The organism is Arthrobacter rhamnosi (assembly GCF_054510975.1).
In genome coordinates, this window is the sequence record NZ_JBTNDN010000002.1 from 789,774 (window position 1) to 874,656 (window position 84,883).

The following is an 84,883-nucleotide window of genomic DNA, read 5'->3' on the forward strand; positions in this document are numbered from 1 at the left end:
CCGCCACGCTCGCGGTCCGGCCACCGGGAAGGAAACGGACGGCGACGACGGCCGCGTACGTGGGTGAGGTGCCGGCCTTCTCGATGGTGTTGCGCAACCCGCGATGGATGGCGCGGCCCCACCGGAACCGGTCGAGGAGGTGCGTCAGCTTGCGCCGGAACAGCAGGAAGATGGCGACGTCGCCGATCCAGCTGCCCGCGAACACGACGACGATCACGAACGGAAGGAGCACGATGCCGTGGGCCGCCATGGTGCCGGCGCCGATCACCAGGAGTTCGGAGGGCACCACGGGAGCCACCACGTCGACGAAGATGACGGCGAACATGACGAGGAGGTAGAGCGGTGCTGGGATGTCCGTACCGGGCAGGTCCACCCTGCAAATCTACCGTCCGGACACCGGAAATCCCGGGGGCCGGACGATAATCGGGTGAAGGTCAGGCGAACTCGGCGAGCGTGAGGCCCGACTCGAAACTCCGGTCCGTACCGTCCACGGGGTCGGTGAAGGCGATGCTGTGCGCCAGGAGCTGCAAGGCTTTGGCGTAATCGTCCGGGGCCTGCGGGTGGAGGACGGGGTAGAACGGGTCGTTGAGTATCCCGAGTCCGAGTGATGCCATGTGCAGCCGAAGCTGGTGGGTCTTGCCCGTGTGCGGCTGGAGCCGGTACAGGCCCCGGTCGCCGCGCTGGTCGAGCAGACTGACGGTGGTGTGCGTGTTCGGGGGGCCCTCCACCTCCTGCGCCAGCAGGTAGGTCCGCGACTTGACGATCCGGCTCCGCACGTCCAGGGACGCGGCGTCGAGCCCCAGGTCCGGGCGCACGGGTGCGACCGCCCGGTACTCCTTGCGGATGCGCCGGTTCTCGAAGAGGAGCTGGTACGCGCCGCGCGTCCCCGGATCGACGGAGAACATGAGGATGCCCGCCGTCATCCGGTCGAGGCGGTGCATGGGGATGAGGTCCGGGAGATCCAGCTCCACCCGCAGCCGCACCAGGGCCGATTCCGCCACGTACATGCCGCCTGGCGTGGTGGGCAGGAAGTGCGGCTTGTCGACGACGAGCAGGTGATCGTCCTGGTACAGGACGGACAGCTCGACGGGCAGGCGTTCCTCCACCGGAAGTTCCCGGTAGTACCAGACGAAGGTGTGCTCGCCGAGGGGAGTGGACCGTGTGAGGACCTCCCCGCCGAGTGCGACCACCTCGCCGCGGTCGAAGCGCTCGCCGATGCCCTCCGGATCCACGTGGTCGAAGCGGTCGAGGATGTACTCCAGGGCGGTGCCCCAGGGGCCCTCGGAGGGGAGGCGGAGGCGCGTCGCGTTGACCCCGTTGCGCACGGGCAGGGGGGACTTCATCGCCATCAGCGCATCACCGGTCGGATTCCGTCCACTCAGTCAGGGTAGGCCGCTCCTGCCGGGGCTTCCAATCGGGGCTGGCAGTGCGGGCAGTAGTACAGCTCCCGGAGTTCGGTGTCCTTGTCCCCGAGCTGCTCGAGCGCCACCGGCGTACCGCAGCGCAGGCATCCCCGCCGGGTGCGGCCGTAGACCCAGAGGGTGTCGCCGCGCAGCCGGCCGGTGGTGGCCCTCGTGCTGCGCGCCTTGTTCGCTTCGAGGAGCTTCTTCGACAGTTCGACCATGCGCGGGAGGTTGGGTACCTCACCCACCGGGGTGAGCGGGTGGACGCCCGCGAGGAAGCACAGTTCGCACCGGTACACGTTGCCGATCCCGGCGAGGTTCCGCTGGTCCAGCAGGGCCAGGCCGATCGGCCGGTCCGGCTGCTCGAGCAACCGGCGCAGCGCCTCGTCCGGGTCCCAGTCGGGCCCGAGGAGGTCCGGGCCCAGGTACCCGACGGCGTCCTCTTCCTCGGATCGTGGGATCACGCGCAGGAACCCGAGTTCGAAGCCCACGACGACGGCGTCGTCCGTCTCGAGGATGCAGCGGGCCTTGAACGCGGGCCTGCGCCATTTCTCCCCGTGCGCGTAGACGTGCCAGAGCCCTTCCATCTTCAGGTGCGAGTGGATGTCCCAGCCGTCGTCGCCCCCGCCGCGGATGAGCAGGTGCTTGCCGCGGGCCACGGCCTCCTGGACGGTGTCGCCGGTGAAGTCCACGGTCGCGAAGCGCGGCACGCGGATGTCGCAGCGCGTGAGGACCTTCCCGGCGAGGGCGCTGTGCAGTTCGCGGGCTGCACGCCAGACGGTGTCCCCCTCAGGCACGGATCCTCAGCCCCCTCGGCGTCGTGTAGAACCCGGCGTCCGCGAGGGCACGTCCGATGTCCGTGTCCAGGATCTCGCCGCCGTTGACCTTCTCCACGGCCATCTTGTCCGCCGCCCCCCGGCGGATGACCGTGACCAGGGCGAGCGCGGCGGCCCGCAGGACGTCGGCGTCCTCCGTGAACGTCAGGAGCGTCTTCCCGCCGCGCTCCACGTACAGGGCGAGTGCCCCGTCGACGAGCACCACGAGGGCGCCCGCCTTCCGCCCGGCGCGGTGCCCGCCCTCGGCCTGCGGCCAGTTGAGCGCCGCACCGTAGGGATTCGCCGGGTCCGTCGCTGCCAGTGCCACGGCCTTCAGGGGCGGGGTTTCACCGCCGAGGACGTCCTGCGCGGTGGGCAGCTGGTTGTCCGCGCTGAAGGAGCGCAGGCGGTCGACCGTCGCGGGCACGGCGAACTGCGCCGCGCCGAGGTGCTCGATGAAGTAGCCGCGGCGGCACCGGCCCATCTCCTCGAGCCGGGCCAGCACCTTGTACATGAGGCCGAAGCCGCCGGGGATGCCCTCGTTGCCGACGGCGCCGCGCGTGACCACGCCGTAGCGGTCGAGCAGCAGCTCCGCCGTGGCGTGGGCGTGCAGCGTCGTCTCGGCCTCCACGGCGGGCAGCATGTTCCAGCGGCCGGCGGCCAGGGGAGGGGTTGCACGCTGGTAGCCTCCGCTTCCGGCGTCGTCCCCGGCAGCGCTCAGCCGCATCGACGCTCCCGTGAGCGACTTGCCCGGCGCGCGGCCCAGCCGTCCTGCCCGCGACGTGCGTGCGCGTGCCGGTGCGGGCCGTTGCTTGTGCGCGGTCTTGCCGTTGGCGAGGAGCGAGCGCACCGGCGTGAACGTGTCGTTGCTGATCCGGCCCGCCCACACCAGGTCCCAGAGGGCGGTCACCACCGCGGTGTCCGAGGGCGCCTCCTGCACGTCGAGCAGGTTGGTCAGCTGGCGCAGGAAGTAGCCGCCGCCCCCGGCGAGCAGGTCGAGCAGCGCCGTGTGCAGCGAGGACGGCTCGAACGCGGGGTCGGGCCGCAGCGTCAGCGGGGCGTTCTCCGCCAGGTGCAGCGCGATCCACCCGTCATTGCCCGCCAGCGAGCCCGCGCCGGACCAGAGAACCTCGCCCGTCGCGGTCAGCTCGTCGAGCATCGCCGGGGCATAGTTGGCCACGCGCTGCGCGAGGATCAGCGGCTCCCACGCGGAGGCGGGGATCGGCACGCCGGACAGCTGGTCGATGACGGTGACCACCCCGTCGAGGCCCCGAAGCCCCGAGCCGATGTGCTGCCAGGCCGGCAGGAACCGGCCGTAGGCCGTGGGGTCCACCGGTTCCACCTCCTGCCGCAGTGCGGCGAGGGAGCGACGGCGCAACCGGCGGAGCACCTCGACGTCGCACCATTCGCTGGAGGCGGGAGCATGCACGGTGATGGTGCCAGGAGCCGCTCCGGACGCCTCGGAGATATCGAGCACGGGGACCGATTCCGCCGGCCGGAATTCGCCCTCGACCACACGCCCGGCACCTGCGAGGCGCTGCAGTGAACCTGCGACGACGGCCACCCCGAGGCCCAGGTGCGACGCCGCTTCCGCCGCCGTGAACGGCCCGTGCGTGCGGGCGTACCGTCCCACGAGGTCCCCGAGGGGATCGGCCACGGGTTCGATGAACGCCAGGGGGATGCCCAAAGGCAGCGGGACGCCCAGCGCATCGCGCAGCCGCGCGGCATCCTCGACGGCGGAGACGCGCTCCACGCCCGCGATGTGCACCGTCAGGGCGCGGTTGGCCCGGACCAGCGCGGCGACGTGCTGCCGGACGACGTCGGCGGACGCACGCCCGGGGCCAGGAACAGCGACCTCGCCGGCAGGAGCATCGCCGGAAGGAGAATCGCCGGCAGGGGCTTCGAGCCGCCGGGAGATCTCGTCGACCGTCAGCGGTCCGAGCAGCCGCAGCAGATCGGCGACGCCCTCGAGCCCGCGCGCCAGGCGGTCCGGCTTGAGGCGCTGCAGTTCCAGCTCGGTATCGGCGATGACCTGCGCGTCCAGCAGTTCCCGCAGCTCGGCGCGGCCGAGCAGCTCGTTGAGGAGGGTCGGGTCCAGTGAGAGGGCGGCGGCCCTGCGCTCCGCCAGCGGGGAATCGCCCTCGTAGAGGAAGGACGCGACGTAGCCGAACAGCATGGACCGTGCGAACGGGGAGGGCTGCTGCGTGGTGACCTCGACGATGCGCAGCTCCCGGCGCTCGAGCGATGCCGCGATGTCCTTCAGCGCGGGGAGGTCGTAGACGTCCTGCAGGCATTCGCGCACCGTCTCGAGGACGATCGGGAACGTGGGGTACTTCTTGGCGACGTCGAGCAGCTGCGCCGAGCGCTGGCGCTGCTGCCAGAGCGGCGTCCGCTTGCTCGGGTTCTGGCGCGGGAGCAGCAGGGCCCGCGCCGCGCATTCGCGGAACCGTGAGGCGAAGAGCGCCGATCCGCCGACCTCCGCGGTGACGATGCCGTCGAGCTCCTCCGCGTCGAAGAGGAAGAGGTCGGCACCGGGGGGTTCGTCGTCCATGAGCGGCACACGGAGCACGATGCCGTCGTCGGAGGCCATCGCCGAGCCGTCCATCCCGTAGCGCTGCTCCAGCCTGGCTCCGACGGCGAGCGCCCAGGGTGCGTGCACCGGCATGCCGAACGGGCTGTGCAGGACCACGCGCCAGTCGCCGAGCTCGTCGTGGAAACGCTCGACGACGAGCGTCCGGTCGCTCGGGACCACTTCCGTGGCCTCGCGCTGCTCCGTCAGGTAGGTGATCAGGTTGCCGGAGGCCCAGGCGTCGAGCCCGATCCTCGCGCAGCGTTCCTGGGCCTTCTCCGGCGTGGCCCCGGACATCTCGCGGACGAAGGCGCCGAGGGCCCTGCCGAGTTCGACGGGCCGGCCGAGGGAGTCGCCCTTCCAGAACGGGAGCTTGCCCGGCTGCCCGAACGCGGGGGAGACCAGCACGCGGTCGTGCGTGATCTCCTCGATGCGCCAGCTCGTGGCCCCGAGCGCGAAGACGTCTCCCACGCGGGATTCGTACACCATCTCCTCGTCCAGTTCACCGACGCGGCGGCCTCCGGCGCGGGGTCCCTCGCCCTCGGATCCGACGAGGAACACCCCGAAGAGGCCGCGGTCGGGGATGGTGCCGCCGGAGGTGACCGCCAGCCGCTGCGCACCGGGCCGGCCCGTGATGGTGCCCTCGACGCGGTCCCAGATGATACGGGGCCGCAGCTCGGCGAACTCGTCGGACGGGTACCGCCCGGCGAGGAGGTCGAGGGTCGCGTCGAACGCGGAGCGCGGCAGGGTGGCGAACGGCGCGGAGGTCCGGACGACGTCGAACCATTCCTCGACGTCGATGGTGCCGAGCGCCGCGGCCGCGACGGTCTGCTGGGCCAGGATGTCGAGCGGGTTGGTGGGGATGTACAGGGGTTCGATCTGCCCCGCAAGCATGCGCTCCACCGTGACGGTGGTGTTGACGAGGTCCCCGCGGTGCTTGGGGAAGAGGACGCCCTGCGACACCTCGCCCACCTGGTGCCCGGCCCGGCCGACGCGCTGCAGGCCGCTGGCCACGGAGTGCGGCGACTCGACCTGCACGACGAGGTCCACGGCGCCCATGTCGATCCCGAGTTCCAGCGAGCTCGTGGCGACGACGCAGCGCAGGCGCCCCGACTTGAGGTCGTCCTCGATGAGGGCGCGCTGGTCCTTCGAGACGGAACCGTGGTGGGCCCGGGCGAGGAGCGGCTCGGCGCCGGTGGTCTGCCCGGCCTGCGCCATCATCTGCGCGGGCGTCGCGGTGGTGTGGGCGAACGACGGCGCGTTCCCGGCAGGCTCGACGGCGGCCGGGTCGCCTCCTGCGGCCCACACGGCCTCGCGTTCGAGGCGTTCGGCGTGGATCTCGTTCAGCCGCGCCGTCAGGCGTTCCGCGAGCCGCCGGGAGTTGGCGAACACGATCGTCGACCGGTTCTGCTCGATGAGGTCGACGATCTTCTCCTCGACATGCGGCCAGATGCTCGCCTGGGGCACGGCGTCGCCGTCGTCGTCGGTGTTGGCGGCCGCCCCGCCGAGCTCCGTCATGTCCTCCACCGGCACGGTGACGGTGAGGTCCCACTGCTTCCTGGAGGGCGGGGCCACGATCTCGACCGGGGCGTTGCCCGAGAGGAACCGGGCCACCGTCTCCTTCGGCTCCACCGTCGCGGAGAGGCCGATCCGCTGCACGGGCTTCTCGAGCAGAGCGTCGAGGCGCGCCAGCGACACGGCGAGGTGGGCCCCGCGCTTGGTGCCCGCGACGGCGTGGACCTCGTCGATGATGACCGTGTCCACCTCCAGGAGCGTCTCGCGCGCCTTGGAGGTGAGCATGAGGAACAGCGACTCGGGAGTGGTGATGAGGATGTCCGGCGGCCGCGTGAGCATGGCACGGCGCTCGGCCTGCGGAGTGTCCCCGGACCGCACCCCCACGGTGATGCTGGGCGCCGGGAGGCCGAGGCGCTTCGCGGTCTGGGTGATGCCGATCAGCGGAGCCCGGAGGTTCCGCTCGACGTCGACGCCCAGCGCCTTCAGGGGGGAGATGTACAGCACGCGGGTGCTGCGCTTCGGCGCAGCCGCCTTGCGCCCCTTCACCGGCGCTGCGGGCTCCGGGCCGTCCGGGTCGTTGCCGCCCTCGCCCGACGCGATCAGCCGGTCCAGGGCCCAGAGGAAGGCCGCGAGCGTCTTGCCGGACCCGGTGGGCGCGACGACGAGCGCGTTCGAGCCCGCGGAGATGGCCCTCCAGGCGCCCTCCTGGGCAGGGGTGGGCTCGGAAAAGGCCCCCGCGAACCATTCAGAGGTTGCGGGAGTGAACCTCGTCAGCACCTGCGTCACTCCCTCATCATGCCCCAGCCCACCGACACTTGATCCGCGTCCCGGACCCGGGAGGTGCACGGGAGGTGTACGGGGAGGTGCGAGGGGAGGTGCACGGGCATGCTGACAGGGACACGGACGCGCATGCGGACGGCGGACGCACGCGCAGGCGCACCGGGAGCAGGCAGAGGAGCAGGCAGCCCCCGCGAGGGCCGGGTGAGGCTAGGAGGCGGGCTGCAGTGTCCCGACGGTCATCAGGACGATCGACGTCGCCGAGCAGGCCGGGATCGCCTGCGGCAGGACGAGCGAGTCGGTGGCTCCCGGAGGGTAGATCCGGAGTCCGGCGGCCGGCGTGATGCCGCAGTCGGGGCCGTAGTTCTGGGCGTTGGTCTGCCGGAGGGTCGTCGTGACGGACCCTCCCGGGGCGAGCGTCACCGGGGCGGTCGCCGAGCCGTCGCGGTCCGCGGCGGCACCGATCTGGATGCCCGCCGCATCGACGAAGGACACCCCGGGGTAGCCGTCGACGACGCACTCCTGGTCGGAGGCATTGGTCAGCACGAGGGTCCGGTAGACGCTGCCCGCCGCACCGCCACCGGGCTGGTCCTGAATCGCGCCGGCCAGCTGGGCCGCGGAGCAGATCCCGGCAGCGGCAGGGGGAGAAGCGGGAGCGCTGGGGGAGGGCGACGGCGCCGCACCCGTCGGCTCGCCCGCCGGCTCGGACGCCGGAGCGGACGCCGACTCGGACGCGGCCGGCGATGCCGGCTCGGACGCCGGCTCGGACGCCGCCGGCGATGCGGAGGCGCCGGCAGAAGCAGGATCCGGCGTCGCCGGGGAGGTGGCGCCCGGCTCCGTCGTCGGTGCCTGGCTCATCGGTGCCGTGCTCACCGCCGGGGTCGCCGCGGACGGCGAGGCAGAGCCGGCCGGCTCGAACAGCGCGCAGCCGCTCAGCGCGACAAGGGCTCCGGTGGCCGCAACGGCCGTGATCCAAGGTTTGCTCCCCAGCAGATTAGTCATGGCCTCACCCTATGTCCGGCGCTCTCCGCGTCCGGCAGGCGGACCGTGGCGTACCACGATCGTTATCGGCGGGGCTTCACTCGTGGTGATAGGAGCGGCCACCGGCTATCTCCTGGGCCCGGTAGACCTGTTCGGCGAGGATGAGGCGCACGAGCTGGTGCGGGAACACCAGCGGAGACAGGGACCAGACGAAGTCCGCCCGCTGGTGCACCCGGTCATCCACGCCGTAGGCGCCGCCGATGATCACCGTGACGCTGCGGGACGCTTCGAGCGGTCGCAGCAGGGTGCGGGACAGCGTCGGGGAATCGATGGCCTTGCCGCGCTCATCGAGCAGCACCACGAAGTCGTTGCCGAGCCGGGCGCGGAGCCGCTCGGACTCCTCCTTGCGGGCGGCGTCGTGCTCCCGTGCCGAATGGGCGATCAGCTGCCAGGACAGGTCGAAGGGCTTCTTGAGCCGCTTCGCGTAGCGCTCGATCCCCTCCGACACCCAGCTCTCGTGCTTGCGGCCCACTGCGAGCACTCGGATTGCCATGTCCTCAGGGTATCGCGGGGTGAGAACCCCGCTGAGAGCGGGGTGCGGACCCCGCTGCAGGTGGAGGGAAATACCGGTGAAAGTGGGGTGAAAAGCCCCCGAAAAGGGGCGGAAACGGGCCGGGAAGAGTGAACGGCCGTCGAACGCCAGGCAAAGAACAAGCGCTTGCACAAGTACTTCGCCTCCCGAACTTAACCTGTCCAACCACCCCTGCCGTCAGTACGCTGGCTGAATTCTGGGAGAACCACGAATGGGACGAAGGGGGCGGCAATGTCGACCATCACCGGCGGAATGGACGCAGCAAACACAGCGGGCAACGAGGCACGCTCCCGACGACGAACGGTCGGCGTGGTCCTCGCAGGCGGTGTCGGCACGCGCATGGGGCTGGAGATCCCCAAGCAGCTGGTGCCCGTCGCCGGCCGGACCAGCCTCGAGCACACCGTGGACATCTTCCAGCAGTGCCCGTTCATCGACGAGATCATCGTCATGATGGACCCCGGGTCCATGGACCGCGCCGAGAAACTGGTGACCCGTGAGCGCTTCCCGAAGCTCACCGGCCTGCTGCCGGGCGGCCGCGACCGCAACGAGACCTCCTATCTGGCCCTGCGGGAGATCGCGACTCCCGGCGCCAAGGTGGTCTTCCACGACGCCGTGCGTCCGCTGGTCGATCCGAGCATCATCCGCGCCTGCGTCGACGCACTCGACACCTACGACGCCGTGGACACCGGCATCCCCTCCGCGGACACCATCATCGAGGTGGACGAGAACGACATCATCCGCGCGGTCCCGCCGCGCGCCTCCCTCCGCCGCGGGCAGACCCCGCAGGCGTTCCGGTGGGACACCCTCATGGAGGCCTACGGGCACGCCCGCACCGATGCGGAGTTCGCCGCCACGGACGACTGCTCCGTCGTCCTGAAGTACTGCCCGGACGTCCCGATCCTCGTGGTCCCGGGCCACGAGGCGAACATCAAGATCACGCACCCGATCGACATCCACCTGGCCGACAAGCTGTTCCAGCTCAAGCACCAGCACGTCGATCCGGTACCGTTTCCCGCCGCGTCCCTGCGCGACGCCGTCGTCGTGGTGTTCGGCGGCAGCTCCGGCATCGGCGGCGAACTCGGACGGCAGCTCCGCGACGAGGGCGCGCACGTGGTCTCCCACAGCAGGACCGGCAGCGGCACCTTCGTGGAGGACCGCGCCTCCGTCTCGCGTGCTCTCGCCGGTGCCGCGGCGCAGTACGGACGCATCGACCACGTGGTGCTCACCGCAGGCGTCCTGACGATCGGTGACCTCGTGGACCTCTCCGACGAGCAGCTCCAGCACGACGTCGGCGTCAATCTCATGGCCGCCTTCGTCGTCGCGCAGGAAGCCCACTCCTACCTCGCCGAGTCCTCCGGATCGCTGCTGCTCTTCTCCTCCAGCTCCTATACCCGCGGCCGCGCCAAGTACACGGTGTACTCGGCGACGAAGGCCGCGCTGGTCAACTTGACGCAGGCACTGGCCGACGAGTGGAGCGGCGACTCCATCCGCGTCAACTGCATCAGTCCCAGCCGCACGGCCACGCCGATGCGCGAGAAGGCGTTCGGCCACGAGGACGAACACACCCTCGTGCAGGCCGCCGACGTCGCGCGCGTCAGCGCCCAGGTCCTCGCCTCCGACATCACGGGGCAGGTGTTCGATGTCCGCCTGCCGCAGGTCGATCCGCTGCCGACACAGCTCGAAAGTGTCCGGTGACCGCCCCCGCCCTGACAGCCGACACCGATCGGCTGGTGATCACCGGCGCGCGGATTCCCTCCGGTGACGCGCTGTCCGTGCTGCTCGGCGGACGGCGGATCTGGACGGTCCGGGCACCCCGGCCGGACGACGACGGCGTGCTCAGCGTCCCCTGGCCTCCGGCCCTCTCCGAGCGCTTCACGGGAAGCGCGCGGCTCGCGGTCGAGCATGCGGGCCGTGAGATCGCCGCGTCGACGGTCGTGTTCGAGGACGGCGCCTCCGACTTCGACCTGAGCGAACCCGGCACGGGCATCCCCCTGGTGGTCAACAAGTGGGGCCGGATCGCACGGTCCTTCGAGGGCCGCGACGCCGCGCTCGTCGAGCACGTCCTGGATGAGGCCGAGCACCTCATCGAGGTGCTGCGCCGGACGGTCGGCGTCGAGCTGTTCGTCACCGGAGGCACGCTGCTCGGGCCCGTCCGCAACGGCCGCATCATGGCGCACGACGACGACGCCGACCTCGCGTACCTCAGCGCGCACACCAATCCGTCCGACGTGATGCTGGAGAGCTTCCGGATCGAGCGGGCACTCGTGGACCAGGGGTACGAGGTGGTGCGGCATTCCAACGGCCACCTCCAGCTCATGTTCCCGGGTGGAACGGTGACCGACCGCTTCTACCTGGACATCTTCACCTACTTCGAGTGCAACGGCTGGTTCTACGGGACCTTCCACGCACGCGAACGCGCGGACAGGGTCACGATCCACCCGATCACGCCGCTCCCCGTGAACGGGCGGCTGCTGCCCGGTCCGGCGGAGCCCGCACAGCTCCTCGCGGCGATCTACGGACCGTCCTGGGAGGTGCCCGATCCGACCTTCACGTTCGTCACCCCGCCGGCCGCGCACCGCCGGTACTACTGGTGGCTCAACCACTTCGACGTCGACCGCGAGAACTGGGAGGATCACCACCGCGCCGAGATCGAGGCCGGTCCCGCCACGACGCCGTCGCGCCTCGCCGTCACGACCGCGGAGCAGCTGCCGCCGTCGTCGACCGTGCTGGACCTCGGCTGCGGGCTCGGCGCGGACGCCCGTCACCTGGCGGACCGCGGGCACCGCGTCCTCGCCGTCGACTTCAGCCGGCCGGCGCTCGTCTGGGCGCAGGAGAATCTCGGGCACGACGGCGCCGTCCTGTTCGAACGCGCCAACCTGACCATGGCCCGCTCCGCGCTGCACCTGCGGAAGCGGTGCGCGGAGCTCGGCGGGACGGTCCACGTCCACGCCAACCACCTGTTCAACGCGCTAAGTCCGCTCGGCTGGGACACCACGCTGCTGCTCATCAAGCACCTCCTGGCGGTGCCCGGCAGCCGAGCGTTCCTCGAGGTGGGTGTGGCGGACACGGAAGGATCGGCGAGCTGGTCCGAGTACCGGCCCGTCGACTGGACCAGGTTCCAGGACCAGCTGCGCAGGTACTCGCTGAGTGCCGAGGAGCAGGACGACGGAGCAGGCGCGGCGACAGGCCGGCGCGTGCTCGTGAGGAGGGAGATGACATGACGCAGACCACGGTATGGAAGGTCGGCAAGCGGTTCGCACGATGGAGCGGTGTCGCGAAGCCCTTCCTGGCGCTCCGGAACGAGGTGGAGCAGTTGCGGGCGCAGGTCGTCAGGCTGGACGCGGACCTCGTCCGCCTCGACGCGGACCTGGACGAGTCACGCCGGCTCAACCTCAGGGCGGCCGAGCTGCTCGACGTCGTCTACGAGGAACTGGGCGCACGGCGACCCGGACGGGAGGGAACATCATGACCGCCTACGAGGAGGGGCCCCCGCTGGAGATCATCGGCGGCTTCGAGAGCACCTTCATGCCCGCGCACGACCGCGACATCTTCGAGACCACGGAACACGATGTCCGCTGGCGTGAGGACCTGGACCTGCTCGCGAGGTCGGGCATCACGAGGCTGCGCTACCCCATCCGGTGGCATCGCATCGAGGAGACCGAGGGTCGCTACGACTGGTCCTCCACGGACGAGGTGATGGGCCACCTGCGGGAGTACGGCTTCCGGCCCATCGTCGACCTCGTCCACCACACGAGCTACCCCGCCTGGCTCACCGACGGCTTCGCCGACAGCCGCTTCGGTCCCGCCTACCTGCGGTACGCGGAGGCCTTCGCCCGCCGCTATCCCTGGGTGGAGGAGTACACGCTCTTCAACGAGCCGTTCTCCACGCTGTTCCTGTCCGGGCACGAGGCCATCTGGCCCCCCTACCACTCCGGGCTGCAGGGGTTCGTGGACCTCATCGTCAACGTGATGCCCGCCGTCGCCGAGGCGAGCCGCCTGTACCGGGAGCTGCTGCCGGGCGCCCGCCACGTCTGGGTGGACACGTGCGAGTTCCATACGGGCTCCGACGCGTCGGGGCAGCGGTATGCGGACATGGCCAACGACCGCCGCTTCCTCGTGATCGATGCCTTCCTGGGCAGGGGGTACGACGTCGACAGCCAGCTCGGACGGGACCTCGCACCCGTCGGCGGTGAACGGCTGCTGTCCCTGCCCACCGGCAGCATCGACGTGCTGGGCCTCGACTACTACGCGCACTGCCAGTGGAACTTCTCGGAGGAGGGTGGAACGGCACCCACGCCCACCCCGCTGCCGTTGGCCGACCAGATCCAGCAGTACTGGGAGCGGTACGCCCTGCCGTGCATGCTCACCGAGACCAACGTCCGCGGGCACACCTCGGACCGCGCCACCTGGCTTAAGTACGTGCTCGAGCAGTGCGAGGAGGCCCAGGCGCGCGGCGTGGTCATGGACGGCATCTGCTGGTTCCCCGTCGTGGACTCCACCGACTGGAACTCGCTGCTCTTCCGCTGCGAGGGCTCCGTGGATCCCGTGGGCGTGTACTGGCTCGACGAGGACCTCGAGCGGCGCGCGTCAGTCATGTCGACGTCGTACGCGCTCGCCGCCGGGGGCGCCCGCTCGGGCGACCTTCCCGCCTACCTGCTCGCTGAACCCGTGGCCACCTGGCTGCAGGGCTATCGATCCCAGATGGCCCACTGGGACTGGCAACAGCCTCCCGGAACCGATGTCGGTTCGAGTCTTCCCCGTACAACTACCCGAATGGAATTGAGGATCGTCGATGCAAAGTGAACTCATTGTTTTGTCGCACCTGCGGTGGGATTGGGTCTGGCAGCGGCCTCAACAGCTCGTGTCGCGCCTGAACAAGGCGCCCGGACGGAAGACCTGGTTCGTGGAGGAACCCCTCACGCCGCAGGGCGTCGAGGTTCCGCAGAACCGCCTGGGCACCGCGGAGGTGGACGGCCTCACACGGGTCTGGCTGGAGATCCCCGAGCAGGGCAGGCACGTCGGCTTCTTCGACGAGGTCATGCCCGACTACGTCGCGCAGCTGCCCGAGCTCATCGGGCCCCCTTCGGGCGACCGCGTCGTCTGGATCTACACTCCGCTGGCACTCGAAGCGGCGCTCGCACTCGAACCGACGACGCTCGTGTTCGACGTCATGGACGATCTTGCCGCCTTCAAGAACGCGGCTCCCGAGCTCCTCGTGCGGCAGCGCCAGGCGCTGCGCGCCGCCGACGTCGTCTTCGCCGGCGGCCGCTCCCTTCACCGCTCCGTGGTGAAGCAGGGCAGGGAGGACGCCCACCTCATCCCCAGCGGCGTGTCCGTGGGCCACTACGCCGCCGCCGCGCGGGCAGCGGACCCCGACCGCAGCAAGCCCGTGGCGGGCTACGTGGGCGTGCTGGACGAGCGTCTCGACCTCGACCTGGTCGCGGGCCTCGCGGAGCGCCTGCCCGACTGGGAGATCCGCATGGTCGGTCCCATCTGCAAGATCGAGGAGTCGGACCTGCCGCAGGCACCGAACATCACCTACCTCGGCCAGCAGGCGTACGAGGACCTGCCGGGCCACATGGCGCAGTTCGACGTCGCCCTGATGCCCTTCGCCCTCAATGAGGCCACGAAGTCCATCAGCCCCACCAAGACGCTCGAGTACCTGGCGTCCCGGTTGCCGGTGGTCTCCACGCGCGTGGCCGACGTCGTCGCGGACTTCCCGGGCGTCGTCGACCTGCAGGACGACGCCGAGGGCTTCGCCGCCGCCTGCGAGGCCCTGCGGGGCCGCGCCGGTGAGCTGCCGTCGCCCGAGCTGCGCAGGTTGCTCCGACGCCACGACTGGAACAGGATCGCGGAGCTGATGGACAAGCTGATCTTCGATCAGGAGCGGTCGACGCCGGAGCGCGCCACGGCCGAGGCAACCGCCTAGCGCCCATGCCAAACACCAGCAGGCGGGCGGATGCACCCCATTCCCGGGAGCATCCTCCCGCCGACCACCTCCTCCTCCACTTCAGCGACACCCACTTCGTGGCCGATGGGCTGCTCTACGGCGGGGTGGACGCCCGGGAACGGCTCGTCCAACTCCTGGCCGAGATCGGGAAGTCCGGGGTCCGGCCGGACGCCCTGATCTTCACGGGCGACCTCGCGAACGCCGGGGAACCGGACGCCTACGTGGCACTGCGGGGCGTCGTCGAGCCCTTCGCCGAGCAACTGGGCGCGCCGGTGATCTGGCTCCCGGGCAACCATGACAAGCGCCCGGCCCTGCGCGCGGCACTGCTCGGGGAGCCGCCGGAGGAGGCGCCGCTGGACCGCAGCTACCGCCTCGGCGGCCTGCGGGTGATCACCCTCGACACCTCCGTGCCCGGGCACCACTACGGAGAGCTCGACGACGGACAGCTCGCCTGGCTGGAGGCCGAGCTGTCCCGGCCCGCGCCGGACGGCACCATCCTGGCCCTGCACCATCCGCCGATCCCCATGGTGCAGGACCTCGCGGTGCTGACGGAACTGCGGCGCCAGGACCGGCTGGCCGAGATCGTGGCGGGTAGGGACGTCCGCCTGATCCTGGCCGGGCACGTCCACTTCCCGTCCTCGGCCCTGTTCGCGGGCATCCCCGTGTCCGTAGCCTCGTCCACCTGCTACACCCAGGACCTCAACGTCCCGGTGGGCGGCATCCGGGGGATGGACGGTGCGCAGGGCTTCAACCTGGTGCACGTCTATCCGCACACGATCGTCACGTCCTTCGCGACACTGGGCTCCTTCGCGACCGTGGGGGAGTACGTGGACCCGGAGGAGGTGCGACGACGCCTCGCTGCGGCGGATGCCGGCTCTGCGTCGGGAGGCCGGCCGCGGCACTGAGCAACCCCGCACACTCCGTCTGGAGTGTGCGGGGTTTTTCGTGACTGCGGAGCGGTGACGGTGGGATTTGGGACGCACTCTGGAACCATCTACCACGGGTAGTTCCCCTGCGTGGAGAGGGTGACACGAGGACCTGTCCCTGGTGGACGTCTGTATACGATTGCACGCCGTGAGGCGTGATCTACTTAACCGGTGAAAAGGACAACTCGACTCGCTGTCCTTGCCTTCGTTGTCGCCTTCACCTACACAGGAATCGGAATGTCGGTTCCCAGCTTCTGGGTGGATGAAGCAGCTACTGTCAGTGCAATTGACCGCTCATTTCCCGATCTTTTACGCATGTTGGGGAACATCGACGCGGTCCACGGTTTCTATTACATTCTCATGTACGGGTGGTCATCGACTTTCGGGATGTCGGAGTTGTCGCTGCGCTTTCCGAGCCTGCTTGCCATCGCTCTGTCCGCTGGTCTGATAACAGCAATCGGGAGGCGGATCGGGACTCCGATATACGGCTTGTCTGCCGCCCTTTTGTTTGTCCTGCTGCCCAGAACGCAATACATCGGGACCGACGCTCGTTCCTATGCCTTGGCTGTTGCGGCTAGCGTTGCTGCGACCTACTTTCTGGTTCGCTTGCGTGACGCTCCTGAGCGGCGCTTCTGGGTTGGGTACGTTCTTGGCGGGTTGCTGGCTACCCTGCTGTCCTTCTATACGGTGCTGGTTTTTGTCGCCCACGTTGTAACCGCTTGCCTCGATGCCAGGCTCCGGGCGAGGTGGCTCGGGCTACTCAAGTCCAGCGCCGCCTGGCTTGTTCCCACGGCGTTCCTCGCGGTACTCGGTTCTCGTCAACAATTCCAGATCGCCTGGCTACGCCCTATCGATGGCGGAGTTCTTTCGGAGATAGCGCTGCTGCAATTTTTCAGCGACGCCTATTATATGCTCGACGGAAAAGTTGCACCTCAGCCGACGACTCTCGAGAACTTCACAATGGTTGGTCTTGCCGTCCTTTCATGGAGCGTTGTCCTCGTTGTGGCCATCCGGCTTCGCGCGTACTTCATCGTCAAGTTGGCACTTCCCCTGCTTGCTGTTCCCCTAGCTGCCGTCATCGGCGGTTCATTGGTACTGGGGTCGCCCTACTACTTGCCGCGCTACGTGTCTTTCATCTTGCCTGCCGTGCCATTCCTGGCTGCGGGAATCTCCCTCGACACCTGGAAACTGAGACACGAGATGCAACGGTGGATACCGATGAGCTATGTCGCCGCGGCCGCGCTCCTCGTCCTGCCGTCATACCTAGGTCAGCGAACCGAGTTCGGACGGAGCCCGAACGATGACTTCCGTTTCGTCGCTGAAACAATCGGGGAGAATGCGCGCGCCGGCGAGGCATTAGCTCTGACGGTGGATAGCGGGCTCGGTTACATCGCTTATAGGGATTCGTTCGACGGCTTGGTTGATGTGACCTTGGGGACTGATGCTGGAGAATGGGGGAGGATTTACGATCAGCGGTTCGATATGGAGACATCGAAGAACAGGATTCTCGCGAACGATGTCGTCTGGCTCGTCCACGCGCGAAAGGACCCCACTACCGAGGAGGTCCTCGAATCCTTCGGCTATACGGAAGCACAACGCTTCGACGGAACTGGCAGTTCGGTGGTCGAATTTGTCCGCGGACGCGCCGTGACGAAGTGACTGCCGTGCCCGGTGCGCAGCGGCGCGGTCGACATCGTTCCCTGAGTAGGATCACGCTTCATGAACTGCGCCATTCGGCGGCGAGCTTCGCGGTATCTGCCGTGCGAACGTCAGGGTGCTCAGAACATGCTGGGACGTAGCTCGGCGGCACTGGTGTGGACGTGCACGCGGACCCGTCCGACGAGGACCTGGACGCCGTTGCGTTGCCCTGAATCAGGGCAACCGAGCGGCAAGTGTGAGCAGTATGTGGGCAGCAACCCGGTCCGGCCATAGAAAAAGGCTCCAGCTTCCCTGTAGTAGCAAGGAAGCTGGAGCCTCTCAACTGGCGGTGACGGTGGGATTTGAACCCACGTTGGCTTTTACACCAAACAACATTTCGAGTGTTGCACCTTCGGCCGCTCGGACACGTCACCAACGCCGCTACTTTACCGGGTGGGACGCCCGAGTCCCAAAACGGGGCCGGGGCGAGGGCGCAGCAGGGGAGCGCTAGGGGAGCTCGATGACGTCGTTCTTGCCGGAGTCGGGCTTGCTGCCGGTCACGAGGCCCTTGACCATCTTCACGGCCGAGACGACCCGCGGGGCGTCCATCGACCAGTACTCGGCGGTGTGCGCGTCGACGTGGAGGAGGGCGACGGCGGGGTCGTCGCGGCCGTTCTCGAACCATGCGGACACCGACGGACCCCACAGCTCGTCGATCTTCGCCTGGTCCCTGGTCAGGGTGGCCGTTCCCGAGATGGAGACGTAGCCCTTGCCCGTGCTCACGGAGACGTTGATCTGGGGATTGGCACGGATCTCGTCGGCCTTGGGGGAGGGGTCCTCGGTGAAGAACCAGAGGTCTCCGTTGAAGTCCTTGCCGTGCAGTGCGAGCGGCCGGCTCACGAGCTGCCCGTCGAGATTGATGGTGGTGAGGATCGCGATGTCGGCCTTGCCGAGAATGCCCTGTACTTCCTTCAAACCGTCCTGCTGGTCTGCCACGTTCACTCCTTCGAAGGGGATGCTGCGGATCCGATCAGCCTACGCAGTATCACCGGGAGCCGGAACCGGACCGCTGCGCCGCGAAGAAGTCCTTGAGCAGCAGCGCACACTCGTCCTCACGCACGCCCGCGAAGACCTCGGTCCAGTGGTTCAGCCGGCGCTCGCGGAGTACGTCGAAGACCGAGCCCGACGCCCCCGCCTTCTCGTCCCAGGCACCGAACACCACGCGGGGGATGCGGGCCAGGACGGACGCCCCAGCGCACATGGCACACGGCTCGAGGGTCACCACCAGCGTGCAGTCCTCGAGCCGCCAGGAGCCGACCTGCGACGCCGCCGCGCGGATGGCCTGCACCTCCGCGTGCGCCGTCGGGTCGCCGAGTTCCTCGCGCTGGTTCCAGCCCGTGCCGAGCACGCGGCCGCCTGGGCCGACCACGACGGCGCCGATCGGCACGTCCGCGCTCGAGCGGGTCCTCGCAGCCGCGTCCAGGGCCAGCCCCATCCATGCCCGATGCTTGGGATCGACGGGAGGACGGAAGGGGGCCATGGGCTCAATGGTACTTTTGACCCATGCGCGTACTGGTAGTCGACCACCCCCTGGTAGCCCACAAACTCACGGTTCTCCGGGACAAGAACACGTCGTCACCGGTGTTCCGTCTCCTCACGGAGGAGCTCGTCACCCTGCTGGCCTACGAGGCCACGCGCGACGTCCGCGTCGAGACCGTGTCCATCGAGACCCCCGTGACCACCACGCAGGGGACAGGCCTCGTGAAGCCGACCCCTCTCGTGGTCCCCATCCTCCGTGCCGGCCTCGGCATGCTCGAGGGCATGACGCGCCTGGTTCCGACCGCGGAGGTCGGGTTCCTCGGCATGGCCCGCAACGAGGAGACCCTCGAGGCCATCACCTATGCCGAACGGCTGCCCGACAACCTGACGGGACGCCAGGTGTTCGTGCTCGACCCGATGCTCGCCACCGGCGGCACCCTCCGCGAGGCCATCAAGTTCCTGTTCGCCCGTGGCGCCGCGGACATCACCTGCATCTGCCTCCTCGCCGCGCCCGAGGGTCTCGCGACCCTGCAGGAGGAGCTGGACGGCCGCAACGTCACGATCGTCCTCGCCTCGATCGACGAGAAACTCAACGAGAAGTCGTACATCGTGCCCGGCCTCGGCGATGCGGGAGACCGGCTGTACGGGGTCGTCGGCTAGGCGGATCCCTCACCGTCCGGGCCGGAAGCCTTCCGGTAGCAGGCCGGATCGTCATCGGCAGGACCCGCGCAACAACTATCGAAAAAGTGCCAGAGGGTTGTGCAACCCGAGGTGACGGATTCGAATAGGGCGATGACAAAGGACATCAGCACGGCCGAGCCGAGTACCGAGGGCGGACTGAAGCGGGCGATCGGCACACCGCTCCTGTACGCGTTCATCGTCGGCGACACGTTGGGGGCCGGCATCTACACGCTCGTCGGTACCATGTCCGCCGACGTCGGGGGCGTGATCTGGCTGCCGCTGCTCATCGCGCTGGTCGTGGCGCTCCTCACCGCCGGTACCTACGCGGAACTCATCACGAAGTATCCGCACGCCGGCGGTGCGGCACGGTACGCCGACCGGGCCTTCGGCATCCCGTACGTGTCGTTTCTCGTCGGGTTCCTGATGATGGCATCGGGCATCACCACGGCGGCGGCCCTGGCGAATGCCTTCGCCGGCGACTACCTGGCCGCGCTCATCGATGTGCCGTCGGCTCCGGCGGCCGTGGTCTTCATCGTCCTGCTGACCCTGATCAATCTGCGCGGCGTACGGGAATCGCTGACCGCGAACCTCGTCGCGTCCGTCATCGAGGTGAGCGGCCTCGTGCTCGTCATCGTGCTCGCCGCCGTCGTCCTCGGCAGCGGCAACGGACAGCCGGCCCGACTTCTCGAATTCGCCCCGGACGTGCCTCCGCTCCAGGGAGCGTTCGCGGCATCCGTCATCGCCTTCTTCTCCTTCCTGGGATTCGAGTCGGCCGCCAACATGGCCGAGGAAGTACGCAACCCGTCGAGGGCGTACCCCCGCGCCCTGTTCGGTGCCATCGGCACCGCTGCGGTCGTCTATCTCCTCATCGCCCTCGGCGCGGTCATCGTCCTGCCCCCGGCAGACCTCGCGGTGTCCACCGGACCGCTGCTCGACGTGGTGAAGGCCAGCGGCATCGGCGTCCCGACCTGGCTGTTCGGCCTCATCGCGCTGGTCGCCATCGCCAACGGCGCCCTCCTGTTCATGGTCATGGCAAGCCGTGTCGGCTACGGCCTGGCAGAGGCCGACCTCCTCCCGCGGGCGTTCGCCCGCGTGCTGCCGAATCGTCGCACGCCGTTCGTCTCGATCCTCGTCGTCGCCGCGCTGACCATCGTGCTGACCCTGACCGGAGAGCTGGCCACGCTGGCCGAGACCACCGTGCTCCTGCTGCTCCTGGTCTTCCTGTCGGCCAACGTGAGCCTGCTCGTCCTCAAGAAGGACAAGGTCGAGCACGCCCACTTCTCGGTGCCCAGGATCGTACCGATCCTCGCGATCATCGCCAGCATCGCGCTGCTGACCCAGCAGACCGGCGTCGTCTGGCTCGGCGCACTTGCATACGTGGTGGTCGGGTCGCTACTGTTCCTCGCAGCCCGGGCCGGCCGGAAGCGCGAGGCGCGCGTCTCGCGATAGCGCGCAGCGGAGAGACGTCCGACCGCAGGGGTGCCCTCTGCGTTCTCCCGTCCTGCTGCAGTGTCTGGTGACGCTGTTCCAGGCTGTAAAGTACGCTCCGCTGCCCGGAGATGTCTGGACGGGAGGTGTCAGAAACCCAGCAGTGCTGGACACTTCGTCGACGAAGCGCTGCAGAGCGGTCCGCTGTCGCCCGTCCGTCCACGGCCGAACCGGTCCACATGGTGGACGTTCGGGCAATGTTACTTGCGCGTAGCGGATTGTTACATGCAATAATTCGACACGTGAACACCAACTCACTCGCATCTGCAGCCGCAGTTTCCTCGGACGTCCCGTCCGCAGCGAACTTCCGCTGTTGTCGAATGCACGCGTAACGGTTACATCCAGACCTTTCTTACGCACTTTCAGCCCAACGGCGGGCACTTCTCTTCATCCCGACCGGGCACATCCCGCATTCGAGCCGCGATGACGGCACACTTCACGAGGTTGCTTCCATGTCAGTAAATCCGGGCTACGTCCATATCTCCCTCCGCTCCCCCCAGAACCGGCAGGCACGCCAGCAGTTCGCGCCCTCCTACACGGCGCACGCCCCCCAGGTTCCCCACCAGCATTCCCGCCTCCAGGCACTGCCGGGCGGGGACGCGGCACGGCCGATGAGTGAACCGGTTCCCGTCGTCGCACCCAACGGAGTGCCGGGGCCGCAGGCTGTCACCGGCGATACGACGGCGCGCGGTTTCGTGCTCTACGTCGCGCTCGACGAGGCCACGGCGGCTGCTGCAGGCACCACGTTCTCCAAGCTGGCCCAGGACGTCCGCAACTACGTGCGGTCCCTCGTGCCGACGGCGGAGAGCCACGCCGCGGTTGCCCTCGCGCCGGCCGACGCCCGCGGGTCCGACATCGACGTCGTCCGTGCGGCGCTGGGTGACCCCACGGTCACCCGCCGCCCGCGACCGGAAGTGGTTCCCGCCCCGTCGCAGGCCCAGCCTGCCCGGCCCACCGGCGTCCTCATCGATCTCTCGCGCCGCGAGGTCCACCTCGACGGCGAGACGCTGAACCTGACCTTCAAGGAGTTCGAACTGCTGAACTACCTCGTCGAGAACGCGGCGCGGACCGTGGGTCGCGAGGAACTGCTCAGCGGGCTGTGGCGCAACGCCGACGAGGTGCCGAACGAGCGCACGATCGACGTCCACATCCGGCGGCTGCGCTCGAAGCTCGGACGCCTGGCCAACACCGTGCGGACCGTGCGCGGCCAGGGCTACCGGTTCTACGACCACCCCGAAGTGGTCGTCTGGGCGGCACCCGAGTACTCCATCTAGTTCGCCCTGGCTTAGGCTCTGAAGCATGGCCGCCCATCTGAAGAAGCTCCTGCTGCTGCGCCATGCGAAGGCCGAGTTCCAGGAGGGTGTGCCGGACCACGAGCGCTCGCTCAGCTCGAGGGGCCATGCCGACGCACCGCTGATCGGCCGCTGGATGCTCGAGCACGACGCCGTCCCCGACTTCATCCTCGTGTCCACGGCGCTGCGCGCCCGCCAGACCTGCACCTGGGTCTGCAAGGAGCTCGGGGACAAGGCGCCCACGCCCAAGCTTGAGGACGACCTGTACGCGGCGCGGCCGACGGAGATGCTCACGCTCATCAATCACGTGCCGCCGACCGTGACCAGCCTGCTCGTCATCGCCCATAATCCCGGTGTGCAGGAGCTCGCGATGCGCCTCGCCTCCGTGCGGTCGAGTGAGCCGGCCGTGATGGACCTCGCCACGGACTACCCGACCGCGGGCCTCACCGTTCTGACGTACGACGGCGACTGGGCCGCACTCGACGGGCGTGACGCTGACGTCACCGACTTCGTGGTGCGCCGGGCGTCGACCCTCCGCTGACGCAGCACCGCGGACGGTGGCGCGGGTGGTCGGGTTGCGGTTCGGGACTTATGGCCCTACCCGGGCACGCCCCTGGGGCATAGCGTCCTGACCAAAACCTGCATGTCTTGTTCAGTACGAAGGGGTCACAATGAGCCGGTCTCGCCCCGCGGTCCTCGGAATGGCATTGGCCCTCGCCCTCGCCCTCGGTGGTGGCCTCGGGGGCACGACTCTGGGGCCACCGGCGGCCGCCGCACCAGCGGTGGCTGCGCAGCGGAGCGTTCCGGCGGTGATGGTGGTCGAGCAGGCCGGCGATGACGCGATCGTCCAGCACTATGCGCAGCTCGGCGGCAGCGCATCGTTCCTCGGCACGCCAATCGGCAGCGTGTACGACATCGCTGGGGGTCGCGCCCAGGACTACACCGCCGGCACGATCTACTGGAGCCCCGGCACCGGAGCGCACGAGGTGCACGGAGGGATCCGCGGACGCTATCTCGCGCTGGGCGGACCGGCCGGCTTCCTGGGCTTCCCGCTCACGGACGAGACCGCCACTCCGGGCGCCGCTGGTCGGTACAACGAGTTCGCCCGAGGGTCGGTCTACTGGAGCCCCGGCACCGGAGCGCACGAGGTGCACGGAGGGATCCGCGGACGCTATCTCGCGTTGGGCGGACCGGCCGGCGTCCTGGGCTTCCCGCGCACGGACGAGACCGCCACTCCCGACGGGGTCGGCCGGTACAACCACTTCAGCGGCGTCAACGCCGGCTCGTCGATCTACTGGTCGCCCGCCACGGGAGCCCACGAGGTGTACGGAGGCATCCGAGCCCGGTGGGTGGCTCTCGGTTGGGAGCGCGGCCGGCTCGGCTACCCGACCAGCGGCGAGTACGGCATCACGGGCGGGCGCCGCAGCGACTTCCAGCACGGTTCGATCCTCTGGCACGCTGCCAGCAGCAGGACCGAAGTCATCTACACCAGCGTTCCGTCGACCCTCCTGGGCGTAGACCTCGAGCGCATTCCGACCACGCGGAAGGTTGTCGCGCTCACGTTCGACGCCGGCGCCAGTGACGCCGCCCTCCGATCGATCCTCGCAACCCTCGCAGCCAACGGCGTTCCAGGCACATTCTTCCCCACCGGGAACTGGGTCAACCAGTTCCCCTCCGATTTGGCCCTGATCTACAACGCGGGGCATCGGATCGGCAATCACTCCATGACCCACCCGGACTTCACGACCCTGACCGACGCCCAGATCGCGAACGAGATCAACGGCGCGCAGAGGGCCATCAAGGCCGCTGGAGGCGACTCGCTCCCGTTCTTCCGCTTCCCTCTCGGCGCCCGCGATGCCCGCACGATCCGTGACGTCAACGCCGCCGGTTACGCGGCGATCCGGTGGACCGTCGACACCCTGGGCTGGCAGGGCACCATGAACGGAACGCGCGGCCCGAACTTCATCGTCCAGCGCGTCATGGCTTCCGCGCAGCCCGGGGAGATCGTCCTGATGCACGTCGGCGCGAACCCCGACGACGGCTCGACGCTCGACGCCGCGGCCCTCCCACAGGTGATCTCCCAGCTCCGGGCGGCAGGCTACGGCTTCGTCACCCTCGACGCCGCCCTATGATCTTCCTGGCTGTTCCCCACCGATGATCCAGGCTACTGCCCGTACTTCTCCAGCAGCCGCAGCCAGATCTCGCTGACGGTGGGGTAGGCGGGCACCGCATGCCACAGACGGTCGAGGGGAACCTCTCCGACGATGGCGATCGTGGCGGCGTGCAGCATCTCGGACACCTCGGGTCCCGCGAAGGTGACGCCCACGAGTACCTTCCTGTCCTCGTCGACGACCATCTGCGCCCACCCCTTGTACCCGTTGGAGTGGAGGGACGAGCCGGCGACCGCGATCTCGAGGGAGGTCTCCGACGCATTGACGCCGTCCTTCCGCGCCTGCTCCAGGGTGCGGCCCACCATGGCGATCTCGGGGTCCGTGAAGACCACCTGGGGGACGGCGCCCCGGTCCGCCGTCGCCGCGTAGGGGCTCCATTCCGGGGCGGAGTCCCCGAGGATGCCCTGAGCGCGGGCCGCAATGGCGTCACCGGTCATGCGCGCCTCGTACTTGCCCTGGTGCGTCAGCTGGACGATCCCACCCACATCGCCGACGGCGTACAGCCAGCCGCCGGCGCCGGGGACACGCCCCGTGTCGTCGCGGCTCAGCTTCTTCGGGTCTAGGCCCAGGGCCTCGAGGCCGATGTTCGACGTGTGCGGGTGGCGGCCGGTCGAGACGAGCAGCTTCTCCGCCGTGACGGTCCTGCCCTCGACCTCGAGCACGAATCTGCCGCCCTCCTTGCGGACCGCGTTCGTGGCCGTGTCCGTCAGGATGGTCACGCCCTCGCCGCGGAGCGCGTCGAGGACGAGGTCCGAGGCCTCCTTCGGGTAGCTGCCGAGGATGCCGCTGCGTGCGATGACCGTGACCTCGGCGCCGAGCCGGGCGTAGGCCTGCGCGAGTTCGATGCCGGCCACCCCGCCGCCGAGCACCGCGAGGCTCGCGGGCACCTCCTTCGCGGAGGTGGCCTCCCGGGTGGTCCAGTAGTCGAGGTCCGGAAGCCCGTCGATGGGCGGGATGATCGGCGTCGAGCCGGTGGCGAGGACGACCGCCTGGGTGGCCCTGAACACGGAGGTCGAGCCGTCGTCGTGGGAGATGGTCACCTCGCGCTCCCCGGAGAGCGTCGCCCAGCCCCGCTGCAGCTCGATGCCTGCGGAGGCCACCCATTCCTCCTGGGAGGCGTCGTCCCAGTCGGAGGTGAACGACGTGCGGCGCTCGAGCACCTGCTGGGCATCGAGCGTGCCGGTCACTGCCTCCCGTGCGCCGGCGACGCTGCGGGCCGCATTGAGGATGGTGCCGGGACGGAGGAGCGCCTTGGACGGCATGCAGGCCCAGTAGGAGCACTCACCGCCGACGAGGTCGGACTCCACGAGCACTGCGGAGAGGCCTTTCTGGACCACCCGTCCTGCTACGTTCTCGCCGACAGCGCCGGCGCCGATTACGATGACATCGATGGTGCGGGGTTCACTCATAGGCAGAGCTTCCCATCGGACAGGCGGGGGAGCAACCGACGAAAAAGGCCCCGGCCGGAGCCGGGGCCTCTCTCGATGGTTCGGATGAACCGTGGTGCGCGCGAAGGGATTCGAACCCCCAACCTTCTGATCCGTAGTCAGATGCTCTATCCGTTGAGCTACGCACGCATCCGTAGTCCGTCGATCCGCGGTGCGAATCCGTCCTACAAGCGGGCCGTTTGGCCGTAGACAACTCTAGCGGACATCGGCGGGGACGCCTAATCGGCACTGTTACTCCCACTTTGACTAGACCGGTCTACGTGACCTTTGTCACAAGGAGCTGTCACGTAAGCGCTCGACTTCCCTGTGCTCCCGCGGTTCGTGGGAATGCCCTTCCGAATGTTTCGAAATGCGGGCCCTTGCCTGAAATGTGCCACCCCTAGCATCGATACACACCGAGCACCCAACGAAGGGAAGAGTAATGGGCGATCCTGTGCGCCAGCTTGACGAGGTCGACACACCACCCACGAGCCCCCATGACGCCGCGCTGCCGGAGGCTTCCGGTCCCGCGCCGACGACCCATGCGGCACTCCTCGCCTGGGTGCGGGACGTGCAGCAGCTGACACAGCCTGCCGACGTCGTGTGGATCGATGGGTCGGAGGAGGAGAACACGCGCCTCACGGACGGACTCGTGAAGGCCGGGACCTTCGTGCGGCTGAACCCCGAGACGTTCCCCAACTCCTTCGCCGCGTTCTCGGACCCCAAGGACGTGGCCCGGGTCGAGGAGCAGACGTTCATCTGCTCCAAGGACGAGAGGGAAGCGGGCTTCACCAACAACTGGATGGACCCGGCAGAGATGAAGGCCAAGCTCACGGGCCTGTTCTCCGGTGCCATGCGCGGGCGCACCATGTATGTCATCCCCTTCGTGATGGGCCACCTCGATGCCGAGGACCCCAAGTTCGGGGTCGAGATCACCGACAGCGCCTACGTGGTGACGTCCATGCGCATCATGGCGACCATCGGCTCCGCGGTCCTGGACCGCATGACCGAGCTCGGCGCCGATTTCGTCCCGGCGCTGCACTCCCTGGGGGCGCCGCTGGCCGAGGGCGAGGCGGATGTGCCCTGGCCGTGCAACGACGACAAGTGGATCGTGCATTTCCCCGAGGAGCGGTCCATCTGGTCCTACGGCTCCGGCTACGGCGGCAACGCCCTGCTCGGCAAGAAGTGCTACGCGCTGCGCATCGCCTCCGTGATGGCACGCGATGAGGGCTGGCTCGCCGAGCACATGCTGATCCTCAAGCTCACCTCCCCGCAGGACAAGACCTACTACCTGTCCGCGGCGTTCCCCTCCGCGTGCGGCAAGACCAACCTCGCGCTGCTCGACCCGACCATCGAGGGCTGGAAGGTCGAGACCCTCGGGGACGACATCACCTGGATGCGCTTCGGGAAGGAAGGCGAGCTGCGTGCCGTCAACCCGGAGGCGGGACTCTTCGGCGTCGCACCGGGAACCGGCTGGCACACCAACCCGAACGCCATGCGCGCCATCGCCAAGGGCAACTCCGTGTTCACCAACGTCGCGCTCACCGATGACGGCGGCGTGTGGTGGGAAGGCATGACCGAGGAGGTGCCGGCGCACCTGACCGACTGGCAGGGACGGGACTGGACGCCGGACATGGACCACCCCGCCGCGCACCCGAACGCCCGCTTCTGCACGCCGATCGACCAGATCGACATGCTGGCGGAGGAATTCAACCGGCCCGACGGCGTCGAACTCTCCGCGATCCTCTTCGGCGGCCGCCGCAAGACGACCATCCCCCTGGTCACGCAGTCACGCAACTGGGCCAACGGCATCTTCATGGGCTCCACGCTCTCCTCGGAGACCACGGCCGCCGCCGCCGGGGAAGTGGGCCGGGTCCGCCGGGACCCGATGGCGATGCTGCCCTTCATCGGGTACGACGCCGGGGACTACCTGCGGCACTGGTTGACCCTCAGCGCGGCGGCGGACCAGTCCCGCCTGCCCAAGATCTTCCTGGTCAACTGGTTCCGCCGCACCGCCTCCGGGGGCTTCGCCTGGCCCGGGTTCGGCGACAACTCCCGTGTCCTGAAGTGGGTCATCGAACGTCTCGAGGGCACCGCGGACGCCGTCGAGACCCCCATCGGGTACGTGCCCACCGGGGATGCCCTGGATCTCACCGGCCTGGACATGACCCCCGCGGAGGTCGAGGCCGCCGTCCACGTCGACGCCGTCGAATGGGCCCAGGAACTGGCGGGCATCGAGGAGTGGTACGGCCGCTTCGGCGACTCCCTGCCCGAGGAGCTCAAGGGCCAGCTCGAGGAACTCAAGGAACGCTTCCACGCCGTCTGATCCGGTGCGTTGATCCCGTGCGCTGGTCCCGACAGGGATCCGGCTCCCGGAGATGCGAAAGGCCCCTTCCACACGGAAGGGGCCTTTCGCCGTTCTGCGCGCCCGGTCGTCCCGGGACGGCTACGCGCGGATCACGGCGAGGACGCGCTGGACGAGCTCCTCGAGCGTCTTCGGGTCCACGGCCTCGGCGTTGAGGCGGAGGTAGGGCTCGGTGTTCGAGGGGCGGAGGTTGAACCACCAGTTGCCGTGATCGGGCGTGAAGGTGAGGCCGTCGAGGTCGTCGACCACCACGCCGTCCTGCTCGAACTCGGCACGGGCCCGGGCGATGGAGCCCTGGAGGTCCGCCACCTTCGAGTTGACCTCACCGGAGGAGAAGTAGGGCTCGTACTCGCGCCCGAGCTCCGAGAGCGGGCCGTCCTGCTCACCGAGGGCGGCCAGGACGTGCATGGCGGCCAGCATGCCGGTGTCGGCGTTCCAGAAGTCACGGAAGTAGTAGTGGGCCGAGTGCTCACCGCCGAACACCGCGCCCTCCTTGGCCATGACGGCCTTGATGAAGGAGTGGCCCACGCGGGTGCGGACAGGGCGCCCGCCGTCGTGCCGGATCAGTTCGGGGACGGCCCGGGAGGTGATGAGGTTGTGGATGATCACGGGCTCGGACTCGCCGGCAGCCTGGGCACGTGCGATCTCCCGGCGCGCGACCATCGCGGTGATGGCACTCGGCGAGACCGGCTCGCCCTTCTCGTCGATGATGAAGCAGCGGTCCGCGTCACCGTCGAACGCGATCCCGATGTCCGCGCCGTGCTCGACGACGGCGGCCTGCAGGTCGCGCAGGTTCTCGGGCTCCAGCGGATTGGCCGGATGGTTGGGGAACGAGCCGTCGAGCTCGAAGTAGAGGGGGACGATCTCGAACGGCAGGGCCGGCAGGAGACGGTCACCGAGGACGGCGGGAGTGGTCAGGCCCGCCATGCCGTTGCCGGCGTCGACCACGATCTTGAGCGGCCGGGACGAGGAGAGGTCCACCTGGGTGCGGAGGAACCGCGAATATTCCTCGAGGATGTCCCGCACGCTGGTCTCGCCCCGGACCTCGACGCCGGGGATGGTGCCCTGTGCGAGGTAGCGTTCGGCCCGTTCCTGGACGTCCTTGAGGCCGGTCTCGGACGAGACGGGGACCGCTCCGGGGCGCGTCATCTTCATGCCGTTGTACTGGGCGGGGTTGTGGCTGGCGGTGAACGTCACGCCAGCCGCGTTCAGGGTACCGCTGGCGTAGTACAGCTCGTCCGTGGAGATGAGGTCGAGGAGGACGACGTTCGCACCGCGCAGGGTCGCGCCGTCCGAGAATGCCTTCGAGAATTCGGGGGACGACGGGCGCATGTCACCGCCGACGAGGATGGTTTCCCCTGCGAGTTCCAGCGAGTCCACGAAGGCTGCTCCGACCGCGCGGACCGAGTCCACCGTGATGGTCTCGCCGACGATGCCGCGGACGTCGTACGCCTTGAAGGATGCAGAAAGATCGAAGGTTGTATTCACGTTCCGAAGTGTATCGGGTGGTGTCGTGGCGCGGGCCGTCCACAGGGGCGACCCGGCCGCAGGAAGTGGGGGAGGCTGCTGGGATACTGGGGAAATGTCGCCGACCACCACACTCAACGAGCAAGCAACCGCCCTCCTGCATACCCTCGTCGGGTCACCGGACGCGCAGTTCCACGAGGGGCAGTTCGAGGCCATCGAGGCCCTCGTCGAGGGCGGGCGGCGTGCGCTCGTCGTCCAGCGGACGGGGTGGGGCAAGTCCGCCGTGTACTTCGTGGCGAGCCTGCTGCTGCGCGCTCGGGGTGCGGGTCCCACACTGATCGTCTCGCCGCTGCTGGCGCTCATGCGGGACCAGGTCGCCGCCGCGGCACGGGCAGGCGTCCGTGCGGAAGCGATCAACTCGGCCAACCAGACCGAGTGGCAGGACATCACCGCCAAACTGCAGGCCAATGAGGTGGATGTCCTCCTCGTCTCACCCGAGCGCCTCAACAACCCGGCCTTCCGGGAGCTGTACCTGCCCGAACTCATGCGGCGCACCGGCCTGCTCGTCATCGACGAGGCGCACTGCATCTCCGACTGGGGGCACGACTTCCGGCCGGATTACCGGCGCCTGCGCGAACTGATCCTGGGGCTCCCGCAGGGCGTTCCCGTGCTGGCGACCACGGCGACGGCTAACTCCCGCGTGGTGAAGGACGTCGAGGAGCAGCTCGGCGCAGGCGGCACGGATGTCTTCACGCTGCGCGGCGAGCTAGCGCGCAAATCGCTGCGGCTCGGGGTGCTCCGCCTGCCGAGCCCGCGGTCGCGCCTCGCCTGGCTGCTGACGCACCTGTCCGACCTGCCGGGCAGCGGCATCATCTACGCCCTGACGGTCTCGGCCGCGGAGGACACCGCGCGCCTGCTGCGCGAGAACGGGCATGCCGTCCGTGCCTATACGGGCCGCACCGACCCGGCGGACCGCGAGGCCGCGGAGTCGGCCCTTAAGAACAACGAGGTGAAGGCACTCGTGGCTACGAGCGCCCTCGGCATGGGCTTCGACAAGCCCGACCTCGGCTTCGTGGTGCACCTCGGCGCCCCGTCCTCACCTGTCGCCTATTACCAGCAGGTGGGACGCGCCGGCCGCGGGACGCCGAACGCCGATGTCCTTCTGCTGCCCGGCGCGGAGGACCGCGACATCTGGGAGTACTTCGCCACCGCGTCGATGCCCTCCCAGGATGCCGCGCTGCGGGTCCTCGACGCACTGGAACCCGGTGTCGTCCTGTCCACGCCGGCGCTCGAGACGCGCGTCAACCTGAAGCGCTCGCCCCTCGAACTCCTCCTCAAGGTGCTCGACGTGGACGGCGCGGTCCGCAAGGTCACCGGCGGGTGGGAGAGCACCGGCGAACCCTGGACCTATGACGCCGAGCGGTACCGCCGCATCAGCGAGGCCCGCGTCGTGGAACAGCGGGCGATGCTGGATTACGAGAACACCCCGGGCTGCAGGATGGAATTCCTGGCGAGGTCCCTCGACGATCCCGCCGCGACGCCCTGCGGTCGCTGCGACAACTGCGCGGGCCCCTGGTACTCCGACGAGGTGGCGCACGAGGCGTCCGACTCCGCGAGCCAGGCGCTCAGCAGGGTGGGCGTGGAGCTGGAGCCGCGCGGCCAGTGGCCCAGCGGCATGGACAAGCTGGGTGTGCCCCTCAAGGGGAAGCTCAAGCCGGGCGAGGTCAGCCTGTCCGGCCGGGCCCTGGCCCGTCTGACGGATCTCGGCTGGGGCAACCGGCTCCGGGAGCTGATGGCGGACGCGACGCCCGACGCACCGCTGGATCCGGCGATCGTCGAGGCCGTGGTGCGGGTCCTGGCGCAATGGGGCTGGGACGAGCGGCCCGTCGCCGTGGTCAGCGTGCCGTCACGGCGGCGTCCACAACTCGTCGGATCTTTGGCGCAGGCGCTCGCCGGGGTGGGGCGGATCCCCTATCTGGGGCAGTTGACCACGCCGAACGGCTTCCCGCAGGGCCAGCCCGGAGGTAACAGTGCGTTCCGCCTCGCCTCCGTCTGGGACCACTTCGCCGTTCCGCCGGAGGGTGCCGCCTGGTTCGCAGCGAACCCCGGACCCGTCCTGCTCGTGGACGACTTCGCCGACAGCCGGTGGACCATCACCGAGGCGGGCAGGGCACTCCGTGCTGCAGGAGCCTCGGGTGTGCTTCCGTTCGCCCTGGCGCTGAAGGCCTAACCGGACGGCTTCCGGGGCGACGGGGCCGGTACGAGGGGGTCCGGAACGCAAAGGACCCCCTGTTTCCAGGGGGTCCGTTCGCGGAGACGGGGGGATTTGAACCCCCGGTAGGCTTTAGGCCCACACTTCATTAGCAGTGAAGCCCATTCGGCCGCTCTGGCACGTCTCCATCGGCTATCTCTAGCCTCCCAAGGTTACCCAGAAGGGGAGGGCAAGAGCAAAACGCCCCGTCCGGTCCCGGCCGTGCCGCGCACGCGCCGGCAACACCGCGCCGGCGGAACGATCCGCCCGAACGATCCGTCAGAGCGAACCGGTGAGTGCACGCCACAGGAACTCGAAGCTCATGGCATGCATCCTCGCCGCTTGCCGGTTGTCGGACGCGCCGGCATGTCCACCCTCCAGCGCCTCGTGGAACCAGACGTTCTGGACGCCCAGATCCTTCATCCTCGCCGCCATCTTGCGGGCCTGCACGGGGCCCACCCGGTCATCACTCGTCGCCGTCCAGATGAGGGTCTTGGGATACGCCACGTCGTCCCGGAGAAGGTGGTAGGGCGAGAACGTCTGCACGTACTCCCATTCCTCGGGCTTGTCCGGGTCGCCGTACTCGGCAATCCAGGAGAACCCGGCGGACAGCTTCGTGTAGCGGCGCATGTCCAGCAACGGTACCCCGCACGAGATCGCGCCGAACAGGTGCGGGTACGTGGTGAGCATGTTGCCGACCAGCAGCCCTCCGTTGCTCCGGCCGGTGCAACCCAGCAGCGCGGGCGAGGTGACACCCCGCTGCACCAGGTCGCCGGCGATGGCGGCGAAATCCTCGTAGGCGCGGTGGCGGTTGGCGTGCAGGGCGGCGGAATGCCACCGCGGTCCGTACTCTCCTCCACCCCGGATGTTCGCCAGGACGTAGACGCCGTGCCTGCCGTCCTCCGTCACGCGTTCGAGCCACCCCCGCCCGATCACGCCGCTGTAGGCGGGGGTCATCGAGTGCTCGAACCCGCCGTAGCCGGACAGCAGGGTGGGGTTGCCGCCGTCGAGCTGCAGGTCCTTCGACGCGATCTGGAAGTAGGGAACCCGTGTGCCGTCGCTCGACACCGCGAAGTGCTGCTCGACGCTGTACCGGTCCTCCGCGAAGTAGGACGGTGAGGACTTCACGGCGGTGGAGTCCCCGCCGATGGTGCCGCGGTACAGCGTCGACGGGGTCAGGAAGCCGGTGGCGACGAGCCAGTAGTCGTCGCCGGCGTCCTCGTCCTCGTCGTCGACCGCGTACGCATCCACTGAGTGGAGGGGCGGGCAGGCGTCGAGGAGGTCGGCGGCCCAGTCCCTCGCCGGGTCGACGATGCGGATCTCGGAGGACACGTCGTGGAGCAGGTTGAGCAGGAGGTGGTTCCGTGTCCAGCTCCAGGACTGGAGCGAGGTCGAGGCGTCTGGGGCGAAAACCGTCACGAAGGAGCGGTCCCCGCCGAGGAAGGAGGCGAGGTCGATGACGAGCAGGGATCCCGCTCCGTACGTGCTGCCTGCGACGCTCCAGTCCGTGCGGGGCCGGACGATCAGCCATTGCCGGTGCAGGGAGATGCTGGCGTCCTCGGGGACCTCGATGAGGCGCCACCCGCCGTCCTGCCGCAGGTAGGTCCGGCGCGTGTAGAAGTCGATGGTGTCGACGGCGAGGTCACGCTCGAAGCCGGGCGTCGGATCGTGCACTACGAGGGCCATCATGTGGTCCCGGTCCACCTCGAAGTACTGCTCGGCCGACGCGAGGTCCCCGCCGCGCGGCAGGATCCGGACGGTCCGGGGGTAGGAGCTGGACGTCATGGAGCCCGGACCGAAATCCGTGCCGACGTACAGGGCGTCCGGGCCGGCCCAGCTGATCCGGCTCTTCGCCGTCGGGATGTCGAAGCCGTCGTCGACGAAAGCCCGTCTGCCGAGGTCGAACTCGCGGTAGCGCGTCGCGTCCCCACCGTCCGGGGAGAGGGCGACGAGGACCCGTTCGTGGGGCGCGCCCTCAGCCGGACGAAGGAAGAGGGCGCCGGCCCACACCCACTCGGTTCCCTCGGCGGCGCTCAGCGCATCCACGTCGAGAAGGAGTTCCCACGCGGGGTCCTCCGAGGCGTAGCTGTCCCACGTGGTGCGGCGCCAGATGCCCTGCCGGTGCTCGGCGTCCCGCCAGAAGTTGTAGTAGAAGTCGCCGTGCTTGCCCGCCATCGGGATGCGGTCGGTGGAGTCGAGCACCTCGAGGACGCTCCGCTCCCGCTGCTCGAAATCCGGCGTCACGAGGGCGTCCTCGGTCAGCGCGTTCTCGGCGCGCACCCACTCGAGCTGCCGGTCGCCATAGATGTCCTCGAGCCAGAGAAAGGGGTCGTCCGTTGTCGCGGTGGTCTCCGTCGCGTGCGTCATGGGCCCATCCTATGCAGGGCGCGGGAAGCGCAGCACCGCGAGGAAGTCCCTGACCGGCCCGGGGCAGCGGCCGCGTTGGATAGTCTTGACGGGTGAAGAACCAGGAGGCAACGCAGGTCGCCGTCATCGGAGGCGGACCCCGCGGCACCTCGATGGTGGAGCGACTGATCGCGAGGCATCGAGCTCTCGGTGACGCTGCTCCGGACATCGTCATACACCTCATCGAGCCCCACGAGCCCGGCCCCGGGCACATCTGGAGGACCGACCAGTCGCGGCTCTTCCTGATGAACACTCCGTGCCTCTACCCCACCGTGGTGCCGGTCGGCTCCGTCGCCGGGAGTGTCGCCGCAGGACCGGTGGCTCTGTCCTTCGACGAATGGCGCGCTCGCGGCAGGGAAGGACTCGTTCCCGGCCTCGACGACGCGGACGTCGAGGAGGCCACGAGGCTCGCCTCGAGGGACTTCCCGAGCAGGGCGCTGTATGGGCGGTATCTCACCTGGGTGTTCGGCGAACTGGTGCGACAGGCCGGGCCCGGGGTCAGCCTGGTGCACCACCGCAAGGAAGCCGTCGGCATGGGGCCCGCTGGCGACGACGCCGGTGACCCCAGCGGTGACCCCAGCGGTGACTCCGGCGCGGATGCGAGGAACGGCAGCGGCGCTGCAGCCGGGGCCGCGCGACGCTGGCGGATCGTCCTCGACGACGGGTTCCAGCTCGAGGTCGCCGACGTCGTCCTGGCTGTCGGTCACCTCGCCGCCACGCTCACCCCCGAGCAGGAGAAGCTGCAGGACGCTGCAGCCCGCTACGGGCTGCAGTACTGGGCGCCCGCCGTTCCGGCGGACGTCGCCTGGCACCGGCTGCCCGCCGGGAAGACGGTGCTGATCCGCGGGCTCGGGCTCAACTTCTTCGACGCGATGATCCAGCTGACGGAGGGCCGTGGGGGACGGTTCTCGCAGCGGGACGACGGCCGGCTGGACTACGAGGCATCCGGCAGGGAGCCCCGGCTCGTCGCGGCCTCGCGGCGCGGGGTGCCGTATCGGGCGAAGGCCGAGCTCGACTCCTACATCCCCCGCAGTGTCACACTGCGCTTCTGCATACCCGACCGCGTGCTCGCGTTCCGGCGGTCGGGCGTCCAGCCGGGCTTCGATCACGACATCTGGCCCCTGCTGCACCGTGACGTGCTGTGGGCCTACTACTCGACGCTCTGCCGTACCGAGGCACGGGTGCTGCAGTCCTGCGACGCGTTCCTCGACGAACTCGACGGGGCCCTTGCCCTGGAGGGCTCCGGGTGGGAGGCCGCAGCCGGTGCCGTCGTCGCGCGCCGGGTGCCGGAGGACCTGCGCCTGGACGTCGAAGCCCTCGCGCACCCGTTCGCCGGGCGCCGCTTCGAGGACGGCGAGGAGTTCGCCGCGGCCGTGCTCGCCTATCTCGACGCCGATGCCGCCGGTTCCGCGCGTGGCGAGGACGATCCGCTCAAGATGGCGATCGGGGCTATGAATGCCGGCCGGTCGGTCATCAAGCAGGCCGTAGCGGACGGCGGTATCTCCGCGACATCATGGAACGCCGAACTGCGGGGATGGTTCGAACCACTCGTCGAGGGTCTCGCGAGCGGACCGCCACCGGTGCGCATCGCCCAGCTCGCGGCGCTCGTCCGCGCCGGGATCGTGCGCTTCGTCGGGCCGAACCCGAGTTTCGGCTTCGACCCGGACGAGGGACTCTTCCGCGCCACGTCTCCCTGGGTCCATGGCGATTCGTTCTCGGGGCGCTACCTCGTGGAGGCGATGATGCCCGCCAACCGGGTCTCGACGAGTCTGTCCCCGCTCATGCGCAACCTCCTGGCCACGGGCACCGTCCGGCCCAGGACCTCGATGGCCGAGGACGGAGTGCCGGTGACCTCAGCAGGGCTCGACGTCTCCGCTCCTCCCTACCGCGCCGTCGACCGTAGCGGGAAGGAACAGGAATCGCTCTTCGTGATAGGTCTCCAGCTCGCATCGGTGCAGTGGGGAACGGCCATCGCGGCGGAGGCCGGAGCACCCCTGGAGGCGGGCGGCAGGACCCTGCTGGACGCCGACGCGATCGCAGGCGCCATCCTGACGCGGGCCGCAGCCGCCTGACACGCCCCTCCGGGAACCGGACGCGGCACGGTGCTCCCGGATCCGGTGCCGAAAAAGGGGACCTTCACCATGCCGGTGAAGGTCCCCTCGATTCTGCGGGCCGGAGCCCGGCGGTCTACCTAGCCCTCGAGGCAGCGGTGGTAGTTCGCGAGGTGGGCACGGTAGCTCGCCCAGCTGCCGTTGTTCGCCCCCTCGGCCGGCAGGGCCGGCTCGGAGCAGGCGGGCTTGCCCGGCTTGATGGGCTTGCCGGGCTTCTCCGGCTTGCCCGGCGTGGGCGGTTCGACCGGAGGAACCGCTTCGACCGTGACCGGAAGAGTCACCGTCGTCCCGCTGGGTGCCGCCGTCAGGACGATGCGTCCCTGCCCGCTCGCAGTGGCCGGAACGGTGAGGTCCACCGTGGCGGTCCCGTCGGTGACGGGGACGGAGCCCAGCGGCGTCGTGGTGCCATCGGCGGCCACGAAACCGGCGGCCAGCGTGGTGTTGACCGGGCTGCCCAGTGACGTCAGGTCCAGCTTCGACACGGTGAAGGACACGGCGGCGCCCGCCTTCACCGTGGTCGGAGCGCCCTGCACCTGGACGCTGCGACGGTCGAAGGACGGCGACAGCGGGCTGTTGGCCCGGATGTAGTCGATCCAGGCGTCCCGGTCCACCAGTCCGGAGTCGCGGGTGTCGGCTCCTTCACGGAACACCGTGAAGTTGTCGCCACCCTGTGCCAGGAAACTGAAGGTGCCGATCCTGTAGTCCTTGGCGGGATCGAGGGGCGCGCCGTCGATCAGGACCGAGGTGATCCTCGAGCCCCGTGCCAGCGTCGGGTCGTAGGTGACGCTCACGTTGTCCGACAGTCCGAGGGCCAGGAAGGCCCTCGAGCTGCCGTCCGGCTGCCACTGCTGCTCCAGCAGCGCCTTGAACTCCGCACCGGTCAGGGTGGTCGTCCAGAGGTTGTTGACGAACGGCAGCACCGCATTCGCCTCTGCGAAGGTCACGACGCCGTCCGGTGCGTAGTAGAGCTCGTTGCGGAGCCCGCCCGGATTGACGACGCCGATCTGCGCTCCGCCACGTTCGGCGGGGGAGAGGCTGGCCCGCAGGGAGTCGGCCACGAGATTGCCCAGCGTCGACTCCGAGGTGCGGTCATCCCGCGTGGTGCCGGTGAAGGCCGTCGTGATGTCCTCGGTGACCGACCCGACGGGCCGGCTGCCGATGACCGACGCCTGCGCGAGTGCCGCGTCGACGATGCTCTTGACCTCTGCGACCCGTGGGAAGGCGCCCACGAGCGCGGCGTCCGCGTCGGTGGTCCGGGCGACGTTGCGGGCCGTGTAGGACTCGACGTCGCCCGTGGCGGTGTCGACGGTCAGCGTGATCTGGCCGATGAATTCACCGTAGGAACCGGTCTGCAGGATCGGCCGGGTCTCGCCGGAGGCCCCCGGAACGGGTGCGTCCCAGGCGTACTGCTTGTGCGTGTGGCCCGTGAAGATCGCGTCCACCAGCGGGGTCGTCTCCGTGACGATGCGGGCGAACGAACCGCCGGCGGCGACCTCCTGCTCGAGCGTCGCCCCCTCGACGACGCCGTCGCCGGCGCCCTCGTGGTACTCGGCGACGATGACATCGGCGAGGCCCTGATCCTCGATCTCCTCCGCGACGCGGTTGACAGCCGCCACCGGATCGCCGAAGTCGACGTTCGCGATGCCGCCGGGACTGACGAGCGTCGCCGTCTCCTCGGTGACCACGCCGATCACTGCGACGTCGACGCCGTCGACGGTAATGATCGAGTATTCATCCAGTGCGGGGTCGGTGGTGCCCTTGGCGTAGACGTTCGCACCGAGATAGGGGAAGTCCGCCGTGTCGGCGACGCGTCCGGTCAGGTCCCCGAAGCCCCTGTCGAACTCGTGGTTGCCCACGGCCGACGCCCGGAGGTCCAGCGCGTCGAGGACATCGAGGGTCGGCTGATCGTCCTGGAGGGCGGAGGCGAACAGCGACGCACCGATGTTGTCACCGGCCGAGAGGAAGGCCGTCTTGTCCTCGCCGAACTCGGCGCGCAGCTTCTCGACCGTCCCCGCGAACCGGACCGTGTTGGCGTCGATCCGACCGTGGAAATCGTTGATGTTGAGCAGGTTGAGCTCCGCGGTCGTGTCGGCCGGTGCCAGGTCCATGCCGACGACCACGGGGTCGTGGTCGCTGGCGCGATACGGGTCGGCCACGTAGTAGTCGGTGACGTTGTTGTTGAAGCGGCTGTACTCGAGGGCGACCGACTCCACCGAGTTGATGTTCCACGTGTCCACGCCCGTGACGGTGGCGTCCGCCGCGGGTGACGCGAGGATGTGGTCGAGGGATCCGCTGAGGCCCGAGAAGACGTAGGAGTACTTGCCGTCCTTCTTGCCCTGGTCGACATACCCGGCGTCGTAGAGGACCTGCATGGGGTCCTCCATCGTGTAGGCGTTGAAGTCGCCGGTCAGGAAGACCCTGTCGGTCTTCGCCGCCGCCTTCATGGAGTCGGCGAAGCCCACGAGGGCCTGTGCCTGGGCGACGCGCGCGGCGTTCCAGACGCCCTGGCCGTCACCGGTGTCAGCGTTGCCGCCGGAGCTCGGGCCGGAGCCCTTGGACTTGAGGTGGTTGACGATCGCGAGGAAGGTCTCCGCGTCGCTGCCGCCGACCGGCTTGAAGGCCTGCGCGAGGGGCTTGCGGGCATTCGAGAACGCCACGGTGTCGTTGAGGATGACCGACTCGCCGACGGGTTCCGCGACGGCCTTCTTGTAGATCAGTGCGGTGCGGATGAAGTCCTCGTCGGCGAGGGCGGGGACGGCCGCGGGGGAGCGGACGTAGTCCCAGGTGCCGGGGGCCTTCTCGTTCAGCGCCTCGACGAGGGTGGCGAGGGCGAAGTCGCGGTCCTTGCCGAACTTGGCGGAGTTCTCGACCTCCATGAGGGTGACGACGTCGGCGCCGAGGCCATTGATTGCGGCGACGATCTTCGCTTCCTGGCGCTCGAGGTTCTCCTTGTTAGCGGCGCCGCGGGAGTCGCAGCCGCCGTCGACGGTGATCGGGTTGCCCGCGCGGTCCGTGAAGTACTTGCACCCGGCGAGCTCCTCGCCGGTGGTGGGGAAGTAGTTCAGGACGTTGAAGGAGGCGATCTTCAGGGAGCCGCCGACCGGCTGGGGCGCGGCCGGGCGCTCGCCGGCGAACTGCACGGGCTGAGCGTCGGGGTGCGCGCCGTCCAGTTCAGCCAGCGGCTGGAACTTCCATGCGCTGTTGCGGTAGTCGAGGATCACCGGTGAGGTGAACGCGGCGCTGTAGCCCACGCGGACCGGCTGGGACGCCGTGAGGTACGGGAGTACCTTGCCGCGGTTGGCCTGGGCGAAGAAGTTGGTCGTAGCGCCGTCGTCGAGCCGGACGCTCCGGGCCGCGTTGTCGGCGATGACCGCTGCGTTCTCCGGAGTACCCGGACGTGCGACGTCGGTGGGCTGGAGGAGGCGCTCGGTACCGGCCGCGAGGGTGACCTCGCCGTACTGGTTGAGCGCGTAGTTGTCGGCGACCGTGTAGGCGCCGGAGGGCTGGAAGAGCATGCCCTCGACGGCTTCACGTGCGGTGTCGGTGGCGGGCAGGGCGATGGTGGAGGCCTTGGGCTCCTCGGCTGCCTCGGTGAGCTTCGTGGTGCCGCCGGCGGGGACCGTGAGCTGCGTCAGGTTGAAGAACTCCCCGGCGGTGCCGGTCACCTGCACATAGTCGCCCACGGCCACGGACGCGACCGTGTCGGGGGAGAAGACGAAGAGTGCGTCCGACGCGGTCTGGTCGGCTGCTGCAGAGCTGCCCGCGGTCTGGAGGTAGAAGCCGGCGAATCCGCCCGTGGGGTATGCAGCGGTGACCTTGCCGCGCGTGGTGACCGTCTGGCCGGAGAGCGGCGTGGCGGTCCCGGTGCCCTGGATGTCACGGATGGGGACCACCGCGCCCGGCGTGGGAGGAGCCGTCGGCGTGGGCGTCGGAGTGGGCGTGGGCGTCGGTGTGGAGCCGGCGGCCGACGCGCTGTTCATCGGCGTCGTGTCCTGCAGCGTGAAGTCGGCACCGTTGTCGTCCGTGTCGGCGAAGCCGGTGCGGTTGGCGGACTTCGTGCTTCCGGCGCCGGGTGTCGGTGCGGCCGTGCCCTCGAACGCGTTGGCCGTGCCATAGCCCAGGGCATCGACGACGCCGGGCGTACCGACGATGCTGCCGATACGGAGGGCGCCGACGGTCGCGGCCTGATCGGACAGCACGAGGACGCCGCCCGCGGCGCCGGGGTTGAGGCCGGTCGCGAGGTCAGGGGTGGGCAGGGCGGACCCGGCCGTGCCGTTGGAGCCGCCCTGGACCAGGAAGTAGCCCTTGGCCGGGATGATGCCCCGGAGTGCGGTCGCAGCGGGTGTCGCGGTGGACCCCGGCGCACGGTACTGCAGCGACCACCCGTCGAGGCTCACCGGTGCGTCGGTCGGGTTGTAGAGCTCCACGTACTTGTTGGTGAACGGCGTCCCCGCGGAGCCACCCGACAGATAGGCCTCGTTGATGATGACGCCGGTGCCCGCGGCAGATGCCGTTGCCGGTGGTGTCTCCACGGCGTTGGCCGGCAGTGCGATCATCGGTGAGGCGATCAGCCCCACCGACAGCGCCGCACCGAGCGCTCCCTTCCATGACGAATAAACCATTCGTTCGTTCTTCTCCTTGACGAAGGCTGCCCAGCAGCCGCGAGTGAAGCCCGCCGACCCTCGATGGGTGGCGTGTTGGCAGAAGCACCCTATGTGACACAGGTGACAATTCCGTCCCCGGGAGGAGCCAACCAGAACATCGTTAACAATGGGTTACTAAAAAGCCAGAGGGCCCGGAACATCAGGAGTTATCGGTGGGGATCCGTGGACGCATCGCACTGTCGACCCGCGTCCTCGGGCATTCCGTCCACTGGAGTGTCCTCCGCATCATGCGTTCCCGACGCAGCACGGGTCTCCCGGTCGGTGTCCGCTTCCTGCCGAAAAGGAAGGAGGCCCCGCCATGCGGGGCCTCCTGATGAGCGGAAGGTAAGGGATTCGAACCCTTGAGACGGGGTGACCGCCCACTGGTTTTCAAGACCAGCTCCTTCGGCCGCTCGGACAACCTTCCCGCCGCTAGTGTTTCACGAAGGGCGGTGACGCCCAAATACCGAGGGACTGGAGGATCGTATGCGCGCAGTGGTGATCGAGGGGGCAGGTGGGCCGGAGGTCCTCTCCGTGCAGGAGGTCGACGATCCGGTGCCGGGCGCGGGCGAGGTACTCATCGACGTCGTCGCGGCCGGGCTGAACCGGGCCGATGTGCAGCAGCGGCGCGGCTTCTACCCGCCGCCCGCGGGTGCGTCCGCTGTGCCCGGTCTCGAGGTGTCCGGCACCATCGCGGACGCGGGCAACTCACAGTTCGCCGAAGGGGACGCCGTCGTCGCCCTGCTCGCAGGTGGAGGGTACGCTGAGAAGGTGGCGGTGCCGGCCGGGCAGGTGGTCCGGGCACCGGAGGGCGTGGGCCTCGTCGAGGCCGCCGCGCTTCCCGAGACCGCCGCGACCGTGTGGTCGAACCTCGTCCTGCAGGCCGGCCTCGCGCCGGGCGACGACGTCCTGATCCACGGGGCGTCCGGTGGCATCGGCGTGATGGCCGTCCAGGTGAGCCTCGCACTGGGGGCGGTGCCGCATGTGACCGCCGGGTCCGCCGCGAAACTCGATGTCGCCCGAGCCCTCGGCGTACGGACCCTCGTCAACTACCGGGAGCAGGACTTCGTCCAGGAGCTGATGGCGGCGACCGACGGGCGGGGTGCCGACGTCGTCCTCGACGTCGTGGGCGCGAAATACCTGGCACGCAACATCCAGGCCCTCGCCACCGGCGGACGGCTCGTCGTCATCGGGCTGCAGGGCGGAGCGACGGCCGAGCTCGACCTCGGAGCGCTCATGGGCAGGCGGGCGAGCATCGCGGGAACCACCCTCCGGGCACGGCCCGTCGCCGAGAAGTCAGCCATCATGGCAGCGGTGCGCGAGAGCGTCTGGCCGCTCGTGGCGACCGGTGCCGTCCGGCCGTTCGTGAACCGGACCTTCCCCCTGGCGCAGGTGGCCGAGGCCCACACCTACTTCGATGCGGGGGAGCACACCGGCAAGATCCTGCTGCTCATGCCCTAGGAGCACCGCGCACGGCCACTGCGGGCGATGTGCCCGGAGACTCCTGCCGGTGGGACGAAACGACCCGGTCAGCGGATGCCTCGCCGATTAAACTGGGGAGAGCACTCCTGGCCCTTCCGGGCCGGCACAACCGAGGTGGTACCGATGCTGCTGTCCGTCCTGCAGGCCCACGCCGACGTCCTGAACGTCGAGGCGAATCTCCGGACCATCGACGAGGCAGCCGGGCGCGCCTCGCAGGCAGGGGCGGACATCCTCCTGACACCGGAGCTCTTTCCGGTCGGGTACGCACCCCGGCGGCTCGCCGCCGAGCTGGATCCCGCGGTGCTGCCGGAGGTTCGGCAGCGCCTTGCCGGGATCGCCCGGCGGCACGGCATCGGCCTGGTGTACAGCCTTCCCGCCACACCCGAGCAGCCCGGAGGCAGCTCCTACGGCAATGGATGGCAGATCACGGCCACCCTCCTGGACGCCGCCGGGGTCCCGCTCCTCCACTACGGGAAGGTCCACCTCTTCGGCGCGGAGGAGCGTGCAGCGTTCGTCCCCGCCCAGGATCCTCCCGGCGTCGTCGAGTTCAAGGGAGTCCGGACGTCCCTGCTGATCTGCTACGACGTCGAATTCCCCGAGGCGGTGCGGGCCGCGGCCACGCGGGGCGCGGAGCTGCTGCTGGTACCGACCGCCCTGTCCGCCGGGTTCGAGTCCGTGCCGCAGGTCATCATTCGGTCCCGGGCCCTGGAGAGCCAGCTCGTCGTGGCGTATGCGAACCACAGCGGCCGCGAGGACGTGTACGACTTCGAGGGCGGAAGCGTCGTCGCCGGGCCGGATGGCTCCCTGCTCGCCGCGGCTGGACACGACCCCACCCTCCTGTTCGCCGAGATCGACCCGGACGCTGTGCGCGCCGCGCGCGACGGCGTCCCCTACCTCAGGGAGCGTCGCCCCGAGGTGTACAGGACCTGGGAGAACAGCGCCTGAGCACACGGGGCCTTCCGCGGAAGGCCCCGTGTCGTTTCTCGTCGGGATGCCTCTATTGCCCGGGCGGCGGAGCGGGCCTAGTCCGTCTCCGGGCCGGAGCAGTACTCGCAGCGGGGCGTGCAGGGCGCATCCGCCGGCGGGGTGCCGTCGTCGGCGGGCGCCGGGGGGTTCGCTGCAGGAGCGGGGAGGACGGACGACAGCATGGGGGAGCCTTTCGTTCGGGGGGTGTTGCCGGCACGCTGATGGCGAGGTCAGTCGAGGCTGATCGGCCCGATCGCGTCGAGCAGGTCACCGGGACCGGGATTGCCCGGTGCGGACGACCCGCCCAGGTGGTTCACCACGCCCCACACGGCGTTCAGGCCCGTCGTCACGGCGCCTTCCGCCCAGCCGGCGGTGAAGGAGATGTCGTCACCGGCCAGGAAGATGCCGCGCTGGGCCTCCGGGAGGGCGTCCTGCTTGAAGTGCGTGAACAATCGCTGCTGGTACCGGTAGTGGCCCGGCAGGTTCGCCTTGAAGGCGCCCATGAAGTTCGGATCCGCCTCCCATGAGACGGTGATGGGCTGTCCCACGATGTGGCCGGCGATGTCTACGCCCGGGTAGATCTGCTCCAGCGAGTGCAGCATGAGTTCCACGCGCTCGTCCGCGTCGAGGGCCAGCCACTTCAGGGCGTCGTCGTTCCAGGTGTAGGACAGCAGGATGACGGCCGGCTTGTCCGGTCCGTTGTCCAGCAGGTAGGTGGCGCGGTTCAGCCGGTCGGTGAGGGTCATGGACAGGACTTCCTGGCCCGTCTCCGGATCGATGTCCTTCCAGAAGGGCCGGTCCACCATCACGAAGGTCTTCGACGACTGCATGTAGTGCGACCGTTCCATCGCGGTCCAGAGGTCGGCAGGGAACAGCGCTTCCTGGGTGTGGATCCGGGTGGACAGCAGCCAGGACTGGCACGTGGTCACGACGGCCGGGTAGCTGGCTTCGCGACCCCACCGTTCGCGGATGCGCAGGTCGCCGTCGGGGTCCCGGCTGATCCTGCCCACGGCGCCGTGGGGTGAACCCGAGTGCAGGGACGCGAGGGAGGTCCCCTCCGGCCAGTGCCTCATCCCCGACGGCGCGTGGTGCCACAGGGCCTCCGGCAGGCGCTGCGCTCCTCCGCGGATGAGGCGGTGCTGGTCGTCCGCGTCCGTGTACACCACCCGGAGGATCTCCAGGATGGAGTTGGGGAAGTCCGTGTCCCAGCCTCCGGTGCCGAAGCCCACCTGCCCGAAGGCCTCCCGATGGGCGAAGCCTGCCTCCTTGAAGGCCTTGCTCGCGGCGATGAAGCCGTAGAAGGTCTGCTCGTCCATTCGCGGCAGCAGGTCGTTCCAGAGTTCCTTGATCCGGACCGTGTCCCGCGAGCGGATGGCATCCTGCATCTCGGTGAACCTGGCGCCGTCGTTGATCGCTGCCTTCCAGGCGTCGGCCACCTCCTGGAAGAAGGGGGGAAGGTCCTCCGGTGTGGTGGCGTAGTGCTTCTTGCCGGCCAGTTCGATCACGGTGCTGGAGGAGGCCGACGAGAGCGGGTTGGGGAAGTCCTCGGTCTCCACTCCCAGCAGGTCCACGTAGTGGTAGAAGGCCCTGCCGGATACGGGGAAGCGCATGCCTCCCAGGTCCGCCACGACGCCGGGCGCCGCGGGGAAGGCCGCTGTCCGGAGGCGTCCACCGATCTGGTCCGCCTCGTAGACCACCGGCCGCAGCCCCAGCTTCATCAGCTCGTAGGCCGTGACGAGGCCGGAGAGGCCGGCGCCGATGACCGCGACCTCGGTGCCGAGCAGTTCCTCCGGGACCGACCCCAGGCCGTCGGGATGGGCGAGGTAGTGGTCGTAGCTGAACGGGAAGTCCGGGTTCAGCATGGTGATCGGGGAGGCCGCCTTGCGGGTGGCGGCGAGATCGTCGGCCGGGAGTTCGGTGGCGGTGGTCACGGGTGCGTCTCCTGCAGGGTCGAGGGCTTGGCGGTCAGTGTGCGGTAGTCCAGTTCGCTGAGGGCCGCGACCTTGGAGTTCCGGCGTCCGTAGCCGACGTAGATGCCGATGCCCACGAGCATCCACACACCGAAGACGAGCCACGTGGCGGCGCCGAGGTTGGCCATCAGGTAGGCGCACATCAGCGTTCCCAGGATGGGTGTGACGGGGTAGAACGGGACGCGGAAGCTGCGCGGGAGGTCCGGCCGGTTGCGGCGCAGGTAGACTACCGCGACGTTGACCAGCGCGAAGGCGAAGAGGGTGCCGATGCTGGTGGCGTCGGCAAGCTCTCCGAGCGGGACCAGTCCCGCGGTCACGGCGACGACGGTGCCGACGATGAGCGTTCCGGCGACGGGTGTCCCCGTCCGGCGTGAGACACGCCCGAAGACGGGCGGAACGAGTCCGTCGCGGGACATCGACAGGAGGATGCGTGTCTGGCCGTACAGGACGGTCAGCACGATGCTCGCGATCGCGAGCACGGCACCGGCGGAGAAGACGAGGGCGATCCATGGCCGGCCCGTGAGCTCCTGCAGGATCTGCACCAGCGCCGCTTCCGTTCCATCGAACCAGCCCCACGGGCGGGCCCCGATCGCGGCGACGGCGACGAGGACGTACACGCTGGTCACGATGAGCATGGACAGCAGGATGGCGCGGGGGAGATCGCGCTTGGGGTTCCGGGCTTCCTCACCGGCAGTGGAGGCGGCATCGAAGCCGATGTAGGAGAAGAAGACGCGGGAGGCCGCGGCCGAGACGCCGGCCGCACCCATGGGCAGGAGCGGCTCGAAATTGCCGGCGTCGAAGGCGGTGAAGGCCACTGCGCAGAAGAACAGCAGGATGCACACCTTGATGACGACGATGGCCGTGTTGATCCGGGCGCTCTCACGCGCGCCCCGGACCAGGAGGACCATGGAGAGCAGCACGATCGCCATCGCGGGGATGTTCACGACGCCGCCGTCGCCCGGGGGCTGGGACAGTGCAGCCGGCAGGACTTGGCCGAACCCGGCTAGCGTCTCGTTGACGTACTGGCCTGCGCCGACCGCTACAGCGGCGACGGACACCGCGTACTCGAGCACCAGGCACCAGCCGCAGATCCAGGCCATCCCTTCACCCATGGTCGCGTAGGAGTACGAGTAGCTGGAGCCGGCGACGGGGACCAGCCCGGCCATCTCGGCGTAGGAGGCGGCGGAGAACAGCGCGGCCAGACCGGCGAGGACGAAGGAGATCCAGATCGCCGGACCTGCCAGCGGGACCGACTCGCCCAGGATCACGAGGATGCCCGTGCCCAGCGTGGCACCAACGCTGATCATGGTCAGCTGGAGAACCCCGAAGCTGCGCACGAGTGGCGCACCTCCGCCGTCGCTTCCGGCTTCGCCGACCATCTGGTCGATAGGTTTACGCCGGAGCAGCTGGGCGCCCAGGCCCGGCCGGCCCTCGCCCGGGATGGTTGTCTTCTCAGCGTTCATAGGCAGAGTCACCTGTGGACGTCCCTTCACAGTAGTTTCTTTCCGGGAACCACCATGGCATGTGAGCCGAGTCTCACCCTGGTGCGAAATGACCTAGAGTGGTCACTCATGGGACGTATTACACCGGACGAGCTGGTTCCCGCCCCGGCCCGCCCGGGTGTCGTCACGCTCGAGCAGTTCGTCGAGCAGCTGCGGCCCGAGTTGAGGCTGCTCCACGACGGCGGCAGCGGTTCCGAGCTGCTCCGGTGGGTCGAGCCGAGCGAACTCGAGGATCCGACGCCGTACCTTCCCGAGGGCGAGTTCCTGCTGACCTGCGGGTTGCCGTTCCTGGGGGACGGCGGCTCGGAAGCCGGCGTGGATGCCTATGTCCGGCGCCTGGTGGACGCCGGCGTGCCGGCCCTCGGCTTCGGGATCCAGCCCTACTTCGATGCGGTTCCGGACGTGCTCGTGAGCGCCTGCCGACGCCGGAACCTGACCTTGTTCGAAGTCCCCTCGACACTGCCGTTCGCGGCCATCGGACTCGAGTTCTCGCAGCTGCTCGAATCCGAGAACGCCCGGGCGTTCCGCCAGCTGGCGGACACCAACCGGCAGCTCATGCGGGCGGTGCTCTCCCCGAGGCCGGAGCATGAACTCCTGGGTGCGCTGGTGCAGAAGGTGCCCGTGTGGGCCCTCCTGGTAGGGACGGACGGGCGGATCCGTGCCCGCGGGAACAACCCGGAGATCGACCCCGTACTGCTGGCGCCTCTGGTGGAGCGGCTGTTCTCGGGTAGCGGACCCCGTGTGGAGATGGACGGCTTCGAGCAGCCGGGTTCCGCGCTGGTGTACGGACACCCGTTACGGAGCACCAAGGATGCCAACCTCGGTGCCCTGATCCTCGGCTGTGACGCACCCCTGACCGCCGCCCAGAACAGCGTGGTCCAGGCGGCGATCGGCCTGCTGGAGCTCCTGGTGCGGCAGAGGACCAGCGGCTCCCTGGCTCCGAGCCAGCTGGCAACGGCCGTCCTGCTGCATCCCGACAGCCTCACGAACGGTGACACCCGGCAGCTGAACGTGCTCAGGGACCTGCTCGCCCAGAGCCTCTCCTCGACACGATCCGCGCCGATGCGGGTGGTACAGGGCATCAGGGCCGATCCCGCCGATGGCCTTCCGGGTGACGGGCCTATCCGGGAGCTGCTGCAATGGCGGCGGCTGTTCGACACCAAGCTGGTGGAGATCACGGACTACGGTTTCGCCGCGATCACGCGGCTCAGGGTCGACTCCTCCCTCCTGGCCGATATCGAGAGGATGGGCTGGCGCCTCGTCGTCGGCGAGGGGACGGAGCTCTCCGGCCTGGCTGCCGCCTACCAGCGGGTCAGCTCCCTGCGCGCGCGTGTTCAGTCCAGCGGGAGGAGTGTCCGGGCGGACGACGTGACGTGGTCGGTGGCAGGGCTTCTGGGCCGTGAGGCAGGCACCGCCCTGGCAGAGCGCCTTCTGCACCCGGTCCTCTCCCTGGAGCCGCACCGCCGCGACCCCCTGCTCACGGTCCTGAACGGCTGGCTCCACGAGAACGGCAGCTGGGACGGCGCGGCGAAGCGGCTGCAACTGCACCGCAACAGCGTACGGCGGCAGATCGGCGTGCTGGCCGAACTGCTCGGCATGGACCTCGGGAGCGCGCCGGTCCGGGCCGAACTGCTGATCGCCCTCCAGTACCTGGACGAGGTGAACCCCGCGCCGGCGGCGGGCTAGGCGCCGCGTGCGGAAAGCTGCACGGCACGCTGCCGGAGATGCAGGGCCAGCACGAGCGCGATGCCGACTCCGGCCCCGATGAGGGTCTCGACGGCACGATCCGCGAGGAGCACCGCCGGATCGCTCGGGTGCGCCAGTTCCGTGCTGACCAGGGCGAGTGGCGTGACGAACGCCTGCGCGAGGGCGTACTGCCGCAGGATGAACATCTCGGCCGCGAACTGGGCGACGGCGATCACGAGGACGAACTGCCACGCAGCCAGCCCCGGCAGGAGGATCAGCGCCGTCAGGACGAGCCCGGCAACCGTGCCGAGGATCCGCTGCAGCCCCCGGTTGGTGCGTGCCCGTGCCGTCTGTCCCACGAGGGGCACGGTCGCCGCGACCATCGCCCAGTAGGTGTGGCCGATCCCGAGCGCCGTGGCCGCGCTGCCGGCGAGCAGGGCCGCGACGACGTACAGGGCCGACTCCCGGGCCAGTCCGGCCAGGTGCCGCAGCGTGGGCCGGTCCGCCGCCGGGCGCTGCCAGCCCGTGCGGTGACGCGGCCAGAGTGCGCCCGCCTGCCCCAGGAGCACGGCGAACACGACGGTGGCGACCGCCGTGCCGAGTCCCTGCAGCAGCGGGAGCTGTTGGGGGACGGAGGCGATCGCCGCGAAAGCGAAGATGTGGAACAGGGAGCCTCCCGGCCGGAGGCGGAACAGTCCCGCCGCGAAGGTCCCGAGCCCGGCGACCGCGCTGGTGAGCAGGACGAGTCCCCAGGGCCCGACGTCGCCGCGCGAGGCCAGTGCGGCCGCCAGGATCACGGCGAGCATGAGCCCGCCGCCACGGATCTGGGTGGCGAGGCGCTGGCGGTGCGGTTCATTCCGCCCGTAGATGCCGGCGAAGGCCCCGAACGTGGCGAAGACGGCAAGATCGAGGCGTCCGATCAACAGCACCACGAGCAAGGGGACGCCCACTCCGATCGCGCAGCGCAGTGCCGGGTGGTGGTCGTCGGCGGAGGGGGTGATGCTCACCAGGTCGCGGAGGAGGTGCACGGACTGCGGGCTTTCGGTCGGAGGAATCGACGGCGCCGCTGGCATCGGATGGCACGATGCCATCGATCAACCCTACTCCCGTCCGGGCCCGGCCGGCTGGTGCGGAAGCATCATCAGCATGCTTTCGATTCGGCCGTGGCTGTGGAAAGGTTGCAGGACAGTCAACCGGAAGGAGCAGCACAGTGAGTACGCATCACGGCCACGACGGGGACGAGGGCGGACTGGCGCAGGCAGCCGACAGCTTCGCCGAGAACCTCGGCGACCAGGTGCCGGACGGCATCGACAACGGACCGACCGACGACGCGGACGAGCCCGCCGACAGCCGCACCAGGACGCACGCGAGCATCAGCGAGGGCATGAACGCCAACGACGACGAGCCGCCCGCCGTGCTCGGCGACGACGACGGCCCCCGCAGGTCGTCCTGACCGACCGGCTCGGGGAGCGCCGGCCCACCTGCCGCAGGGGCGGGTGCGTTCGGCGCATTCCGTCGCCCGGCAGGCTTGCCATGTGACGCGGCGCTCACTACGTTGCTACCTTCGTGTGCATCACACTCTCGCACCCGAGGAGCATCATGAGTAAGAAGCAGAACGGAGCCCACCGGCACGCCGACGTGCTGGTGACGGATCCGGACCTGCCCGCGGTCGCCGTCGACCCGCAGCAGGCTGAAGCAGAAGACCGCCGGTGGACCCCGGCGAAGATCGCACTGTGGGTAGGCGTCGCACTCCTGGGCGGTATCGCCTGGACCATCCTGGCCATCGTCCGGGGCGAGACGGTGAACGCCATCTGGTTCGTCTTCGCCGCCGTCTGCACCTACCTCATCGCCTACCGGTTCTACTCCAAGTTCATCGAGCGGAACCTCCTGAAGCCCGACGACCGGCGGGCGACCCCCGCCGAGTACAAGGCCGACGGCAAGGACTACGCCGCGACGGACCGCCGCGTCCTGTTCGGCCACCACTTCGCCGCTATCGCCGGCGCGGGTCCGCTGGTGGGCCCCGTCCTCGCCGCGCAGATGGGCTACCTGCCCGGGACCCTCTGGATCATCATCGGCGTCATCTTCGCCGGGGCCGTCCAGGACTACCTCGTGATGTTCTTCTCCATGCGCCGGGGCGGACGCTCGCTCGGCCAGATGGCGCGCGAGGAGCTCGGCGTCATCGGCGGGACCGCGGCGCTGATCGCGACCCTCACGATCATGATCATCATCGTCGCGATCCTCGCCCTCGTCGTCGTGAACGCCCTCGGTGAGAGCCCGTGGGGCGTCTTCTCCGTCTCCATGACCATCCCGATCGCGCTGTTCATGGGCGTGTACCTGCGCTACCTGCGCCCCGGCAGAGTCACCGAGGTCTCCCTCATCGGCTTCGTCCTCCTCCTGCTCGCCATCATCGGCGGCGGCTGGATCGCGGAGACCGGCTGGGGCGCCGAGCTGTTCACGCTGGACCGCGTCACGATCGCCTGGGGCATCATCATCTACGGCTTCATCGCCGCCGTCCTGCCCGTCTGGCTCCTGCTCGCTCCGCGTGACTACCTGTCCACGTTCATGAAGATCGGCACGATCGTCATGCTCGCCGTGGCCATCGTCATCACCCGTCCCGAGATCAGCGTCCCGGCCGTCAGCGAGTACGCCAGTACGGGCACGGGACCGGTCGTCGCGGGCCCGCTGTTCCCGTTCCTCTTCGTCACGATCGCCTGCGGTGCCCTCTCGGGTTTCCACGCCCTGATCTCCTCCGGCACCACCCCGAAGATGATCGAGAAGGAGCGCCAGACGCGCTTCATCGGCTACGGCGGCATGCTCATGGAGTCCTTCGTCGCGATCATGGCGCTCGTCGCCGCCCTGTCGATCGACCGGGGCATCTACTTCGCCATGAACTCGTCCGCCGCGGCGACCGGCGGCACCGTCGAGGGTGCCGTGGCATTCGTCAACGGCCTCGGCCTGACCGGGGTGAACCTCACGCCCGACGTCCTCTCGACGCTCGCCTCCAACGTGGGCGAGGAATCGATCGTCTCCAGGACCGGCGGAGCCCCGACCCTCGCGGTCGGCATCGCGCAGATCATGCACGGCGTCTTCGGCGGTAGCGGCATGATGGCCTTCTGGTACCACTTCGCCATCATGTTCGAGGCGCTGTTCATCCTCACGGCGGTCGACGCCGGAACCCGCGTGGCGCGCTTCATGCTGCAGGACAGCATCGGCAACTTCGTGCCCCGCTTCCGCGACACCTCGTGGCGCGCCGGAGCATGGATCTGCACGGCCATCATGGTCGCCGGCTGGGGAGCGATCCTCATCATGGGCGTGACCGACCCGCTCGGCGGCATCAACACGCTGTTCCCGCTGTTCGGCATCGCCAACCAGCTGCTCGCGGCCATCGCGCTCGCGGTCTGCATGGCCATCTGCGCCAAGCGCGGACTCTTCCGGGTCCTCTGGATCCCGGCACTCCCGCTGGCCTTCGCCGCGGCGGTGACCATCACGGCGTCGTTCCTGAAGATCTTCTCGCCGGTCCCTGCAATCGGTTACTGGGCGCAGAATGCGGCCTTCCGCAATGCCCTCGCGGCGGGCGAGGAGAGCTTCGGCACCGCGAAGACCGTGGCCGCCATGGAGGCCGTGGTCCGCAACACCTCCATCCAGGGCACGCTGTCGATCATCTTCGTGGTGCTCTCGATCATCGTGATCGTGACGGCCATCCTCGCGACCATCAAGGCCTACCGCAACGGTGGCGGCAGGGAGACCGAGGACTCCCCGGTGGCGTCCCGCATCTTCGCGCCGGCCGGCCTGGTGGCGACTCCGGCCGAGAAGGAGCTGGAGTCGCAGTGGGCCGCCCTCGCACCGGGCAGGCGCCCGGCAAGGACAGGACACTGATGAGCGTGCCGCAGGTCCTGCACCGAGCCCGGGACACCGCGCGCGAGCTGGCCTGGCTGTTCAAGGGGGTCATGGGGGAGAACGCCTACCAGGCGTACCTTGACCACCACGAGCGCACCCATCCGGGCGGGCCGCCCATGACCGAGCGTGAGTTCTGGCGGGACAAGACCGACCGCCAGGACGCCAATCCCGAGGGCCGCTGCTGCTAGGCGGCCCGGCACGAAGCCCGGCGCATCCGCAAGGAGCGCCGGGCTTCGTCGCGTGTGGCGGTGGTCCTGGGCGACACCGATCCGGAGTGCCCGGCGGGCGGCGGTTGTGGGAGCATAGCGTCATGACGGAACAGCAGCCGGCCAGCCCCTTCGACCCCGTTCCCGGTACCGTGCACGACGCCCCGGGCAGCGCTCAGGGGGGTACCGCGGGCGACGGCCAGACGGAGGGCGCCCCGGGCGGGCGCCCCACATCCCTCGCGGAGCTCGTGGACCAACCCGCGAAGGTCATGCGCATCGGCACCATGCTCAAGCAACTGCTCGAGGAGGTCCGCTCCGCGCCGCTCGACGACGCCGGCCGCACCCTGCTCGCCTCCATCCACGAGCGTTCGGTCAAGGAGCTCGAGGACGGCCTCGCTCCCGAACTGGTCGAGGAGCTGCACCGCATCAACCTGCCCTTCGGTGACGACTCCGTACCGACCGACGCCGAACTGCGCGTCGCGCAGGCCCAGCTCGTCGGCTGGCTCGAAGGCCTGTTCCACGGGATCCAGGCGGCGCTCGCTGCGCAGCAGATGGCCAACCAGCAGCTGGCCGCGCGGCTCCAGCTCCGCCAGCTCCCTCCTGGCACAGTGATCGCCCCCGGCGTCGTCATCGGTGAGGACGGCGAACCACGGCGCACCCCGCCCGCACGTCATGCCCAGGCAGCCCCGGCGGACAGCCACGGGCCCGGGCAGTACCTGTAACGCCTAGGTGGCATTCTTCGCGGCGGCGCGGCAGGGACGGAAGGACGACGCCGAGCTGGGTACAGGGGTGTGGCGGCGGGCGCACGACCGTTTCCGGCGGGGGCTCGACCGGTACCACCAGATCCTCGAGGGCATCGAGGACGACGACGTCTACAACGAACTCGTGGTCGTCGCCAACGACCTCGGCGCCATGCTGCCCCGCGTGCGGGCGATCTGCGTGAGCGCCCAGGCGTCCTCACCGAGCAACGGGCTCGACATCCCCGGCGCTCTCATGCAGGTACACCGGGCGCTGTCCCGCGCGGGCAACACCCTCGCGACGACGGCGGAGGCGGCCGCGATGACGAGGCTCGACGGCGAGCGGTGGGGCATCGCATCCTCGGGGCTGGACAACGTGCGGCGCCGGGCTCAGCTGGTCGCCGACGACGTCGAGGAGGCGGAGCGCTCCATGCCGGGTGCCCGGTAGGACGGCAGTAGGGAGGACGGCTCAGGAGGACGCGCTCAGTAGTACAGCAGCGTGCTCGCCGGAGCGACCGCGATGTCCCAGACCCCGAATTCCCGCCCGCCGCACATGCCTCGCTCGCCGGTCGGGACCGCACGGATGAACGGCGTCGGCCGGCCCGAGTCCACGTAGGGGTAGCCGCGCTCGTTCAGGACGGTCAGCACGCGCCGGTCCGGAGGGTCGCCGGCACCGGTCCGGAGGGACGACACCCGCTGGTACGCCGAGAAGCCGTCGGGCCAGCGGAGGAGGGCCGCGCGGGAGTTGAACTCGAACCAGACGCAGGCCTCCCCGTCCCGAGCGCTCCCGTGGAAGGTGCCGAGCTGGTGCGCCGGCAGGTTCTGCGCGTCCCGGCCCGGTGGCGGCCGCATGCCGATGATCGCGTCCGGGTCCAGGGACCCCGGCGCCTCACCACTGGTCGCCAGCCGAAGTTCCTCGACCGGCAGCGTCCGGATGGCCTCGCGCAGTTCATTCGGCAGGGGAACGGGATCGCCGGTGACCGTCGTGGCCTCCGGGGACCGGCGGTCGACCAGTGTCAGCACCGAGCCGTTCCCCTCGATCGGGGCGAGGTCGCCGTCGGCGTTCCGCACGAGGAACATCAGCTGGTGGGGCGGGAAGATGTCGCGGGTGTGGGGGCGTTCGAGGGAGCTCCGCCCGGTCATGTCCAGGGTGAGGACGTCCCGCGCCGCCTCGCCCTTCACGACCTGCACCACGGACGCGTGGCGAAGGATCCGTATCCGGCCATTGATCAGCGTGGGCTCCACGCGGGACTGCACCACGACGGCGACGACGTCGGCGAGGGCGAACAGGCGTGCCGTCTCCTGGGCGGGGCCGGGGGCCGGGCGCGGGACCAGGGCCAGGGCGAATGCGGCCAGCGTCAGGAGGCAGGAGCCGCCGACGATCGCCGGGCTCCTCCGGGTCCGCGCCGCGTGCCCGCCACCGGGTGGGAAGGCCGGGTCCGGATCCTCGGAGGTTCCCAGCGGCGTGCGGGCATCGGCCGCCACGGCAGCGAGCGGGGTGCTGAAGGCGAGATCCTCGGCCGTCACGGCGCGGGCCGGGTCGGCGGCGGAGAGGACGGCGGCGAAGGCCTCAGCCGAGGCCGGTTCCGGGAACAGCAGCCGTGCACAGGCGGCTTCGACGACGGGGAGCAGGTCGGCCTCCTGCTGCGAGGCACGTGCTGCCTCCCCGGCACTGAGGCCGTCCCAGTGGCAGAGCAGGAGGAGTTCACGCTCGCCGGGGGACAGCGATGCCAGGGCGTACTGCAGGTCCGGGACGCCCTGGACGCGAGGAGGAAGCGCCGGCGGCAGGTACCGTTCGAGGGCTGCGTGCGCCGTCGCCAGCACCGGAAGGCGCCCCGGGATGCCGTCGGAGGCCCCAGCGGAGGGATCAGGTGTCGCGGGGCTTCCGGCGTCCAGCGCCTCGACCGCCTCGAGCGCCACCTCCGAGGCGAGTCGCGTGGACAGCGAGCGCCGGTAGGCGTATCGGTAGGCGTCGTCGTGGAGGGCCGCCCGTACCCTGTCTTCCGTTGCCTGCATATCCCGCCGCCAGCCGACATCCGACCTGCGCGCTCGGGTTCTGTCGGACCAGATGCGCCGCAGGCTGATAGTTGTCAGGGGGAACAGAAATAAATGGGAGCCGCCGCTGGTTCCCGCCTGTATGACTACTTCACCAAATCTTACGCTCAACGACGGCCACGAGATCCCGCAGCTCGGGTACGGAGTGTGGCAGGTCGAGGACACCGTCGCCGAGGACGTCGTGGGCCGGGCCTTCAAGGCGGGGTACCGCCACATCGACACCGCCAGGATCTACGGCAATGAGGCCGGTGTCGGCCGTGCCATCGCCGCTTCGGGTCTGGGCGCCGACGAGATGTTCATTACCACCAAGCTGTGGAACGCGGACCAGGGCTACGACAGCACCCTCAGGGCGTTCGACGAGTCGATGGAACGCCTCGGACTCGAGACCCTCGACCTCTACCTCATCCACTGGCTGCAGCCCAAGCAGGGCAAGTACCTCGACACGTGGAAGGCCTTCATCGAACTGCAGAAGCAGGGGCGCGTGAAGAGCATCGGTGTCTCCAACTTCACCGTCGAGGCACTCAACGAGATCATCGACGGGACCGGCGTGGTCCCCGTGCTCAACCAGGTCGAGACCCACCCGTACCTGAACCAGTCCGAGCTCCGGGCCTTCGAGGCCGAGAAGGGCATCCTGCACGAGTCCTGGTCGCCCCTCGGCTCGGGCAAGGGACTGCTCGACGACGCCGTGCTGCAGGAGATCGCCCGGAAGCGGAACGCCACTCCCGCGCAGGTCGTCCTCGCCTGGCACCTTGCGCTCGGCAATATCGTGATCCCGAAGTCGGTCACGGAGTCCCGCATCGTCGAGAACTGGGAGTCCCTCGACGTGACGCTCGAGGACGAGGACATCGAGGCCATCAACGGACTCGACAAGGGCCCCGCGGGACGCATCGGCGCCGACCCTGCGACGTCCGACTTCGCCTAGCCCCATCCCTGGCAGATCGCGACTGCCGACCGAAGGAGCCGCCCGGCACTGCCGGGCGGCTCTTTCGTGTCAGGGAAGGGTCTGCGTCGGCCCGGAGCTAACAGACTCTCCGCACACTGGCGAGGGGTCCGGGTACCCGGAATTCCCCGTTGCCCATTGAAATCAGCGCGACCTAGCCTGTCCCCACCTGTTCGGACACCCTGCGGCGAGTACCTCCGGGTGCCCGCCGCATCCGTCGTGCCGGGAATCAGGGCATGGAAAAGCCCCGGCGGGGTACCGTCCGGGGCTTCGGTGGAGCCTCCTGCCAGAGTCGAACTGGCGACCTTCTCATTACGAGTGAGACGCTCTACCGACTGAGCTAAGGAGGCAATGCTTCCTGGTCCGGGCGATGCCCGGGGCCGATCCACAAGCCACAACTTTATAGGAGGTTCCGGCCCGGGGTCAAAATGGGTGCGTCCCGGGCGCCGGCGGGACGTGCCGGGCGGTCAGCAGCGCGCCCCGTCCTCCGGGACCGTTCCGTCGGTGAAGTAGGAATCGACGATGTCCAGGATGCAGTCGTTGGACCGGCCGTATGCGGTGTGTCCTTCGCCCTCCCACGTGACGTGCACGCCGGACTCGAGCTGCTCCGCGAGCGCGGTGGACCACTCGTAGGGGGTTGCAGGATCGCCCGTGGTGCCGATGACGAGGATCGGGTCCGCGCCTTCCGCCCGCAGGGGGGCCGGCCCGAGGACCGGCGGGTACTTCCACGGTGCACAGGTCAGACCGCCGTAGGCCAGGAACCGGCCGAACGTGGGCGACGCGGCGACGAGCTCCCGCTCGTCCGCCCGCATCTGGTCCGGGTCGCTGGTCATCGGGTAGTCGAGGCAGTTCACGGCGAGGAAGGCCGCCGACGAGTTGGTCGCATAGGTGCCGTCCGGCTCGCGCTCGGCTGAGAGGTCGGCGAGGAACAGCATGCTGGAGGCGTCACCGTCCAGTGCCGAGCTGACCGCCTGCGTCAGGGTGGGCCAGTTCCCGTTGTCGTAGAGCGGCAGGATGAAGCCCTGGACGAAGGTGAAGATCGGCACGAGGCGGCCGTCCTCAGCCTTCATCGGCTGCCGCTCCACGGCGGCGAACAGGTCCTGGATCTGGCGCACGCCGTCGTCGACCGTTCCCGGATAGGGGCACTCTGCGCCCTGCTGGCAATCGGCGACGTACGCGCGCACGGCCTTCTCGAAGCCGACTGCCTGACCGAGCGTGACGTCCTCGCTGCTGAGCGACGGATCGATCGCGCCGTCGAGGACGAGGCGTCCCACCCGATCGGGGAACAGGTCGGCGTAGGTCGCGCCGAGCTGGGTCCCGTAGGAGAAGCCGAGATAGTTCAGCTTCTCGTCGCTGACGACCGCCCGCAGGATGTCCATGTCGCGTGCCGCCGACTCGGTGTCCACGAACCCGAGGAGTTCCCCCGTGCGCTGGGCGCACAGGTCCGCGTACTCCTTCGCGTCCGCCGCCATGAGCGCCAGGAGCTCGTCGTCCGTCGCGTCGGCCGGGTAGCTCTCCTGTCGCGCCGCATCGGCCTCCGCGTCGGTGTAGCACTTCACGGCGCTGGACCGGTTGACCCCCCGGGGATCGAACCCGAGGATGTCGTAGTCCTCGCGCAGCCGGTCGCTGGCGACGTAGTCGAGGGAGTCCTTCACGATGTTGACGCCGGACCCTCCGGGCCCTCCCGGGTTGACCAGGATGGTGCCCTGGGCCTCGCCCGTGGCGTCGGACCGGATGGCGGCGATGTCGATGCTGCTGCGGCCCGGGTCGCTGTAGTCCAGCGGTACCTCGACCGTGGCGCAGGAGAAGGACCCCTCGCACCACTCCCACTGCACCTCCTGCGTGTAGAAGCCGCGGAGGTCCTCGTCGATCTCGCCGATCGCGGCGGGTTCTGCTGTCTCCACGCCGGAGACGGGGGACTCCGCCCGGTTCTCGGGGGCGAACAGCGAGCACCCGGACACGCCGAGCACGACGGCGGCGGCCGCCAGGACCCCGGCGGCACGACGGCGGGGTGTCCTGCCGGGAGGGGCGAGTCGGTGGAGCGGCCCGAGGGTCATCGGTCGAGGTCCTTCCGGGAGAGGAGGCTCACGGTCATCGCTTCGATCGCGAGGAGCGGGGACACGTTGGTGCTGACGAGTCTCGTGCGGACTTCGTTGATGGCCTCGAGCCGCAGGAGGGTGTCCTCCGCGCTCTCCCGGCGGGCGAACTCCTCGAGCTCGGGCCGCAGGGGCTCGTTGACCAGCGACTGCCCGCTGGACACCTGCAGCATGAGCACGTCCCGGTAGAAGGAGATGAGGTCGGTCAGGGCGCGGTCGAAGTAGTCGTTCTTGGACCGCTTGGCCCGCCGCGTCTGGTCCTCCTCGAGGCGCTTGATCTGCGCCCGCATGGACGGCGGGAGGGTGCCGGTCTCCGGGGCGCCGAGGGTTGCGAGCAGGGCGGCCCGCTCCTCGGCGTCGCGCTGCTCGAAGGAACTCTGCGCTTCCGCCTCGGCCAGCTTCACCAGGTCCGCCGCCGCGCGCATGGCACCCGCCACGGAGCGCAACGTCAGCGGCAGCCGGATGATCTGGTTGCGCCGTTCCCGCGCGCCCTCATCGGTGGCAAGCCTCTTCGCCACCCCGATGTGGCTCTGGGCCGCACGCGCGGCCGCTTCCGCCGTCGCGGGGTCGATGCCGTCGCGGGCCACGAGCAGGTCCGCGACATCCTGGACGGGCGGCAGCCGGAGGCCCACCGACCGGCAGCGGGACCGGATGGTGACGAGCACGTCGCCCGGGCTGGGGGCGCAGAGCAGCCAGATGGTCCGCGGCGGCGGCTCCTCGATGGCCTTGAGCAGCACATTGGTGCTGCGCTCCTGCATGCGGTCGGCGTCCTCGACGATGATGATGCGCCAGCGCCCCGTCGAGGGCTTGTCCTGTGCCTTGCGGACGAGTTCACGGGCCTCGTCGATGCTGATGGTCACCTTCTCCGTGGTGACGTTGGTGAGGTCGGCGTGCGTGCCGGAGAGGACGGTGTGGCAGGCCTTGCAGGTGCCGCAGCCGCGCTCGCCGAGCTCCTCGCGCTCGCAGAGGAGCGCCGCGGCGAAGGCGCGGGCCGCGTTGGAGCGCCCGGAGCCCGGCGGGCCGGTGAAGAGCCAGGCATGGGTGGGGGCACCGGACTGGGCGGCGCGGCGCAGCTGCTCCACGACCTGCTCCTGCCCACGCAGCTCCGCCCACACGCCCGTCGCGGGAAGGCCGTGCGCCACAACGCTCATGCGGTGACCCGGGGCAGGGCGTCGAGGATGGCGCGGTGGAGTTCCTCGGGTGGAGCGGACGCGGCCAGCACGAGGTAGCGTCCGGGCTCCTGGCGCGCGAGGTCCAGAAAGGCGGACCGGATACTGGCGTGGAAGCCGTCGGGCTCGGACTCGAGGCGGTCCTCCGGGGCGGCACCCGCGGTGCGGCGGCTGCGGCCCTCCGCCGGGTCGACGTCGAGCAGCACGGTGAGGTCGGGGCGGAGGCCGTCGGTGGCCCAGAGGTTCACGTCGAGGACGGCCTGCGGTCCGAGCCCGCGGCCCGCTCCCTGGTACGCGACGGAGGAATCGATGTAGCGGTCGCACACCACGACCTCGCCGCGCTGCAGGGCGGGAACGATCACCTGGTGGACGTGCGCCGCACGCGAGGCCGCGAACATCAGGGCTTCGGTCCGGGCATCGATATCGCCGTGCCCGTGCTCGAGCACGAGCGAGCGCAGCGTCTCCCCGATCGGGGTGCCGCCGGGCTCGCGCGTGCGCACCACGGTGCGGCCGGTGTCCTCGAGAGCGCGGCACAGCAGTGCCGCCTGCGTGGACTTGCCGGCGCCGTCGCCGCCCTCGAGTGCGAGAAAGAGCCCGGGAAGCCCGTGCGGGAGGGGAAAGGTCACGGGCCCAGCCTACCGAGTGGTGGCGACCTTTCCCGGTAACACTTGCAGGGGCCGTCGAGCCCGGCACTAGGCTCGTGCCATGGAACTTGAGCGCTCCGCCCTCGCCCCGGACACCCTCACCGTCGCCGCAGGACGTCCTCCCCGCGAGCACGATGCGCCCGTCAATCCGCCCCTCATCCTCTCGACGACGTACCACGAGACACGCGCACCGGAGGCGGGCGACCGTATCTACGCGCGCGGCTCCAACCCCACGTGGGACCCGTTCGAGGAGGCGCTCGGCGCCCTCGAGGGCGCCGACCTGCCGGCACTCGTCTTCGGGTCGGGACTCGGCGCGGCCGCGGCCGCACTGTCCCTCGTGCCCACCGGCGGTGCGGTCGTCATGCCGCGCCACGCCTATGCCGGATCGATCAGCCTCGCCGCCGACCTCGCCGCCCAGGGCCGCTTCGAACTGCGCACCGTGGACATCGCGAACACCCCGTCCGTCCTCGCGGAACTCGACGCGCTCGCCGCCCGGTTCGACGCCGGCTCGGTGATGCTATGGCTCGAGAGCCCCACGAATCCGATGCTCGAGGTCGCCGAGCTGTCCGTCCTGACCGACGCCGCCCATGCGACCGGCGCCGTCGTCGTCGCCGACAACACCTTCAACACGCCCATCGTCCACCGGCCGCTCGAAGCCGGGGTCGACGTCGTGCTCCACTCGGTCACCAAGTGGCTCGCCGGCCACTCCGACGTCGTCCTCGGGGCGCTGATCACCTCGGACGCGGCGCTCCGCGACCGGCTCCTGGCACACCGGACCCTGCACGGCGCCATCGCGGGCCCGTTCGAGGTGTGGCTCGCCCTGCGCGGACTGCGCACCCTCGCCCTGCGCATGGAACGGAGTCAGGGGACCGCGGCCTCGCTGGCACTTCGGCTCGCGGACCACCCCGCCGTCCGCCGCGTGCGCTACCCGGGCCTCCCCACGGACCCGGGGCACGAGCGCGCCGCCGCGCAGTTCAACGGCTTCGGTGGCATCGTCAGCATCGAGCTCGACGACGTCGCCACGGCCGACGCCCTCGTCGCCGCCGTCCGCCTGTGGCTGCCGGCCACGTCGCTCGGCGGAGTGGAATCGCTGATCGAACGACGGCGGCGGCAGCCCGCCGAACCGGTCACGGTACCGGAGGCCCTCGTGCGCCTGTCCGTCGGCATCGAGAACCCCGAGGACCTGTGGGCGGACCTCGACTCCGCGCTGCGCGTCGCGGCCGGCCCGCGCGACGGCGGGCTCTGACCTCCCGGAAGCGCGGATAGGCCCGTTCGCGCTGGTCGACATCGCCGGTGCGCGGCCGCAGGCAGGGCCGCTAAGCTGGGTCCGTGGCTCTCGTCTTCGAAATCCAGCGTTACCTGTACCTCGTGCTCGGCCTGATCGCCCTGGGCATCGAGGTGTGGGCCTTCTCCGACTGCCTGCGCCGTCCCGGGACGGCCTTCGAAGCCGCCTTCAAGCGCACCAAGGGTTTCTGGCTCGCCCTCACCGGCGGTGCCGTCGTTGTCGGCCTGCTGTCCGCACTCAGCGGTCGGGGCGGCTTCAACCTCTTCCAGCTCGTCGCCATCGTGGCGGCGTGCGTGTACCTCGCGGACGTGAAGCCGGCCGTCAGCCAGACCTCGGGCCGCGGTGGGAACTACGGCCCCTACGGTCCCTGGTAGGACCCTAGCCGGGCCTCACGGCCTCCCACGCCACGGTGATCTCCCCGAGGCGCCAGCGTGATGCGCCGTCCAGCAGCGGCCAGCCAGCCGCCTTCAGGGCGCCGCACATCGCCACCCACCGCTGCCGATGGCCGAAGGACGCGAGCGCTGCGGCGTCGAGCCAGGCCCGGTCCAGGGCCCGAAGGTAGGCGTGGACCGGCTCGCCCTCCACGTTGCGGTGGATCAGTGCCTTGGGCAGCCGTTCCGCCACGTCGGAGGGGACGGTGAACGCCCCGAACCGCAGCGAGATGCTCAGCGACACAGGTCCGCCGGTGTCCAGGGCAGCCCAGGTGGACCGCCGCCCGATCTCGTCGCACGTCCCGTCGACGAACAGCCCGTCGGGTGCAAGCCGGGAGCGGACCTCGTCCCAGTACGCCGCGTACTCGTCCTCGCCGTACTGACGCAGCACGTTGAACGCGCGCACGAAGACCGGCAGCCGGCCATCCAGCGGAAGCTCGAAGCCGCCCTGACGGAACGTGAGCCCGGGCCGGGCGAGGGGTTCGGCCGCGGCCACGCGCGCCGGGTCGATCTCGATGCCGACCACCTCGACGTCGTCCCGCACGGACCGCAGGCGGGTGAACAGTTCGACGGCGGTGACCGGAGCCGCGCCGTACCCGAGGTCGACCACGAGCGGATCGGCGGCCCGGCGGAGCCGGTGCCCCTGCGGGCCGGCGAGCCAGCGGTCCACCCGGCGGAGCCGGTTCGGGTTGGTGGTGCCGCGGGTGATGGTCCCGAGCGGCTTCGGGGGACGGGGACGCGGGGGCACCCATCAAGGCTAGGGCACGCGCCCGACCGCACTGCCGACGGCCCCGCTTAACACTGGCGGACCAGGGGCGGGCCGGAATGACCGGCGCAGCGCGATACGGCAGACTAGGAGCCATGACCTACACACTGATCCTGCTGCGCCACGGGCAGAGCGAATGGAACGAGAAGAACCTCTTCACCGGCTGGGTGGACGTCGCCCTCACGGAGAAGGGCCGCGAGGAAGCCACCCGCGGCGGCCATCTCCTGACCGAGGCCGGCATCCTTCCCGACATCGTCTACACGTCTCGGCAGAAGCGCGCCATCATCACCGCGAATCTCGCGCTGGAGGCCGCCGACCGCAGCTGGATCGACGTCAAGCGCAACTGGCGCCTCAACGAGCGCCACTACGGCGCGCTGCAGGGCAAGGACAAGGCACAGACCCTCGCTGAGTACGGCGAGCAGCAGTTCATGGAATGGCGCCGGTCCTACGACACCCCGCCGCCGCCCCTCGACGACGCCAGCGAGTACTCGCAGGCCAACGACCCGCGCTACGCGGACCTCGGCGACGACGTCCCGCGCACCGAGTGCCTCAAGGACGTCCTCGACCGCTTCCTGCCGTACTGGGAGTCGGACATCACCGCGGACATCAGGGACGGCAGGACCGTGCTGATCGCCGCCCACGGCAACTCCCTCCGCGCCCTCGTGAAGCACCTCGACGGGATCAGCGACAAGGACATCGCGGCGCTGAACATCCCCACCGGCATCCCGCTCGTGTACGAGCTCGACGAGGACCTCAAGCCCGTCAAGGCCGGCGGTACCTACCTCGACGCCGAGGCGGCAGCCGCCGCCATCGAGGCCGTGGCGAACCAGGGCAAGCACTAGCCCTTCCGCGTCGGAGCACGGACGAACAGGAACGGCGGCGGCCCCCGAGGGGACCGCCGCCGTTCCGATCCTGCGGGCCCGCAGGCCCGGCAGTGGTCAGTTCAGCGGAGCGCTGGGCTGCCACTCGCCGGTGACGAGGTACGCCACCTTGCGGGCCACCGAGACGCCGTGGTCCGCGAAGCGCTCGTAGTAGCGGCTGGCGAGGGTGACGTCGACGGTCGTCGGCGCGGTCTCGTTCCAGTCCTCCGCGGCGACGGCCCTGAAGACACTGGCGTGCAGTTCGTTCACGCGGATGTTCGCGGTGTCGATCTCGTTGCTCAGTTCGAGGTTCCGGGTCTCCAGGAGTTCGGTGACCTTCGCGGCGATCTGCACGTCGAGGTCGGCGAGTTCGTCGAACGTGGGTCGGATGCTCTCCGGGATCACGTTCGCGGGGTACCGCAGGCGCGCGAGCTGCGCCACGTGCCGGGCCAGGTCGCCCATGCGCTCGAGCGACGCGCTCATCCTCAGCGCACCCACGATCATGCGGAGGTCGGAGGCCACGGGCCCCTGGAGGGCGAGGATGTCGATCGCCCGCTCGTCGAGGGAGTTCTGCAGGAAGTCGATCCGCGCGTCGGCGGCGATGACCTCCTGCGCGAGCTCGGTGTCGGCACCCTGGAAAGCGCTGTTGGCTTTCTGGATGGCCTCGGACACCAGCTGCGAGATCTCGATCAGCTCCTCGCCGATCTGGTGTAGCTCGGCCTGAAAAACCTTGCGCACGTGGGCGTCCTTCCCTGGAAGTATCGGTTCAACCGTTGTCACAGTTCTGCCGACGAGCATTCCAGCCAGCGGTGAACTGTTTCCCCGCTTTACGTGAACGTTAGTTGAACCCCTTACCTATTGCCACCGGAGGGGCCCGGGCCCGAAATCGCAGAGCATAAGCTAGGTCCGTGGACCCCCTTCTCCTGACGCTCGTGGCCGGGCTGGTAGGCCTGGCCCTCGGCGTGGGCGGCATGGCAGCCTTCCGTGCGAGCGAGGCGCAGCGGCTCCGGCTCCGCTACGAGGACGAACCCTCCCTGCCCGACGGCGCCGCCGAGGTGCTCTCGATCATCGGGCGCGCCTACGTCATCGTGGACGCGATCGACGGCGTCGTGCGGGCGAGTCCCGCCGCCTACGCCTTCGGCCTCGTCCGCGGGCACACCGTGGTCCACTCCGAACTGCTCGACCTCACGGCACGCGTCCGGCGCGACGGCGTCATCGAGCAGGAACAGCTCGAGCTCCCCCGCGGCCCCTTTGGACAGGGGACCATCGTGGTGCAGGTCCGTGTCGCCGCCCTCGGCACCGAATACATCCTGATCCTCGCCGACGATCGCACGGAGATCACCCGTAGCGAGGAGATCCGCAACGACTTCGTCGCCAACGTGTCCCACGAGCTGAAGACACCGGTGGGCGCGATCTCCCTCCTCGCGGAGGCCATCGACGACGCCGCCGAGGACGAGGTGGCCGTGCGCCGCTTCGCCCAGCGCATGCACAAGGAGTCCGGCCGCCTGTCCGCCCTCGTCCAGGACATCATCGAGCTCTCCCGCCTGCAGGGCGCCGACGTCGTGCGCCGGGGGAAGCCCGTGGACATCAACTCGGTCATCGTCGAGGCCGTGGACCGCAACAAGCTGCCCGCCGAGAGCAAGCAGATCGACATCGTCGTCGGCGGCTCGGTCTCCCTGCCCGTGTACGGCGATCACGATCTCCTGATGACGGCCTTCCGCAACCTCATCGACAACGCCATCCGCTACTCGCCGGAGGGTACCCGCGTCGGCGTGGGCGTCCGGTCCCGGGACGGCCTCGTCCAGGTCTCCGTCACCGACCAGGGCCCGGGGATCACGCCCGAGGAACAGGAACGCATCTTCGAACGGTTCTACCGCATCGACGCCGCGCGGTCCCGCCAGACCGGCGGCACCGGCCTGGGCCTCAGCATCGTCAAGCACGTCGTGTCCAACCACGGCGGCGAGGTGACGGTGTGGTCGCAGGCCGGCCAGGGAAGCACCTTCACCGTCCGCCTGCCCGAGATGGAGAGCGCCCCCGAGGACGGCGCAACGGGGTCGACAGGGCAGCAGTCCGACCGGAAGACCGTCAAGAGGGGCAGCACCGCTGTCCAGGAGCAGGGAGTCAAGGCGTGAGCCGCATTCTGATCGTCGAGGACGAGGAGTCGTTCAGTGACCCGCTGTCCTACCTCCTCGGCAAGGAAGGCTTCGAGGTGTCCGTGGTGGACAACGGCCTCGACGCCGTCACCGAGTTCGACCGCGCGGGCGCGGACCTCGTGCTGCTGGACCTCCAGCTTCCGGGACTGTCCGGCACGGAGGTCTGCCGCCAGCTGCGCCAGCGCTCCAACGTCCCGGTCATCATGCTCACCGCGAAGGACGCCGAGATCGACAAGGTGGTGGGGCTGGAGCTCGGTGCCGACGACTACGTCACCAAGCCGTACTCGTCGCGCGAGCTCGTGGCCCGCGTCCGGGCGGTGCTCCGGCGCCAGGGCGAACCCGAGGAGCTCGTCTCCACCACCGTCCAGGCCGGGCCTGTCCGGATGGACATCGAACGCCATGTGGTGAGTGTCGACGGCGAGCAGGTAGCCCTCCCGCTCAAGGAGTTCGAGCTGCTGGAGATGCTGCTCAGGAACTCGGGCAGGGTCCTGACGCGCGGTCAGCTGATCGACCGCGTCTGGGGGTCGGACTACGTGGGGGACACGAAGACCCTCGACGTGCACGTCAAGCGGTTGCGCAGCAAGCTGGAGCCGGACCCCTCGAACCCCCGCTACCTCATCACGGTCCGCGGCCTCGGCTACAAGTACGAGCCCTGAGCCGCCCCCGCACCCGGCGCTCCCCTCGGGAGACAGGAATGCCCGCCTCCGATCGATTGGAGGCGGGCATGTCCATCGGTGGAGGTGCTGGCGGGCCTAGCCCTCGTGCGCTCCCTCGGCGGCTTCCTCGGTCGCGGCGGGCTCGCTCGGCCGCGGGGTGTAGCCGCCGGGCACGTACTCGCGGTATTCCTCCAGCGTCCCGTCGAGCACCGGTACCTCGAAGGTCGCCTCGTCGCCCTGGACCGTGAAGTCGACGTCGATCAGCGAGCCCGGGGTGTCGGGAAGTCCCTCGAGCGTGGCGTCGTCCGTCGTCTCGTCCTCGAACGTGAACTCGCCCTGGCCCTCGATCGTGACGCTGGTGGCTGCGCCGCCGGCCTGGATGGAGAGGTCGACCGGCTCGTCGCTCGTGTTGAACACGGTGCCCACCAGGCGGCCCGTGGTCTCGTCGTCGCGACCGACCACCAGGACGTTGCGCAGCTGCACCGGCCCGAGGTCCTTCACGATGCCGTCCGACGCGGCGTACCGCGTCGTCGTCGACTGCTCCGCGGTGAAGCTGCAGCCGGAGACACCCAGCATCAGCAGCACGGCGCCGGCAGCAACGGCCTGCTGCGCTCGGTTCTTCGGTGCACAATTCACAGCACAAACTCCTGGGGTTCAACAGGCGGGACAAGGGTGTGATCCGGTGCGGACCTACCCAACAGACTATCGGCAATGCCGCGGAACCGTGGTGTTGGTTTCGTCGGCCCGGGAGCGGGCGGATCACCAAAAGCTCTCCCCGTCAAGAGGCGAATGATAGCCAATTGAGCTTGATTCGGCCCTCTGACCTGCGAAAACGCATCGTCGGGCGTGTCGTTGCCGTGATAAACTGATTGACGGGAAAGGGGAAAGTCCACATGGTTTTTGAGGTCGGCGAAACAGTTGTTTACCCTCACCACGGCGCAGCGAAGATCGAAGAGATCAAGATGCGCGTCATCAAGGGCGAAGAGAAGATGTATCTCAAGCTCAAGGTGGCACAGGGTGATCTGACGATAGAAGTACCAGCAGAGAACGTTGACCTCGTAGGGGTTCGTGACGTAGTCGGCAAGGAGGGCCTCGAGCACGTGTTCGACGTCCTGCGGGCCGAATTCACGGAAGAGCCCACGAACTGGTCGCGCCGCTACAAGGCGAACCTCGAGAAGCTCGCCTCGGGCGATGTCATCAAGGTCGCAGAAGTGGTCCGCGACCTCTGGCGCCGCGACCACGACCGCGGCCTGTCGGCCGGTGAGAAGAGGATGCTCGCGAAAGCCCGGCAGATCCTGATCTCCGAGCTCGCCCTGGCCGAGAAGACCGACGAAGAGAAGGCCGCAAGCGTTCTCGACGAGGTCCTCGCCTCCTAGGAGACGGGCACGACGCGAAAGAGGGACCCCCGGGTCCCTCTTTTTTGTTGCCCTGTCATAGGGTGACGGAGTGTCCGAGAAGAATTCGCAGTCCGTCCGAGCCGAGGTCGGCGTCGTCCTGGTCGCCGCCGGATCCGGACAGCGGCTCGGGCAGGGCATTCCGAAGGCGCGCGTGCTGTGCGGTGGGCGGACCCTCCTCGAGCACTCGCTGGAGTCTGTCGTCGCGTCGGGTATCGCGGCGTCCGTGGTCGTGGTCCTCCCCGCAGGCGACGCCGTGCTGTCCGCCGTCGTCGACCAGGCAGGTGCCGCAGGCGTTCGGACGGTGCGGATCACGGCGGTGGCCGGCGGGGCGACCCGGGCCGCCTCCGTCCGTGCGGGCCTCGACGCGCTGCCTTCGTCGGCCGCCGTCGTCCTGGTCCACGACGCCGCCCGTGCGCTCACCCCGCCTGCGGTCTTCCAGCGCGTCGTCGCCGCCGTCGGTGCAGGGGCGCCCGCGGTCATCCCGGTGCTGCCCGTGGTGGACACGGTGAAGGTCGTGACGGGCGACGTCGTCACGGCGACGCCCGACCGCGCCGTCCTGCGCGCCGTGCAGACCCCCCAGGGGTTCGACGCCCGCGCACTGCGGGCAGCTCATGCGAGTGCCACGGCATCCGATCCCGGCATCACGGACGATGCCATGCTCCTGGAGGCCCAGGGCGCCACGGTGCGCGTCGTCGAGGGGGACGCCCTCGCCTTCAAGGTCACCACGCCCCTGGACCTCGTCGTCGCCGAGGCGGTCCTCGCCGCCCGGCAGGCCGGGGCGCACCCCGGAACCCCGCCCGGGACATAGCCCGGGATACAGCCCCCGCCACGCAGCCCTCGGCATCCCCACGCCCCCACTCCCACCGCCGACCAGCAGGAGCAGCCGTGTACCTCAGTGACCACCTCCACCTTCCCCGCACCGGGATCGGCGTGGACGTCCACGCCTACGCACCCGACGGGGATCCCGCACCGCTGTGGCTCGCGGGCCTGCTGTGGGAGGGGGAGCGCGGGCTGTCGGGCCACTCCGACGGCGACGCCGTCGCGCATGCGGCAGCCGATGCGCTGTTCTCCGCTGCGGGCGTGGGAGACCTCGGTACGCACTTCGGCACCGCCCGGCCCGAGTACGCCGGCGCCTCAGGCTCCACCCTGCTGTCGTCGGCCGCCGCGATCGTGCGGGACGCCGGATTCGACATCGGCAACATCGCGGTCCAGCTCATCGGCAACCGCCCGAAGTTCGCGCCCCGCCGCGCCGAGGCGGAGGCAGTCCTGTCCGACGCCGCGCAGGCACCGGTCAGCATCTCGGCCACCACCACCGACGGACTCGGGCTCACCGGCCGGGGGGAGGGTGTCGCAGCGATCGCGACCGCCGTCGTCGTGCGGTCCTCGTCCCCGGCGACGCCCGCACTGCCGGAAGGCTGACGGAACCCGCCGGGTAATCTGGAGCGGTGAGCCTGCGATTCTATGACACCGCCCGCGCCGAGGTGCGCCCCTTCGAGCCACTGGAACCGGGCAGGGCGAGCCTCTACTACTGCGGCGCCACCGTGCAGGGCATGCCGCACGTCGGGCACGTGCGGTCCGCGATCGCCTTCGACCAGCTGACCCGCTGGCTGGAGGCGCGGGGCCTGCGCGTCACCGTCGTCCGCAACGTGACGGACATCGACGACAAGATCCTCGCCAAGTCCTCCGACTCGTTCCGCGAGGGTGCCGCCGAGCGTGACCCGTCGGTGGTGCCGGAGGAGCAGTGGTGGGCCCTGGCCTATCGGTTCGAGCAGGAGTTCCAGCGCGCCTACACCACCCTCGGCGTCCGCCCGCCCACCTACGAGCCCCGGGCCACCGGCCACATCCCCGAGATGCACGCCCTCATCCAGCTCCTGATCGACCGCGGCCATGCGTACCCGGCGCTGGACGACTCGGGGGACGTCTACTTCGACGTGCGGTCCTGGCCCGCCTACGGCAGCCTGACCCGGCAGGACATCGACGACATGCAGGCCGCGCCCGACGCCGACCCCCGGGGCAAGAAGGATCCGCGCGACTTCGCGCTGTGGAAGGGGTCGAAGGACACGGACCCGGCCACGGCATCGTGGACCAGCCCCTGGGGCGCCGGTCGTCCGGGCTGGCACCTCGAATGCTCCAGCATGGTCACCAAGTACCTCGGCACCGAGTTCGACATCCACGGCGGGGGCCTGGACCTGCGGTTCCCCCACCACGAGAACGAGATGGCCCAGTCCCAGGCTGCGGGACATGCCTTTGCGCGATTCTGGATGCACAACGGCATGGTGACGTACGGCGGCGAGAAGATGTCGAAGTCGATCGGCAACACCGTGAGCCCGCAGGAGATGATCGACGCCGCCGGCCCCCGGGTGGTGCGCTACTACCTCGGGCAGGCCCACTACCGGTCGGTGCTCGACTACCGGGAGACGTCGCTGCAGGAAGCGGGCGCCGCCGTGTCGCGGATCGACGGGTTCATCGCCAAGGCCTCCGCCCGTCTCGCGGGACTTTCCTCCGCCCTCGGACCGGCGGGCGCGGCCGACCTGCCGCAGGCCTTCGCCGAGGCGATGGATGACGACCTCAACGTGCCGCAGGCCCTCGCGGTGCTCCACACCACGGTGCGCAGCGGCAACACGGCCCTCGCGGCGGGCGATGACGATGCCGTCCGCAGCAGCCTCGCCGCCGTCCTCGCGATGACCGCTGTCCTCGGGCTCGACGACGCCGGGGATCCGGTGGCCACGGCGAGCGCGGCGGAAGCGGGAGTCGGAAAGGCGCTCGACGCGCTCATCGGAGACCGGCTGGCCGAACGCAGCGAGGCCCGGAGCGCCCGGGACTGGGCGAGGGCGGACGCGATCCGCGACGCCCTCGCCGCCGCCGGAATCACCATCGAGGACTCTGCGGAGGGCGCGCGCTGGGCACTCTCCGGCGACTAGCACGCCGGGCGCCTGCCCCGCTCCGTCCGCCCGTGGCGCCGGTATTCCGGCCGTTGCCGAGAGACGGCATCGGCTCCGCGTAAACTGGGTGAGATTCTTCTTCTATATAAAGGTGTTCTTCCATGGCCAGTCACGGACGTCCAGGCGCGGTTCGCAAAACGAAAAAGGGCCCCACCATCGGCACCGGCGGACACGGACGCAAGTCGCTCGAGGGCAAGGGCCCCACTCCCAAGGCGGAGGACCGCCCGTACCACAAGGCGTTCAAGAACAAGGAGCTGTCGGAGCGCTCGGCCGCCAAGCGTGCCGGCGGCAAGAGCGCCGGGACGGGCCGCACCAAGGGCAAGGCCGCCGAAGAGGTCGTCACCGGGCGCAACTCCGTCGTCGAGGCTCTCCGCGCGGGTATCCCGGCCAAGGCCCTCCACGTCGCCATCCGCATCGAGATGGACGACCGCGTGCGCGAGTCGCTGAAGATGGCCGCCGAGCGCGGCATCCCCGTGATGGAGACCGGCAAGCCGGAGCTGGACCGCATGACGGACGGTGCCGTGCACCAGGGCCTCATGCTGCAGATCCCACCCTACGAGTACGCCGACGCGCTTGACCTCGTCGACGAGACGATCGACCGGTACAAGCGGGGACACATCGGGAACGCGCCGCTCTTCGTGGCCCTCGACGGCATCACCGACCCCCGCAACCTCGGGGCCATCATCCGTTCGGCGTCCGCGTTCAGCAGCCACGGCGTCATCGTGCCGGAGCGCCGCTCGGTCGGAGTGACGGCGTCGGCCTGGAAGACCAGCGCCGGTGCGGCCGTCCGCGTCCCCGTCGCGCGCGTCGGCAACCTCAACTCGGCGCTGAAGTCCTTCAAGGACAAGGGGATCTTCGTCCTCGGGCTCGACGGCGACGGCGACGTCTCGCTCCCCGCGCTGTCCCTCGGGCGCGACCCGATCTGCATCGTCGTCGGTTCGGAGGGCAAGGGCCTCTCCCGGCTCGTGCGCGAGAACTGCGACCAGATCGTCTCCATCCCCATCGACTCCGCCATGGAATCGCTCAACGCGTCGATGGCGGTGGGAATCACGCTGTACGAGGTGTCCCGCCAGCGGTCGGCGTGACACAGCCCGCGCAGGCGCTGCCGCCCGACTCCCGCGAGTTCCCGCTCGGGCTCCACGCCACGAAGGGGACCTGGATCCGGGACGCGCACGCCAACGCCGCCGTCTGGGCTCCCGCGATCGACTCCATGGACGTCCACTGGCAGCGGGCCGATGGTTCGTGGATCTCCGAGACACTGGTAGGGCTCGACGGCGGCGTGCACCATGGCGTCGTGGGGCCCATCGCGCCGGGTGCCCTCTACGCGTTCTGGCCGACGGGCAGGGAACTCCCGGGCACGGTCGGGGAGGCACAACTGCTCCTGGATCCGTACGCGAGGGCAGTGGAGACCATCGACACCGCCTCCGGGACCGACGAGCCGCCCTCGCGCGCCTACTACTCCGTCTTCCTCCAGCATGTGTTCGACTGGGGGACGAGCGAGCGCCCGTTCACGCCCTGGCGCGACACCGTCATCTACGAGGCCCATGTGAAGGGCCTGACGAAACTCCATCCCGACGTGCCGGAGGACCTCCGCGGCACCTACGCGGGACTGGGACACCCGGCCATGATCGCGTACCTCCGGGAGCTCGGGATCACCGCCGTCGAACTCCTGCCCATCCACTTCTCGATCGATGAGCCGCACCTCGAGCCCCTCGGACTCACCAACTACTGGGGCTACAACACCCTCGGATTCTTCTCGGCGCACACCGGCTACGCCACGGCGGCAGCACAGGCGGCAGGACCGGCGGCCGTGCTCGACGAGTTCAAGGGCATGGTCCGCGCACTCCACGAAGCGGGCCTCGAGGTTCTCCTCGACGTCGTGTACAACCACACAGCGGAGGGCCCGCAGGGCCGTCCTGCCCTGTGCTGGCGCGGGCTGGGGGACAGGGACTACTACCGGCACGACGACGCGGGCCGGTACATCGACACCACCGGCTGCGGCAACAGCCTGGACTTCTCGCAGCCGAGGGTCGTGGAGTTCGCGCTTGATTCGCTGCGGTATTGGGTCGAGGAATGCCAGATCGACGGGTTCCGCTTCGACCTCGCGGTCACCCTCGCACGGGACGAGCGCAACATCTTCACGCCGCGGCACCCCTTCCTCGTCGCCGCCGGCGCCTCCAAGGCGCTGCGCGGGACCAAGCTCCTCGCGGAGCCCTGGGATCTAGGGCCAGATGGCTGGCAGACAGGGCGGTTCCCGGTCGGTTGGGCGGACTGGAACGACGGCTTCCGGGACACGGTCCGCGACTTCTGGCTGCGGGACGTGGAGTCGATCGCGGCCGGCGGCACGGGGTCCTCACCTGCGCGGCTGGCCGGCAGCCTTGCCGGGTCGGCAGAGACATTCGCCGCGTCCGGACGGAGCCCGCTGGCCTCGATCAACCTGGTCACGGCCCACGACGGCTTCACGCTCGCCGACCTCACGGCGTACGAGCGGAAGCACAATGAAGCCAATGGCGAGAGCAACCGGGACGGCTCCAACGACAACCACAGCTACAACCACGGCGCTGAGGGGCGCACCGAGGACGAGGTCATCCTCGGTGCGCGCGAGAAGAGCGCCCGCAACCTCATGGCATCGCTGCTGATCTCGCTCGGTGTTCCGATGATCACGGCGGGGGACGAGTTCGGCAGGACACAGCACGGCAACAACAATGTGTACTGCCAGGACAATGAACTCGCCTGGATGCACTGGCCCCATGATGCATCGTCCCGGCGCATGCTGGACGCGACGCGCACGCTGCTGTCCATCCGCCGGGACTTCCTTGCGGGGCAGCCCGCCACGTTCCCGTCCCGCGGAGAGCAGTCGATGCTGCTCTGGTTCAATGCCGCCGGGCTCCCGATGACAGCCCACGAGTGGAACGATCCAGGCACGCGGACCGTCCAGCTGCTCCTCGGTTCCACGGGCGGGACGATCAACGGACTCGTCGTGATCAATGGCTCACGCCGCGAGGCGCGCATCCATCTCCCGTCGGCCTGGATCCTGCAGGGGCAGGGCGTCGAGGGGGAGCAGCCACGCCGGTTCAGCCAGACCTTCGACTCGGCCGGTCGCGAGCCGTCGGAGGGTGCCCGGTTGCGGTCGGGCGACGCCGACACCGTAGCGGGTGTCTCGGTCCGTATCTACCGCTGCTGACCCGCACGCGGTCGGTACGCATGAAGCCCGGGACCGCACGGTCCCGGGCTTCATTCGTATCCGCCGCCCCCGTCGGGGGCGGCGGACGATCAGGCGTTGACGACGAGCCCGAGCTCGGCCTTCGTCGCGAGGGTCGCATGCTTCGGCAGCACCCGCACCGTGTAGCCGAAGGACCCGGAGTGGTCGATGCGGATGCCGCCTGTGAAGAGGTAGCGCCCGCTGCCGAGGTTCTCGGCGACGTCCAGGTCCTCGACCGTGACGTCGCTCAGCTCGTCGCTGTCGAGGGCCCGGCCGTACGCCACCTCGACCGAGACGTCGTCGGGGTTCAGCCCGCCGAGCGCCACGTAGGCGTTGACCGTGAGCGAGTCGCCGATCTGCGGGTCCTCCGAGACGCCCATGGAGTCGACGTGTTCCACCTGGACGGCGGGCCAGCTGCCCTGGACGCGTGAACGCCACGCGGCGGTCCTCTTCGCGAGCGCGAAGGAGTCGGCCGTGGCAGCCTGTCCGGAGCGCCAGGCCGGACGGTACAGCTTCTCGACGTAGTCCTGCAGCATGCGCTCCGCCGACACGGCGGGGCCGAGGGTCGCCATCGTGTGCTTGATCATGGCGATCCACTGGTGCGGGACCCCGTCGCGGGAGGGCTCCGACGGGCCGGCGGCTCCAGCTCCCTCCGCGGGCACCAGCGAGTAGAAGCGCGGGCCCACCTGGGTCTCGAGGAGGTCGTACAGCGCCGCCGCCTCAATGTCGTCGCGCTCGTCGGCCGAGGCGCCGTTGTTGGCGGTCGGGATCGCCCAGCCGTTGTCGCCGTCGTACATCTCGTCCCACCAGCCGTCGAGGACGGACAGGTTCAGGCCACCGTTGATGGCGGCCTTCATCCCGGACGTGCCGCACGCCTCGAGCGGTCGCAGCGGATTGTTCAGCCAGACGTCGCAGCCGGGGAAGAGCGTGCGGGCCATGGCGATGTCGTAGTTGGGCAGGAAGACGATGCGGTGGCGCACCTCGGGGTCGTCCGTGAAGCGGACGAGGTCCTGGATCATGCGCTTGCCCTGCTCATCGGCCGGGTGCGACTTGCCGGCGATCACGAGCTGGATCGGGTGCTCCGGGTGCAGGAGCAGCGCCTTGAGGCGGGCAGGGTTGCGCAGCATGAGCGTCAGCCGCTTGTAGGTCGGCACGCGGCGGGCGAAGCCGATGGTGAGGACGTCCGGGTCCAGCACCGAGTCCGTCCAGGCCAGCTCGGCGTCGGCGGCGCCGCGCTTCTTCCAGGAGGCACGCAGGCGCTGGCGCACGTCGTCGACCAGGTTGGAGCGCAGGCTCCGGCGCAGGGCCCAGATGTCCTTGTCCGGGACGTCGTAGACCTTGCTCCACTGGGGATCGAGGACCGATTCGGCCCCGAAGTTGGCGAGGGCGAAGTCGGCGATCTGCGGGTCGACCCAGCTCGGGACGTGCACACCGTTGGTGACGGAGGTGATCGGGACCTCGCGCGTGTCGAATCCCGGCCAGAGACCGGAGAACATGCCGCGCGAGACCTCGCCGTGCAGCTTCGCCACGCCGTTGGCGCGCTGTGCGAGGCGCAGGCCCATCACCGCCATGTTGAACTTCGACGGATCGCCGTCGGCGTAGTTCTCGGCACCGAGGGCCAGGACGCGGTCCGTGGGCACGGACGGCGCCAGGCCGGCGTGGAAGAAGTGCTCGATCTGGGACCGGTCGAAGCGGTCGATGCCCGCCGGGACCGGCGTGTGCGTGGTGAACACCGTCGACGCGCGGCCTGCCGCGAGCGCCTCCTCCCAGCTCATGGGTGACTCGTTCGAGGGGTCCATCAGTTCACGGATGCGCTCGATGCCGAGGAAGCCTGCGTGGCCCTCGTTGGTGTGGAACACCTCGGGAGCGGGCGTGCCGGTGAGCCGCTCGAAGATGCGGAGTGCCTTGACGCCGCCCATGCCGAGGAGGAGTTCCTGCTGCAGGCGCTGGTCCCCGCCGCCGCCGTAGAGGCGGTCCGTGACGTTGCGGGCCGCCTCGTCGTTCTCGGAGACGTTGGAGTCGAGGAGCAGGAGGGGGACACGGCCGACGTCGGCGCGCCAGATGTGCGCGGACAGCTGCCGGCCGTTCGGCAGGGGCAGCACGACCTTCGCGGCGGAGCCGTCCTCCTCGCGGAGCAGGGTCAGCGGCAGGCCGTCGGGGTCGAGGACGGGATAGGTCTCCTGCTGCCAGGCATCACGGGAGAGGGACTGCTTGAAGTAGCCGGCCTGGTAGAGCAGGCCGACGCCGATGAGGGGCACACCGAGGTCGGAAGCGGACTTCAGGTGGTCGCCGGCCAGGATGCCCAGGCCGCCCGAGTACTGGGGGAGGACGGCGCTGATGCCGTACTCGGGAGAGAAGTAGGCGATGCTGCGGGGGGCGTCGTCGCCGAGCCCCTGGTACCAGCGCGGTGCCGTCAGGTAGTCGTCGAGGTCCGCGCCGAGCTCCTGGATGCGCTGCACCAGCTTCTCGTCGGCGGCGAGCTGGTGCAGTTTCTCCCGGGTGACGGAGCCGAGGAAGGACACGGGATCGTGGTCGCTCTCCTCCCAGGCGGCGCGGTCGATCTCCTCGAAGAGACGCCAGGTCGGCAGGTGCCACGACCAGCGCAGGTTTCCCGCCAGTTTGCCGAGGGGCGCGATGTTCTCGGGGAGGACGGTTCGGACAGTAAATCTGCGGATTGCCTTCACCCCGGTTACGCTAGCGCACTTGCCCCGTTGCACGGGAGGGCACACCGCGCAATCGCTTACGTAATACGCGGCCTCGGACGCCGCTACACAAAGCCCCCTTAGCATTTCGGCTCATTACTCGCTAACGTCTTACGGGTGACGACCACTACCGAGCAGAACCGAAATGTCCAGTATCCCGAGGGACTCCGTTTTGGCCGTATCCCCATCACGGCCGTGACGCCTGTCATCGAGGACGGCCGCTTTCCCGCCAAAGGGATCCCCGGCTCTGACATCGCCGTGGGCGCGACCGTGTTCCGGGAGGGCCACGACCAGCTGGGCGTGTCAGCCGTCCTCTACGACCCCCGTGGCAAGGAGGTGCAGCGCGTCCGCATGACGCCGGTGGGGTCCGGGCTGGACCGCTGGGCCGGCACGCTGACCCCGCGCGCCAAGGGCCTGCACACCTTCACCATCGAGGGATGGTCCGATCTCTTCGGCACCTGGGAGCACGATGCGACCATCAAGATCGCCGCAGGGGTCGACGTCGAGCTGATGCTGGCAGAGGGAGCCGCGCTCTTCACGCGGGCCGCCGGGGAGCGCTCGGCGCGCGACGCCGCACTCTTCCGCCGTGCGGCGGACGCCCTCGCGGACACGTCCCAGAGTGTCGAGGCGCGCCTCGCCGCCGGGTTGTCCCCGCAGATCCACGAGGCGATCGCACGCCAGCCCATCCGGTCGCTGGTCACCGCGTCGCAGGCGTACCCGATCAACGTGGAGCGCGAACTGGCCGGCCGTGCCGCCTGGTACGAGTTCTTCCCCCGATCCGAGGGAGCCACCTACAACCCCGAGACGGCCGAGTGGACGTCCGGCACGTTCCGCGAGGCCACCAAACGCCTCGACGCGGTCGCAGCCATGAACTTCGACGTCGTGTACCTCCCGCCGATCCACCCCATCGGGCGGACGCACCGCAAGGGCCCGAACAACACCCTGACCGCCGGCCCCGGCGATCCCGGATCACCCTGGGCCATCGGCTCCGAGGCCGGAGGCCACGACGCGATCCACCCGGACCTGGGGACGTTCGACGATTTCGACGCCTTCGTGGCCCGTGCCAACGAACTTAACCTCGAGGTCGCCCTCGACCTCGCGCTGCAGGCCTCGCCCGACCACCCCTGGGTGACCTCGCATCCCGAGTGGTTCACCACCCGTGTCGACGGCTCCATCGCCTATGCCGAGAACCCCCCGAAGAAGTACCAGGACATCTACCCGATCAACTTCGACAACGATCCGAAGGGCCTGTCGAAGGAGGTCCTCCGGATCGTCCTCATGTGGGTCCAGCACGGCGTGAAGATCTTCCGGGTCGACAACCCGCACACCAAGCCGGTGCAGTTCTGGGAGTGGCTGATCGCCCGCGTGAACAAGAAGCACCCGGACGTCATCTTCCTCGCCGAGGCCTTCACCCGGCCGCCGATGATGCATGCGCTCGGCAGGGCAGGGTTCCAGCAGTCGTACTCCTACTTCACGTGGCGCAACACCAAGACCGAGCTCGAGGAGTACTTCACCGAGATCAGCCAGGTCTCGCCTGCATACTTCCGGCCCAATTTCTTCGTCAACACCCCCGACATCCTCACCGAGTACCTCCAGTACGGCGGGCCGGCCGCCTTCAAGATCCGGGCGGTGCTCGCTTCCATGGCCAGTCCGCTGTGGGGCGTCTACTCGGGCTACGAGCTGTACGAGCACGTCGCCCGTCCGGGCGCCGAGGAGTACATCGACAACGAGAAGTTCCAGTACCGGCCGCGGGACTACGCCGCCGCCGAGGCGGAGGGACGCTCCCTCACGCCGTTCATCACCAGGCTCAACGCGATCCGCAGGGCGCACCCGGCACTGGGAGACCTCGAGAACCTCACCGTCCACGGCAGCACCGACACCGCCACCGTGGTCTTCGCCAAGCACAAGCAGACGGCGGAGGGCAAGGACACGATCATCGTCGTCGTCAACGTCGACCCGCACAGCACGCGGGAGAGCACGGTGTCCCTGAACCGCAGCCAGCTGGGGCTGGACGCCGCCGACTTCGACGAGAACGGTACGTTCCTGGTGGACGACCTCATCACCGGCCAGACCTTCACCTGGGGCGAGCATAATTACGTCCGGCTCGATCCCCACGTGGAGCCCGCCCACATTCTCTCGATCAGGAGGCAGCGCTAGTGCCCAACCCCTTCCAGCTCAACGCACCCGGACTGGCCCACGACCCCCACTGGTACCGCAAGGCGGTCTTCTACGAGGTCCTGGTCCGCGGATTCGCCGATGCGAACGGGGACGGCTCCGGCGACCTCTCGGGCCTGATCGACAAGCTGGACTACCTCCAGTGGCTCGGCGTCGACTGCCTGTGGCTGCCACCGTTCTTCAAGTCCCCGCTGCGCGACGGCGGCTACGACATCTCGGACTACTACGATGTCCTCGATGAGTTCGGCTCCCTGGGCGACTTCAAGCGTCTCGTCGCCGAGGCTCATGCGCGCGGCGTGCGGGTCATCATCGACCTGCCCTTCAACCACACCTCGGAGCAGCACCACTGGTTCCAGGAGTCCCGCCGGGACCCCGAGGGCCCGTACGGCGACTTCTACGTCTGGAGCGACACGGACGAGAAGTACCAGGACGCGCGCATCATCTTCGTGGACACCGAGGAATCGAACTGGACGTTCGACCCGGTGCGCCGCCAGTTCTTCTGGCACCGGTTCTTCAGCCATCAGCCGGACCTCAACTTCGAGAATCCCAAGGTGCAGGAGGCCATCTTCGACGTCGTGAGGTTCTGGCTCGACCAGGGCATCGACGGCTTCCGCGCTGATGCCATCCCCTACCTCTTCGAGGAGGAGGGCACCAACTGCGAGAACCTGCCGAAGACGCACGAGTTCCTCAAGCGCCTTCGCGCCATGGTGGACGAGAACTACCCGGGCCGGGTCATCATCGCCGAGGCGAACCAGATGCCGGACGAGGTCGTCGAGTACTTCGGCGACGAGGACAGCCCCGAGTGCCACATGTCCTTCCACTTCCCGATCATGCCGAGGCTCTTCTACGCGCTGCGCGACCAGAAGGCTGCCCCCATCATCGAGACGATGAAGGAGACCCCGGACATCCCGGCCGGCGCCCAGTGGGGCACGTTCCTCCGCAACCACGACGAGCTCACCCTCGAGATGGTCACCAGCGAGGAGCGCGAGGCGATGCTCGGCTGGTATGCGCCGGATCCCCGCATGCGTGCGAACATCGGCATCCGTCGGCGGCTGTCCCCACTGCTCGACAACTCGCGGGCCGAAGTGGAGCTGATCCACGCCCTGCTGCTGTCCCTGCCCGGCAGCCCGTTCCTCTACTACGGCGATGAGATCGGCATGGGCGACAACATCTGGCTCGAGGACCGTGATGCGTCCCGCACCCCGATGCAGTGGAACCCGGACCGCAACGCGGGCTTCTCCCCGGTGGACCCCGGCAAGCTGTACCTCCCGGTCGTCCAGTCGCTGGTGTACCACTACAACCACGTGAACGTCGAGGCGCAGATGGCGACCTCGAGTTCGCTCCTGCACTGGGTCCGGCAGATGCTCGCGGTGCGCAAGGCCCATCCTGCGTTCGGGCTCGGCACCTACCGCAACGTCCCTGTCGATTCGGAGCACGTCCTGGCGTTCCTCCGCGAGGTCGAGTCGGGCAATGCCGAAGGCGAGCCCGCAGAGTCGGTGCTGTGCATCTTCAACCTGTCGCAGCATCCGGTGGCAGTGAAGATGCGCCTCCCGGAATTCGCGGGCCGTGGCCTGCGGGACCTCTTCGGCGGGGCGATCTTCCCGGCCTTCGCCGAGGACGGCGAGAACACGCTGACGCTCGGCAGCCACGACTTCTTCTGGCTGCGCGTGCGGTCCGCGAGCTCCAACACGTCGTCCCCGCACACGGAAGCGATGCCCGTCATCCCCCTGCCGGAGGCGATCCGATCATGACGCACACCCCCTTCATCCCGGAGATCCTCACGGAATGGCTGCCGTCCCAGCGGTGGTTTCCCGCCAAGGAACCGTCGGCGGCCCTGACGGTCGTCGGCGGAACAGTCTTGGAGGATCCCGCCGGTGCCGCGGGCTTCGAGGTGCATTTCCTGGCCGTCGACTCCGGACGGCGGACCGACGTCGTCAGTGTGCCGATCAGCTACCGCAGTGAACCGCTCGACGACGCCGCGTCCGGGCTCATCGGCCAGGTCGAGCATCCCGACCTCGGACCGCAGTGGGCCTACGACGCGACCCACGACGCCGACTTCGTACGCCTGTGGGTCGACTTCCTCCTGCGCGGCAGCAGCACCCCCGACGGGCGGCTCTCGGGCGTCGTCATCAAGGCGCCCGACCACCAGGAGCCGGGCACGGCGCAGCCCGTGAAGGTGCTCCAGGGTGAGCAGTCGAACACCTCGGTCGTGTACGGCACCGGCCCGGGATCCATGATCGTGAAATTCTTCCGCGTCCTCGCCGCCGGTGAGAGCCCCGACGTGTACATCAGCGCAGGGCTCACCGCCGAAGGGTCCACGGACACTCCGGACACCTTCGGGTGGATCACGGGCACCTGGCAGGAACCGCACGGGGAACCCGGCCACCATGTGACGGGCCACGTCAGCGTCCTGCGCGACTTCGTCGAGGGAAGCACCGATGCGTGGCGCACGGCGTCTTCCGCGGCGTCCTCCGCAACGGACTTCACCACCGAGGCACGCGGTCTCGGCCAGGCCGTGGCCCGGATCCACCGGCAGCTCGAGGGCGCCTTCGGCAGCCGCAGGGCGAGTGACGCCGAGGAGAAGGAGTTCAAGGGCGCCCTCGTGCAGCGCATCCGCTGGGCCTGGGAGGAGGCGGGGAACGCCGTCGGGCCTCTGGGCGCCGAGGTCGACCGCATCATCCGCGACGTCGAAAGCCTCGGGGACATCCCGCCCCTGCAGCGCATCCACGCCGACCTCCACCTGGGTCAGGTCCTCCAGGCCCCCGACGGCACCTGGCTCATCATCGACTTCGAGGGGGAGCCCCTCCGACCCACCGCGGAGCGGAGCGTCCCCGACGTCCCCCTGCGCGACGTCGTCGGCATGGTCCGCTCCCTGGAGTACGCCGCGGCCTCCCGCGGGGCTGCTCCGGTCGGTTCCCCCCAGGCCGCCGAGACCGAACAGTGGTCGGACGCCGCGCGCGATGCCTTCCTGGCGGGGTACGCGGAGGAGGCCGGAGCGCCCGTCGACACGGGAGGTCCGCTGTTCCGCGCCCTCTGGCTCGACAAGGCCCTGTACGAAGTCGTCTACGAGATCCGCAACAGGCCGGACTGGGTAGAGATGCCCGTCCGGGATGTCCGACGCGCACTGGGTGCACAGCCCGGAGCGGACGCTACGAAAGCAGCTGACATGAACCCCCCGAAGAACTCCGGCCCGGACGAGGGCACAGGCGAAGAGACCATCACAGGCAAGGCCGCAAAGGCCGTCGCGGATACGGCGAAGGCCGTGGCCGGCAAGGCGAAGAGCGCAACGGCAGGACTGGCCGTGAAGGCGAAGGAGGCGGTGGCCTCCTCCGACCAGGACGACGTCCCCGACACCTCCACCGGCTCCGCAGCGGCGGACCTGACCCCCGTCCCGGTCGACCCGTCCGTCCTCCACCAGGTCTCGGAAGGCAGCTACCACCAGCCGCACGCCGTGCTGGGCGCGCACCTCGGTAACGACGACGTCGTGACCATCCGGACACTGCGCCGCCTGGCCCGCTCCGTCACCGTCATCACCGCCTCCGGGCGCACCGAGCTGCACCACGAGCACAACGGCATCTGGGTCGGAGCCCTCCCCGCCGAGAACCCCGGACATGTCCCCGACTACCGGCTCGAGGTGGCCTACGGTGGCGAACCGGACATCGTCGACGACCCGTACCGGTTCCTGCCGACGCTCGGCGAGATCGACATGCACCTGATCGGTGAAGGCCGGCACGAGACACTGTGGACCGCACTCGGCGCGCATGTCCGCCACTACTCCTCCGTCCTGGGCGACATCGACGGAGTGTCCTTCGCGGTCTGGGCCCCGAACGCCCGCGCCGTGCGCGTCATGGGCGACTTCAACGGCTGGGACGGAACCGTCAACGCCATGCGCGCCCTCGGCAGCTCCGGCATCTGGGAGATCTTCATCCCCGGGGCAGGGGCGGGCACCTGCTACAAGTTCGAGATCCTCGGCAACGACGGGCAGTGGCGCGAGAAGGCCGACCCGATGGCGCGGGGCACCGAGGTCCCTCCCCTCACCGGGTCGAAGGTCGTCGAGTCGACCTACGTCTTCGGTGACGACGAGTGGATGGAGGCGCGTGCCGCCGGCGATCCCCACAACGGCCCGATGAGCGTCTACGAAGTGCACCTCGGGTCCTGGCGCCAGGGGCTGGGCTACCGGGAGCTCGCCGAGCAGCTCGTGGAATACGTGTCCTGGCAGGGCTTCACGCACGTCGAGCTCATGCCGGTCGCCGAGCATCCCTTCGGCGGCTCGTGGGGTTACCAGGTGACGTCCTACTTCGCGCCGACCTCGCGCTTCGGTTCGCCCGACGACTTCAAGTACCTGATCGACAGGCTGCACCAGGCCGGCATCGGCGTCATTATGGACTGGGTTCCCGCCCACTTCCCGAAGGACGCGTGGGCGCTGGCCAACTTCGACGGCGGCACCCTGTACGAGCACGGGGACCCGTTCCTCGGGGAGCACCAGGACTGGGGCACGCTGATCTTCGACTTCGGCCGCCGTGAGGTCCGCAACTTCCTCGTTGCGAACGCGCTCTACTGGCTGGAGGAATTCCACATCGACGGGCTGCGTGTCGATGCCGTCGCGTCGATGCTCTACCTCGACTACTCCCGCGAGGAGGGCCAGTGGCGCCCGAACAGGTTCGGCGGCCGCGAGAACCTCGAGGCCATCTCCTTCCTGCAGGAGGTCAACGCGACCGCCTACAAGAGGGCGCCGGGCATCGTGATGATCGCGGAGGAGTCGACGGCGTTCGACGGCGTGACCAGGCCCACCAGCTCGGGAGGCCTCGGCTTCGGCATCAAGTGGAACATGGGGTGGATGCACGACACCCTGCAGTACATCTCGGAGGACCCGATCAACCGGGTGCACCACCACGGTAAGGCGACGTTCTCCATGGTGTACGCCTACACCGAGAATTTCATGCTCCCCATCAGCCACGACGAAGTCGTGCACGGCAAGGGTTCCCTGCTGCGCAAGATGCCGGGCGACCGGTGGCAGCAGCTGGCCAACGTCCGCGCGTACCTCGCGTTCCAGTGGGCCCACCCCGGGAAGCAGCTCATCTTCATGGGATCGGAGTTCGCCCAGGAATCCGAGTGGGCCGAGCACCACAGCCTCGACTGGTGGCTCACCGACACGCCGTCGCACAAGGGTGTCCAGGAGCTCGTCCGCACCCTCAACGCGATCTACAAGGAGACCCCGGCGCTGTACGCGCGGGACAACGAACCTGCCGGTTTCCAGTGGATCGACGAGAACGACGGCGAGCACAACACGCTGTCCTTCATCCGCTGGGACCACCAGGGGAACCCGCTCGTGTGCATCGCCAACTTCGCCGGTGGCCCGCACGAGGGCTTCCGGGTCGGACTGCCCTGGGCGGGGGAGTGGACCGAGGTCCTGAACACCGACTCCGAGGAATTCGGCGGGTCGGGCGTCGGGAACCGCGGCCTCGTGACAGCCCAGGAAGGCGCGCACAACGGCCAGCCGGCATACGGCGACGTGCGGGTTCCGCCTCTCGGAGTGCTCTACCTGAAGCCCGCAGCCTCCTGACCGGCGGCCGGTAGGCCCGGCGGCGGACCCCCTTCCACGAGGGGGTCCGCCGCTGTTTTACATTCCGGACCCACCGGTGCTACTGTTTATATCCGCGCTGATGAAGACATCTGATCGGCCGACAACCACAGAACCAAGGCTCACCTTCTATCCGCATGGACGGGATCGAGGGCCGAGGGAAGCGGGAACCGGCCGATTTGGAGAAACGGAAGCAGCGGGGTAGGCTTGAAAAGTTGCTTCGGAGCGAGGACACAGCGGTTTGGTTGTGTTTGGTGCCGGTAGCTCCTGTTGTTTGAGAACTCAATAGTGTGCCAAGTTTGTTGATACCGATTGTTTTTTGATTGGTTGAATTTGCTGGTTGCCGTGCACCTCGGTGTGTGGTGGCTGGTTTTTT

61 protein-coding genes and 5 tRNA genes (1 of these 66 running past the window's edge) are annotated in these 84,883 nt (G+C 69.3%); 38 read left to right on the top strand and 28 right to left on the bottom strand.

The window, feature by feature from the left end; translation table 11 throughout:
* The 6 genes from ACX80J_RS08075 to ACX80J_RS08100 form a co-directional block, all read right to left on the bottom strand.
* On the bottom strand, positions 1 to 373 hold the 5' portion of the coding sequence (locus tag ACX80J_RS08075) for a DedA family protein (protein WP_459345916.1). 263 nt of this gene lie to the left of the window's left edge; only the first 373 of its 636 coding nucleotides appear in the window; the start codon lies at positions 371 to 373; the stop codon falls past the left edge of the window.
* Between the two features lie 61 nt (positions 374 to 434).
* The gene (locus ACX80J_RS08080; RefSeq protein ID WP_459345976.1) at positions 435 to 1,343 is read right to left on the bottom strand and encodes an RluA family pseudouridine synthase; all 909 of its coding nucleotides are present in this window, start codon (positions 1,341 to 1,343) and stop codon (positions 435 to 437) included.
* A gap of 35 nt (positions 1,344 to 1,378) precedes the next feature.
* Positions 1,379 to 2,200, bottom strand: a complete 822-nt coding sequence (locus tag ACX80J_RS08085; protein WP_459345917.1) for an Fpg/Nei family DNA glycosylase — start codon at positions 2,198 to 2,200, stop codon at positions 1,379 to 1,381.
* Positions 2,193 to 7,088 (bottom strand): ATP-dependent helicase, encoded by a 4,896-nt coding sequence (locus ACX80J_RS08090; RefSeq protein ID WP_459347396.1) that lies wholly within the window; start codon positions 7,086 to 7,088, stop codon positions 2,193 to 2,195. Before ACX80J_RS08090 ends, ACX80J_RS08085 begins: the two co-directional genes overlap by 8 nt.
* A gap of 201 nt (positions 7,089 to 7,289) precedes the next feature.
* Positions 7,290 to 8,081, bottom strand: a complete 792-nt coding sequence (locus ACX80J_RS08095; RefSeq protein ID WP_459347397.1) for a DUF4232 domain-containing protein — start codon at positions 8,079 to 8,081, stop codon at positions 7,290 to 7,292.
* Between the two features lie 76 nt (positions 8,082 to 8,157).
* Positions 8,158 to 8,613, bottom strand: a complete 456-nt coding sequence (locus ACX80J_RS08100; RefSeq protein ID WP_459347398.1) for a 23S rRNA (pseudouridine(1915)-N(3))-methyltransferase RlmH — start codon at positions 8,611 to 8,613, stop codon at positions 8,158 to 8,160.
* Positions 8,614 to 8,883: 270 nt separating this feature from the next.
* Between ACX80J_RS08100 and ACX80J_RS08105 the strand changes: the two genes are divergently transcribed.
* The 7 genes from ACX80J_RS08105 to ACX80J_RS08135 all read left to right on the top strand — a co-directional run bounded on the left by ACX80J_RS08105 (position 8,884) and on the right by ACX80J_RS08135 (position 17,187).
* Complete coding sequence (locus ACX80J_RS08105) at positions 8,884 to 10,347, top strand: SDR family NAD(P)-dependent oxidoreductase (RefSeq protein WP_459347399.1); 1,464 nt, start codon at positions 8,884 to 8,886, stop codon at positions 10,345 to 10,347.
* Positions 10,344 to 11,873 (top strand): class I SAM-dependent methyltransferase, encoded by a 1,530-nt coding sequence (locus ACX80J_RS08110; RefSeq protein WP_459347400.1) that lies wholly within the window; start codon positions 10,344 to 10,346, stop codon positions 11,871 to 11,873. Before ACX80J_RS08105 ends, ACX80J_RS08110 begins: the two co-directional genes overlap by 4 nt.
* The gene (locus tag ACX80J_RS08115; protein ID WP_459347401.1) at positions 11,870 to 12,121 is read left to right on the top strand and encodes a hypothetical protein; all 252 of its coding nucleotides are present in this window, start codon (positions 11,870 to 11,872) and stop codon (positions 12,119 to 12,121) included. The genes ACX80J_RS08110 and ACX80J_RS08115 overlap by 4 nt, the downstream gene beginning before the upstream one ends.
* A complete protein-coding gene (locus tag ACX80J_RS08120; RefSeq protein WP_459347402.1) occupies positions 12,118 to 13,455 on the top strand; it encodes a family 1 glycosylhydrolase in 1,338 nt (445 codons plus the stop codon). Before ACX80J_RS08115 ends, ACX80J_RS08120 begins: the two co-directional genes overlap by 4 nt.
* Entirely contained in the window at positions 13,445 to 14,581 is a 1,137-nt protein-coding gene (locus tag ACX80J_RS08125) for a glycosyltransferase (RefSeq protein WP_459347403.1), read from the top strand. The genes ACX80J_RS08120 and ACX80J_RS08125 overlap by 11 nt, the downstream gene beginning before the upstream one ends.
* Before the next feature lie 5 nt (positions 14,582 to 14,586).
* The gene (locus ACX80J_RS08130) at positions 14,587 to 15,507 is read left to right on the top strand and encodes a phosphodiesterase (protein ID WP_459347404.1); all 921 of its coding nucleotides are present in this window, start codon (positions 14,587 to 14,589) and stop codon (positions 15,505 to 15,507) included.
* A 258-nt stretch (positions 15,508 to 15,765) separates the two neighbouring features.
* Positions 15,766 to 17,187, top strand: a complete 1,422-nt coding sequence (locus ACX80J_RS08135) for a glycosyltransferase family 39 protein (RefSeq protein ID WP_459347405.1) — start codon at positions 15,766 to 15,768, stop codon at positions 17,185 to 17,187.
* Between the two features lie 323 nt (positions 17,188 to 17,510).
* Here ACX80J_RS08135 and ACX80J_RS08140 read toward each other — a convergent pair.
* From ACX80J_RS08140 to tadA, 3 genes are all read right to left on the bottom strand, one after another.
* Positions 17,511 to 17,600, bottom strand: a tRNA-Ser gene (locus ACX80J_RS08140).
* Positions 17,601 to 17,673: 73 nt separating this feature from the next.
* A complete protein-coding gene (locus tag ACX80J_RS08145; RefSeq protein WP_459347406.1) occupies positions 17,674 to 18,162 on the bottom strand; it encodes a pyridoxamine 5'-phosphate oxidase family protein in 489 nt (162 codons plus the stop codon).
* Positions 18,163 to 18,211: 49 nt separating this feature from the next.
* Entirely contained in the window at positions 18,212 to 18,706 is a 495-nt protein-coding gene (gene tadA, locus ACX80J_RS08150) for a tRNA adenosine(34) deaminase TadA (RefSeq protein ID WP_459347407.1), read from the bottom strand.
* A 23-nt stretch (positions 18,707 to 18,729) separates the two neighbouring features.
* Here tadA and upp point away from each other — a divergent pair, with 23 nt between their 5' ends.
* The 5 genes from upp to ACX80J_RS08175 all read left to right on the top strand — a co-directional run bounded on the left by upp (position 18,730) and on the right by ACX80J_RS08175 (position 24,298).
* Positions 18,730 to 19,365, top strand: a complete 636-nt coding sequence (gene upp / locus ACX80J_RS08155; RefSeq protein WP_459347408.1) for a uracil phosphoribosyltransferase — start codon at positions 18,730 to 18,732, stop codon at positions 19,363 to 19,365.
* 132 nt (positions 19,366 to 19,497) lie between these two features.
* Positions 19,498 to 20,835, top strand: coding sequence for an APC family permease (locus ACX80J_RS08160; RefSeq protein ID WP_459347409.1), 1,338 nt, complete (start codon positions 19,498 to 19,500; stop codon positions 20,833 to 20,835).
* Between the two features lie 491 nt (positions 20,836 to 21,326).
* A complete protein-coding gene (locus ACX80J_RS08165) occupies positions 21,327 to 22,148 on the top strand; it encodes a winged helix-turn-helix domain-containing protein (RefSeq protein ID WP_459347410.1) in 822 nt (273 codons plus the stop codon).
* 25 nt (positions 22,149 to 22,173) lie between these two features.
* The gene (locus ACX80J_RS08170; RefSeq protein WP_459347411.1) at positions 22,174 to 22,707 is read left to right on the top strand and encodes a SixA phosphatase family protein; all 534 of its coding nucleotides are present in this window, start codon (positions 22,174 to 22,176) and stop codon (positions 22,705 to 22,707) included.
* A gap of 130 nt (positions 22,708 to 22,837) precedes the next feature.
* Complete coding sequence (locus ACX80J_RS08175; protein WP_459347412.1) at positions 22,838 to 24,298, top strand: polysaccharide deacetylase family protein; 1,461 nt, start codon at positions 22,838 to 22,840, stop codon at positions 24,296 to 24,298.
* A gap of 32 nt (positions 24,299 to 24,330) precedes the next feature.
* On the opposite strand, the gene ACX80J_RS08180 is transcribed toward ACX80J_RS08175, so the two are convergent.
* A complete protein-coding gene (locus ACX80J_RS08180) occupies positions 24,331 to 25,746 on the bottom strand; it encodes a dihydrolipoyl dehydrogenase family protein (RefSeq protein WP_459347413.1) in 1,416 nt (471 codons plus the stop codon).
* Between the two features lie 92 nt (positions 25,747 to 25,838).
* Positions 25,839 to 25,914 (bottom strand) — tRNA-Arg (locus ACX80J_RS08185).
* Between the two features lie 292 nt (positions 25,915 to 26,206).
* Between ACX80J_RS08185 and ACX80J_RS08190 the strand changes: the two genes are divergently transcribed.
* Positions 26,207 to 28,090 (top strand): phosphoenolpyruvate carboxykinase (GTP), encoded by a 1,884-nt coding sequence (locus tag ACX80J_RS08190; RefSeq protein ID WP_459347414.1) that lies wholly within the window; start codon positions 26,207 to 26,209, stop codon positions 28,088 to 28,090.
* Between the two features lie 120 nt (positions 28,091 to 28,210).
* Here ACX80J_RS08190 and ACX80J_RS08195 read toward each other — a convergent pair whose 3' ends face one another.
* A complete protein-coding gene (locus ACX80J_RS08195) occupies positions 28,211 to 29,617 on the bottom strand; it encodes a phosphomannomutase/phosphoglucomutase (protein WP_459347415.1) in 1,407 nt (468 codons plus the stop codon).
* A 94-nt stretch (positions 29,618 to 29,711) separates the two neighbouring features.
* Here ACX80J_RS08195 and ACX80J_RS08200 point away from each other — a divergent pair, with 94 nt between their 5' ends.
* Positions 29,712 to 31,826 carry a RecQ family ATP-dependent DNA helicase gene (locus tag ACX80J_RS08200; protein ID WP_459347416.1) on the top strand — a complete coding sequence of 705 codons (2,115 nt, stop codon included), beginning with the start codon at positions 29,712 to 29,714 and terminating at the stop codon, positions 31,824 to 31,826.
* A gap of 81 nt (positions 31,827 to 31,907) precedes the next feature.
* Here ACX80J_RS08200 and ACX80J_RS08205 read toward each other — a convergent pair.
* Together ACX80J_RS08205 and ACX80J_RS08210 are read right to left on the bottom strand one after the other, a co-directional pair.
* Positions 31,908 to 31,995: transfer RNA gene (locus ACX80J_RS08205), tRNA-Ser, on the bottom strand.
* A gap of 131 nt (positions 31,996 to 32,126) precedes the next feature.
* Positions 32,127 to 34,214 (bottom strand): prolyl oligopeptidase family serine peptidase, encoded by a 2,088-nt coding sequence (locus ACX80J_RS08210; RefSeq protein ID WP_459347417.1) that lies wholly within the window; start codon positions 34,212 to 34,214, stop codon positions 32,127 to 32,129.
* 92 nt (positions 34,215 to 34,306) lie between these two features.
* On the opposite strand from ACX80J_RS08210, the gene ACX80J_RS08215 reads away from it, so the two are divergent.
* A complete protein-coding gene (locus ACX80J_RS08215) occupies positions 34,307 to 36,325 on the top strand; it encodes an FAD/NAD(P)-binding protein (RefSeq protein WP_459347418.1) in 2,019 nt (672 codons plus the stop codon).
* Between the two features lie 119 nt (positions 36,326 to 36,444).
* Here ACX80J_RS08215 and ACX80J_RS08220 read toward each other — a convergent pair whose 3' ends face one another.
* Complete coding sequence (locus ACX80J_RS08220; protein ID WP_459347419.1) at positions 36,445 to 40,986, bottom strand: ExeM/NucH family extracellular endonuclease; 4,542 nt, start codon at positions 40,984 to 40,986, stop codon at positions 36,445 to 36,447.
* Between the two features lie 360 nt (positions 40,987 to 41,346).
* Positions 41,347 to 41,434: transfer RNA gene (locus tag ACX80J_RS08225), tRNA-Ser, on the bottom strand.
* 59 nt (positions 41,435 to 41,493) lie between these two features.
* Between ACX80J_RS08225 and ACX80J_RS08230 the strand changes: the two genes are divergently transcribed.
* Both ACX80J_RS08230 and ACX80J_RS08235 read left to right on the top strand, forming a co-directional pair.
* Complete coding sequence (locus ACX80J_RS08230; RefSeq protein WP_459347420.1) at positions 41,494 to 42,468, top strand: NAD(P)H-quinone oxidoreductase; 975 nt, start codon at positions 41,494 to 41,496, stop codon at positions 42,466 to 42,468.
* A gap of 144 nt (positions 42,469 to 42,612) precedes the next feature.
* Positions 42,613 to 43,434, top strand: a complete 822-nt coding sequence (locus ACX80J_RS08235; RefSeq protein ID WP_459347421.1) for a carbon-nitrogen hydrolase family protein — start codon at positions 42,613 to 42,615, stop codon at positions 43,432 to 43,434.
* A gap of 251 nt (positions 43,435 to 43,685) precedes the next feature.
* Here ACX80J_RS08235 and ACX80J_RS08240 read toward each other — a convergent pair whose 3' ends face one another.
* Both ACX80J_RS08240 and ACX80J_RS08245 read right to left on the bottom strand, forming a co-directional pair.
* Positions 43,686 to 45,386 carry a flavin monoamine oxidase family protein gene (locus tag ACX80J_RS08240; RefSeq protein ID WP_459347422.1) on the bottom strand — a complete coding sequence of 567 codons (1,701 nt, stop codon included), beginning with the start codon at positions 45,384 to 45,386 and terminating at the stop codon, positions 43,686 to 43,688.
* Positions 45,383 to 46,888 (bottom strand): amino acid permease, encoded by a 1,506-nt coding sequence (locus ACX80J_RS08245; protein ID WP_459345944.1) that lies wholly within the window; start codon positions 46,886 to 46,888, stop codon positions 45,383 to 45,385. The genes ACX80J_RS08240 and ACX80J_RS08245 overlap by 4 nt, the downstream gene beginning before the upstream one ends.
* A gap of 108 nt (positions 46,889 to 46,996) precedes the next feature.
* Between ACX80J_RS08245 and ACX80J_RS08250 the strand changes: the two genes are divergently transcribed.
* Positions 46,997 to 48,613: a PucR family transcriptional regulator gene (locus ACX80J_RS08250; protein ID WP_459347423.1), complete on the top strand. Its 1,617-nt coding sequence runs from the start codon at positions 46,997 to 46,999 to the stop codon at positions 48,611 to 48,613.
* Here the strand turns inward: ACX80J_RS08250 and ACX80J_RS08255 are convergent.
* Positions 48,610 to 49,641, bottom strand: a complete 1,032-nt coding sequence (locus ACX80J_RS08255; protein WP_459345946.1) for an FUSC family protein — start codon at positions 49,639 to 49,641, stop codon at positions 48,610 to 48,612. The two genes, ACX80J_RS08250 and ACX80J_RS08255, sit on opposite strands and share 4 nt — an antisense overlap.
* Before the next feature lie 182 nt (positions 49,642 to 49,823).
* On the opposite strand from ACX80J_RS08255, the gene ACX80J_RS08260 reads away from it, so the two are divergent.
* The 5 genes from ACX80J_RS08260 (at position 49,824) to ACX80J_RS08280 (ending at position 53,901) form a co-directional block, all read left to right on the top strand.
* On the top strand, positions 49,824 to 50,066 hold the full coding sequence (locus ACX80J_RS08260; protein WP_297363870.1) for a hypothetical protein: 243 nt from the start codon (positions 49,824 to 49,826) through the stop codon (positions 50,064 to 50,066).
* 146 nt (positions 50,067 to 50,212) lie between these two features.
* Entirely contained in the window at positions 50,213 to 52,489 is a 2,277-nt protein-coding gene (locus ACX80J_RS08265; protein WP_459347424.1) for a carbon starvation CstA family protein, read from the top strand.
* Positions 52,489 to 52,698 (top strand): YbdD/YjiX family protein, encoded by a 210-nt coding sequence (locus ACX80J_RS08270; RefSeq protein ID WP_459345948.1) that lies wholly within the window; start codon positions 52,489 to 52,491, stop codon positions 52,696 to 52,698. Before ACX80J_RS08265 ends, ACX80J_RS08270 begins: the two co-directional genes overlap by 1 nt.
* A gap of 122 nt (positions 52,699 to 52,820) precedes the next feature.
* On the top strand, positions 52,821 to 53,438 hold the full coding sequence (locus ACX80J_RS08275; RefSeq protein ID WP_459347425.1) for a bacterial proteasome activator family protein: 618 nt from the start codon (positions 52,821 to 52,823) through the stop codon (positions 53,436 to 53,438).
* A 7-nt stretch (positions 53,439 to 53,445) separates the two neighbouring features.
* Positions 53,446 to 53,901: a hypothetical protein gene (locus tag ACX80J_RS08280; protein ID WP_459347426.1), complete on the top strand. Its 456-nt coding sequence runs from the start codon at positions 53,446 to 53,448 to the stop codon at positions 53,899 to 53,901.
* Between the two features lie 35 nt (positions 53,902 to 53,936).
* Here the strand turns inward: ACX80J_RS08280 and ACX80J_RS08285 are convergent, their stop codons facing one another.
* Positions 53,937 to 55,469 carry a serine/threonine-protein kinase gene (locus tag ACX80J_RS08285; protein WP_459347427.1) on the bottom strand — a complete coding sequence of 511 codons (1,533 nt, stop codon included), beginning with the start codon at positions 55,467 to 55,469 and terminating at the stop codon, positions 53,937 to 53,939.
* 121 nt (positions 55,470 to 55,590) lie between these two features.
* Between ACX80J_RS08285 and ACX80J_RS08290 the strand changes: the two genes are divergently transcribed.
* A complete protein-coding gene (locus tag ACX80J_RS08290) occupies positions 55,591 to 56,430 on the top strand; it encodes an aldo/keto reductase (RefSeq protein ID WP_459347428.1) in 840 nt (279 codons plus the stop codon).
* A 292-nt stretch (positions 56,431 to 56,722) separates the two neighbouring features.
* On the opposite strand, the gene ACX80J_RS08295 is transcribed toward ACX80J_RS08290, so the two are convergent.
* From ACX80J_RS08295 to tmk, 4 genes are all read right to left on the bottom strand, one after another.
* Positions 56,723 to 56,798: transfer RNA gene (locus ACX80J_RS08295), tRNA-Thr, on the bottom strand.
* Positions 56,799 to 56,915: 117 nt separating this feature from the next.
* The gene (locus tag ACX80J_RS08300; RefSeq protein ID WP_459345953.1) at positions 56,916 to 58,505 is read right to left on the bottom strand and encodes an alpha/beta hydrolase; all 1,590 of its coding nucleotides are present in this window, start codon (positions 58,503 to 58,505) and stop codon (positions 56,916 to 56,918) included.
* Positions 58,502 to 59,695, bottom strand: coding sequence for a DNA polymerase III subunit delta' (locus ACX80J_RS08305; protein ID WP_459347429.1), 1,194 nt, complete (start codon positions 59,693 to 59,695; stop codon positions 58,502 to 58,504). Before ACX80J_RS08305 ends, ACX80J_RS08300 begins: the two co-directional genes overlap by 4 nt.
* The gene (gene tmk / locus ACX80J_RS08310; protein ID WP_459347430.1) at positions 59,692 to 60,339 is read right to left on the bottom strand and encodes a dTMP kinase; all 648 of its coding nucleotides are present in this window, start codon (positions 60,337 to 60,339) and stop codon (positions 59,692 to 59,694) included. Before tmk ends, ACX80J_RS08305 begins: the two co-directional genes overlap by 4 nt.
* Positions 60,340 to 60,418: 79 nt before the next feature.
* Between tmk and ACX80J_RS08315 the strand changes: the two genes are divergently transcribed.
* Positions 60,419 to 61,603 carry a trans-sulfuration enzyme family protein gene (locus ACX80J_RS08315; protein WP_459347431.1) on the top strand — a complete coding sequence of 395 codons (1,185 nt, stop codon included), beginning with the start codon at positions 60,419 to 60,421 and terminating at the stop codon, positions 61,601 to 61,603.
* A gap of 83 nt (positions 61,604 to 61,686) precedes the next feature.
* Positions 61,687 to 62,016 carry a DUF2516 family protein gene (locus ACX80J_RS08320; protein ID WP_459347432.1) on the top strand — a complete coding sequence of 110 codons (330 nt, stop codon included), beginning with the start codon at positions 61,687 to 61,689 and terminating at the stop codon, positions 62,014 to 62,016.
* 4 nt (positions 62,017 to 62,020) lie between these two features.
* Here ACX80J_RS08320 and ACX80J_RS08325 read toward each other — a convergent pair whose 3' ends face one another.
* Complete coding sequence (locus ACX80J_RS08325) at positions 62,021 to 62,821, bottom strand: class I SAM-dependent methyltransferase (protein ID WP_459345958.1); 801 nt, start codon at positions 62,819 to 62,821, stop codon at positions 62,021 to 62,023.
* A 113-nt stretch (positions 62,822 to 62,934) separates the two neighbouring features.
* On the opposite strand from ACX80J_RS08325, the gene ACX80J_RS08330 reads away from it, so the two are divergent.
* Positions 62,935 to 63,681 (top strand): phosphoglyceromutase, encoded by a 747-nt coding sequence (locus tag ACX80J_RS08330; RefSeq protein WP_459347433.1) that lies wholly within the window; start codon positions 62,935 to 62,937, stop codon positions 63,679 to 63,681.
* 96 nt (positions 63,682 to 63,777) lie between these two features.
* Here the strand turns inward: ACX80J_RS08330 and phoU are convergent, their stop codons facing one another.
* Positions 63,778 to 64,437 carry a phosphate signaling complex protein PhoU gene (phoU, locus tag ACX80J_RS08335; protein WP_459345960.1) on the bottom strand — a complete coding sequence of 220 codons (660 nt, stop codon included), beginning with the start codon at positions 64,435 to 64,437 and terminating at the stop codon, positions 63,778 to 63,780.
* Between the two features lie 170 nt (positions 64,438 to 64,607).
* Here phoU and ACX80J_RS08340 point away from each other — a divergent pair, with 170 nt between their 5' ends.
* Together ACX80J_RS08340 and ACX80J_RS08345 are read left to right on the top strand one after the other, a co-directional pair.
* Complete coding sequence (locus ACX80J_RS08340) at positions 64,608 to 65,831, top strand: sensor histidine kinase (protein ID WP_459347434.1); 1,224 nt, start codon at positions 64,608 to 64,610, stop codon at positions 65,829 to 65,831.
* Positions 65,828 to 66,508, top strand: coding sequence for a winged helix-turn-helix domain-containing protein (locus ACX80J_RS08345; protein ID WP_459345962.1), 681 nt, complete (start codon positions 65,828 to 65,830; stop codon positions 66,506 to 66,508). Before ACX80J_RS08340 ends, ACX80J_RS08345 begins: the two co-directional genes overlap by 4 nt.
* A gap of 96 nt (positions 66,509 to 66,604) precedes the next feature.
* Here the strand turns inward: ACX80J_RS08345 and ACX80J_RS08350 are convergent, their stop codons facing one another.
* The gene (locus ACX80J_RS08350) at positions 66,605 to 67,144 is read right to left on the bottom strand and encodes a hypothetical protein (protein ID WP_459345963.1); all 540 of its coding nucleotides are present in this window, start codon (positions 67,142 to 67,144) and stop codon (positions 66,605 to 66,607) included.
* Between the two features lie 257 nt (positions 67,145 to 67,401).
* Between ACX80J_RS08350 and ACX80J_RS08355 the strand changes: the two genes are divergently transcribed.
* The 6 genes from ACX80J_RS08355 (at position 67,402) to glgX (ending at position 74,031) form a co-directional block, all read left to right on the top strand.
* Positions 67,402 to 67,884 carry a CarD family transcriptional regulator gene (locus ACX80J_RS08355; RefSeq protein ID WP_028280415.1) on the top strand — a complete coding sequence of 161 codons (483 nt, stop codon included), beginning with the start codon at positions 67,402 to 67,404 and terminating at the stop codon, positions 67,882 to 67,884.
* A 70-nt stretch (positions 67,885 to 67,954) separates the two neighbouring features.
* Positions 67,955 to 68,713 (top strand): 2-C-methyl-D-erythritol 4-phosphate cytidylyltransferase, encoded by a 759-nt coding sequence (gene ispD / locus ACX80J_RS08360; RefSeq protein WP_459345964.1) that lies wholly within the window; start codon positions 67,955 to 67,957, stop codon positions 68,711 to 68,713.
* Positions 68,714 to 68,790: 77 nt separating this feature from the next.
* The gene (gene ispF, locus ACX80J_RS08365) at positions 68,791 to 69,324 is read left to right on the top strand and encodes a 2-C-methyl-D-erythritol 2,4-cyclodiphosphate synthase (protein WP_459345965.1); all 534 of its coding nucleotides are present in this window, start codon (positions 68,791 to 68,793) and stop codon (positions 69,322 to 69,324) included.
* 26 nt (positions 69,325 to 69,350) lie between these two features.
* The gene (gene cysS, locus ACX80J_RS08370; RefSeq protein ID WP_459345966.1) at positions 69,351 to 70,826 is read left to right on the top strand and encodes a cysteine--tRNA ligase; all 1,476 of its coding nucleotides are present in this window, start codon (positions 69,351 to 69,353) and stop codon (positions 70,824 to 70,826) included.
* 122 nt (positions 70,827 to 70,948) lie between these two features.
* Entirely contained in the window at positions 70,949 to 71,932 is a 984-nt protein-coding gene (gene rlmB, locus ACX80J_RS08375) for a 23S rRNA (guanosine(2251)-2'-O)-methyltransferase RlmB (protein WP_301223959.1), read from the top strand.
* Positions 71,929 to 74,031, top strand: coding sequence for a glycogen debranching protein GlgX (gene glgX / locus ACX80J_RS08380; protein WP_459347435.1), 2,103 nt, complete (start codon positions 71,929 to 71,931; stop codon positions 74,029 to 74,031). Before rlmB ends, glgX begins: the two co-directional genes overlap by 4 nt.
* Before the next feature lie 89 nt (positions 74,032 to 74,120).
* Here glgX and glgP read toward each other — a convergent pair whose 3' ends face one another.
* On the bottom strand, positions 74,121 to 76,733 hold the full coding sequence (gene glgP / locus ACX80J_RS08385; RefSeq protein ID WP_459345968.1) for an alpha-glucan family phosphorylase: 2,613 nt from the start codon (positions 76,731 to 76,733) through the stop codon (positions 74,121 to 74,123).
* 135 nt (positions 76,734 to 76,868) lie between these two features.
* On the opposite strand from glgP, the gene ACX80J_RS08390 reads away from it, so the two are divergent.
* The 3 genes from ACX80J_RS08390 to glgB are packed head-to-tail and all read left to right on the top strand — an operon-like array spanning position 76,869 to position 84,489.
* Entirely contained in the window at positions 76,869 to 78,908 is a 2,040-nt protein-coding gene (locus ACX80J_RS08390) for an alpha-1,4-glucan--maltose-1-phosphate maltosyltransferase (RefSeq protein ID WP_459347436.1), read from the top strand.
* Positions 78,908 to 80,677, top strand: a complete 1,770-nt coding sequence (treS, locus tag ACX80J_RS08395; protein WP_459345970.1) for a maltose alpha-D-glucosyltransferase — start codon at positions 78,908 to 78,910, stop codon at positions 80,675 to 80,677. The genes ACX80J_RS08390 and treS overlap by 1 nt, the downstream gene beginning before the upstream one ends.
* Entirely contained in the window at positions 80,674 to 84,489 is a 3,816-nt protein-coding gene (glgB, locus tag ACX80J_RS08400) for a 1,4-alpha-glucan branching protein GlgB (protein WP_459347437.1), read from the top strand. Before treS ends, glgB begins: the two co-directional genes overlap by 4 nt.
* The last annotated feature ends 394 nt before the right edge of the window (positions 84,490 to 84,883 follow it).

Excerpts from the sequence above, each read along its gene's own strand:
- ACX80J_RS08080 (WP_459345976.1), bottom strand. The coding sequence starts at position 1,343 with ATGAAGTCCCCCCTGCCCGTGCGCAACGGGGTCAACGCGACGCGCCTC.
- ACX80J_RS08095 (WP_459347397.1), bottom strand. The coding sequence starts at position 8,081 with ATGACTAATCTGCTGGGGAGCAAACCTTGGATCACGGCCGTTGCGGCC.
- ACX80J_RS08100 (WP_459347398.1), bottom strand. The coding sequence starts at position 8,613 with ATGGCAATCCGAGTGCTCGCAGTGGGCCGCAAGCACGAGAGCTGGGTG.
- ACX80J_RS08105 (WP_459347399.1), top strand. The coding sequence starts at position 8,884 with ATGTCGACCATCACCGGCGGAATGGACGCAGCAAACACAGCGGGCAAC.
- ACX80J_RS08115 (WP_459347401.1), top strand. The coding sequence starts at position 11,870 with ATGACGCAGACCACGGTATGGAAGGTCGGCAAGCGGTTCGCACGATGG.
- ACX80J_RS08120 (WP_459347402.1), top strand. The coding sequence starts at position 12,118 with ATGACCGCCTACGAGGAGGGGCCCCCGCTGGAGATCATCGGCGGCTTC.
- ACX80J_RS08125 (WP_459347403.1), top strand. The coding sequence starts at position 13,445 with ATGCAAAGTGAACTCATTGTTTTGTCGCACCTGCGGTGGGATTGGGTC.
- ACX80J_RS08130 (WP_459347404.1), top strand. The coding sequence starts at position 14,587 with ATGCCAAACACCAGCAGGCGGGCGGATGCACCCCATTCCCGGGAGCAT.
- ACX80J_RS08135 (WP_459347405.1), top strand. The coding sequence starts at position 15,766 with ATGTCGGTTCCCAGCTTCTGGGTGGATGAAGCAGCTACTGTCAGTGCA.
- tadA (WP_459347407.1), bottom strand. The coding sequence starts at position 18,706 with ATGGCCCCCTTCCGTCCTCCCGTCGATCCCAAGCATCGGGCATGGATG.
- upp (WP_459347408.1), top strand. The coding sequence starts at position 18,730 with ATGCGCGTACTGGTAGTCGACCACCCCCTGGTAGCCCACAAACTCACG.
- ACX80J_RS08160 (WP_459347409.1), top strand. The coding sequence starts at position 19,498 with ATGACAAAGGACATCAGCACGGCCGAGCCGAGTACCGAGGGCGGACTG.
- ACX80J_RS08165 (WP_459347410.1), top strand. The coding sequence starts at position 21,327 with ATGTCAGTAAATCCGGGCTACGTCCATATCTCCCTCCGCTCCCCCCAG.
- ACX80J_RS08170 (WP_459347411.1), top strand. The coding sequence starts at position 22,174 with ATGGCCGCCCATCTGAAGAAGCTCCTGCTGCTGCGCCATGCGAAGGCC.
- ACX80J_RS08175 (WP_459347412.1), top strand. The coding sequence starts at position 22,838 with ATGAGCCGGTCTCGCCCCGCGGTCCTCGGAATGGCATTGGCCCTCGCC.
- ACX80J_RS08180 (WP_459347413.1), bottom strand. The coding sequence starts at position 25,746 with ATGAGTGAACCCCGCACCATCGATGTCATCGTAATCGGCGCCGGCGCT.
- ACX80J_RS08190 (WP_459347414.1), top strand. The coding sequence starts at position 26,207 with ATGGGCGATCCTGTGCGCCAGCTTGACGAGGTCGACACACCACCCACG.
- ACX80J_RS08200 (WP_459347416.1), top strand. The coding sequence starts at position 29,712 with ATGTCGCCGACCACCACACTCAACGAGCAAGCAACCGCCCTCCTGCAT.
- ACX80J_RS08210 (WP_459347417.1), bottom strand. The coding sequence starts at position 34,214 with ATGACGCACGCGACGGAGACCACCGCGACAACGGACGACCCCTTTCTC.
- ACX80J_RS08220 (WP_459347419.1), bottom strand. The coding sequence starts at position 40,986 with ATGGTTTATTCGTCATGGAAGGGAGCGCTCGGTGCGGCGCTGTCGGTG.
- ACX80J_RS08230 (WP_459347420.1), top strand. The coding sequence starts at position 41,494 with ATGCGCGCAGTGGTGATCGAGGGGGCAGGTGGGCCGGAGGTCCTCTCC.
- ACX80J_RS08235 (WP_459347421.1), top strand. The coding sequence starts at position 42,613 with ATGCTGCTGTCCGTCCTGCAGGCCCACGCCGACGTCCTGAACGTCGAG.
- ACX80J_RS08245 (WP_459345944.1), bottom strand. The coding sequence starts at position 46,888 with ATGAACGCTGAGAAGACAACCATCCCGGGCGAGGGCCGGCCGGGCCTG.
- ACX80J_RS08250 (WP_459347423.1), top strand. The coding sequence starts at position 46,997 with ATGGGACGTATTACACCGGACGAGCTGGTTCCCGCCCCGGCCCGCCCG.
- ACX80J_RS08265 (WP_459347424.1), top strand. The coding sequence starts at position 50,213 with ATGAGTAAGAAGCAGAACGGAGCCCACCGGCACGCCGACGTGCTGGTG.
- ACX80J_RS08270 (WP_459345948.1), top strand. The coding sequence starts at position 52,489 with ATGAGCGTGCCGCAGGTCCTGCACCGAGCCCGGGACACCGCGCGCGAG.
- ACX80J_RS08275 (WP_459347425.1), top strand. The coding sequence starts at position 52,821 with ATGACGGAACAGCAGCCGGCCAGCCCCTTCGACCCCGTTCCCGGTACC.
- ACX80J_RS08285 (WP_459347427.1), bottom strand. The coding sequence starts at position 55,469 with ATGCAGGCAACGGAAGACAGGGTACGGGCGGCCCTCCACGACGACGCC.
- ACX80J_RS08290 (WP_459347428.1), top strand. The coding sequence starts at position 55,591 with ATGACTACTTCACCAAATCTTACGCTCAACGACGGCCACGAGATCCCG.
- ACX80J_RS08300 (WP_459345953.1), bottom strand. The coding sequence starts at position 58,505 with ATGACCCTCGGGCCGCTCCACCGACTCGCCCCTCCCGGCAGGACACCC.
- ACX80J_RS08305 (WP_459347429.1), bottom strand. The coding sequence starts at position 59,695 with ATGAGCGTTGTGGCGCACGGCCTTCCCGCGACGGGCGTGTGGGCGGAG.
- ACX80J_RS08315 (WP_459347431.1), top strand. The coding sequence starts at position 60,419 with ATGGAACTTGAGCGCTCCGCCCTCGCCCCGGACACCCTCACCGTCGCC.
- ACX80J_RS08330 (WP_459347433.1), top strand. The coding sequence starts at position 62,935 with ATGACCTACACACTGATCCTGCTGCGCCACGGGCAGAGCGAATGGAAC.
- ACX80J_RS08355 (WP_028280415.1), top strand. The coding sequence starts at position 67,402 with ATGGTTTTTGAGGTCGGCGAAACAGTTGTTTACCCTCACCACGGCGCA.
- rlmB (WP_301223959.1), top strand. The coding sequence starts at position 70,949 with ATGGCCAGTCACGGACGTCCAGGCGCGGTTCGCAAAACGAAAAAGGGC.
- glgB (WP_459347437.1), top strand. The coding sequence starts at position 80,674 with ATGACGCACACCCCCTTCATCCCGGAGATCCTCACGGAATGGCTGCCG.